Here is a 115,343-nt window from a genome sequence, read left to right as displayed (position 1 = left end):
AAATAATTTTTAAAGCAATATAATTAATACTTGATTTTTTAGCAACTTGCGCAATTGCCCCTGCTTCAGTATCAATTACATCAATAGTATGCCCATATTTATCAACCATTTCCTTAAATTGTTTTGAGTTATAAATCAACATATCTGCTGTTCCAGTAACTCCCTCTGTTAACCCCAATTTAAAGTCTTTAACAACTTTAGCGAATTCACCATCGAATTGGAATGATTCAGGTTCATTAACAATTTGTCCATATTTAATATCTTTAAAAACTGTTAAGTCAGCATCACGATAAATAAATTTTGTTGAGATTGTTGTATCTCCTGTATCATGCTTATCGTTTGTTGACAATGCTAAGTCTACATTTAAAATTGTTTGTAAACCAGGATATTTTTCTAATAAGTAAGTAATAGCCATTGCAGCATTTGCTTTACCATATCCTACTGTTGCTATAATAAAAGTTTTTCCATGGTATTTAACATGTTGAATTACACAGTTCTTTCACCAATATTTTTTTACTGTTTTAATACTGTTCTTATCTTTCATCGTAAAATATGCTGTTGAAATTACGCCGATCATTTATTTTCCACCTCTATTTTCATATTTAATTTCCAAAAATTGTTTATTTTTAGTGCATCTTACTATAATTAATATTTGATTATATGCAAAATACAACTATGATTATTGTATCGTATTTTGTCTTAATTATCAATGACAAATATTAAAATGTTTAAAATTGTTAAAATTATAAAAATTATTTTGTTTTTAATTTCTAAAATAAATAAAAATTATTTTCTGTAATTAAATTTAAAATAAAAATTATTTTTATTAGGATTAAATATTATACATATAAAATTTCATTATTGTGTACTATTTCTATTGTATCATCATTGTTATTTAATTCTTGAAATAACCTATTTTCTCCTCTTGTTCCTTGAGCAATCTGATAACTATCTAAACTAATTTTAATAATATCAAAAAAAGTAATTAAAATTAACGATCCAACTATTCAAGCACCACCACCAATTAAATTTTTTTGTTGTTCTAATGATAATAATTTCATTTGTAATTAAACAAATAATATTTGTTCATAATTAGCATTATTTAAATTATTATGTTTATCTGATCATGTTAAATGATGGCCACTTCCTGCTTTATAACTACCTTCTGTTCGATTTTTTTGCTGAGTCGCAAACGCAATTGAAAAACCAGTCGTAATTAAACTAGTTAGTGAGTTACTACATGCATTAATTATTGCAGCAATCCCCGATAATAAAGCACCAGACATTTTGCCCCCACTGATTTGTTTCATTTGTTTTATTGTTAATTCTGTCATTTTTACCTCCTCTTTAATAACTTAACAAATTTACCTTGATTATTCCTTTTTTTATTTATTAAATATAATAAAAAGCGCTTTTATAGCACTTCTTTTATCGTACAACTACTTTGTTGTAACTTTTTTCAATTTATTGTTTTAATTTTTTTTATTTTTTGATAATAATCATTAGGTTTTAAATCCTCTATATTTTTATATTCTATTTTTATTCCAAATTGCTTATTTGCTTCCTTTTGTTTTTCATTTGATGAAATAACCATTATATTTTTATCTTGATTTTGATGTAAAGTATTTGCAACTGCATTTGGAATACTAAATCCAATAACACTAATCATTGCAAATAATGATAATACCTTTTTCATTTCTTTTTTTTCCTTTCATTTTTGAATAAAAAAGTTGCAAAACAATGTTGCAACTTCTAATTTAATTATCCTTGCGCTTTTTCTGTTAACTCATTAACTTTTTCTTGTAACTCTTTATTGCTTGCTTCTAAAGTAGTTTTCTCTTCTTCAAGACTAGCTACTTTATCTTGCAATTCTTTAACTAAATTAGCATTTTCTGAATTACTTGTCAATTCATCAATTTTACTTTGTAACTCTTTATTGCTTGCTTCTAAAGTCGCTTTATCTTGCTCACTAGTTTCTAGGTTAGCTTTCAACTCAGCAACTTCTGCTTCCAACGCAGTAACTTTTTCTTGCAATTCTTTAACTAAATTAGCATTTTCTGAATTACTTGTCAATTCATCAATTTTACTTTGTAACTCTTTATTACTTGCTTCTAAAGTCGCTTTATCTTGCTCACTAGTTTCTAGGTTAGCTTTCAACTCAGCAACTTCTGCTTCCAACGCAGTAACTTTTTCTTGTGATTCTTTTAGATTAGCTTCTAAAGTAGTTTTTTCCTCAGTAACTTTTTCTAAATTAGCTTCAACCTCTTTCTTAGCTTCTTCTAAAGAAAGTTTATCTTGCTCACTAGCTGCTAATTTAGTATTCAAATTAGCAACCTGTGAATTTAAATTATTAATTTCATCATTTGCTTGCTCTAATTTTAAATTTAAATCATTAATTTCTTTTGACTTATCTTTTAAATTAGTTTCTAAAACAAGTTTTTCTTCAGTAATTGTATTTAATTTAGCTTCAACTTCTTTCATTTTTTGTTCTAAAGAAAGTTTATTTTGTTCACTAGCTACTAACTTAGCTTTTAAATCAGCAACTTCTGCTTCCAACGCAGTAACTTTTTCTTGTGATTCTTTTGTTACCTTACTAATTTCTGCTGTTTTTAGTTCTAATTCTGCTTTTAGACTAATATTTTGACTTGTTGCCTCAAGAATTTGTTTGTCTAATCCTTCTTTAACTTGCTGCATCGTTAGTAATTGTGATTCAAGAACTTTCTTACTTTGTTCTAAACCAAGTTTTTCTTGTTTAGTAACCATTAACTGTTTTTCTAGACTAGTAACTATTGAAGTTAAATTACTATTCAATGATTTTTTTAGTTCTAATTCTGCTTTTAGACTAATATTTTGACTTGTTGCCTCAAGAATTTGTTTGTCTAATCCTTCTTTAACTTGCTGCATCGTTAGTAATTGTGATTCAAGAACTTTCTTACTTTGTTCTAAAGTAGTTTTTTCCTGCTCACTCTCTCTAATTTTTGTTCAAAGAACATTAATTTCTAAACTTAATTTTTCAATTTTTGCTTCAGTATCATAAATTACTGGAATAAAATCTTTTAATTTTGGTTTCCCAACATTAATAGTTAAATAATTATTCTTTCAATCAAAAGATTTTTCACCATAACTTCATTCTCCTGAGAATTTATTATTATTTTCAAAATTGTAAGGATTCATCGCATATCCTGCTGGAATAGCAGTTGATCCAATTGTTAGTGCACTTAATAAACTTAAAAGTTTTTTCATTTTTATACTCCTTCCTTTCTTAGATTACACTAAGATAACTCTATGATATACTCAAAACCAAGAAAATAATTTTCCGTTTTTAAATTTTTAATAATATTTTTTTGTTTTAGCAAAAAAAAAAAAAAAACAATTTTAAATAACAATTGTTTTTTTATTATTTATTCTACAGTTAAAATTTTAACTTTATAAGGTTCTTGAATTCCCTTAATTTCAATTAAATCGCCAGCTTTTTTCCCAATAATAGCTTTTGCAATTGGTGATTCATTTGAAATTGTATTTTCAAAAGGATTAGCCTCAACAGCACCAACAATTTTAAGTTCATATTTTTTATTAATTAATAAATTAGTAAACGTTACTGTACTTCCTAACTTAATAATTCCTGTTTTTGATTTAACTTCCTTAATTTCTTTTGCTTTTGTTAATAATGATTCAATTTCTTTAATTCGTCCTTCAACTTCCGCTTGACGGTTTCGTGCTGCATCATAATCAGCATTTTCTGATAAGTCTCCCTGTGCACGAGCTTCTTTTAACTCTTCAATCACTTCGGGACGAATAACATTAATTAAATTATCTAATTCTTCTTGTAAGTCTTTAATTCCCTCTTTAGTTAACAAAATTTCTTCATTCATGGTGTTCTCTCCGTTCCTCTCTGTTTTTAATTCCAACAATGATTATTATACCTTAAAAAAGACAATAATAATGGGGTTTTTTATTTTTTATCAAGTAATAAAGCCTTAATTTTTGTTGCAATCATATCAATTGCGATTTCATTTCCTTCATAATATGGCACAATAATATCGGCATATTTAATACTTGGCTCAACAAAATATTCATGCATTGGTTTTACTGTTGTTAAATACTGATTAATAATACTTTCAACTGTTCGCCCTCGTTCTGATAAATCACGTGTTAAACGTCGAATAAAACGAATATCATCTTCTGTTTTAATAAAGATTTTAATATCCGATAATTTGCGAATTTCTTCTAATGCTAAACCTAAAATACCATCAAGGATAATCACATCACCGCTTTTTATTTCCGTTGTTTGTATTGAGCGATTAGAAATTGTAAAATCATAATTTGGCATTTGAATGTTCTGATGATTTTTTAAGAGTTGTAAATGATTAACTAATAATTCTAAATCAAGGGCATTTGGATGATCAAAATTAATTTTTTTTCGTTCTGCTAATGTCAAATCATCTAATTTTTTATAATAATGATCCATCTTTAAATAAACTATCTTTTTTCCTTGCAAAATTTCAGCAATTTTATTAGCAACTGTTGTTTTGCCACTTGCAGTTCCACCAGTAATAGTAACTAATTGCACTTTATTTTTTGGTTTTGGTTGCATTTAATTCCTCCTCTTATTCTTCTTATTTTAGTATATCATAAAGCAAAACAACTTAACTTTCGTTAAATTGTTTGACTATTCTTCATTCGCTGGTTCATCTTTTTCCTCATCAAGACTATTACTTTTTTCAACAATAAGATTTAGTTCCGTGAGCAAATGTTCTGCATCTTGATAATTAATATTAGTTGTTGCTTGATATAATGCTTGATTCCGTTTTAAATAATTTTTAATTTCGTGACGAATTTCTAATGAAACATATTTTCAATCATCTCTAACTTCAAATTCAGCATCTAATTTAGCTTGCAATTCAGGTTGTTCTTTCATTCGACGAAGATATTTTGCACGATAATAAGTAAAATATCAAATTGTTGCAAAACTAACAGAAAAGGCAACAAATGCTAACTCAATTGCTGCTCCAATAATTGCACTATCTCGTTTTGTTCCATCTGAAATAACAATATTATTGATTAAACTATAATAATGTCATCCAAAAACAAAAGTTAAAATAACAAAGACAATTGGAAAGGCAAGATATTCTCATACTCGCATCTTAATTTTTCGTTGATAAGCTAATTTTAGTGTCACAGCAATTACCATACCATAAATAAAAATTGTAATAGCTGATGATGCTTCAGTTAATGATGAAACATCAAATGGTTGCTGATAAGTCATTGTTTCTGCTGGGGTTGCCATAAAACCAAATTGTTTTGTTAAACTAACCCCTTTAATAATATCGGGGATTGCTAACCAAATAAAAATCATTAAACTTGTAATAACTAAGTTTAAAATTGAAGCACGAATTGGTATTCCATCTTTATTTAACTTACGCAAATGATCTGGTAAATACCCTTCGGCCGATAATGGTTGTAATGAAGTTCCCCCGTATAAAGCATTTTGCATTGCAACATTTATTTTCAATGCTAAAGCACTAATAATCATAATAATTGGGCCACCATATAAAATAATCTTATTTTTAAAACCTAAACTTCATGTTCCCATTTGCATATTTTGAACAAATTTAGTAAAAGCAGCAAAGAAAATAATTGAAATAACAATATAAAAAATTGTACTAATTAACATAATTAGTGTAATTCCACGGCCAATATTTTTCTCTGGATTACTAATATTTTTCCCAGCAGTTGAAAAGACTTCAAACCCAGCAAAGAAGAAAAAGCATGAATTAAAAGCTTTAATAAATCCTGGCAACGAGAAATTCGTATGATGTCCTCAATAACTTAAATTTTCACCACCATGTTGAACTGCCAATACTAAACCAGCTAAAATTAAAAATCCAGCTGTAACTCATTTAATAATACCAGTTCCATTCGCTAATTTTTTATATAATTTCATCCCCCCAAAAATAATTCCTGCTGCTGACATATAAATAGCAATTCCAATAAAATCTAATCATAAGTCACCAAATGACCCTCAGTTTGCAGCATACCAAGGGACAGTAATACTTTTATCTGGATTTATTTTTGAAACTCAATCTGCTCCAAATGAACCACGAATCAACATCATTACTTGAATTGTAATTAAAAATGGTAAGGAAACATATTGCATAAAAGCAACAAAAATTCCCCAAAATTTACCAAAACTTGTTCGAACATAAATGTATGAAGCTCCATTATTATTAGAATGATGAACTCTAGCCATTTTAGCAAATGCTCACGCACATATTCCTGCGATCAAACCTTCAACTGCAAATAATCAAATAACATGAATTCCAATTGAGTCAGGTTGTGAGATATTTGATAAAATAGCAAAATTACCTATAAAACCAATTCCAACAGTATAATTAAAGCCTAATCAAACAAAATCTGCTAAACTAAATTTCTTATTTTGTTCTTTTTTAAGCATAAAATAGTTTTTTCCTTTCTTCTAAAAAACTTGGTTAATATTTAATTGATGATATATTCACATAAAAATTAAATTATAACACTCAAATTATTTAAATTTTTTATAAATAATTTATCTCTAATTATAACAAATAGGAAAAAAATTACAAGTAGAATTAAAATAACATATCATAAATAAAAGTTTGCTAAGAACTTTGTAAGTTCTTAGCAAACACATAACATTTTTTCTTTTTCTATAGTTAATTGGTTTTTAAATTATTAATGATGATAAGCAATACTAATATTTTTTGGTTTAATTTGTAACGAATAACTTAATTCTTTCATAATTGCTTCATTAATTTCAACTGTTAAATCATTTAAGTTTTCTTTTGCAATTACTTTTCCACTAATATAAATGTGCAATAATGAATTATCAATCATTCGACATTCAACTTTATCCACAAAATATTGATGGGTCAAATCACGGATTGCATATAAAATAATTTTTTTAATTGTTAATAAACTAACAGCAATTGTTCCACGATGGTTACTTTCAATTATTAATTCATTAAAATTATTATTCATCTTCAATCTCTCCTTTTATGAATTATTAAAATTAAGCACGTCCGGAATATTTTCCATCACTAGTTGAAACAGTAATAACTTCTCCTTCTTTAATAAACAAAGGAACCTGTAATTCTAATCCAGTTTCTAGCACTGCTTTTTTCATTGCTCCAGAACTAGTATCACCTTTTACTGCTGCTTCTGCCTCAGTTATTGTTAAATCCACCTTATCTGGTAAAATAATTCCCAATACTTCACCATCATATTTTGTGACAGAAGCCATTACTCCCTCTTTTAAAAAGTTTTTTTCTCAAACTAAATTAGTTGATGGAATTTCTAATTGCTCATAAGTTTGCGTATCCATAAAGATGACATTGGTACCATCATCATATAAATATTGCATTTCAACCTTGTCAATCATTGCTTTTTCAACTTTATCACCACCAGTGAAAGTAATATTTGTTGTTGCATTACTTCGCAAATTTTTAACTTTTGTTTTAACATGTGCTTGCCCACGACCTGATTTTGAATGTTGTGCTTCAATTACGATGTAAATATTACCTTCATATTGAAACGTTAATCCTGGGCGGAAATCGTTTACACTAATCATCTTTTTCTTCCTTTTCTATTTATCGTAGTTTAATTATATCTTAATTTTAAACAGAAAGTTATTAAAATTAATAAAAAGGAGAAAATTTCTTTTAAGCAAATTTTCCCCAAATAATTTTAATTTTATAAAATTGTAATATAACCTAAAAATTAATAATATTTTCACCACGATAGCGGTTTGAAGTTGACACTGCCTTAATAATAACACGGTCAGTTGTTTTACTAATTAAAAAATGACGTGCTGAGAAATAAAATGTTGGATTTAGGACTGCAAAGTAAGTCATCATATCTTCAACTGGTAAGGTTTTTAACACTTTTTTTTCATAATTAAAGGTAATGGTATCTAATGCAAGTGGTTCTGTTTGATATAATGTTACCGAAATAATATCAGTTTTATCAGCAAAATGAATACTATTCTTATTAGCAATAATTTGCACTCATAACAATGCTGTCTTTGCTCCGCCACTTGCTAGTGGTTGTCATGGTAAATCAGTTCAAGATTTTGAAATTAAATCCTTATCATAATAAATAAATTTTAAGTCCTCACTTGCAATTTCACCACGATATTCGTTTGTTTCTAGTGCATCATAAATTGCATTTTGAAACATCGTTTCAGTTACTTTTGCGGTTGGCTGTTGTTTTTCAAAAACAGGAATTAAAGTTAATTCACTTTTAAATAAAGATAACGAAATTTTACTACGATCACGAGTTTCAATTTTTGCACAACTAACAACAGTAGCAGGAACACTAACGACCATAAAAGCCATAAAAGATGTTAACAACTTTTTCATATTAATAATCCTCCCTAAAGGCGGCATAATCAGTTTGAATAATTGCTAATTGCTGTTGGTAACGTTTTTCAATAATTTGACGTTCTTGCGTAGTTAGTAAATAAGGATTTAAAACCATTCCTCAATGTTTATATTTTGAACTACCATATCCAATTGTAACTTGTGTTCGTGGTGTTACATATGAAATTCGAATTTGATATGAACCATTTGGAACATAAACTGGAATAAACATAAAATTAGTATAAATGGCATTAAATTCAACTTCAGCAAAACTTCGATAACGATCAGCTAAACGAGCTGGATCAGTAATTTCATCACTTGCTGCTACTTGGTTAGTATAATTTTTAAAAACATTATAAAAATCTTCAATTGCTGTTGTATTTTTTAAAAGATTTCAATATGGATTATTCAATTGATCCTTAATTGTTGCATAATCTGGAGCACGATTATTTGTTAATTTTAGGTCACTAAAAATCCGTGAAGTTCCAAAATAATATTGTAAATCACCACCTAAGGAAAAGGTATGTAAATAAGTATACGGGTCTGCATAATCAGGGGACCATCCTCCTGCTTGCATATCTCAATCTGCTTTTTTACGACGTGTTTCATATTCTGTGGCATCAACAGTAATATCTGGAATAATTTTAATCACATCATTCTCAGCGTTAAATGAGTCAATCATATTTAATAAAAACTTATTAGTTGTTAATGTTAATGCACCATTCATTAAAAAACGAAATTCAACTCGTGAAGAACCAATATTTGTTTGTAATCAATTCCGAATATCATCTAAAATATTATCATCATTTTCTAATAAATCTTTGTTACGATATAAAGCATCACTACCATCTTTTAACAATTGACTAGCAGCCATCACATTACCATTTAAAAAATGATTTGCATATGCTTCTTCAACATATGACGCATAATCAACATTCCCATTATAAACAAAATAACGTGCTGTATAAACATTTCGTAAAAACTTGGAAGTTGGTGAATCATCTAGAGCTTCAGAATAATATTTAACAAATTTACTACGGTCTAATTGGGTTGATAAATATTTTCGAATTTTATCATATTGTAATGCCTTACTTGCATTTAATGCTTGTTTAGCACGAGCTGGATTTGAATTTAAAACATCACTATTCGCATAATTATTAATAATCGTATATGTTGTTGGATCAGGATTAATAATACTTGATGCACCACTGAAAATTGGATTAGCAGGATTAGAACCAACATATTTCTTTCAACCGTTACTATCTGTTGGTTCAACTAGAAAATCATTGACGTCACCTGATTCAAACAAAACACGTTCACGCGAAACATCGTTATTTGCTAAATAAGTATAATTTAATTTATCAATGTATGTTAATTTTGCATGTCGATAAGCAGGGTTTTTTCGTAATAAAATTTGTGAAGTTGAACTATATTTTTCAACTAAATATGCCCCTGAATACCAAATATTTTTATAATTAGTCCCATAATTATAACCTTGTCGTAATGCCTTTTCTGGTAATGGCGCAAAAGCTAAATAAGTCATTAAAGTATCAAAATATTCTGCTGACTTTGTTAATTTAATGGTAATTTCATCATCACTATCATTAATTGTCATTCCTAATTTTTTTCAAATTGGATCATTATAATAATCTGGTTCATAATTACCTGCTTGAAAATACTCTCAAATTTCTTGTGCACCACTAATAAAAGTTCGCCATAATCCTGATGTTGCCGATAAGTTTTTTGGAAATAAAACAAATTTAGCAGTATTAATCATATCACTAGCTTTAACTTGTCGCTGAAAATTCCCTTGATAATCAAATCATTTTGCTTGAGGTGAAATTTTATATTTTCATTCACTTTGATCAGCATTAGGAATTCCAACATATTTTGATGTTTTATCCTTTTGTTCAGCAAGATCACCAAAACTACGATTATATTTATCAGTTGCTACTAATGTTCCAAGAACATCAGCTAAAATTTTATTATCTTCAACTAGCATTGTTGATGCACTTGACCAAGATGTTAAGGGAAATTTAAAAATAGAGCGAAAAACATTATCGGTAATTAAACGATTTGCTAATCGGTCTAAACTAATTCCACACGAAACCACTAATGGTGTTACTGTGGTTATTACGGTAAAACTAGCAAAAAACGCCAATTTCTTTTTGAACATCGTTACCCCTCCTTTCTGTCAATTGCCATAGCAAGTTTAGTTTTTGCTGCAGCAATTTCACGTGAATTCCCAAATAAATAGTGTCCCGTTTTAATTTCCGTAAACTCTGGTAAATCAAATAAATAATCTCAATGTTCCTTTTCTGGTTCATAGATGAAATGAACCTTTTCTTTTTCATAATTTGGATTAGGCAGTGGGATTGCTGATAATAACGCACGAGTATATGGATGTAATGGATTAATAAACAACTCCTCAGCACTTGCTAATTCAACAAGTTGACCATGATAAATAACAGCAATTCGGTCAGCAATAAAACGCACGACCGATAAATCATGAGCAACAAAAATATAAGTTAAATTATATTGTTGCTGAAATTTTTTTAATAAGTTTAAAACTTGGGCTCTAATTGAAACATCTAATGCGGAAATTGGTTCATCAGCAATAATAAATTGTGGTTTCATAATTAATGCTCGAGCAATACCAATGCGTTGTCGTTGTCCTCCTGAAAATTCGTGTGAGTAACGTGATAAATGTTCTGGTAATAATCCAACTTCTTTTAAAATGCTTAAAATTAAGAAATGTTTGACATCACGATCTTTAATTTGTTCTAACTTTAATGGTTTTTCATTTTTTCCTAAATTATTGTTATAATAAGTTAAATACAACTGGCGAGCAGTAGCATTTTGATATAATTCAGGAAAATTTGTTAACCCTTCCCCAATAATTTCTTCAACCGAAATTCGATCGTTTAATGATGAAGATGGATCTTGAAAAATCATTTGAATTTTTTTCTTTTGTAAACGATTTTCTCTCCTTGTTGGTAATTTAAACAATTCAGCATTTTTAACAATTTCATCAATTAATGGTAAATTTAACAAATCTAACAAACGATTAGAAGCAACAATGTCAGATGTTGAATATTTATATTTTTTACCTACTCATTGATAATATAATTTAATTGTTGTTTGATCACGGAAAACCCCATGGCGTGCTAAATATGATAAATCAGCAAGGATCGCTTGTTGCTGTTCTACTGTTGCATTTTTATTAACTAAAGTCATTAATGTTTCTTTTCATTCATTATTTGGTAATGCTGCCAAACTTGTTTTCAAATTAGTAGTGGTTGCTAATTCATTTAATGTTTTAGCATTATCTGCTGTTGCAATATTTATCATTAAAGCACTCGTTTGATATGCTTGTTGCAATGCAACAATTGCTTGTGCATTTGCTTGCGGTTCTAATTCTAATTTTTGTAATTCCTTTAAATATGCCTTTTCAAAATCACTTTTGAAAACATTAAAACGTTTATTATAACCTAAAATATACTTTTTTCGTTTTCCCTTAGGAACAAAAAGAATAAAAGCCGCCCGTTGATTTTTATGCAAAAAATGAACCTCATCTAATAATTTAGTATGAATTGACAATAATTTTGCTAATTGTTCAAAAGAAGCATTGTAATATTTTTGTGCTTGTTCTAATACAAGATTTTCTTTTAAAGCATTACGATTTTCTTCTAATTTTAAAAGTGCTTTATAAATTTGATGCCATAATAAAATACTTCCTTCAATAATTTCAATATTTCCACGGACACGTCCTTTGATTTCTTCTTCTAAGGCAAGAGATAATGATGGAATTCATTCATGTAAATTATCCATAAAACGAAAAATTCGTTGATAAGCTTTTAACATATCTTTTAATAAAATTAAATTATGTTCATACATTTCTTTTACTAAGGTAAAATGATTATTACTATGATTAAAATTTAGTAAATCAACTTTCTTTAATTCAAGGTCAGTTGTTACTAAATATTGTTTATTTCCATAAGGTATTAATTCCTTTGTATTAACAACATATTTTTTATTTTCAAAATAACGATAATAACTAATTTTTAAATTATTAATATAATTACTTAAATGTTTATTTAATAACATATTATTATTCCGCAATAATCGTAGTTTTTCATTAATATCTAAATTAATTTTATATAATTGTGGTGGTTTTCCCCGAATCAAATGTCGGTCCATATAAATCGTTCCGTCTTTAATTGGCTGTACACCAGCAATGGCACGACCAATTGTCGTTTTACCACTCCCTGATTCACCAACAATACTAAAAATTTCCCCGCGGTAAATATCAAAATTTGCTCGTTTAACTGCATTTACTTTTTTATTTTTTTGGCGAAATTGAATTAACAAATCGCGAACCATAATAAACTGTTCTTGTTCGTTTTTGTTCATCTTAATCACCTACCTTTGTATCATTTTTAATTTGTTCTAATTGTTGCAATTGTTTTGGTTTTGTTACTTTCGCAGCCCGTGGATCTAATAGTCAAGTTTTTGCATAATGCGTTTCACTTACTTTAAACATTGGTGGTTCTAATAAATAATCAATTTTCATCGCATGCTGATTACGAGGAGCAAATGGATCCCCATATACTTTTGCAAATAATGATGGTGGTGAGCCAGGAATTGAATAAAGATCTTCACCTTTTTGACCAAATTGTGGTAAAGAAGATAATAGCGCTCAAGTATAAGGATGTTTCGGATCAAAAAAGATGTCATTTACTGTTCCATATTCAATAATTTGACCAGCATACATTACAGCAACCCGATCAGCAATATTTGCGACAACACCTAAATCATGGGTAATAAAAATAACAGTAAATTTATATTCTTTTTGTAACGATTTAATTAAATCAAGAATTTGCGCTTGGATTGTAACATCTAAGGCTGTTGTTGGTTCATCACAAATCAAAACTTTTGGTTGACAAGCTAAAGCAATTGCAATAACTACCCGTTGGCGCATTCCGCCCGAATACATTCCCGGAATATCATGATAACTCTTTTTAGCCTTTGGAATTCCAACTTTTTCTAATAATTCAAGCGCTGTTTTTTTGGCCATTGCTCGTGATAATTTACGATGTTTTCGTAATACTTCTGAAATTTGAAAACCAACTGATAATAATGGATTTAAAGATGTCATTGGATCTTGGAAAATTGTTGCTATTGTTGGACCACGTAATTTACTAATTTGTTTTGCCGCTTTTAATTTATTAATAAATTCAAAATTTTTAATTAAATTTCATTCTTCATAAACATTAGTAAAATTATTAGCATTTAATGGTTCACCAATAACCATTAACTGATTTAATTTGTTAATACGATAACGAATTCCATCGGTATAAGTTTTTTTACTAAAATAAGTTTGAATTTTACTAAATTCTGTTGGTGCAGGAATAATTCCTTGTTCAAAATATTTTTTTAAAAACTGGATATTTTTCCCTAATAACCGTTTTTCTCTTCAAGTTAATTTTTTAATTTTATCAATTTCATTATTATAATCAACAATTCGACTTTGTAAAAATTCAATCTTTTTTTGTTTTAATTCAGGGTTTAACAACATCTCTTGTTGATTTTTATATTCTTTTAATTGTGCATTAAGTTTTCCTATTTTATTATTAATTCGATTGGAATGACTAAAACCAATTTGTTTTTTTAATACTTCAATTTTATTTCGTAAAGCAACAATTTCTGCTTGTAAATTAGTTAATTCTAAACTATTAATCATTTTTATTTTTTGGGTTGTTCTAATAATTCGTTTTTTATTATACTTTATAATATTTTTTTGTAGGCTGTTATCTAATAAAATTTTATGAAAATCAACTAAATGAACTGGTTTTCGAAAATATGCGAAATCATCCGCTAAAATATTTTTCGAAGGCGAATAAACTATTGAACCATTACTAATTCATCCGTTACTTTCTAACATATTAGTAAATGTTTTGGTCATAACTGACTTGCCACTTCCCGACTCACCAACAATTGCTAATGTTTCACCATCATAAATATCAAAAGAAATATTTCGAATAGCAGTTAAAACATTAGCACGAGTTTTAAATTTTATTATTAATTTTTTAATTGAAATAACAATTTCTTTTTCCATAAAGCAATTTCTCCTTTAATATGTCATTTTTATTTATAATGGTTTTTGGGGTCTAATGAATCAGCAAATACTTTTCCAAATAAGAAGAATAAAACCGATGTTCCAGCAATAAAACAAATAGGAATAATTAATAAATGTGGATAATCTTGTCACTTACTAGATGCTAATACTTCATTTAAAATAAATCCTAATGTCGTATTTTCACGTCCTTGTACAAAACCAAAGTTAAAGTAATTTAATGTTGAATCAATTGCAATAGCCATTGGAACAGCAAAAGATGCTGTTTGAATAATTAATGGTAAAATTCGTGGCATAATATTTTTTGTCACAATTTTTGGTCCCGATGTTCCTAACATTTTTGAAGCAAGATTATATTCTGTATTTCGGACTAAAATAATTTGTACCCGAATAACCTCTGCCAAAGTAATTCAACTAGTAAGTGATACGGCAAAAATGATGACTGGCATTGTTTTACCTAAAGCAAAAATAATAATTAATCATAAAATTAATGTTGGTACTAAATTTAGAAATCGTGTAATTTCAATAAATAAAATATCAAATTTTTTATAAAACCCTCAAATTGAACCAACAATAACCCCAATTAAAATTTGAATTAAGGCAATTATTAATGTAAATAACAAGGTAGTTCGCATTCCAATTCAAATTTTATCTCAATAATTCTCACCATTCATTCCCAGTCCAAATAAATAAGTTGCATTTGGAGCTAAAGGTTGTTGATAATTAGGAATTGGTAAATCAGCAGGTAACGGATTCGCGATTTTACCAATTGGAACAATTGCTGTTAATAAGACAATTGCAAGTAATAATAATAAACAAACAATAAATGTTTTTTTAGCAATTAAAATTTGACCAACTACTTTTCAATAACGATATGATTTCGTTGAAATTCGTTCATTCTCTTCTAGTTGTGGCCCAACAATTTCAAATAAACTTGGATCTAAATTATTGATATCATAACTTTGAAAATCAAGTAACTCTTCATCTGTGACTCTTCGCATCATCTTGCTCCTCTCTTTATTTTGTTAATTTTACTCGTGGGTCTAATATCGCCATCATAATATCCGCTATTAAACTAGTAACAATTCCAGCCGTTGCTGTTAATAAAATATATCCCATAACAACAAAAGAATCCTTGTTTCCAACTCCCGACACAATAAATTTACTCATCCCTGGAATTGCTCAATTTTGTTCAGCAAAAATACTTGCTCCAAAAATTGTTGTTACAAAAGCTGCTGGTAATAACCGAAAAATTCGAATCCCCGCATTACGAAAAATATGAATATAGAAAATATAACGATTAGTCATTCCTTTTGATAGTGCAAACTTAGTATAATCGGCTGTCATTTCATCAATAACATATCGTCTTGTATTAATGACAATTGGTGGTGTTATCATTAAGAAAATTGCAAAAACTGGTCAAAACTTAGTATCAAAAGTTCCCGAGCTAAATAAACCATGAGCATAAAAAACATTAATTGAAATTAAATAAATCCCTACAACTAAAACAACTGGTGGAATTGCTAAAAAGATAATTGAACCAGCATTAATGGTATTATCAACACCACGTTCTTTATTTTTTGCAGCAATGATTCCTAACGGCACACCAATTAAATAAGCTAACAAAACAGCGACTGACCCAAAACCAAATGAATATGGAATTGCTCGTGCAAAGATATCTGATACTAATTCTCCTGGCTGTGCTACTGCTGTTGAAAAAACAACTCCTAAATAAAATCATGTTGTAACTTTTTCACCAACTAACTCACCAGTTATTGGATCAAAAGCGCTATTAACAATTATTGTTTTTTTAATAAAAGGCATAATATTTCGCAAATATGTTCCTAATTGACTTCAAATTGAACCATATACCCCAAAAATTTTCATTCTTTGTTCAAGCAAAGCATTATATTCTGGTGTACCTGGTAAAATATTTAATTTATCAATATCAATATCTTTAATATAAATATCATCGGGAGTTACTAACCGTAATAAAATAAAAATTACACAAATTGCTAACAACAAAGTAATAATTGCAAAAAAGATTCTTTTTAATGAATAACCTATTAATGGAAAACGATCAAAAAATTCCCGACGATGATGATTAATAATTGCCATTTTATATTTCATTTCAGTAAAAAGTGATGTTCGTTTATTTGTTTGCTGATAATTTAAATCAACATTAATAAACTTGTTATCATATTCTTTGCTAATATCAAAATTGGTTTTAGAAATATCTTTCTCTTTTTTAATATTTTTCATATATTTTTTCCCTCCCTAGTTTTAAGGAAAAATAAAGTGTCCCTTTTATCAACTTTTAATTAAATAATGTGCTTAAAATAACTTATTCAAAAATAATGTACTTGATACAAAATATAATTTTATATTATGTAATTATATTTTACTTTTTGAAAAAATACAATATAATTTAATAATAAATTTAAAAAATATTAATGTGAGGGCAATGATGGCAAAAAAGAAAAATATTTTTAAAGAATTACATCAATTAAAACAAGAAGAAAAAGAAATTCATGAAAAAGAAGTTAAAGAAATTGTTGAGGAAACATACCATAATCAAACAATAAAATTAGAAAATTATCAAAAACTAAAAAAAATTACTTGATATCATTATTTAATTGCTATTTTAACTAGTGCAATTTTACTTGGAATTAGTTTTTTATTAGGAATTTTTGCCTTTAAAGATATTAAAAAAACAGAATGAATTGTTGTTAGCTTCTTCGTTTTAATTTTATTAATCTGATTAATTTTAGGATGATATAAAAATAAGCAAGCCGCAGCTTACTTTAATGATCATCGTCGTCGTTACCAATCTACTTTAACTGATGAAGAAGCAATAATTAAAAAAACTCGAAAAATATTATTAATTATTGCTGGAATATTATTAATTTCTTCCCTAATTATCTTTTTTACTATTTAATTAGTTTTTATAACTATTTACTATTGTCTTACAACTAAATATTGTTTTAAATGTTATGTGAAACAACAAAATTATTAGTAATAACTATAACCTGCTCTTCAACTTACAACTCACTTACAAACCTCGTACAATTTATAATTTAACTAACCAACTCTAAATTCAAATTTACGCAAAAATGCAAACGAATCATTGACAATATGAATATTTATATTAAAACTATAAGCAAAGAAATTATAAAAAAAAATTTACAATAGTTTCATCCTGACATTTAACTTTTGAGCAAAATAATTCTACAACAAAAGATTGTTGCTTTTTAATGAAATTAACTTTATATTTATATCTATTAGCATTCATAAATGTGGAAAACTTACTTTTTAAATTTAGTGTATTCTTAAAAAAATTAAAAATAAGTTTAAAGATTAGCAACAAGGTTATTATTTCTCCTTTTTGTTCTAAAACACTAGCACTCTTAACTAATTCATCAAAATTTGTTTGATTCATATTAAAAACAAGATTACCATTACTATATGTTTCTAATTGATAATAATGTCAAAAATCCATTGTTACTTTCGCAAATTCTTCCAATTGTTGGTCAACTTTATCTTTTGGTACTAGGACATTAACAGGTGTTTTTAATTTCTGGCCTCTATACCCTCCTCCTTCCTCAGTCAATGGCATATTCTCAATGAACATATCCTCCAAATTAATATATGTTGCGACTCCTCTTACATAATAATCACCTATTTCTTTAAAAGAATATTTTTGTTTATAAAATTTTAAAAAATTTTCCTTGGTTAATTTGTTAGGATTATATCCTTCCTTTGCTCATTTTAATACTGAATCGTCTTTATAGAAGTATTTATTCTCTTTGAAAATATCATGCATTATGCCACTAATATTATTAAATCTATTAACTCAATAAAACATAATTTTTTTCTCTTTTACTTTTTGTTCAATCAATGAACGAAATACAGAAACCAAGGGCAAATCTACATAATTACTAAATTCTGTGATAATAATGTTATAATCTAGTTTTTTCAAAATATTATCAATAAAAATAGAAAAATATTCTGCAAGTTGTTTTATAATATTATGTAAAATATCAATATTATTACCGATAACTACGTTTTTATTAATGTTATCCTGCACTGGTGATAATTCTTTAAAGCGCACTTCATAAGCAATATTAACCTGGACTCTAATTCCTAATACTGCTTGGGGAGTATCTTCTAATAGTTTTGCTATGTTCTCAAAATTAATATTATACAAAGTAAATGAAATATCATTTTCTCCTAAGAATAATGGCATTGTATCAACATAATAATTTGAATATCGATCTTGTAAATCTTGATTCAAATTATTAAACTCTGCTTTAAAACCAACAAGCAACTGATGTAAAAAACGATATTTACTAATTGCTGTGCTCGTTAAAGTTAATAAACCATCATTTTTTGTTTTTAACTCTGTGACTAGTTCTTCAAATGATGATATTTGCTCTGGATATTCCTTAATAATATCAATCATTGTTTTTGTTTGTCATCATGTTGATAAAGTTTGCTTTGCTTCCTTTTTTATTTGATTTAAAATTTCAAGATCTTGATGACCTTCCATTTCATCCTCTTCAGGCTCATGTTTTGCTCGCACTGTACAACTAACAACACCTAAACTACTACCGAAACCTAAAACAAAAACACTAAAAATTGTTAATAACCGTTTCATCTAATTGTCACCTTCCTTTTGTAAGACACTTTTAATTATACTTATTAAAAAAAAAAAAAAAAAAAGCACCTTAGTGTTTTTAACAACCAAGTTGCTTAATATAAATATTTTTAAAAATAATTTGTCTTAACTATTTTCTTTAAAAGCAATGACTTCTATTTCTATTAAAGCTGCTTTTGGTAAAGCTTTAACAGCAAAAGTACTACGTGCCGGTTTATGCTCTTTAAAAAAGGATTCATAAATTTCATTAACAACAACAAAATCATTAATATCACTTAATAAAATTGTTGTTTTAATAACATTATCCTTAGTATACTTTGCAGCGGTTAAAATAGCATTAATATTTGCTAATACTTGTCTTGTTTGATCACTAATATTATCAACTAAAAGCATTGTTGTAGGATTTAATCCTAATTGTCCAGAAATATACAAAAACCCATTTGCAAGTTTAATCGCTTGGGAATATGGACCTACGGCTTGTGGTGCTTGAACAGTATGAATTAATTCCATTATGGTGTAATTGAATTAATAAATTCTTGTTCCATTACCGTATATCCTGCTTTTTCCAAATCAACAACAATCTTTGTTAATTCAATCCTCATATTAATATCAATTACTAAGCGAATAATTTCACGATTAATTTCAAGACTATTTTCTAATTGTGAATCAGAAATTTGATAAATTTGAACACCATGCGAATCAACAATATTAGTAATTTTACTAATATGTCCTTTCCCTAATGGGGCATCAATTTTTAAAATAATTCGACGACGTTGGTTAATTAAAGCACGGTTAGTAATATTTAAAAATGTTGTTACATCAATATTACCCCCTGATAAAACACAGGCAATTTTCTTATTTTTAACATTTAATTTATTAAATAATACTGCAGCGGTTGTTACCGCACCAGCACCTTCAGCAACAATTTTACAATTTTCAAATAAAAATAAAATTGTTTCTGCAATTTCTGCTTCTGAAACCAAAATAACATCATCAACATATTTATTTAAAATTTTAAAAGTAATATCCCCACATTGTTTAACAGCAATTCCATCAGCAATTGATAATTTACCTTGAACAGAAAATGGTTTATTCATTTTTCGTGCTTCATAATAACTTGGAACATTCTGTGTTTGTACTCCAATTAATTTGCACTTTGGATTAACTGCTTTAATATACGTGGCAATTCCGGATAAAATCCCCCCCCGCCGCCAATTGGAACAAGAACATAATCAAGATCTTGTAATTCTTCAAAAATTTCAATGCCAATTGTACCTTGGCCACTAATAACATCAATGTCATTAAATGCATGAACAAAAACTTTATCTTCTGCTTTAGCAATTTCTAAGGCTTTTTTATTGGCATCATCAAAGAAATCACCATGCAAAATTACTTCAACACCATAATTTCTTGTTGCATTAATTTTACTAATTTGTGCTGTTTGAGGCATCACAATTGTTGCTGGTACTTTTAATAAATTAGCTGCAAAAATAACCCCCTGTGAATGATTCCCAGCACTCGCTGCTACTACTCCTTTTGCAATTATTTCTGGTTTAAGTTCCATCATTTTTGCTAACGCCCCACGTAGTTTAAATGAACCAGCCCGTTGTAAATTTTCTAATTTTACATATACTTCATTGCCAGTAATTTGACTTAATTTTGTTGCAAAGATCAATGGTGTTTTAATAATATGATTTTTAATTTTTTTATATGTACTTTCAATTTTTTCTTTTGAAATATCAAATTCCATACAATTTGCTCCTTTTTAAAATAATTTGGACCTAGTTTAATTATAATAAAAAAAAATACTTTAATGCCCATTAAAATATTTTTAAAACCTATCTTCTTTAATTTTGTTGCATAATCCTACTTAAAACTTATTCTAATTGATTAACCTTGTTGCTGTTTCTTCAACTGTTTCTTTCGTAATTTACGATTAGTGGTCATATTGGGAGGTAACGTAATATTTAATTTTTGTAATAAAAAATCAAATGAAAATTCAACTTCACTAATTTTAGCAATCTTAATCCGTTTTTTTAATGCATATTGAGTGACATAATATAAATGTAATGGTGAATTTAAAACAAAATTTAACGAATTATTTGCTCGATCATATCAATTTGGTATTCGGTTTGAATTAAAATAACGAATCATTGCTTGGGGATTATTAGTCACCAAATAATAACTATTTTTAATATTAAAAGCAGCTAATTGTCCCGTATAAATTTGTGTTCCATTCATTACCATTGTAAATTCATCAATATAATCCTTAATTTCATCTAGTAAATGGGATGAAAAAAAGACAGTTTTACCACGTAGTGTTAATTGTTTTAAGTAAAAAATAATTTTTTTTCGATTATTAATATCTAATCCTGCTTCTGGTTCATCTAAAATTAAGATTTCAGGGTCATGAATAATACCCTGAATAATCATTACTCTTTTTTTCATTCCTGATGAAAACGAATTAACATCTTTATCACGGTGTTCTCAAATTTCTAATGATTTCATTAAGTATTCAATTCGGTCACGAAGATATCTCCCCCGCAAACCATTCGTTTTTCCTAAATACTTTAAAAAATTATAAGAACTAATGTTTTCAGGAAAAGTAACAAACTCAGGAACATAACCAATCATTTTTTTCATACTAATTTTTGTTGCTTTTTTCCCAAAAATTGTAATATCACCCTTAAAACCTTTTAAACCACCAATTAAAGATTTAATAAAAACTGTTTTTCCGCTTCCAGAAGCACCTAAAATGGCGTGTAATTTTCCACGACTAACATTAAAATTAAACGGACCAACAATACTATTTTTAAACTTTTTACTAAAATTACGCGAAGCAATCGCAACATCGCTAAGTACTAATGCATTATTATTCATGCTTTAACATCTCCTTCTTCCTGCCTTAAGTAATATTTTTGCGACGTAAAATTAAATAAGCATTAACTAAAAACAAACCAGATATTCCTAAATAAATATATAACAATAAATTAATATTTAAGAATGGAGGCACATCAAGGTCAACCTTTTTATCTTGTTTTAATGATATTGGGAAATCCTGATAACTCATTAAATAATTATTTTGAACATTAAAATTAATGTTGCTTCGTTGAAGTGGTTCAAATCAAAATGGAACATATGATAAAGAACTTGTTCAAATTTGATTTCAATGTTCAATAATATTAATTTTAGAAATTAATTCATACGTTTGCATTAAATCATCATATTTTTGTCATTCTGTATTTATTTTAAGTGGCACAGCTTCAAGTAATTTATAATCCATTATTTTTTTTAAAATATTAATTTCAATTTCTCTTAAAACATAAAGTGTTTTAATTTCAAAACCATCCTCAATTCTATCTTCAGCTCCAAAATAATTAAGAATTCAATCTTGAAAGTCAGGACCATTATCATATTCGGAATCAGCTGGTGAAATTCCAGTCCGAGCAAATTCGGCACGAAAAACATTTACTGGATTAAATCCATTTGGTTCTGACAATTTTCGGTTTTCGGTTCCTACCTTCCCATCAGATGATATTAAACTATAATAGGATTTATCTAAATCAAAGTAAAATAACGAATTTCCATTTAAATCATTTGTTCTAAGATACAACTCTCATGATTTTGCACTTTTTTCAATAAAGTTAATACAGTCAAGTAATTCTTGATGAATTTCATTATTTGGATCTAATTCTCCTGGTGATTTAAAAAAGAAATTTGTTGCAAAATTCAATTTCATTTTAAGATTACTTCCGCCAACTTTATTAATAATCTCAAAAATAGTTTCATCCTTATTATCATATTTATATTTTGTTATTTTATCTCACTTATTAAGTTGTTCAATTGTATAACTTTCTTCTTTCGGTTTTGTTAAACCTAATGATTGATAAAATTCTAATCGTTTAATTCGTAAACTAGGATCACTTGTAATATTTTCATAGTCGCGCGTTTTAAAAACTTTATCTAAATCATCGTAATCTCACGAATTATAAAAATCTCAAATTTTACTAGTCAAATTATTATATTTAATTAATTTTTTTTCTAAATTTCTTTTAAAATTAATTGTACTTTTAATAATAGGAACGGGATAATTTTGTTTAGTCATACTAGTTTCTATAAATGACAAATCAATTGTATTCGCTAAACTCATAATTAACGAATATGGCATCCCCCCAACTAAAAATAAACTACAGAAAATAACAACAATTAACAAAACTACTTGCGAATTTAAAAAAGTTACAGCAAATAAAATACCACTTGATGCAAAAAAAGACAATGCTAAAGAATACAAAAGTAATTTTAATAATAAATTTTGATAAACTTCTAAATATTCTGAATTATTATTAATTAAATAGCCAATATAACCAATTCCTAACGCAAACAAAATAATTGTTCCTAAGAAAAAGATAATCAAAATTCAAAGTGAAATTAATTTTAAGAAAAATAAAGTAAAACGAGAATATGGTTTGGAAATTAAGAGCAAATATGTACCATCTTCAAATTCTCGACCAAAAATTTTAATGATGACTAACAAAACAAACAATAATAATAAAATATTATTAAAAATAAAAACTCCATATTGAAAATTTTTTAAAAAATCGTAAATATTTGTTGAAGATAAAAAAAGAGTAATTGCAATTGCCCCAAATAAAACAAGTGACAACAACACTAAAACTCAAACTGCCATTGAACGGCGGATTTTAAAAATTGAAAATGATATTATTGAATATCATGAATTTGATTTACCTTTTCTAAGCATTCTATTCTCCATCTATTTTTTAAATTACTCAATTTATGCTTGTCAATTTTATAGCAGGATATTTGTACAATATATATTTTATCATTTTTTAATTTATTTTACTAGTATAGGTGATTTTTAAATTATATTTGATGGTAAAAAATAATTGGAACTTTTAACGATAAATTTTATTTGAGATAACAACAATTATCCCCTTTTTAATTAAAGATATAAATTTAAAACATACTTTCTATTAAAAATACGATAAAATTAAAATAGGAGGCTCTAAATAGAAAGAGGTCTTTCAGTATGAAGCGCTTACTAGCTGTTTTATTAACAGCGACTTTAACAATTGCTTCAACACAAATTGTTAATTTAAAAACTAATAATATAAATCAGACATTAGTTCCTCAAATTAAAAATGGAAATTAAAGATAATACTAAAATTCAATATTTATGACAAAAATCATCGATAAATGGAGAATATAGAAAAATTACTGAAAAACATAAAGTTGAAATTAATTTTAATACCAATAATAACGGTTTTTCTTATGTAGTAAATAATCAAACATTTATTAAAAATATAGAACAGTTTAATTCATATCTTGTTGGAAAAATAACATATGAAATTACAGAAAATTTCTTTAACAAGATTATGAATGCGAAAAGATGAAATAATATTGAAAATATTAATATAGCACATCGTATAATTAGTAACATAAACAAAACACTATATGATAATACAAATCCAAAAGATTTTGACTACTGGTCAAATGACATGGAAAAAAAATTAATTAATACTTCTGGTAGTTGCCCCGAACAAAGACCACTATATCCTACAAAAATAACAATTACAAAAACTTGAGAATATGCAATAACTATTACGAGTTTAGAACTAAAAACTTGAGAAGGATATTTAACATTTAAGACTATTGTAAAAACTAAAGATTTTATAATTTGTTATTAGAAAGGAAATAAAAATAATGAAAAAGATATTAAGTTTAGTAAGTATTTTAACAATAATTTGTGGTAGTACTACAAATACTGTTAGTTGTAATAATTTATCAGAAATAAAAGATATTTCTAATATTAATGAAATTAGTCCCTTAATTATTAATACTAATGATAAAAACCTTAATGATGTTTTTGCTGTTACAAAAGTAAATAGAAAGGAAATACAAATATTATTGGATCAACCTGATAAAGCAGTCATTGATAAAGCAGTCAAAAAAGTTCAACCATATGCTACACCAACTAATGATTATACATATAACATTTTTAAAACTAAAGATATCAAAGACACATTTATAGATATTAACTTAGAAAAAGAGCACTTAATTTATATTATCATAACAGCAAAAGAAAAAAGTCAATTACTTAAAGGCGAAACTGATTTTATCAAATTGCAATTAATAAAAAAATAGGTTTATCACCTATTTTTTTAAACTAAATTAATATTACTACAAAAGCGATTGTTTTATTGTTTGCTCAATTATAATAATTTCCCACTGCATCAAGAGCATCTTTTAACATAATGCTACTAACATCTGTCGTATTTTTCTGGGATAAATTAGTAAGTTGTTTTAAGGTTTGAACTAACTTTTAAAAGATGAATAATATTTTGTTCGAAGATCACTTAACAAAGTGTTATATTTATTAATTGATTCATCTGATGCTTTAGTATATGAATCATTCATCATCATTGCTAGCTAGTCATTCCATAAATACTAATATTCATAATTGATGCCATTAATGCTGTCTCAAAAACATCCGCATTCTGCATTGTAGCATTATCTGTATTACCTGCAATTCTGGTTTAATTAAAGCAATATCTAATGCTTGTACTTCAATTAAATTAAGCGGATTCTTAGTAAAATCATAGCTATATTGTGAAATATTAATTATTTCTTTATCAATAATTTTTTCATCAAGATTATTTTCTTCTAAAAGACATCTTTATTCTCATTTTCTTTATGATTATACCCTTCATTCTCAATAACATCTTTATTCTCATCTTTAACTTCATCAACCAGATTATCATTACTTATAAAACTTTTAGAATTAACTAAATTAGAATGCGATGATTGTCGATGCATTTCATAACCAATAACACCAATACCACTTGTTAATAATAACAGAGAAATAACTACTAAAATTCAAAGTCAATGTTTGCTTTTTCGTTTAACATTAGTAACTTGAATAACTTCTGCATTAGAAACCGGAATTGGTAGAAATGAACCTGACATATTATCATCAAATAATTCTGAATTATCGTTAACTAAAACATTTGAACTTTTTTTATCATTTAAACGTAATATAACATCATCAATAATTTGTTCATTTAAGGTTAAACCTTGTGGAAGATATTCTGGCGCAACATTATCATGCTTAATCTCTGACTTTAGCAAATCTTCTTTTCAAAATAATGTATAAAAATTATTATTACATTTAATAATTGCAATAACCTTTGAAGCAAGTGTATTAATTTGATCTTTTAAATAATATTTGAAAAACATTAAATTATTAATTTCTTGCGGATTATTATTCTTAACTTCTTTTATTGCTTGTGCTAATTGATTTCAACATTTATTACACATTTCTTCTTCGGCAATATAAAAAATATCTTTCAACATAAAAACTCCTTACATAATTAATTTAAAATCATTTAATACATTTTATAATTATTACATCCTAGAATTTTCTTATGGAACCATTTTTTTCTACTATAATTATACCATATTTATGATAAAAAAGGTATTTAATTATACCACATTTTTAATTTAAAAATAAATATTTTAATCAAATTATTAAAAATAAATAATAAATTGCTAAATAATAAAATTAATGCAAATAATTTTTATTAACTACTAGAATAAAATTGCAAATAAAAACCGCTAATCAAGCGGTTTCTATTAATATGTATAATTAACTAAAAGTTACGTTAATACTACCAGTATAATATTCTGATTTCTCATAGGCAGTAATTGTTCCACTTTTTTTATCCGGATTAATATCTAAATATAAATCATTTAATAAAGCACTTAGTCGATTTAACTGACTAACAAAATTAACACTAATAAACATCATCATTACTTGTAAAATGGTTACCTTTGGTAATTTGCCTAAATTTGTTGTTAAGTTCATTTGTCCCAAATCTTCTTTTACTGTTGGTGGTTTTGGTGCCACAACAGTAAAATGTACTTTAACTGAACCATAATAATCTGTTGCTGGGTTATTATGTTCCGATCAGTGGTCATTTCCTGAAATTAAAGTTGCGCCAGTTTGATCAGGTTCAACTTCAATTTTATCAACTTTGTCAATTTGTTTGTTTCATATAGCTGATGTTTGTTCACCAATAAAAAATTCACCAAACTTATCTAATTCTGAAATAAGTTGCATATTGTTAAAAATAATGGCAATTAAAATTGTTTTTGGTCGTGCATCAGTAATTTGACCTAAATCAATACTTTTTACTTTATCAGCTAAATGATTTGAAGTTGTTACTGTTTTATTAATTTTTATTGTATTTAAAGTTGTTCCATCACTAAAATTTAATTCATACTGACCATTGCGATACAAATCAATTTTATTAACTGGTTTTGATTGATTATTAAATTTATAATTTTTTATTAACTGTTCAAAGTTTCATTTTGTTCCTTTAAACAATTGTGCCAATTGTTGTAATAATTCAGGAATAGTCTGTTTATTATTTTGGGGATTAATTGTTTTAAAATCAATTCCAGCAAAACCAGTTACTTCAACTGGTAAAACTGGTGGAGCAATTGGAATATTATTTCAATTATCATTTTTAGTACAACTAACTACAGACATTACTGGTCCTGAAGTTAAAATACCAATCGCAATAGTTGCCAGTAATTTTTTCATTTTAATTCCTCCTTAATCCGCATTCATAATTGCAATCAATGGATTAATCCGATTCATATTAAATCAACTAATTAAATATGCAATAAAGTATAATAATAAACCACTGCCAATTGCAATAAATGGAATCATAATATTCATAAACAGTGGTAAAACTATTCCAATTCGAATTAATATCATGTTAGAAATAATTAAAAATAATCATCCAAAACCAAAGCCGGCAATTGTCATTATTACAATAATAGGAATATACATTCCAATAACTAATTTTGTAATATAACGATTTCGATATCCTAATACTTTCATTGTTGCAATAATTGTTTGATTTTCCGCAATAACAATATTGCTTGTTAAAATAATAATCATAAAACTTAATACAAAAGAAATACCAATAATAAAGAAAATAATACCATTAACGGCTTTTGAAATATTTCCTAAAATTGCTTGAGCTTCAGCAATTGGCATTAAACTACTAAAAGTACTATTTGCATATGGTGGATAGGAAATTTCACTTCTAATACCACCATTTAAACCATAAAAACTATAGTCACCAAATAACTGACTTGTTCCTAATCCGGTTTCAATATCATCAATTTTGGAACTATTAGAAATTTTATAATTAAAAATTGGATATTCATTTTCAAATACAGCAATTCAATTAACTGCACTTTGATGTGCTTTTCAATATTTAACAAACTCATTCCATAACTTATCAACAGGTGTACTTGAATGCTCTTTAATAAATTTTTCTAATAATTCTAAACTTTTTCGTTTAGATGGTGCTAATTTATCATTGTTTTTAATAAATGAATTTGTTCATTCGTTTAAAAATAATTGTAATAAATAATTTCGGGTTTTATCATATCCTAGTAATTGTTGTGCCCTATTTTCATTAATTCAAGCTCGTGGTGAACCATATTGATTAGTAATACCAACAACGGTAAAGGATTCGTTCTCCGTTTCATTACTTACCCGATAACTTCCATTAACAATTTTATCGTTTAAAATTGATGGTTTTGTAAAATTAGGGTCAAGTGCATCAATTTTACTTTCTAAAACATATTCATTATTTCCATCTTTTAAAACCTTATTTTTATATTTATTATCCCCATTAAACATTAATTTACCAACTCGTCCTTGTGCTTGAGTATTATTACCTGTTACATCGCTTGCATCTCAAGCTTGTAAAATTTGATCCGAAGTAGCATCTTGTTCACTAGCAACTAACGCTTTGCGAATCAGTCGCGGACTAATTTGATTTCCAACTGTAACATTTAATCGTTTAGCTAATGTTTCATTTAAAACAATATTATTACTTGCTGTAAATAATTTTTCATTTAAATTCGCATTATTTTTATTAGTTAATGCTTGATTTTTAAATGTGTGATTAATTCCGTAAATTTTAAACTCAATACTATTTAATTCAGCATTAATCATTGTCCCCCGATCATCTGTTAATGGATTAAACGGAATTACTCCAAAGGTTAAATTAAAATTACCATTGTTTTGATTAAATGCTTCTTGCATTTTTAATCGGACAGTTTGTGGAGAACGTGAATATACTCCTTGAATAAAACATTGATTAACATTTTCCACAAAGTAAGCATAAATTCAATTATATAAATCATACATTGGTTTTTTTAAACGTGTATTAAATTCATTTCCTGTTGCTGAATCTAAAACATCATAAAAAGATACAGACAATGGTTGTTCTAATGCTGGACGAAAATGATTATTTGCTAATGTAATCGTTGGATTTCCTTCTCCAAAATCTCGTTTATAATCACTCTGGGTAAAAATATTTTTCCCTAACTTATCATTTAAATTTAAATTCCCTCGTGAATCAAAATAATCTGCACGTTTAATGTTTAATCCAACAGTTTCCCGATATTTTCAATAAAATAATCGAGATTTTTCTAACATATCAATATGTTCCTGTGCTGTTTCTGTTGTTCGTAAATATTTCTCAATGGTTGATTTTGTTAAAAGATTTAAACCAAAATCATTGTAGTCACCTCATGTTGTGCTACAAATTGCTTTTGATAAATCCGGATTACTTGAAGTTAATTTATTACTTTGTAAAAATTCTTTGGAAATATTACGATATAATAACGATCGCATATCATCTGCTTGATATGTTGGAGCAAAATTTTCGGAATTAATTTGCCCTGTTTCAAAGTCATTAAGATATTGATTAACATCTGTTGTCATATTTGTATTAATCAAAAGACTTTTTTTACTATCTCATGGCTTTTTACTTGGATCATATGTTCGTAAAAAACTTGTTGGTAAATTATAAATCGGACTATTATATTCAACTAAAGTTTTATAATTATCTCCTTCATATGAATAACGAATATTATTTTGTAAGATAATTGGAATTGTTGTTGACATCGTAATCATAATGGTACTAATAATCATCGTTAAAGATACCCCAACCATTTTTCCAATTGAATTAGATAATTGTACTGCTTGAAATCGTGCATCAAATGTTTTACGAATTGCAAACATTTTATAAACAATTTTTTTAAAACGACCATATGAAACTGTTTTTTCTTTACGAATTAATTGTAATGGTGTTCTTGAAACCATCATAATTGTTCCACTAATCATTGTGACACAAGTTAACAAAGCGAAAATAAATAAAACACAAGTTACTAATGCTAATGGTGCAAATACAAAATTTCCATATGGTAAATTAAAATATGAACCAAATAAATATTTAACAGTAAATTGACCACTAATCCCCGTTCCATAACCAACTATCCCACCAATTAATGCAATCATTAATGGATAGGAAATATAACTAAAGGTTAACACACGGCGTCGATATCCCAATGCTCGTAATAATCCATTTTGTGGTCCAGTTGCATCAATTTGCCGGCGAACAACTAGAATTAACACAAAGAACGAAATAATTAATAAAATCGTAATTAAAATATAAGAACCACTAATAAAAGCATTTAATGTTGATGTAAAATATGTAATTCTTTTCGCAAATTCATAACGATTATCTGTCCGAAAAGTAGCAATTGGTAAACCAGTTGACAATGTTTTGACGTAATATCCATGTAAACCAATATGTTTCCCCTGATTAGTATTTAAATAATTATTGATTGTTTGACTATAATTATTTCGCATTTGATCAACTTTTGTCTGTTGAAATTTTCCAACATAATAAACTTCTCGCTCTAATTGACTTTCTGGAATTAAAATTTGTTTTGTTAAATCTAATTTTGTTACTGGATATTTATGACCAGCTGTATCTTCAACTGTATCTTCAACTAATCCAAACAATCGTGGATCTAAATATGCAATTCCTTCATTTTTCATATTCGGAAATGGATGTACTGCATCAATAATTGGCGTAACATAATCCGCTGATTGTCCAAATCCAACTACTCGGAACCAATTTTCATTTGCATATGGTGATTTCGGCAATCATTTATTAATATCTTCTTTTTCATATGGAGTTAAATCAACATCTTTTAATTCACTATCAGCAACTTTAATTGTTGTTCCATACCTATCGGGTTGTAATCGAATAATATCATTAATTTTAATATTATTTTTGCGAGCAAACTCAGGGGTTAAATAAATCCAATGCATTGTTTCTTGGTTAATTGATAATAAATATTTCGTATAAACACTTAATGGCATTCCATTAGCGACAATAAATTTATCAATTTCTTGATGAGGATTTAATGTTACTGCTTTAATAACTTTATTATTCCCCAATGTAAATGTTCGTGCTTCAACACGGTTATAAATAAAATGTTCATCTCTATTCTTTAATTGTTCTTTAACAAATTCTAAAATTGCGTTTTGACGAATCCCACTATCTGTAATTTTTTCAAACTGATCCGGTTCCCTATTTGAATTTTTAACATAAGTGGAATTAGCAAAACTAACAACAAAATCATGTTGATTACTTAATTGTTCAGAAATAAAACTATTATAATTATTTTCTACTCGTTGTTTAGAAACTGCAATAATTGTAAAAATAAAACTAGTTAAAAATACCAAAACAACTAAACCAATAAATTGAATTTTATTTTTAACTGTGTTTTTAAAATTGTTTTTAAATAATAACTTAAAACCTGTCATTTTTCCACATTCTTTCTTCTTTTTTTGTTAATATTTGAATTTAGTTAAAGTAAAGATTAGGTGGTGTTGTTTGTTTTTTAAACTGTGTTAATAATTCTGTTTTACGAAGATTATCAACAATAGTAGCTTTTTTAAATCATTGATTAAAATCATAATTTGGATAAATTATTAATAAAATTGACATTGTTAATTGGTTATGTTGAGTGACAACAATACTAGTCAAAGTACATTTACAAAATGTATAATAACTAGAAGCAATCACATCATTAATCTTTTTTAAATAACCAATATATAATCGAAACAATATTAGCATTATAATAAAACTAATGGTAAAAATTGCATAAAAAACATAGCATAAAATAACTAAAAAAGAATATATTGTTTCATATGCAATTATATTTTGCAATTGAAAAATTATTGAAGTATAACCAAAAAATAATATATATGAAATTAAAACAATATTGCAAAGTCATAAAATAATAATTTGTCAATTAGAAAATAAAATTAATTTCCACGCTGAAATTGTTGTCTTTTTCAATTGTTTAAAATTAATTAAAATTTGCATTAAAATTCCCATAAAAAAGAGAAAAATAAAACTAGATCAAACAAGATAAATTAAATTTAATGTAATATTTAAAAAATTATAATTACCAGCAATATCAATAATTGAAAATGATGATGAAAATAAAATATACACAAGAAAAATAATAAAGAAAATATTAATAAATTTTTGATATTTTTTTAAAACATATATTTTCATTACCATCACCTTTATAACTTTCATTATATTTTGCTCATATTATTATAACATTATTCCCAAATGAATGTAAAATTAAGTTTAATAAACTGTGAAATAAAAGCGATGTTATTTATGAAATAACACCGCTTTGTTTCTTACAATTAAAATTTTAAAAATTAACCAACCTTAAATTCTATTGTTTGTAAAAATGAATAGTCATCATTCTCAAGATTTCTTTCTTTTTCATCCGGAGTAAAAAAGAAACTATATCCAAAATCATTATAAGATAAATTTATATAATAAATTGGATAATTTCCATCAGAATAATGATTTCTAAATAATTTAATTGTAATATTTTTATCATCTTTTATTGTTTCCATTTTAAATTTTGAAATAACTTTTTCTTTTTCTGCTACATTAGGTTTATAAATTTTTGATTTAATTTTTTCTGTGGCAGCACAAGTATTATTAAAAAGATTAAAAATAGTTTCAAAAAGTAATGTCATTCTTGCATCTACTGAACTTTCTGGCTTAAATAAACTAACTTTTTTAAATAAAGTATCAAAATCTGCTTGGTTCATCTTAAAAACAAGTTTATTATTATAAGTTTCTAATTTATAATAATGTCAAAATGCCATTATTTTTTCTGCAAATTGCTGTAATTGTTCATCAACTTTATCTTTTGGTACTAAGACTTTAATTGGTGTCTTTAAATTTCTTCACTGCGGAGTTTTATCTTTAAACGGTAAATTTTCAATTGTTAAATTACCTGGCAAAAAATATTTTATATCTGCTTTTACATAATAATTATTTTCACTAATAATATTCTTATGTTGTTTATAAAATTCTAAAAAGTTTTTTGCTGTTAATTTGTCTGGTTGATATCCTTCTCCTGCCAAGGTTAAGATTGAATTTTTTCTATAAAAAGAACTTCATAAATTTAAAGTATTAAAAAAATCAGCAAAATAAGGTTGAGAATTAGTTATTATATTTTTTTTATCTAATTCTTGTTTAATAATTGGTCAAATTGTATTATTTCCATTGATATCATTAAAATGTTGATTTGATCTATCAATAATTTTATTTTCTTGCTTAATAAGTAAATCATTAATAAAGTTTATAAATCATAATTCAATGTTTTCTTGAACATTAGTTAAGACTTCCAGATTATTACTAGCAATAACTAACCCTTTACTTTCATAAACTTGGTCAAATTCTTTAAATTTAACTGAATAATTAATATCAAAGCTAATTGTAATTGCATTTAAATTTTCTTTATTCTCAGCAATTAATTTTGATAGTTTATCAAAATTAATTTTATTTACTTTTAATTTGATATTATCATCTGACAATAATATTGGAAATTCTTTTTCTGTGTCACGATAAAAATTATTATAAGTAATGGCAAGTTCACTATTAATATTATTAACTTCTTTTTTAAAATCATTAATTAACTGTTCTAAAAAAGGTCATTTGCTAATTGCCGCGCCAATAAAGGGTTGTGATTCATCTGATTTTAAAGTTGTAATAAATTCATTAAGTTTAGTAACATCATTAAAATACTTATTAATATCAATCAATGCTTTAGCATCTCATCAATCTTTAATTTTCTTTTTAATTAATGTTATTATTTTATAAAAAGTTTCAATATCTTGATTCGCTTCTGCTGTATATTCATTAGTTTTTGCTAAATTGTTACCTCTTATTGCACAACCATGCATCCCAAAACTACCTGTTGTGCCTGATAAAAGAATACTTAAAATACCTAAAAGTTTTTTCATTATTTATACCTCATTCTATTTAAACGATATATTTTATATTATCTTACAAAAAGAAAAATAAAAAGTAATTAAACTTACTTTTCAAATTATTTGCAATAGATAAAAATAATTAACAATTTATTTGCTTAAATTACAAAAAAAGTTATTATTTAAATAATAACTTTTTTCTACTAATTAAATTGTTAATTAAATTTTAACTAATTAGTAACTAATCCTTGTGGTTTTTCATTTTCATATTTACCAATTAAAATTAAAATACCACTAACCAAACCTGAAAAAAGCAAAGCAATAATACCAGCTGCAAGATTTGATTCTACTTTCCCTTTTAAAACATTATTACACATAATAATTGGTACTATTTCTACCCCAGCAATTATTAAATAAATAATAGCAGCTGCATAAACACCATAACCCAATAACATTAAGCCACCAATAGAAAGTCCTATTAATGCTAATGATGATAAAACAATTGCTATAATACATCCTGCTCGACATAAATTATCTGGTTTTTTATTTTGAATAACATTGGTTTGAACATTCTCTTGTTCATTTTGTACATAATTTGTATCCATTTAAATTTGATACCTCCTTTTAAAATAAATATTTTATTAATATAAATTAGTTTTTCCATTATAAAATTTGTAATCAAATATTAAAGTTCTAAAATTTGACACGGTTAAATTATATAAAAAAAAAAATGCAAGTAATTAACTAATAAAATAATTACTTGTTTGGCCAGTAACAATACTTATTCTGGCAAATAAAACAGTTAATATATTCGTAAAATAAATCTTAATAAATTTATTACTAAAATTAATCAAAAATTTCTTGAAGGTTTTTAAAACTATTATTTTGTAACAAATTAAAAGGATTGAGTTCTATTAAATATAGAATGACTCAATCCTAAAATTTTATTTTTTATGTACACTTTTCGTTATATATTCACTTTTTAAGTTAATTTATTAATTATTTTAAATAAAACAATCAAAGCCATGATATAAAGCATCTTCTCTTTCTTTGAAAATATCTTTAATATCATATTTTTTTCGATAATCTTCAATGTTGCCCCTTTCAATAGCTCAAATTGCTTCACACGCTAATTTATGCGAATTACATAATGTCATTTGAGGAAAATCACCACTATTTAGTGGTTCATAATATAATGCCCCTGTAATCATTTCATTTAAACCAAAACCAGGATATTCTCCTTTTAAAATTCCTTGGTGTAAACGAAAGTCAGAAATAATTGGTAATAAATATTTATTTTTATTATGAATTGCTTGTTCAACTACTAAACCAAATTCCATATGAGTTCCTGAATCTCATCCATCTAATTCAAAAATAACATAATCTGCCTCCGTTAAACCAGCATAATCTAATTCAAAAATTGCTTTATTTGTAGGGCGCTTTTTTTGATTTGTTTCAAAATCAACTGGGTTTCCAATAATAAAGTCTGGAAACATTTTACGCAACATATCTCCTTCACGTTTTCTTGTATTTCACTGGGCCTCAGTAAACATACTACCCGCATTATAAATTACTTTTTTATTATCTCTCATATTATTTTTTCTCCTTTATTGATTAATTATTGTTTCAAATGTTTTAAATTTTTCCATATCAAGACCTGTGCTATTAATATCACCCGTGATAAAAGCACCAACGGCAATTAAATCATATCCTAAGTTTTTTGCTTCTTCATAATTAGTTAAATTAATTCCTCCCGAAGCCATATAAATTTTTGTTGGAAAAAATGTTTTAATTGTTTGAATAAAATTTAATTTAAATGCTGTTGCTGGAAAAATTTTAATAATTTCTCATTTAGCATTAACAATATCGTTAACTTCTTGTAGTGTCATTGCCCCTGGAATATATAGTAAATTATTTTGATGACAATATTCACTAACTGCTTGGTTAAAAACTGGACCCACTAAAAATTGAGCTCCGGCTTTTGCCGCTTGCATTGCTTGTTCTAATGTTAAAACTGTTCCTGCTCCAACTAAAATTGTTGGGTATTTGTTACGAAAAAAACTAATTAATTCTGCAACATTAGGAATCGTGAATGTTAATTCTAAACATTTGACTTGTAAATTAATTAACTGTTCACAAATTTGTTGAGCAACAGCATAATTATGATTTCGAATTACATAAAAAGTTTTATAGTCTAATAGTTTTTCTAATGTAATCATTATTCTTCTAAATATGCTGTAATTCTATTAATAATAGAACTTTGATCTAATTGCTTATACTTAATAACAGCATCAGCACTTCCCGATAAACCATAATCATCAACGCCCAGAACTAAACCAGTTTTACCAACAAATTTATATCAAACATAATCATTTGAAAATTCAATTGCAATTACTTTTGTTATATTTTTTGGAACAATTTTTTCTTGATAAGCCCTTGGTTGTTGTTCAAATAATTCAACACAAGGCATTGATACAACACGAATGTTTTTCTTAATTGTCTTAGCTGCAACAATTGCTGGTGCTACTTCAGTTCCTGTTGCAATAATAATTGCCTCCAATGGTTTTGTCTCATCTTCAGCAACAACAATATATCCCCCTTTTAGCGTTTGTTCTCAGCATGTTTCTGCTAATTGATATGGAGTATCTTGTCGCGATAAGATCAAAGCTGATGGAGTACTTTTTGCTTCCACGCTTGCTTTCAAACATCCAATTGCTTCTTTAATATCCGCTGGCCGAAAAACATTTAAATTCGGACAATTTCGTAACATTGCTAATTGCTCAACTGGCTGATGTGATTTTCCATCAAAACCAACACCAATTGAATCATGGGAAAAAGCAAAAATAACTGGTAAGTTTTGAATACATGCCATTCGAACACATGGTTTCATATAATCAGCAAAAATTAAAAATGTTGAATTAAATCCTTTCAAGCCTTGGTGTAATTCAACACCAATGCTAATTGTTCCGGCCGCAAATTCTCGCACTCCAAAATGGACATTATTATTTTGTGGGGTTGATGTTGTTCATGATCCATTATAACCAATGATTTTGGTTGCAGTTCCTAAATCAGCACTACCTCCAAACATATTATTTAAACATTTTTGTTGATAATATTTAAATACATCTCCCATAATAATTCGTGTTCCTGCTTTTTTATCTTTATCTGTTGTTAATAATTCTGCAAAAGCTTTTAAATCAACCGATGGAGTAGCAAATAATTCTTCATATTCCTTTGGAAACGCTGCTTTGTAAGCAGTTATTTTTTTCTTTCATTCTTCATATTTTATTGCTCCTCGTTTAGCAAAAGTATCTTGTCAATGTTTTTTAACATCATTGTCAACATAAAATTGAGGATGATTAAAATCATAAAATGCTTTTACTTGGTCCATCTCCTCAGGAGTAAATGGTGAAGAATGCATTGGTGAACCTTGTTTTGGATGCCCATAACCAATAATTGTTTTACATTCAATTAATGTTGGTTTATCAGATTTTTGAGCTTGTTCAATTGCTTTTTGAATTGCTGGCAAGTCCTCATCTGCGTTTTCAATTCGAATATAATTTCAATTTTGTGCTTCAAAAAAACGTTGATAATCAATCTTTAAAACAGCATCACATTTTGTATCTAATTGACAATCATTTGAATCATATAACATAATTAATTTATTTAATTTTCACACCCCAGCTAATTGAATTGCCTCAATTGCTCCTCCTTCTTGTAAATCACCGTCACTACATAAAACATAAGTATAATGGTCAATGATTTTATAATCTGGTTTATTAAATTTAGCCGCTAGATGTTGTTCAGCTAATGCCATCCCAACCCCATAGCCAACTCCTTGCCCTAGGGGGCCAGAAGAATTATCGACTCCAGGAGTAACGCCATATTCTGGATGAGCTGGAGTTTTTGAATTAATATGACGATAATTTTTTAAATCATCAATTGTCAAATTATAACCAGCTAAATGTAAAATCGCATATTGTAAAGTTGAAGCATGTCCTGGGGATAATACAAAACGATCACGATTGATTCAATCGGGTACTGCCGGATTAGCAATTAAATTATCTAAATAAATTGCTTGCATTAGTGGTGCTGCACTTAATACAATCCCTGGGTGACCAGTTTTATTATAAATAATAGGATCTAACCCTAAAATTCTTAAATTACTTAAACTTTTTGTTTCAATATTATTATTTGTGCTTTTCATTTTAATTTCCTCCTTATTAAATTAAAATATTAATAATAATTATTTTTAAATTAAACAAGGAACCTTATTATCAAGAGGTAATAAATGTTGCATAATAATGCTTATTTTTTCTGAAAAATCATCATTGTCAGCATCAATAACAATAAATTTATAATCATTTTTTAATTCATGATATAAAATTTCATATTGTTCATTCAATTTTTCCCAGTAATAATATGGGTTTTCTAATTCTAATTGACGCCCACGCTGTTTAATTCGTTCAACAGCCTTTTCAGTTGAAACTTTTAAATAAATAATGACATCAAATCCTAATTTTTGTTTCAAAATTGGAACAATAACATTTTGAAAAAAACGATTGTAGACTTTAAAATCAATTTCATTCATAATTTTTAATAAATGAGAAACTCGCACAAAAACAGGGTCTTCTAAAATTGTGCGGTCAAAAACAGTATCATCTAAATTATCAATGTTAAAAAATTGCTCAATTCTTGTTGTTAACATATAAATTTGCATTTTAAAAGCAAATCCTTCCATGTCCTGATAAAAATCCTTAAAATATGGATTTTCTTCTAATGGTTCTTTAAATAAATTATAGTTTAATTGTTTGCATAATTCTTCACTAACTTTTGTTTTCCCTGCCCCAACGGTTCCAAAGACTGCAATTTTCATTTTATTGCTCCTTTCGTTTTTAACCCATTAATTGAACAGCAGTGTCTAATGCTAATTCAACCATTGTCATAAAATTATTTTGCCGTTCTAAAGCTGTAGTAACTTCTTTCGTCACAAGATGGTCAGAAACTGTTAATAATGTCGCTGCATGTTTTTGCGTAACAATTGCATTAGTAAACAAAGCATATGATTCCATTTCAACAACATCTAAGTTATGCGTATGAATAAAGTCTAATGAATCATCATAACGGTAAAAAACATCTGCTGCATGCGCAATTCCCGTGTGTGTTTTAATTCCTTTTGCTTGTGCTACAGCTTCAATTTCATTAAATAATTTTTCACTTGCAGCAATTAAATTACTATCAATATTAGCTGCAATTTTTGCATAATTACTTTCACCAAATGCTTCACGAACATTAAAGATATCATAAACTTTAATATTCGGATTATAACTTCCAGCTGAACCAATTCGAATAATGTAATCAACATCGTAAAACTTAAATAATTCGTATGAATAAATTCCAATGCTTGGACAACCCATTCCGCTTCCAGCAATTGTTACCTCAATGTTTTTATACTTGCCAGTATACATTAACATATTTCGAACTTCATTTACTAATTTTAAATTTGTTAAATATTTTTCCGCAACGGTTTTTGCTCGTAATGGGTCTCCCGGCATTAAAACGACTTTTGCAATTTCTTCTTTTTTGGCATTAATATGTGGTGTCATTTTTTGTTCCTCTCTTTTCCGCTTAATTTAATTACCAATAAATACCTATCAATCCTATTTTTATTTAAAAAGTAAGGATATTTAAACAACACGAAAAAGAATATTGTTGCATATCCACATAAATGATGTTTAATTTCTACGATTATTTTAATTAATAGTTTAAGACAACAACAAAAATAAAACCATTTTAAATCAAATGCTATTAAACTTAATTATTAATTAATTTTTATTATTTATTATCTTTTAAATAATACCTTTTGATAGGTTTACTGCTTTAAATTAACAACTAAAAAACGCTTTTTGACGTCTTTCAAATTATTATTTAATAGTTTTCACTAATAAATAATTAATCATCCAACCCCAGAGATAATAACTATAAGTTCAGCATTGATATCTTACCAATGTTTTTTAGATCGGTCTACTGGCTTAGTTTCACTTTACTCGCTATTCCTTCTCAAGAAATATTTTCTCAATGGAATTATGTTAGCTTTCATCCACTTTACAGTTGCTGGGACAGCCTAGGATTCACACCTAATTCCCGTAACATCCAAAATTGCTTTTTAAAGTTGTTAAAATAATAATATAAAGTTTACTTTTAAAATGCAAGTTAAAATTAACAAATTATTTACCAACTAAAAAGAAATTAGGAAAAAAGTTGATATTTTTACAATTAAAAATAAAACTATTGTCAGAAAAATCTAGGAGCATATAATGAAAATTGTAAATAATATTTATGGACCTTACTTATTAAGTATTTTTACTCCTTTCAATCTCAATTAGAATCAAAAAATAGTCGACAATCTAGCCCACCATAAAAATAATCGATAATATAATAAAACAAATAATAAGCAATTGATAATAAATAGTTTTTTAGTTAATAGCAGTTATTCATTTGCAATGTTATTAAATAAATTAGGTTTAGTTTTAAATTTTGTTATATTCCTTGCTAGTAGTAATCAGAAATATAGTCACAATGGTAAATGATTTAATGAATAATGTATTAATTATAATATAATTAGCAAACTCCCATATTATTCTCATACTAATCCTAATTATCATTAAAATGAACGGACCAGATTTATTATTTACATATTCGCTAGCGTTAATGCTAGCAATTTTTATCGTTAATTTAAAAAAGCAAGATTTTCTTGCTTTTTTAAATCAAACTTATTTTTTAGTAAATTCTAAAGTAAATAATGTTGATGTTCACCCAGTATAATAAACCGCATTATTTGTTCCAAATAATAAATCAAAGTTTCAAACTGCCCGACGACGGAGTGAAAAAGTATCTTTAGTTTTATTTAAACTCACTTCATGAACACGTTTTTCTCAATTACCAGTGGTAAAAATGTCAAGTCCTGGTAAATTCTTTCCTTTATATGCTTCTTTAAAATCATCAATTAAAATTTTTAAAACATCTTTATATTTGCGGTTTTTTAAATTTAAAATTTCAGTAAAAGCTTCTTCGCTAAGATGGAATACGCCGGAATGTTCATTTGATTCTAATTTAAAATGATTATAAAAAGCGACTACTAATCGTCCAAACTCCATTAACTTATTTGTTAAACCTTCTTCTGTAATTTCAACTTGAACTTTTAAGGCTTGACCATCATTCATTACTGCTCCAGATAGTGGGAAACCAGCTACTTGAATTTTAGCTAAATTGACATGAAAATCAGCTAATCGTAAGTTTTGCCCTCCAGTATTAAAAACATTAACTAATGCACGATAAAACTTAACAAAATTTTCTGGAGTAATTTTATCAGGTTGATATCCTTTTCCAGTTCAAACATATGAGGCTGTATTTTCTCGAACAACATCAACACCATTAGTAGTATTATTAATTGCACTTGTTAGTAAACTCAACAAGGTTATTGAAGAATTATATTTAATATTCTTTACAAATTTTTGTAATTCGCTATCACTTTCAATTTTACGCTGTAACTTTTCTAAAATAATTTTATCTAAATTAGCAAAACCAGCCGTATAGTTTACATCAAAATTTTGATAAATTTTAGCAAATTCTGGCGCTTTATCAATTTGAAAAACTCCTTCTGTATTGAAAAAATTAACAATTACTCTGGAAATTTTTTGAACCATTCCATTTAAAACAACTTTCATTTCTTCTGGATTATCAGTAATAACATATTGAATCACATAATCTGAAGTTGTTGATAAAAGTTTAAAATTAGCTTTAAATTGAAAATGGAAATCTAATCTAACTGCTTTCACTTTTTCTAATCCTGGTCGATCTAAAATTGTTTTTAATTGTGCCATATCAATAAAAGTTAATTCATAATTTAAACTATCACTTAGTAATTCAATTGGTTTACTATCAGGATAATAATTTGAATAGTCATTATAAATCTCATTACAAATATTATTAAAAACAGCAATAAAACCATTTTTTAGTGTTGCTAAAGCATCCTTCACATCTTCATCCATTTGGTTTAATTTTTTACTTTCCGTTTCTTTATTGACCATTGTATATAACTTGTCAAATTTATTTTGATATTCAGTACTATTAATTGTATTTTTAGTTCGTGCATAAACTGAAAAATTGTTTATAGCACGTTGCGAAATTTTATTTAAAATTTCAATATCTTTTTCAACGCCTTCGTTATTATCATCTTTAAGAGGCGTCTTACAACTCATAATTGGACTGAATCCTGCCGTTGCAAAAAAAGCCATTCCTAATAAACTCATTAGTTTTTTCATAATTTAAAATCCCTTCGTAATATTTATATTCATACTTTCTAATTATAACTTAAAAAAATAATTTAAAACTTAAATATCATAATTACGGCTTCTTATCGCTAGCCGATGTTAAAAATTCTTTTTATTATATTTTATTAAATTAATGTCATTTATTTTAAAAATATTAGTAATATTTTAAAAATCATTTACATTTTTCACTTTATCATAATTATTTTATATTAACAATTATTTTTAAATTAATTTCCTTTCTATATCTTTATTTTAAAAAAAAAAAAAAAAGCAATAAAAATTGGCTTTTTTTAATGTATTTTCAATAAAAGCAAAATGTGTAACTAAAAAGGAGATTTTAATTACACATTTCAAATATAAACTAATGAAAACTATAAAATATATGTTTCTCTGTTTGCTTAAAATTAAGTTATTTATTAATATTAATTTTAAGCACCCCCATTATAACAAAAAAAAAAAAAAAAACTGGTTTGATAAAAAAAGTAAATTATTTCACTGCTAAATCAATAAGTTTTAAAATATATTAACTTTTTTCTTTATTTACAATTTACAAAATAATTCATAATTTTGTTTGCATATATATTATAATACAAGATAGGCCCTAAATAAAAAGTTTCAATATTGAGAAAAGGAGAAATACAAGTAATGAAAAAAATACTAAATTTGTTAACTGTATTAGTAATTAGTGGAACTGCTGTAACAACATCAGTTGCTGTTAGCCCTTATCAAAAAGAAGAAACTATTAAAAATACTAATATTAATGAGCAACAAACAGATAATATGAAAGAATTAAATAAAAACGAAAAAGAAGAAAATAATATTAACATGTTTGGTTTTTTTGAAAAACATGTAAAAAGTTATTTTAATAATTTTGTTGAATTAAGTAAAAAAAATATAAAATCATTAATCAATAACTTTTTAAACTTTGCAGTAGAAAAAATATTTAATTTAGAATATTTAAGTTCAGACAAAAATGATTTTTATGCTAAGGAACAAATTGAATTTTTTAATAACAATTTTTTTCATAAATTCAATATGGATTTTAATGATGGTAAAATAACAGGAACAATGTCAAGTGATAGTAAACGAGTATCAAGTGAACGTACCATTACAGAAGATTGAACAAAATATGCAAAAAATTGAGAAGAATTTGAAACAAAATTTCCTCAAATTGAATTTATTGGTTTATGAGCACAACTTGGCGGTCGAGGAGATGATGAAACTGTTAAAGAATTTAAAATGCCAACTAAATTAAATTCAACTGTAAGATTGATGAACTATAACTATCCAAAGATTAGTACCTGAGCTTTTTGCGTTCAGAATTCTTATATTGATATAGAATTATTTCTTGATGGAAAACAATTAAAAATTAGACATAATTATTATTTTTCATCATCAAATTGTGTTTATCGTACTTGAAGCAAATTAAAATACGATGCAATTCGTCTTGTTGGTAAAGTTGATGTAAATCCTCTATTTTTATTAACAGCGGAAAAAGCAAAACAATTTGATAATTGAGCTAATAGTAAAGAAGAGGAATTGCAAACAAAAAGAAACGATAAAAATTATAATAAAGATATTTTAATGAAAGAAGAAATGGCATTTAAAGAAGAATTTAAACTATGATTAATAGAAATGTTACATGGTTATATTCAAGATTTAATAATTTTAGATCAAAACAATCAAATAATAAATCTTAGAGCAGAAATAGATGAAATAAAATCAAGATTAGATAAGCTAGAAGAAAAAAAACATGCTTAGACAATATTTTTGAGTCATTTAAAAATAAAACTCTTGCTGATGCGCCTGGTGATGCTTGAGAAAAAATTAAAGAAAATAGTGACTCTGCTTTAAAAGTCATTATTAAAGAATCAGGAAAAGCATTCGCTACCGGAGTACTTAAAGGTATCGCGAAAGGTTCTGCGCTTAGTATAATTGGCTGTGTTGCTAGTTCTCTTTTCTAAAATGCATAGGAATCAATATTTATTTTAAATAGCAAAATAAAAAACATTAATCTTTATAAAAAAGTTTTTAATTTTTAATTGAAAACTTTTTTTATTAAAGATGTTTTTTAACTTATTTTTATGTTATTACTTAATTAACAGTTTTGCTACACTTATATTTACAATTTACAATATTAAAACATAATTTATTGATTTTTTAAATTATGATAGAACTATCTTAAAAATATTTTTAAAAAAATAAATTAAAAGGTAAAAAATAGTAAATATTTTAAATATTGTATCATTTGTAATCACTACTTTATTCATTACTATTATAGCAACAAAAACCAGGACATAATTTGATAAAGATGTTTGCAATAAAACCTACTGATCTTGCTACCATTGCAATACATTTATAATTAATAAGTTTTATGTTAAATTTTTTACGGATAGTATTAAAACTAGGTAAAATATTATAACTATTGCTCTTTTAAAAATGTTTTAATTTTTTCTTGTAAAGTTGTTCGACGCTTTTGTGGTAAATTATTAACTCCATATAAAAATGCTGATGGTTCACCAATTAAATACAACTTAGTTTTAGCACGGGTAATTGCTGTATAAATTAGATTTCGTTTTAACATCATTCAAAAACTTTTTGTTATTACAAAAATAATATTATCATATTCACTGCCCTGTAACTTATGAACACTACAAGCATAAGCTAAAGTAATATCATAATAAAGTTCTTTAGTATATGTAATAACATTATCATATTTTACTAAAATAACATCATTTAAATTTTTATCTTTTTTAATATCAATAATAATGCCAACATCACCATTATAAATTTCTAATTCAGGTCGATTTTTAAGTTGCATAACTTTATCATTAACTCGAAAAAAACGATGTCCAATCTTAATTTCTTTTTGGCCAACTGCATGATTCATTCGATTTTGTAAATAAGTATTTAATGCATTAATTCCAACTGGACCATTATACATTGGAGCAATTACTTGGATAGCATTATAATCTGCTTCATATTGATTGCTAATGTTTTGATATAAATCACCAACAGCTGTTAATAATGCTTGCGAATCAGTTTCATTAATAAAAGTAAAATCTTTTTTATCAAATAAATTATTATCTTCAAAATGTTCTTGTTCAATTGCATAAGATAGTTCTAAAATGTCATTTCCAGCTTCTTGCCGATAAACTTCTTCTAATTTAATAACATTAAAAACATCACTTTGAATAATATCTCGTAACAAATCACCACAAGCAACTGATGGCAATTGATTTGGATCACCAATTAAAATTAATTTACGCAAATTAACACTAGCTTTGGCAATTTGTGCTAATAACAAACTATCAACCATACTAACTTCATCTAAAATTAAAATATCATTTTCTAAAGGATTATTTTCGTTATAAAAAAACTGATTAGTTAAAGCATCATATTTTAATAATTTATGAATTGTTAAAGCTTTCTGACCAGTTTTTTCTCGTAATCGTTTTGCTGCTTTTCCTGTTGGTGCTGCTAACACAATTTTTGATTGTTGGTAAACTTTTTTTAAAAGACTAACAATGCCATCAACAACTGTTGTTTTTCCCGTTCCAGGTCCCCCAATAATAACTAAAAAATTAGAATGCACGGCAGCCTTAATTGCTTTTGTTTGATTCATATTATAAATAATTTGTTTTTTATTTGTTAACTTCTCTAATTCTTCTGTTAATTTTTGATCATCATATTGGTCAGTTGTGTTCAAGCCAACTAACATTGCAGCAATATTTATTTCACTATGATATACTTCTGCAACATAAATTTTATCATTCTTAAAAATTAGTAATTTAATTTCTTTACTATATTTTAATCCTGCTAATAATTGTTCTTTTGTTAAAGAAGAAAAATGCTTTTGTAAAATTTTTGTTAATTCATTTAATGTTAAATAAGTATCACCATTATTATTACAAAATTCCTTTGCTAAATATCAGGCATAATAACCAATTCGAATATTACTAAAAGGTTCTTGCTCAAATGCTAAATAAATCTTATCAATTGTTTTAAAAGCAATATTATCTTTTAATAACAATGAATAAGGATCTTTTTTTAATAAAGCATAAATCTGGTCAACATTATATTTTGTTTTTAATAAAGATAAAACTTGTAGCGATAATCCTTTTTGATTAAATTGATGATTTAATTCATCATCACGACTCATTGACTGAAATACTTTTGCAATAATATTAGCTTGTTTAACACTAATCCCTGGGATTTGATGTAAGGTTGATAAATTTTCTTTAATTTTAGTAATCACATCTGTTTGATAATAATCAATAATTATTTGTGCTGCTTTTTCACCAATTGTTGGAAATAAACTACTAGTTAAATATTTTAAGACCTCATCATTACTACGCGGAGCAAGTTTATGAATTTCTTTAACTTCAAAATTTTCACCATAACGTTCATTATATACAAATTCCCCACATAATTCATATAATTGTTCTGGTTGTAAAGCTGATAAAAATCCTTTAATAAAAATAAAATGTGTTTTATCATTTTCTAATTGAAATTTACAAATCCGATAACCATTATTAGATTCAAAAACAATTAATTTTAAATAACCCCGTATTTTTTCAGCCATTTTAATAATCCTTTCCTATAAATATCATAATTTTTGATTATCTAAATAAACATCATTAATAACTCCACCGCCAAGACAAACTTCATCAACATAAAAAACAGCAGCTTGTCCTGGTGTAATTGCTTTTACTGTTGTTGCAAATTCCACAAGACATTTGTTATCATTTAAAACGGTTATTTTAACAGGAATATCTTTTTGACGATAACGAAACTTAGCTGTACAATTAAATTCTTTTTCACGGAAAGTATTAATTCAATTAACATCAGTAACAAGACAACTAGTTGAATATAGTCATTTTTCTTCGCTACTTTTTGCAACATATAAAATATTTTTTTCAACATTTTTACCAGCAACAAAATATGGTTCACTCATCCCACCTAAATTTAAACCACGCCGTTGACCAATTGTATAATACATCACCCCATTATGATGACCAACAACTTCTTTTGTTTCAATATCAACAATATTACCATCTTGATTTGGAATATAATTTTGTAAAAAATTTTTAAAATCACGTTCGCCAATAAAACAAATCCCTGTTGAATCTTTTTTATTAGCCGTGCTTAAATTTTGCGTCATTGCAATTTCTCTAACTTCTTTTTTTGTTAAATTTCCTAACGGAAAAAATGTTTTTGATAATTGTCCTTGGTTCAACTGACTTAAGAAATAAGTTTGATCTTTATCTCGGTCAATTCCCCGTAATAATTGATATTCTTGTAATTCTTCATTGAAACGTACCCGCGCATAATGTCCCATTGCAATAAAATCAGCATGATAATTATTAATTGCATAGTTTAAAAAATAATCAAATTTAATATATTTATTACATAAAATATCTGGATTAGGAGTTCGCCCCTTTTGATATTCACTAATAAAATGTTTAAAAACATATTCTCAATATTCTTTAATAAAATCAACACGGTGCAATGGCACTTGTAATGTTTTACTAACATTAACAGCATCATTATAATCAAGTTCTTGTGGGCAAATCATATTATTAATTGCTTTATTCCCTAAAATATCATTATTTAATTGACTGTCCCAATTACGCATAAAAAGACCTTCAACATCATAACCTGCTTGTTGTAATAAATATAAACTAACTGAAGAATCAACTCCCCCAGATAATCCAACAACAACTTTTTTCATTGCACATCACTTCCTTTTTTAATAATAATTTAGTACTATTATTTTAACATTGAAAATTAAAAAACCCAAGATAAGAAATTGGTTTCCTATTGCTTAAAATAATTTCCTATATAATTTAAGATCTTTCTTTTTTGCCTTTTAAAACTGCTGCTAACATCAAAATATTTGCTATCAATAAAAAACTATAACTAATAATTTGCATAATACTACTTGATCAATTAAAAATATTGTTCATAAAAAAATAACTATATAATGCAAGCCCAATCATAGTACATAAGAAAATTAAACTTAGTGGTAAAAAACAATAAAGTTGCATTTTAAAATTTGATACCAAACAAAACGGTAAAACAACAATAATTGCATAAATGCCAATTAAAACTAACATAAATATTCGATTCACAAAAAAATAATGATGATTAACAGGAATAAAATTAAATTTACCAAAATTAACTTCAAAAAAATTATATAAATCTAAAGCTGAATTATTAATTCAATTATTAAACAATAAAAATGCACTACATAGGACTATTAATCCAATAATTGCCATAAGTCGCGCAATTAAAACAATTGGATTACGTCATTTAATAATGTTATTTTTCTTAATTTTAGTAATTCGTTGACGTCCATTTGGTAATTGCTGAATTTGATAATTATTATTAAACATTGTTGTTGCTTGAACAGTAGACTTTGAATGCTTATTTGTTAAGGACAAAACATTAGGATTAAGATCTTTTGCTCTTTTTCCATAAATTCGTTTTACTTTAAGTTTGCCACCTTGTTTTGATGAATCTTCTTTTATATTAGAATTAAATAACTTAGCATAAAAATTATCTATTTGATAAGTTCCCTCTGCTTCTTCAAGTTCAATTGCTCGAGGAGTTTCATTTTGAAGTTTTACTTTTTCTGATAAAACTTGTAAAGTTTCTTTTGATTCCAAATTCTTTTCTTCTTGATGATAATATTTATTGGTTGTTTGCTCCACACCTAAATTTGGTCGTTTTGTTATATCCCACTCCATTGTATCAATTTCATCATAAAATTGACTTGCTTTGTCCGGGCGAACGATTAAATTTACTCCCTCCACTATTTTTTTATTTTCATTTTGCTTAATATCAAACTTTTTATCATAAGTTTCTTCCTTATCACTTTTCGTTTGGATAGGAGTAACATTACCTGTTATTTTTTGCGAAATATTTGTTTTTTGACCTGGCATTTTATTATAACTTTGAGTAAAAAAAACATCTTTTTTTGGTGATGAGTTCGGTAAAGTAAGTTTAGGAAAATGATTTGTTAAACCTAACTTTGATTTTATATTTTGTTTATTATCACTATTAGTTAATGATTGCTTTAATTTTTCTTGATCTTTTTGAATTATTTTTTGAGCAACAGCACGAGCTTGTGCTTTGACTGTTGCATGGTCAACTTTAACTTCAGCAGGTTTATTATTAAACTGAACATCATTATTTTTCTTATGAAAGTTTAATAAGTCAATTTTTTTTGTAATGGTTGGTGGTTCATATAAATGTTCCTCATTATCCAATTGGATTTTTTCATCAAAAGTTGATTTAATTTTATTTAATCGGTGATGAAAACTTGTTTTCTCCTCTTGTAATTTTTCAGTTTGATGATGTAAAATTTTTAATGCATTTGGATTATCTAAATTTAAAATTATTTTCCGTGACTGTGCGAATGAATTTAAATCATTATTTTGATTCACATTTTGGTTCTTAGTGAAAAAATAATTATTTTTAAAAAAATGGCTATTTTCTTGTAGCAAAAAAGTTGCATCATTGTTTGAAATAAACTCTTGGGACTCAATGTTCTGGTTATTATGAACACTTTGCTTAATTGGTTTTATTTTTAAAATTTTAATATCATTACTTTTCATTATCAACACCCATTTCAAAACAAATTCAGAACTAATACATATTAATTATATCCTAAAACAACTAAAAAACAAAGGAAATATTGAGCCTTTTTTGTAATGCCAAGTAAATATAAAAAGCAATTAAAATTTTAATTGCTTTTTATATTTATAAAATTATTTATTACAATTTCCTTACAAACTGCGTTCATTATCTGTTTTAACAGGCTCTAATTCTTCTAATGCATCAAAAAATTCATCATTATCATCAGATGATATATCATTATCAATCATTTGCTCACTATTTGAACGTGATGAGGAAACTGTACTAAATTCATTAAGAATGTCTTTAAATTTATTAGCAAGATCTTGATTTGAAGTTGAAAGACGTGACATCATTTTTACTATGTCAAAGTTATCTAAAATATTTTCAATTTGGCTAAAGTCAGGTTCTAAATACTGATATATATTATCTCTTTTGGCAATGTTCTTTATTTCTTCAAGCTTACGCTTTGCTTCTCTTTCAACTTGTTTATAATATATTTGAGCATTAATAACAATATCTTGTTGAAAATTAATTTTTTTTCTTTCTTCTTTTGTTCTTATGTCAAGTCATTTATTATAGTTAGTTCAATAATAATGTTTTTTTAATAACCAATTTTTTGCACTATTTCATTTTTCGCTAATTTTATCAGCAGTAAAATTTCATGCTGCTTTAGTTTTTTTACGCATTTTCTTACTCCATATTATCATTTTATATGCTAAATATATTCTTCCTATATTCTCAATCATTTTTCCTAAGCAGCCCATAATATTAATATGCCCCTTTCATAATTGAAAATCATAAAATTAATATTTTATGCTTTTCATTTTATTTTAAAACATTAACTATTTTAAAATAGAATTTTATATTTTTAATTTATGTTTTATTTACTCTTTTTATACTATTATTATTTAATTTAATTATTTTTTAAATGAAATAATTTATAATGCTTTGTTAATAAAAACAATTAATTAAAGTCATTTATTTTAAAAAATATTAACCATTTTTTAAAATCATTTACAATATTAACTTTATCACATTAGTTTTAAATTAACAAACCTTTAATTTAAAAATCTTATTATTAATTAATATTGGCCGTACATTTTGATAAATAAAAAAGACTAATGTTGCGTTTTAGTCTTATTATTTGTCATAAATTTTAATTTTAAATTTCTTTCGATAATCGTAAATCAAAATTAAACTTCTTATTTATTTTATAAAAAATGTTTGGTTCATCTTTTACTATTACTTTAAATTCCACATCTTTAAAACTAAATTTAAAATCAACGGCAACTAAAATTTGGCTAAGATAAAAAACATCATTTTGAATAGTTGGCTTTAATTTTTCTCACCTACCACTTTGATTTTTAAACATTAATTGAACAGTCCCGCTTATCATCTCAACTTCACTATTTTTAATTATATGTTCATTGATTTTTAGATGATATAAAATATCCATCTCCATAACATGCATAATTATTGAACCAAAGAAAACAGAAAAGGTGGAAATGCTACTAACTACATTGGGATTAATCCCTTTTCAAGTTTTTGGTGACAAAAGATTATTAGTAATAACATCAAATGCTTTTTCATTACCTTGTGAAAAAATATCTAACATACTTGCTAATAATAATGTTGGTTCTAATTTAAGACTAACATAACTTTTCAAATTTCACATACTTAGTTCAGCTTGCTCACCAATTAAATTTTGGTCCACAACTTCATCAAGTTGGAGATAAAATAAAAAAGAAATTTTTAAATTACCAATAAGTTTTAAAACATATTTATTATTATTATTATTATTATTATTATTATTTGAATTAAGTTTATTTTGATAACCACTTAATAAATGAAATACTAAACTATCAAAATTAGTTTTTGTATGATGATAAAATCAACAATCTGTCTCAGTTCCATATTCCTTCCCAATTATTTCTTTCAAATCATAATTAACTGGTGATAATAAATATTGCAAAAATAGTAAAACCATATTATGATTACCCATAACTTGTTCATAATTATTAAGAACATAAGATTCTAAATCACTTCATAGATGAGAAGGAATCAAATTTAAATTTAAATTAAATGGTTTTAAAACACTATTATAAAATGATAAAAATATACTATGTTTTGCTAAAACTTGTTCATAAGCATTATTAGTATATCATTGCAAAAAGGCAATTAAATCAGGAGCAATATTATGAAAAATATCACGAATTGTCCCTTTTCCTATAATGCTAAGGCTTTCTGTTAATTCGTATTTAAAATCAGCATTAATATCTAAAAAATGTTTTTTTAGTAACGGATAAAAAGCATCATCAAAAGTATTTATTATTTTATTATATTTATTAGTAAATTCTAATGTTCCAACTGTTTTTAAATTAATATTGTTAATAATATTTTTATCTAATAAAAGATTTTTTGATACCATATTAAATAAATTGGCAAATATAAATGGTGAAGCAAAAATTTTAAATGGTAATGACAATGGAATTTTCGGTGGTTCAATGGTTTTTCTCCCGTTAATTAATTCAGTAGAAAGTGTTTGCTTTTGTACACTATTTCTTTCATTTTTTATATTATGATCATATATAATAATTAAATTAGAATTTGATATAAATAATGACAATAATATTCCTAAAAAAAGTAATATCCGCTGCATTTTTTCTCCTCTCTTAATAAAAACAATAAAAAAATAGATATTTAATATTAACTTTTAAAACCATCGTTAATAAAAACTTTGGTTTACTTAACATCCCTGCCACCCAGCCTTAATAGTTAATAATAATTGAAATTCTATATTTAATTTTGTATTGTTAAATTTTAAATAATTTTTTAAGAATTGTTTACGAAATGATTTAATCTTGACATTTAAATTATAACTGAAAAAATAAAAAGAGCTAAGTCTTTTTTTTATTAGCTCTTAATATATAATTATTAATTAATATAATAATTATTAAACTTGTTGTAACTCTTTTTTGTTAAGATCATCAACTACTAAAGTAATTAGTAACACTTTTTGCAACTGATTTACCAAAATCACTTATTTTATTTGCAAAATGTTTAACATCATCTCAATGCGTGTAAGTATAATATCCGCCATAAATAACAGCACCAATTAATAACGATATTCCCAGTGTTTCAACCGCTGTTCCTAATGAACCAGCAAGAATACCACCTTCAACGGCGGCTTCTGTTGCTCCGCCTGCTATTCATTCAAGTTCTGCCAATGCCGAACCTGTAAGATTTTCTAATGGTAAAAAAGCATCTGGAATTAATTGGTTAATTCGTTGCGCAATATTTTTTGCTAATACCAATAAATTTTTCGTTGTCATTCCTAAGGAAGATATTTCATTAAATAAATTACTTCATTCAAATGTTCTTAACAATTTAAATAAAGTCCCTAATTCCCCCAATGCGACATTATATAATGCATAAGCTTCGTTTAATAAATTAGGACTCGTTAAAATATTTTTTATTCCTACCAAGTAGTCTCAAAATCCAATTGTTGCAGTGGAAGTACTAGTTGCTGCTGTTGTACTAACCAATGGTGCACTAGCATTACTACTGACAATTCCTAATGATCCTAAAATACTTAATAATGTTCCCATAGTTTTTCCTTCTTTCGTACATTAAATAATACTATCAATGTATAGTTTAATTCATGCATACATAGTACTAAAAACACCAATTCCAGCAAAAGCCGCAGGGACTGCCCATGATGTTGCAGTAACGGCTGCTTCAGCAATTGATACTGCTGTATTATAAATTAAACTATATGATACACTACTTGCAAAAAAAGTAATATCTTTAGCTCAGGTGATTATACCTCATCAATTTGTTGATTCTAATGTTTTATTATTTACTAAAAATACATGAACAGCATTTTGAATTACATGTAGCGCTGCTGCTAACGAAGTTGCTGCAACTGCTCATGGGACGCTAATTCCAAAAAATCACGATGCGGCTCAAAATCCGGCTGCCGCGATATCAGATATTACAGCAATAGTTAAAAGCGTTGTATCTAAAATTTTTAACTTCTTGATTGTTTCTTCTGTATTATTAATTGCTTGTTCTTTATCTAAAGTTTTATTAGGTGTTGCTTGAACCGAATCATTAGGAGTCATTGCATAAGCAGTTTTACTTAAAAGACCAACATTATTTAAATTACCTAATTTATTTTCAACTTTAAAATTATCTTTAAACTCTTGAATGTTATTTTTTAAATAATTAGTAACATCTTCTAATGTATTTATTTTCTGTTTTTCAAAGTGATTAATATATTCCAATGATTTTTCACGTGCTTTTTTCAACATTGCTGGATTATCTAATGCTTCTTGTACTTTATCATTATTTAATCCTTGTGTAAGTACGATGTCTTTGATACTATTTTCTGTTAAGTTAGTTTTAATTTCATATCAATTAATTTTTTTATTTTCTACTACACTTGCTTGTTGTTCACTAAGTATTAACGAAGTAATGCCAGTTAATGCTAATATTGGTGTCGTTAATGCTATTAATAATTTTTTCATAGTTTTTACTCTCTTCCTAACTTTTTAAATTAACTTTTAAAAATATTGATGTTAATTAATAGAGTTAAAGATACTAGTTTTAATATTGTCTCAATGTGTATAAGTATAATAACCGCCATAAATAGCTGCGCCAATTAATAATGATATTCCCAATGTTTCAACAGCAGTTCCAAATGTTCCAGCAAGAATACCGCCTTCAACAGTTGCTTCTGTTGTGGAAGATAAAGCAGCAGTTCCAAAATATTCAATTATTTCACTAGAACTTAAATTTTCTGGTAGAGCAACTTTTAAATAACGTGCTAAACTCTGCATTATTTCTTCAGCTCCTGATAAATTACGATTAAAACAATCTTGTAATCTATCTAATAATATTTTTACAATTATATTAGGACTCGGACTTGGTAATGTTTCAATAACTGCTGGTGCAGTAGCCGTGGCTGTTGTATTACTAATGATTCCAATTGTTCCTAACAGTCCTCAAAAAAATCCCATTATTTTTTCCTTTCTTAAAATATAAAACTAAGTTTATTTTAATAATGTGGATTTAAATTTTATTTCTTTCTCTTTATTCAGGTTATAAGTATAAAAAGGAATTGAATATTAGTATGATAATTTTTTGATATATCTTTTAGTAAATTTATATTATGTTTTAAAGGAAGGGTTTAAATTTACTATAAATGATTTAATTTTTAAAGTCCAGAAATAATATTTAAATCCAATAAATAAAAAGTTGATAAATTTAATACTTGGCCTTACTTCCTTATTTATTACCAATACTTAAGGAAGTAATATCTTATTATTAAGTTTGTACTTTTATTTTGAAAAAAACTTAATAATAAACTAAGATGGTTTTAATACGGCAATTGCTAAAAATTTATTTATCGAATAAACTAGTGTTTAAAACAATATATTTTTTATATAAAAAATATTTAAATAAAATAAAAATATTGTTGCAATAGCACCACTATTAATTTTTAATATTTTATAAATTCATTTTTTATATCGTAAAGATTACGACTATACTGTTTTATTTTAAGTTTTTTATAATTATTAATTAAAAAATTTATTTTACTACATTATTTTGTTTATTCTTCTTTTGCTTTTTTAAAGTGCTTTGGAAATAATTAATTTTAAAAATATTACTTTTTTTAATTGCTAATATATTTAATAAATAACTTTCTCATAATTTTGTCTTTTTTAAATATACTAAAAACAATATTTTTTAAGTAATAAATAAAGAATATTTCTATCTAACAATAAGAAGATTTAAAAAACTAAAAAATAAAATTTTAATATTATTTAACTTTTATATAAACAAAATCTGTAATACTATTATTGAAATTTATTGAAATTAATATACCCATCTTTTTAATAAATTCTTTGATAAATAAATTTTTCTACAATGCAACTGCTTATTTTATTTATAACTCTTTTTAACGAAAAAAACAATAACATTTTAAAAAAATATTGTCAATATTTTAAGCCTTCTAGAATAATTAATAAATTAACTAAAAAACAATCAAATTATTTGTTAAATATTTTAATTTATGGAAATAATTTTATTATATTAAAATATAAAAAATTATGATAAATTTTATTGTGTATATGATTTTATTAAAAAATAAATTACATTAGTATTAAAGGAAATATAATATGTTAACATTTATTATAGACATATGTAAAATATATCAAGATTGTAAATGAGTCATTAATAAAGGTAAAAAAGGATGAGATTTTACTGCAAATATAATAAGTAAAAATTTTAATAAAGCTAAACATTGAATTTATATGAATTATAAATACTATTTTGATTATCAAAAATACTGTGAACTTAAAAAGAAAGAAAATTTAAGAAATTTAAATAATATTTTATCAAAAGAACAAATTAATCGTGAAAAATATCAAAATAAGCGTAATAAATATCTTAAAAAAATAGATGATATTTATAATTCGGCTGCAAAAGATCATACATTACCCGATATTTTAAATGAAATTCAAAATGCGAGAAATTTTACTAATACAACAATTATTGAAAAAAATAAATTATTAGATTTGCTTAATAATTTACATAATGAAGAAGAGAAAGAAGAAACATATTATGATCTTTTAGAGTATCAAATTGATTAAAATAACCAATTGAGGTTATTTTTTTAAATTATAACTTTCACCTATTAAAAGAAAAATATTCTTGTTTTTTTATTTAAAAAAAGTTATAAATAAAGTAGACAGTTGTATTGTACAAAAATTTATCAAAAAATATAATTTAAGAAAGAAGGAAAAACTATGGGAACATTATTAGGTATTTTAGGTTCATTAGGCTTTATAAGCAGCGGAGCAACTAGTGCCGCGGCAACAGTCATTCCAGCAGGAACATATATTATTCAAGCTAATGCATCATCAATGATTGATCTTGTTACGAGAGAAGTATCAGGAATTCTTAATGCTAATTCAACATGAATTGTAACAATTGAGAAAGCTATTTATGCTGGTGAAAAATTAACTAGTGACGTGATTGCTGATGCGATGATTGTTTTAGAGGAAGCAGCAAGTTCAACAACTGAAGTTTTATTAAGTAATGAAGCTATGGCAGTGGCTGCTGAAACATTATCAATCCCAACCGCGGTGGAGGGTGGCATTTTTGCTGGTTCATTAGGAACTGCTGTTGAAACATTGGGAATATCATTAGCAATTGCAGCAGCTATTTATGGTGGTTATTATGCTTATACACATTGGGATGATATTAAACAATTTACTAGTGATTCATTAAAAAAAGCAGAAAGTTATCTAGTATCAGCGAATGATTATTTTAAAAAAATATGACATTTTGTAAATAAAATGTCATAAAAATAAGGGTTTTTAAAATATTTGAATAAAATACTCCATAAAATTATTGGGGTATTTTTTCTTGTCTAAATTAAACTGACTTCAATTGTTATTTAAAACTAAATTAAGTAACTTATTAAATTTTATTTTAGATTAAAAAACACTGATAAACATCAGTGTAAGTTATTTAATTAACGTGAAACTTGATCTAATAATTTTTGTCATTTTTGTGATTCTTTTTCTCATGATTCTTTTGACAAAATCATTTTTCGTTCACGCATTGCTCTTTTAACACGTAAAATATTTGTCAAACGAGCCTGTTTTTTAGCACGTTCTTCATATAAAGCATTATTTTTAGCAATTTCTTCTTTCCGTTTTTGTTCTAATAAAGCAATTCTTTCTTGTTCAATTTTATCAACATCTTTAAGTTTTGATACTGCTTTAAGTTCCTTTTCTTTTGCTAATTTAATTTTTTCTTCTCATTTTTTTGCCGCAATAGCACATGCTTCATTATTTTTTTTAATTCATTCTTCATGCATTATTTTTTCTTTTGCTGCTTTTACATCAGTTTTAGTACTTAAATCTTTACCTTCCTCAATAATTTGATTTATTAAATCAACTACTGGTAATTCTTCTTGGATAACAACTTTCTTTTTTATTGCCATAAATAAACTCCTCATCTTTTTATGTTTCATTTCCTATATAAGAATATTTATTGATATTTCTACATAGACTATAGTCATTATATCAAAAAAATAAAAAATTTGAAATATTCCCTTTGTCTAGATTGCATTTTAATTTTGGGAGAAAATAAAAAAATAAGGGTTTCCTTATATATAATTATTTTATTGCAAAAATTAATTAGAAAGACCCTTATGAATTATTATATTATAACGCAAATATTAAATTTATTATCAAAATTTAAAATACAATTATTGGATTTATTTAATATGCAAAATTTAAAATTACCCCAAAAATATTATTAAATTGACTTTTTAAAAAAGAAATTAATCAACTGGAAAAATTAATAATGACAGCAATTAAATTAATTGATTTTAAATTGTTAAAACAGAATACGTTCAAGAACGTTTTATTCCCAAAGGATTGTCCTCAACTAACATTATATAAATTAGTTTGTGTTTTAATTGCTATTTTGTTTTCTAAATATAATTTGACAATCTTTTCTTTTTTAATTATTAATCATTATATAATCTGATTCCATGACCAAAGCCCATTCAAAGTCCCCCTCCGCCTTTGTACAAACCTTGCGTTAAAATATTATATGCAATTGAAAATTGTAAATAATAATTTCCATTCTTAAAATAATAACTTAAAATAATATATTGTTTTCCTCAAATTTTATTTCCTCATAGTCTATAATTAAGATTAAAATTTTGAATTTCAAAACATTTTGTTAAATTGTTATTGTCTAAAACAATAAAATCACTAGAAGATAATTTTTTATTTAAAATTTTCTCTTTTAATAAAGAACCATTAAATTCATTAGGATTTTTCCCATTAAAGGAATCATTACCTCAACTTATTTTTGAATAAAATTCAGAACTATTTCCTACAAATTCAATTTTTTTATAATCTAATGGATTAATTGTTCGAAGATTAAAAGTATCTAATACTTTTAATGTTAATCTTTTCTCTTTATAATCCTTATATACTGAATTATTATAGTTTGCTAATGTTGAATATTCTAAAGTTCAATCTTTATTAAAACCTTTACCATCCTTGGACAAATCTAATAATAATTCATTTTCATGATAACCAGGAGTTGACAATTCGAGCACATTATCTGTCCCAGCAACTAATTTATAAACACCATTCTTAGCAGCAATATATAAATCATCATTTTCACCAACTGATATCGTATTAACTCAGCCTTGGAAAAGATTTGTTATTGTGTTTGTTGTTTTATTTAAACGATAAACACTTTGTTCTGTTCCACAATAAAGATTATTATTTTTATCCACTGCAAGAGAATTAACTGCTCCATTTATTCTTTTAATTTTAGTTATTATTTTTAAATCGGCACTTAGTTTATATATTCCATTTGTTGTTCCAAAATAAATATTGTCATCATTATCTGCTATTATTACTTGAACTTTTGCTGTAATTTGATCAAGTTGTTGTGGCCAAGATAATCAATCTCGTTTTAATATATAAATCCTATTTTCTTGTTCATAAAAAATATTTCCAATTCGATCCTTAAAATATACCATATTTTCATGCGTAATATCCAGTTTTATTTTTAACTTTCCTAAAGCACTAATTTTATTCATCACACCCGGAATTTTTGATGTCGGTCTTTTATTTATTTCTAATTTTTTTTGATTTAAAATGGAATTAGTCGTAATGCTAGGTAAAATTGTAAAACCTGACATTGCAAAGATTCCTAATACTGCACATATTTTACGCATTCATTTTTCTCCTTTTCTTTTGCTAATTAAATTGCAAAACAAATATTATTAATTTTAAAATAATAAATCCTTTTATTTCTATAAGCAAATAAGTTAATAATTTAATACCGGTTGTCTTTTAATATAAAAATTTATGAAAATATTATTATTTTGTAACTATCCAATATTTCCTTTTCAAATTTAATCATCAGCAACCTAAATAATTATTTATTTAGTGAAGTTAATAGTATCATAAATAAACCTAAATAATATTTTTAATTATTATTTCTTAAATATTCAATTGCGTTGGAAAAGTTGGGAAAAATAAAAAGGAAGTTTTCAATATAATTAAGTTTGAAAGAACAAAAATTATAAAAGAAAACTATCCGATGATTATTTATGAATATTATAACTAGAATCGTAAAATTTTTAAACCTAAATGCCATTTTTTACTTATCTAACTAATAGAATATCTCCTAAAAGTTCTATTAGTTATCAAAAAAAACAAAACATTGAATTATTTTGAGTATATCCTTTCTGTTAAAAAATATATTAATATTGATTTTATTGTTGATTGTTTGCATATTAGTAAAAAATTAAAGACTGTTTACTAAAACTACGAAAATATAAACGATATTTAGCAAGAAAAATTTGCAAAGTTATTTTAAAATCAAATTGAAATACAGTTATTTAGTATCTTGATTAAGCTTATAACATTGCAAAATCGGAAAAAGAAAAATTACGAGAATTAATTGATTATTTAATAAAATATTATGATTTTGTGCAATTAGTTGTTAATGGTGTTAATTCTTTGCAAGAATTAAAGGAAATTAAAAAACTTGTAGTAAAAAACAAATGAATAAGTTGAAGATTAGTCTTTAAAAAAGTAAATACTTCGGAATTTGTAAAATATAATTCACCAATACTCACTTTATTTAGACAATTAAATACCAAAATGCTATTACAAAAATTAATTTATAATTATTGTTAGAATTTAATTCCGAGAACTTTTTCCTAACATTTGACACGCTATAGTATATATTTTGATTCAAAGTAAAAAAATGATAAAATTAAGATGTGGTAAAAAAGGAGTAATATATCATGCTAACATTTAACAATAAACAATTAGATCAATTAGTTGCAAACTTTATTCATTATATGGTTGATCCTAAACATGACAATGGCAACCAACTAATTGAAAGCGATTATAAGAATTTCTTTCATCATATTGATTCACGTAATTCAAAAAGTAATTTAAATGTTGTTATTAGTTCACATTTAATAACAGCTGAACAATTTGCAAAAGCAAGCGAAATTATTGAACAATATCATCAAACCAAAACGCCTTTTACGTGATGTACTATTACTATTGATAATAATCAATTTGAAAAATCATTTTTTGAAAAAACTGGTCTTCAACATTTTGAAACTGCCATCGGAATGTTAATTGACTTAACAACATTTAATATTACTAATCGTACAAGTGATAATGAGCAATTTCAAGAAGTAACAACAGAAACAAATGTTCATAACGTTGTTGAAATCATTAAAAAGGCTTTTGATTTATCATTAATTGATTTAGCAAAATATCAATCAATTTGAGAATTAAACCAAGAACAAAAAATTAGTTATTTTACAACATTAATGAAAAATCAAGTCCCTGTTTCAACAGGAAACTTATATTTTGAATCAGAATTAGCAATTATTGATGACATTGCAACTCATCCTGAACATCAAAAACGAGGTTATGCTAAGGAAATGTTAATTCATTTATTAAACCAAGCAAAAAAAGCAAATTACCACTATGCTGGTTTAGTTGCAACTCCAGATGGCTTACCTTTATATAAAAAACTAGGTTTTGAACCACAACAACTATATTTTAACGTTTATACAATGCATTATTCAAAGTAATAGTGCATTTTTTGTTATTTTATTATGATTTATGATCTGAATATATTGAACAAAGGGTAAATTTAATATTGCTATATCGCTCAATTTTTGTCGGCTCATATTTTACTGTAAAATTCATAACCATACGGTAGTTTTCTTGAAGACATTCAATTCAAAAATCATTAATTACATCTCAATCACTTCAAATTTGGTTAAATAACATAGAAAGAAATGGAACTGTTGCAATTGATGAATCTATCATCACTGAATGTAATAGTTTAGCTACCACAGCATGGGTAAATTTAATTTTTTTATTGTTTTTGTTATTAAAATTATTATTAAAAATTTCTCATAAATTTTTAATTTCTTTTCATAATTCAGACTTAATTTTAAAAATAATGTCATATTTTTGTTCATTTGGTAGTACATCAGTTGTAATCTTATAAACTTTTATTTCATTGTTAAATTCAATACCTGGTTGCTTTATTTGTAATAGCATTGCTGAATGGCCCACTAAAGGACTATTTTGTTTTAAGTTGTTATATTCGGTAATTCCAGTGATACCAAATACGATATTAGGGGCAATCATACTTACCCCTAAAAAAGCTAAAAATTTCTTCATTTTTAAGAATTCCTTTCTGTTTGTTAATTATTATATCTTTTATTAAAAGAAAATTATTTTTTAATAAACTGTAAATTGTAACTTATCCTAAAAAATATTAAAAAAAAAAGGTCGAAACCTTTTTTAACCTGGCACTGCCCTATTTTCACCTTGCGGCTATCGTCGGCGTAATAGTGCTTAACTTCCGTGTTCGGGATGGGAACGGGTGTGTCCACTATGCCATAAGCACCAGATTATATCTGAGGGAAATTATCCGCTCAAAACTAGATAATAAACTGTCTAAAATTTGTAAATAAGCTCTCGCTTTTTTGAAGTCCTCGACCTATTAGTATTGGTTAGCTGAACACGTCGCCGTGCTTACACACCCAACCTATCAACCTTGTCGTCTTCAAGGGGTCTTACTCCATAAAGGATGGGAAATCTCATCTTAAAGTATGCTTCTCGCTTAGATGCCTTCAGCGATTATCATTTCCACACATAGCTACCCAGCTGTGCCACTGGCGTGACAACTGGAGCACCAGAGGTGTGTCCATCCCGGTCCTCTCGTACTAGGGACAGATCTCTTCAAATTTCCTACGCCCACAACAGATAGGGACCAAACTGTCTCACGACGTTCTGAACCCAGCTCGCGTACCGCTTTAATGGGCGAACAGCCCAACCCTTGGAACCAACTTCAGCTCCAGGATGCGATGAGCCGACATCGAGGTGCCAAACCTCCCCGTCGATGTGAACTCTTGGGGGAGATCAGCCTGTTATCCCCAGGGTAACTTTTATCCGTTGAGCGACGGCCCTTCCACACGGGACCGCCGGATCACTAAGCCCAGCTTTCGCTCCTGTTCGACTTGTAAGTCTCACAGTCAAGCACCCTTCTACCTTTGCGCTCTATGTATGATTTCCGACCATACTGAGGGTACCTTTGGGCGCCTCCGTTACATTTTAGGAGGCGACCGCCCCAGTCAAACTACCCACCTGACACTGTCTCTGATCTGGCTTACAGATCTAGGTTAGGATTCCGACATAACAAGGGTGGTATTCCAAGGATGACTCCACAACAACTAGCGTTACTGCTTCAAAGTCTCCCACCTATCCTATACATGCTATATCAAAACCCAATATCAAGCTATAGTAAAGCTCCATGGGGTCTTTCCGTCTAGTTGCGGGTAACCTGCATCTTCACAGGTACTAAAATTTCACCGAGTCTGCAGCCGAGACAGCGAAGGGATCATTACGCCTTTCGTGCGGGTCAGAACTTACCTGACAAGGAATTTCGCTACCTTAGGACCGTTATAGTTACGGCCGCCGTTCACTGGGGCTTCGGTTCAAAGCTTCGCTAATGCTAACTAATCCCCTTAACCTTCCAGCACTGGGCAGGCGTCACCCCCTATACGTCGTCTTACGACTTTGCAGAGAGCTGTGTTTTTGCTAAACAGTTGCCCCTTCCTCTTCACTGCGGCTCATATTGCTATGAGCACCCCTTCTCGCTAACTTACGGGGTTATTTTGCAGAGTTCCTTAGCTACAGTTATCTCGCTTGCCTTAGGATTCTCTCCTTGACCACGTGTGTTCGTTCTAGGTACAGGCACCATATAAATAGTGCTAGAAGCTTTTCTTGGAAGCATGGAGTCATATACTTCGCTACTAGGCGAACCGTTCGCTCCCCATCACACTTCAAGGTTATGCAAGGCGGATTTGCCAACCTTACCCTCTTTGTGCTTAGCCCGGAATCCAATAACCGGGATATACTATCCTTCTCCGTCACTCCATCGCTCTATATGGTGGTACAGGAATATCAACCTGTTGTCCATCGACTACGCCTTTCGGCCTCGCCTTAGGTCCTGACTAACCCTGGGTGGACGAACCTTGCCCAGGAAACCTTGGTCAAACGGCATGAGGGATTCTCACCCTCAAACGTTACTCATGCCGGCATTCTCACTTCTAACCAGTCCAGCAGTCCTCACGGTCTACCTTCATCCCTGTTAGAACGCTCCCCTACCGCCCTGTATATAAATATACAAAACCCATAGCTTCGGTATTATGCTTAGCCCCGGTACATTTTCGGCGCAAAGTTACTCGACTAGTGAGCTGTTACGCACTCTTTAAAGGGTGGCTGCTTCTAAGCCAACCTCCTAGCTGTCTAAGCGACTTCACATCCTTACACACTTAGCATAAATTTTGGGACCTTAGCTGATGATCTGGGCTGTTTCCCTTACGTGCATGGACCTTATCACCCATGTACTGACTGCCGAGTATACAAAATTGGCATTCGGAGTTTAATTGCATTCAGTACCCCTAGGTGGGGCCATCATACATTTAGTGCTCTACCTCCAACTTGCTAACCTCGACGCTAGCCCTAAAGCTATATCGGGGAGAACCAGCTATCTCCAGGTTCGATTGGAATTTCACCCCTAGCCACAAGTCATCCGCGGTCTTTTCAACGAACGTCGGTTCGGTCCTCCATTAAGTTTTACCTCAACTTCAACCTGCTCATGGCTAGATCACCTGGTTTCGGGTCTATGACAACATACTAAACGCCCTATTAAGGCTCGCTTTCACTACGGCTCCGTATTTTCTACTTAACCTTGCATGCTATCATAACTCGCCGGCTCATTCTACAAAAGGCACGCCGTCACCCATTAACGGGCTCCGACTTCTTGTAGGCATATGGTTTCAGGTACTATTTCACTCCCCTCCCGGGGTGCTTTTCACCTTTCCCTCACGGTACTGGTTCACTATCGGTGAATAGGTAGTATTTAGCCTTACGCGGTGGTCCGCGTTGATTCCGACAAGATTTCACGTGTCTCGCCGTACTCAGGATTCCATTTCGAGTCTTGTCTATTTCGTATACGGGGCTATCACCCTCTACGGCATGGTTTCCCAACCATTTCTACTATAAACAAGTTTTGTAACTCTACTATTATGGTCCTACAACCCCAGATAAATCTGGTTTGGGCTGTTCCCCGTTCGCTCGCCGCTACTAAGAGAATCGCATTCGCTTTCTTTTCCTCTAGGTACTAAGATGTTTCAATTCCCTAGGTATACCTTCACTATAACTATTTATTCATTATAGGATGATGAGAGATTAATCTCACCGGGTTTCCCCATTCGGACATGTCCGGATCAAAGCTTACTTCCAGCTCCCCGAACCTTATCGCAGGTAGTCACGTCCTTCATCGTCTCCTATTCCCAAGGCATTCACCATACGCCCTTTGTAACTTCAAAGTTTTATAAATTATTTGACCTGATTTTAAATCAGTTTTTTGAGAATCATTTACAAATATAACTGTGAAATTTTAGTTATTTTTTAAAAATAACAGAAATTTTGAATTATTGTTATTTTAATCATGTGATTAAAATAACTAGATGTCTATTATCCAGTTTTCAAAGAACAATTCCAATAACATTTACTTGTTATTGTCAGAGAAACTAATCTCTGAAAACTAAACATAACGGTCATTAAAACTAGTTAATTACTATAAAGTATTAACTCCATAGAAAGGAGGTGATCCATCCGCACGTTCTCGTACGGATACCTTGTTACGACTTCACCCTAATCATCAATCCTACCTTGGGCGGCTTCCTCCTTGCGGTTAGAATACCGACTTCTGGTATTATCAACTCTCATGGTGTGACGGGCGGTGTGTACAAGACCCGAGAACGTATTCACCGCGACATTGCTGATTCGCGATTACTAGCGATTCCGGCTTCATGAGGGCGAGTTGCAGCCCTCAATCCGAACTGAGATCGGCTTTTTCAGATTAGCTCCCTCTTACGAGATCGCAACTTTTTGTACCGACCATTGTAGCACGTGTGTAGCCCAAGACATAAGGGGCATGCTGATTTGACGTCATCCCCACCTTCCTCTAGCTTACACTAGCAGTCCCGTTAGAGTATCTCAACTTAATGGAGTAACTAACGGCAAGGGTTGCGCTCGTTACTGGACTTAACCAAACACCTCACGGCACGAGCTGACGACAACCATGCACCACCTGTCTCAATGTTAACCTCCACTGTATTTCTACAGCTTTGCACTGGATGTCAAGCCTTGGTAAGGTTCTTCGCGTTGCTTCGAATTAAACCACATGCTCCACCGCTTGTGCGGGTCCCCGTCAATTCCTTTGAGTTTCACTCTTGCGAGCATACTACTCAGGCGGAGTACTTAATGCGTTAACTGCAGCACCGAACTTAGTCCGACACTTAGTACTCATCGTTTACGGCGTAGACTACTAGGGTATCTAATCCTATTTGCTCCCTACGCTTTCGTGCCTAAACGTCAGTGATAGGCCAGTCGACCGCCTTCGCCACTGGTGTTCCTCCATATATCTACGCATTTCACCGCTACACATGGAATTCCATCGACCTCTCCTACACTCTAGCTTAACAGTTTTCAAGGCGAACTGGAGTTGAGCTCCAGGATTTGACCCCAAACTTGTTAAACCGTCTGCGCACGCTTTACGCCCAATAAATCCGGATAACGCTTGCCACCTATGTATTACCGCGGCTGCTGGCACATAGTTAGCCGTGGCTTTCTGGTAAGGTACCGTCAAATAAGTATCATTTCCTATACTTACTGTTCTTCCCTTACAACAGACCTTTACAATCCGAAGACCGTCTTCAGTCACGCGGCATTGCTCCATCAGGCTTTCGCCCATTGTGAAAAATTCCCTACTGCTGCCTCCCGTAGGAGTTCGGGCCGTGTCTCAGTCCCGATGTGGCCGATCAACCTCTCAGTTCGGCTACGTATCATTGTCTTGGTAGGCCATTACCCCACCAACTAACTAATACGCCGCATCCTCATCCATTAGTGATCCAAACGGACCTTTTAACATTCTCTGATGCCAGAAAATGTCGTATGCGGTATTAGCAGTCGTTTCCAACTGTTATCCCCCGCTAATGGGTAGATTAGATACGTGTTACTCACCCGTTCGCCACTGGGTGCAAGCACCCCGTTCGACTTGCATGTATTAGGCATGCCGCCAGCGTTCATCCTGAGCCAGGATCAAACTCTCATTAAAAAATATCGTTTTTGTTCCTAGCTTTAATGACGGATATTCATTGATTAAATGATTATCTTTTGTTGTTATGTTTAGTTTTCAAAGATCGTTATTGTGTCAGCAAAACACCTTTCAAATCATACAAAATTATGCGTTTATTGTCAATAACTTTTGACTCTTTTTTTCATATTTTTAGTATTTTTTTTGATAATGCAAGTAAGTATTTATTATGATTAAGTAATAAATTACTCCCAACTGACACCTTTATAAGTATATAAAATCCTCATTTTTTTGCAAGCGTTTTTAGTAAAAATATTAATTTTTTTTACAAAAAAATAATTACTTAAAAAGAGTTTATTTTAGCCTTTTTTCATTGAAACTATTGTTTATTTACTACTAAATTTTAACTTTTTTATATAAAAAGCCATTTCAAAGGAAATGGCTAATTGGTATTAAGTTAATAATATTAATAATGTTAGTTAAAACTGCTTAAATACGTAACACGGTCAGCAATTATATCGTTATAATAATTTTCTTAATCAAAATTATTGGAACGAAATGATTGAATTCGCCCTTTGACGGCAATAATTGCTTTATCACGTAAACTAATATCTAAATCATCGATATTATTTGTTCATACTTTAACATTAACTAAATCACTGTCATAGTTACCATCTTTATTTTTAAAAGGTCGCTGAATCTTTAGTAAAAATTTCATTAGTTTTCGTTCTGCTTCTTTTTTATCATAAATAATTTCATAAGTTCCTTCTACTTGCCCAACCAATATTACTTGATTCATTCTTTATCATCCTTTCTAAAAACAACCAATATAACTCAATACTTAAAAGAATTATAAAAAACTTTTTTCAAAAGTAAGAAAAAAATTCACAAAAAGCATTGTTATTTTTGTTTTAAAAAATCAGGCCCTTTTTGAATTTCAACTTTAGATAACCCGGGATAATCTAATTGACGCATAATTTCATAACCAACAATTCCAACTGTATTAGCAACATTTAAACTACGAACTTTTTCTGACATTGGAATGCGAAAAGTTCGTGCTAAATGTTCTTTCAAAATTGCTGTTGGAATACCAGTTGATTCACGTCCAAATAAAATAAAAATTTTTTCATCCTTGGTAAAATCAATTGCACTATGTGGCTGTTGAGCATAACGAGTTGCACAATATAATTTAAGATTTGGATTTAATTGCAAAAAATGATTTCAATCATTATATGTTTCATAATCAGCAAACTCAACATAATTTGCACTACTACGAGTAATAAATCGTTCATCAAAAATAAATCCAAATGGTTCAATTAAATGTAATTTAGCATTAATTGCAACACAAGTTCGCATAATGGCTCCAACATTTTGTGCAATTTCTGGTTCAAATAAAATAATGTTAATTTTTTTTGTTGTTTTCATCTTTTCCTCCTAATCATCATTTTTTAAACATCTGAAAAGCCTTTGAACGATGTGAATACTTATTTTTTTCTATTATAGTTAATTCAGCATAAGTTTGGCCAATTTCAGGTAAGAAAAAAATGGCATCATAACCAAAAACATTAGTACCACTTGGTTCTTCAGTAATAAGGCCTTTTGTTACTCCACGGAAATATCTTGTTTCGTTTGTAATTGGATTAATATAACATAAAACACAAACTGCTTGTGCATCACGTTGTTCTAGTGACCGACATTTTTCAATTAATAAATTATTAATAATATTATTATCAGTAATTGGTTCTGCTCAACGGCGAGTATTAACACCAGGAAAATTTCCTAAACCAATAATTTCTAACCCAGAATCATCCGCTAATACTGGCTTATTTAACATTTTACTTAAATAATCAGCTTTTAAAAATGCATTTTCTTCAAAGGTTGTTCCTGTTTCAGGAATTTCAGGCACAGGTGTTGTTAAATCTAATAATGATTTAACAATTATATTAATACCTTCAAACATTTCTTTAAATTCTCGTACTTTGTTCTTATTACTAGTAGCAATCCAAATTTCTTCCATTTTTTATTTCCCCGCTTTTCTTTACTATATATATTGTATAATAAAATTAATAATATATATCATACAGAATGGAAGTCAGAAATATGATGAAATACCAAATTAAAGCAAAATTAAATTTAGGTATTACGAACCAAAATTATCAAAGTATTGATAATCTTTTTATCCGTTATAGTAGTCCTTTCACTAATTTATTCATTGATCATCAAAATGAAATTTTTGTTTTAGAACAAATTAAAAATAGTGATTTAACATTACCAATTGTTGATTATGGTTATGATGGTGAGCATTTCTTTTTGGTTACACCATATTATCCAACTTTGCAATCCCTTAGTATGGTTAAGCTTACAAACCAAGTCCTAACCCAAGTTGCTACAATAATTAAACAATTATGAGAAACTAAAATTAATACAAATAATCAAATTAAAACATTTAATCCCAAACAATTTTTAATAACATTAAAATCGGCAATTTGTAAGCAATTGGTCAATTTAACAACATATGAAAAAAATCTTGATTATTCAAAATTGCAACCAACAGAACTTGTTTTATGCCATAATGACTTAAATAGTGGCAATTTAGTTTTTTTAAATCAAAAACTCTACTTAATTGATTTTGAATATGCAATGTTAAATGATAAATTTTTTGATATTGCTTCATTTGCTTCTGAAACATTAACAACAAAAGCTGAACAAACTTATTGATTTAATCTTTTTAATTTAACACCACAGCAACAAGAAAAAGTAGCAGCATGAATGTATTACCAAAACATTCTATGAATTTATTGAGCGAATTATATGTATGAACAAACAAAAGAAAAAATTTTCTTAACAATTATTGATTTAAAATTAACTAATTTACAAAAAAATAATTAGGGTTCTTTTTTTGTTACTGCTGAATCAACCGGTGAATTATTGCTTTCTTTTTCATTGCTAACTGGTAATCCAGATTGTTTCCGATTTTTTTTCATTTGAAAATATCCACGAAGATTACGCATTCATACGGTTATAAATGTCCCAACAAAAATAGCACCTAAGAGAAAAAGAAATGATACTAAACAACGATATAAAATCTTATCTCATCCTCATCAATATCCAGTTAAGTAAATGCCATATAGCATTCAAGATAATGCAATTGTATAAGTAAACTGGTCAGCTTGATGAAAATGAAAATAAAATCCCAGACAAGTTAATAAAAAAACACTAAAAACCATTGTTAAACCAAAACCAATTCCAATTCCAACATCATAATGGTAGGTAAAACTTAAGTCCGGAGAAGTTAAAAAAAACAATAATAAAAATGGCCCTACTGCTTCAATAATTAAAAATAAAAAACTTTTTCAAAACACTGTTCGTGAAGCATGAAATTCTAAATCATGTTGCATTTCTGGTGGTAAATGTTCTCAATTACTAGTAGACTCTTTTTTATTATTGTTTTTAATGACTTTCATAAGAATTACTAACTCCTCTTTTGCACCTTACCCTTTTATTTTAACATAAAAAAAAATGTTAAACTAACAATTAATATCATGGAGCAGGTGAAGGGAATCGAACCCTCACAGTCAGCTTGGAAGGCTGAAGTTCTACCATTAAACTACACCTGCATTTTAATTTTAAATTTTATCCTAAACTACAGTAATATATATACCACTGTCTTGACATAATGTCAATTTTTTTTAAATAAAATAAATGGTACCCGAGACCGGACTTGAACCGGTACAGTTGTAAAACCGACGGATTTTAAGTCCGTTGCGTCTACCTATTCCGCCACTCGGGCATATATTTTTATAAATGGTCTCCTGTAAAGGACTTGAACCTTTGACCCACTGGTTAAAAGCCAGTTGCTCTACCGACTGAGCTAACAGGAGACAATGGCTGGGCTAGCTGGATTTGAACCAGCGCATGAAGGAGTCAAAGTCCTTTGCCTTACCGCTTGGCTATAGCCCAAAATATATATAAAGATGGTGGAGGGGGAGGGATTCGAACCCCCGAACCCGAAGGAGCTGAGTTACAGTCAGATGTGTTTGGCCACTTCACTACCCCTCCAAAGAATGGTGCTGGCTAGAAGAATCGAACTCCCAACCTACTGATTACAAGTCAGTTGCTCTACCTATTGAGCTAAGCCAGCAGAAATCATTAATGGTCGGGTGTAACGGACTTGAACCGCTGACCACCTGCTTGTAAGGCAGGCGCTCTCCCAACTGAGCTAACACCCGATGACACAATTTAAGTATTGTGTTGAAACCTTTTTAATTTTATATAAAACAATAATTTTTGTCAATTAAAATATTATTAATTTTATTTTTTTTAAAAAGATTATATTCTTTAAAGTAACTAATAAAAAATGGATTTTAGTGTTATAAAATCCATTTTAAAACTTTTATTAATACTGACGCTGCGTATGATCAGATGCTTTATATTGTGGAATGTTAATCATGTAACCATCTTCACGACGTCATAATCCTTTAATTACTTTTGTAATTAGATAAATCATAAAGATTGTTCCAATTAAAGTTGCTGTAAAGTTTAAAATATTAGCAAAAATTGATAATCCATTCTGTCCTTTTTGAAATATACGGCTAAATGCTTCAATTAGTTTTAGTAATGCCGTAATAATTTGAATCACTAACATTATTGTAACTAAAATAGTATAAATAGTTGAAACGAAACGTAATCATTTTCCATAAGAAGTTTCAGCCATCATATTAGCGACAACTTTATTACTATAAAAGCCAGGGACAAAAATTAAACTTAAAACACTAACAGCAGCTAAAACTCCCATCATAATGGCAAAATTTTGTTTTGAGTTTCCAACTCAAGTTTTATCTGTTGCTTTGTTGTAAAAAATCATAATTGCAACAATACTAGCAATAGCTGATACTAATCAAGCAGTTCCTAAATAACGTACAATCACAACACGGGCATTTTTTGTAGCTTTAACATCAGTATCTGGTAATCATGTTAATGCAAATGGTGCAAAAAAGCCACCAAGTGATAATGATAATACCGCTAAACTTCATTTGTTTGCACATAATTCGGCATCAGTACTGCTAATTGCATAGCGGATTAAACCAATATTACAAATTATTGTTGTAAAAAATGAAAAAATCACTATTAGTAAAAGTATAACTTTAGGACTTGTTAAATATGCATATGAATCCATTAATCAAGTATTTGCAGCATTGATATCACCGGGAAAAGTCCCATTGTTATATCGGCCTAAATAATAAAAGTAAGCCCCTCCTGCTATTGCCATTCCAGCAATACCTACAATACTTGATAACACAATTCAAAATCTAGTAAAACCAAAATTTCTTGTCATCATTTGTATAATCACTATTCCTTTCTACAATTACATAATTAATTATATGCCGGTTTTAAGATGATTACAAGATATTTTTTTATTCTTTTTTAAAAAGAAAACTCGGGTTTTTCGCCTTATTTTATGGTACATTTAATAAGTGAGGTGAAATTAAAATAATGAAAGCATTTGATTATGAAGACATTCAATTAATTCCAGAATTATGTGTTGTCAATTCTCGAAAAGAATGTGATACAACTGTTAAATTAGGAAAACATACTTTTAATTTACCTGTCGTCCCTTCAAATATGGCAACGGTAGTTAATGAAGAATTATGTGAAAAATTAGCAGAAAAAAATTATTTTTACATTATGCATCGTTTTAACGTAGATCAAGTTAAGTTTATTAAACATATGAAAAGTAAAAACTTAGTTACATCAATTTCAGTTGGGGTTAAATCAGATGATGTTGCATTAATCGAAACATTAAAAAAAGAGCAATTAGTACCTGACTATATTACAATTGATATTGCTCACGGTCATGCTTTTAGTGTAAAAAAAATGATTGAACATATCCGTAAACATTTAGGTCATGAAACATTTATTATTGCAGGTAATGTTGGAACGCCAAAAGCTGTTCGTGATTTAGAACAATGAGGCGCTGACGCAACAAAAGTTGGAATTGGACCGGGCAAAGTATGTATTACTAAATTAAAAACTGGTTTTGGTAATGGTGGATGACAATTATCTGCTGTTAAATGATGCAGTAAAGGTAGCTCAAAACCAATTATTGCTGATGGTGGATTACGGGTTAATGGTGATATTGCAAAATCAATCCGAATGGGCGCAACAATGTGCATGATTGGGAGTTTATTTGCTGCACACCAAGAATCACCTGGTAAACAAGTTGATAATAATGGTATTAAATATAAAGAATATTTTGGCTCAGCAAGTGAATATAATAAAGGTGAAAAACGTTATGTTGAAGGTAAAAAAGAATTAATTGAAATTCGTGGCAGCATTTTTGAAACATTACGTGAAATGACAGAAGATTTGCAATCATCAATTTCATATGCTGGGGGTAAAGATCTTTCGGCCATTAAAAAAGTTGATTATGTAATTTTAAAAGATAGTAATTTTTAAAAAAAATCCCATTTAAAATGGGATTTTTTTAACGAAAACTACGTGATTGTTCTTGTTTATAACGTCTTTTTTCTTTTTTGCTCATTCAGTGTTCACGTTTTCGGGCTTCTTTTCTTTTAACTGAAGAAACCTTGTTAAATCGTTTTAACGCTTTGTCTAGCGGTTCTCCTGCTTTGACAACAACAGTAGCCATAATATTTCAACTCCTAAAACTATATAAATTAACAATATCATCTTATCACACTTTTTTTAACAAAACAAACTTTTCTGATTTTATGTATGCATAAAATTAAAATATTTATTGGGATGTAAATATTTAAATTAATCTCCTAATATTCATATCATAAATTACCTTAATAACATATTTTTATTCTTTTTTAACCTTTGTTAAAATTTCATAATTATTATTACCAATTGCTAATTTTTCTTGAACAACTGTTTTAATTTTTTGCGATAAAAAAAGAAACCCTGCCATTGCCTGTTCATAATCTGTTATAACAATTTCTTGAAAAAGACCTTTTTCAAGACAAAGTCCTTTTATTTTATATGATTGTCATATCCTTTGACATAAATTTGGTATTAATGTTATTAAATCTGAAATAGGTAACACTACATTAAAATTACGATTAAGATACTGTTGGAAGACACTTTGACAATTTATCCAGCCATAATTTAATTTAAAAAGATCTTTTGTACTACGTTGATAAATTATTGTTGTTCTTGTTTTAACATCAACATAAAAATCATTTCTTTGAACTAATAAACCATAATGTTGCTTAATCGTTATCCATTTTAATTTAGGAAAATCAGTCATAATTGTTATTCGCTCAGGTCCACTACAAACAAAATTTTGAATAAGCGAAATCTGGTTTTTACTAAAATCTAATTCTAAATTATTTAAATAAATTAATAAACTTTTTAAATTAATTAATTTATTGTGTTCAATTAATCGCGTTTTAACAATATTTAAATTTCCTTCCATTTGTTCTTGTGCAAAATTTCCCATTCATAAATAATATAATGTATCTAAATCATATACAATTAAATTAGGATTATTAAAAAGGCATTTACTACGATAATACATCTTAACGGTATAATTGCCTAATTCAAGTCGAAGATTAGCCATGTAAATGTTCCCACTTTTGTTGTGCTAATGTATTAAGTTTCGTATAAGGATAGTGTAACTTTAAAAAATCATAAATTCCTTGGTTTATTTTCATTAAAGCATAATGATTAGTTAAAAAATGCGTTATTGCTTTTTCAAATGATAATGGTGGAATAATGTTATTTGCAACTAAATAAATAAATGCCAAAGCACTAGTTTGACTAATCCCATCGTAACAAGCTAAAAATGTTGTTTCAAGTTTTGCTTTTGCATTTAAAAACTTTAAACCAGCAATAATTGCTCCTTTTGAAATATTATTAACATCATAATGATTATATTCTTTTAAAACTAGTTGATGTTCTCATAATAAATAACTTTTTTTCTTTGAAATAGCAGTTGAATCATCGCGTAATAAATCATAATAAATATCACTAATAATAACTTTATTCTCAATATCAGTCGGAATTAAAAAATAATTGCCAATTACTAAATTAGCAATTAGGTGTTTTCGTGGCATCAAATCCCTTCCTTTCTTCAAAATAGTTAATAAATTTAAAAACTAATTATATTCTATTCAGTTCTTTTCATAATTTTTATATTGTAATCGTAACAAAAACTAAAAACTTTTTCTTTATTATTTTTTCTTATTCTGTTTTCATTTTTTTCTAATTCGTGAACCTTTTATGCATTTAGTAAGTGAACATTGTTTTAGTTTAATGCGATATGTTAGGCCTTCTCATCAGTTATGAAAAAAATAATCTTGACCCCCTGGAAAAATAATAAAAAAAGTTAATAATGCAAGTAAAAAATAATAAACTCAAGCACTTTTTAAAAACAATAAATAACTTCTTAACATTACTATATTAAAATTATTACTTGTTCAAAATAATGTTCATAATAAATGAATTGAAAATGGTAAAAACATTTGCATAATTTGATAATGTAATTGATAAAGAATAATCGTTTGAACCAAACGATGATTAACAACAATATCGTTTGATGTTAATCAAACGGTTATTGTATTCTGCTGATAACGATAAGTTAATAAATCAATTCAACTTTTATAATAAAAAAGATATTTATATTCATAATTAAACACCATACCAATTGTCATAAATTTTTTGTCAAGTTGATAAAACAATATTACATTACTCATAAACTGACCATACATTGCTTTAAAACTAGCTAATACTAATAAAATTCCAAATCACACTGTTGCACAACAATAACTATATAAATATAAACTAACGTTAATTAATGTTTCATGGTGAGAAAACAATAAAAACGAAATTACATTATATTGACTTTCAATAGCAAATAACTGCAAAATAAACCCTGTAATTGTTTGAACAATGACACAAATAGTAAAAATAAAGACTGGTTTAATTTGGAATAACAAGAACAAAAATAACAGAAAAAAACCAAGTAAGTTAATTAGTAATGTTGTTTTATTGAAATGAATATTTGAACTAAATAAAACATAATGATCTTTTCCTAACAGAAAAAATAAAATTAAACTAACTAAAAATGTTAACAAAAAAATTTTAAAATTACCAATAAAAATTTTTTTAATAAAACTTCGTTTAATATTTAGTTTTGAAAAATCATATTGAAAATAAGTTACTATAATATTACCTAAAATAATTCCTCCTAGAATTGCTCCTAATGCTAGTTCTGTCTTTGCATGATTAAGGAAAATAAATGGATATAACAAAACCGGAACACAAAAACTAATCGTATAGCCAAGGTCTTTTAAGAAAAAAGTCATTATTAAAGCAAAAATAAATACTAGTCCAATTAAATAAACCGGTGATAAAAATTTAAACAAGAAAAATCATAAACTGTATAATCCATAGGAACTAATAAATAACGCTAAAAAAAGCAGTAACAAAAACAATGTTAAAAAATAAAAGATTGTTGTTTGCTGAATTTGCTGTTTTGGTTGTTTTTGTAATAAACATAAAAACAATAAAAATAATGCTGTTATTCCTAAAATAGCAAACGTAATAATCCCACTTAAGTTATAAATTAAATTTCTTTCTTGAAATAATAAGAAAGCACTAATAATTCCTCCAACAATTAATAAGAAAAGAAACATTCTACTAATTATAAGTAGAATTTTCTTTACTTTAGATCCAATAATTACCATTAAACTAACCGCATAATTTCTGCAACAATGGCATTAATTTCTGCATTATTCGTATATGTAAATGAATGTTTATTACCTCTATTATCGATATACACATATAAATAAACATTAACTGTTGTAGTTGTAATTTTAATTGCATGATTAATACCCGCTTTAATAGATGTTAAAGCAGACTGATAACTATCAAAATAAATGTAAGGAATAAGACCTTGGTCAGCACGAATTTGACTATAAATTCGATAGATATGATAAATACCATTTTGGATAATATTATCATAACCCATCACTCCATTATCTCAAGCATTAATTTCTTTTTTATTAATATATTTTCCCGTTAAAGTAACTGTTTTATGTAACTTTGCAATTGCATCTGCTTCACTTTCCGCAGAAACAACTTTGTTCCCCAAAACATCATAGGCAAAGTATTTTTTTAGTAAAATCCCTTGGTTATATTGAAACTGTTTCTCACGAGCATCAGCTTCTGTTGTTGCTAATGCCAATCCATCTTGGGATGATAAATCTTGAACATCAAGATAAGTATACATTAACCGTGTATCAACAATTCCTGTTAAGAAAAGATAATTATCTAACTGAGTCTTAGTAGCATAAAAATCATCACGTAATCAATATGTTGTTTCACCTTTTTCATTTGGGGTGGTTGGTCCTGCTAAAATTTGTGGTTTAAGTTTGGTATGATAATATTTTATACTTTCAGTTAATGAATATTTATTTCCTTGTTGGCCGTTAATATCATATAAAATATCAGCTTTAACTCCATATTCATTATAAAAACTGCCATTTTCATCTATTTGATCTAATTTTAAAAATTTTTCTTCATAAAAATTATTAAACCATAAATCATAAGCTTGTCGGACATATTGCGTTGGAATTTCATTTTTTGTTTTAATTCCTAATGGTAATTTTTCTCAACGATATAATTCATTTTTTGTTTTGCTTTCTTTATCATTATCGTATAACATAATTACTGATTCATACTTATTGCTTGTTGCTAACCGATCTCAATAAAAATCACTATAACTTCAACCACTCCCTGATTTAACTGGTAAATAAGTTATTTCATAAGTTCTACTACCACTTGTAAAAGTTTTTGTGTAATAGTATTTTCCAACCGACTTAATCCAATCATCATCTTGTTGGTGCTGTTCTCATTTACTTACATCAGAAAAATCTTTTTCATTAAGCACTCATTCTGATTCAATAATTGCAATTGTTTCACCCGCTTTAAATATTCTCTGTGAGCCATTTTCACTTACTTTAATTAAATTATCATTTCCGGGTGATAAAAAAATTGTTTGTTCTGTTTTAGTTGTTAAGAAATTGGCATAATTTAACCGTTGATTCATATTACTTGCATTTGTTCAAATTGGACGAAAATTATTAGCAACAACATTCCGTAAACTATCCCTTGTTCCATAAATTGGCACATATCCTGTAAATTCACTTGGGGCTAAATTATATCCCTCTGTTAAAATATTTTTTAAAGCACTTTGATCACGAAGATTAAAAGCATTATAATAACGGCCATTAATATAATAATATAGTGATTTACGTAATCCGCCTTGATAAATTAACCCTATTTTTGCTTCTTCTGGTGAATCATATCAATTAATAGCATCATAACTATATTTATTTTTAATATTTTTTGTATAAGTTTCTAATGCCGCTGTTCTTGTTAAACTAACATTTCCATATGCATCACGATAAATTAATTGATAATTATCAAAATTAATATCATAAATTTTATCCGGACTTAATGTTCGATATTGATAATCATTAATAATTTTCCCTGGATCAGATGACGTTTGAATTGTTTCAATTTGGTTATTTTTGATAATATAATTATCTAATTCTTGTTGGGAATAAAATTCTTGACCATCATAATTTCATGCTGTTTTTGTTTCAACTGCTGTTGATGAATTTTTAATCATTCGAAATAAGCCTGCCTCTGGTGATGATATTACTTCATTAAATGCTGTTGTGCTCATTATTGTACCAACTGGTCCTGTTGATAATGTTACACTTGCTAATATTCCTTTAAAGAAATTAATTGCCATTTTGAATTACCTCCCCTTTGCCATTCACAATTAGCGTATTATCTTTTACTCATTTATAAAAGTCACTCTCGCTATTAAATTGTAAAGTTCCAAAAAAGACATAATAATTAATTACTTTATTTGTTTTTAGCACAATATCTGAATTAGAATAAACATAATTCTTAGCATCTCCAACAGTTAAGAAATAACGTTCTTGTCCATTAAAAAGTACGCTATAAACCTTGCTTTGAGCACCAATTTGATGTTTTAACTTATCAAAACGAATTGTTTTAATTAAATCACTTTGTAAAATTGTTTTTCTTATTAAAACATTATTTTCAAGATAATGGTTTTGTTCTTTAAGTAAAGTTGCTTCATTATCATAATATTTAGTAATCCCTTCTAAATCTGTAAACTTATATTTAATAATAAATTGATTATTTGTAATCTTTGTTTTTAAACTATCCCGAGCATCAATCGGATTACTAAAAAAACTATTAATTCCATCAAAATACATTTTATTAATATTGTTTGCAAAATATTTCGTAAAAATATCATTCACAAATAACCTTAATTTTTTCAAAGCATCAGTCGGATTATTTTTATCTGCAACAATTTCTCGTATTTCTTGATTACTCATAACTGTAATATAATATGACCGTGTTGCTACAAACTTTGTTGGATTAGTTAAAATATATTCTTTTAAATATTGTCGTGCTTTATCCTTCCCAACAATAAGACTTCCTAACATCGTAAATAATTGTTTGCTCTCATCTTCAACATCACCGCTAATAATACTTCCATTTGAAAATAATTTTATTGGTGTTAAATTAACAACTTGACTTGGGTCTGTCCTTGCTAGTTGAATATTTAAAATTGGAATTTCAAATTCAGTTGTTTGATAATATAATTTTTGACCATTTCCCAAATCATTTTCATAAGTATTAAATTTAAATGGTGAAACAGCATTTCCAATATCTCACATTGCTTTTGCAATTTGTAAGCCAGCAGCAATTTTTCCTGCAAATTTAGCTATTTTTGAAACAGGTTGAAAACTAGTTTTCATATCTATTTTTGACCCATCATTATTAATTGCTAAATTTCCCCGTAATACCTCAGCAACTTTTTGAAAAGCTTCATGTGCTGATAATTTTTTCCCATCAATTTCATAATATTTTTGACCATGTTGGAAAAAAGTTTCATACGATGATAAAACTAATTTAATTTCACCCTCTGTTATTGCCTGTCCTAACCGATGAATTTTTTTAATTTTCCCATAAGCATCAAAAATTGTATCACCAATGGTTTGAATTTTATTAATGACATTTGTTAATTTATTTACTTTTGATGGTGATTGATAAATAAATTTCGATGGATTAATAAACATATGAATAATATCAGTGAATGTTAATTCTTGATTTGACACCGTATTATTCTGATTTTGAAAAATATCATCCAAACAATCTTCAAACATCATTGTATTAGCTTTAATAACATTTTTTAACATTGTTCGTAATAAATTAGTAAAAGCTAAGGTGTTTTCTTCATTTCCCGAATGATTAACTCTTAAGGTATAATTATGAACATTTTGTAAAAAAGCTAATGTTTTTTCTCAACGACTCATACCAGAAACTTTAATTAAATTTTCTTCTATTTCATCAAAGTAAAAACTATTTGTTTCTTCATTATATTTATCATTATTTGCAAGAATAAATCCCTTTTTAAACTTCTCTTCCCCATTTTCTGTCGCGGCAAAGAAATCTCTCTTAATATTTCAACTATTATCATCATTTGGTTTTTGTGAATTTAATTGAACATTAATAAAAGTTGAAAAAAGAACCAATGGTGTCATTAAAGCATTAATTGTATTTGAACTAATTTTTTGTCAATTATTTTTTAATCTATCAATTAATGTATTAAAACTAACATTAGTTTCAATATACAAGGGACCAGAAAAATTGCCACTTAAACCACGTGCATCAAGATTTAATCAATAAGTATCTTTCGGTGGACTATACCTTTTAATATAGTTTTTTTCATCATGCTGTGTTAATTGCATTTCTTGCAAATTAGGATGACTAAGTTTTGATCAACGATAACTATTATAATTATATTGAATATCGGTTGTTGATTCTAACCATGATAAAATTTGATCTTTGGTAAAAAAAGAACCTGCCATTTCATAACGATCTGTCTGAAACTTTTTTTCTAAATTTTTAAGAACAATATTTTCCAAGTATTGAACTGCTTCATATTTATTTTGAAATTCAATATTAGTCTCATTGTTACTAATATTTCCCAATTGATAAACTTTTTGATAATCATGATAAGTATTAATTGCATCTTGTTTGGATAAATAAGCATTACCATCTTTTCCTTGAAAAGAAGAAACCAATTGATCCAAACATTAAAGTTGGTCTTGGTAAAAATATGAATATTGGGTTACGATAAGTATCATACTCCTTAATTGGTGTTTTATTCATCATATCCATTTCTAACTGATTAAAATTATTCATCCCATAACTTTTATTATTATATAAGTAATAATTATTTTGTGTTGCATAAGATTGAACTTGCATATTGTAATTTACATATTCCATTAATTGTGTATTTGAGCGAAAGATATTACCATCAAATTTATAATAAACATTATTATTTGTTTTATCCCCAGCAACAATTGTAGAAACAGTAGCAATAACTGTTCCTACAGTTAAAATTGACATTGAACTAAAAATAGAAATTATTTTTTTAGATTTAAAAAAATTACTTACCATGGTTGTGGCTGTACATGAAAATATTTCATCCATAGTTCAGCGTCTCTTGTTACTGTTATTTGTGGATTATTCAAATAAGCAAATGTTAACTTTACTTTTGCACGAAATGCTTCATGAGAATAAGATTCCGGAGCTATTCCCAAATATTCATAACTATTTGCAGTAATTGTCAATTTCTTTTCAGGATAAAATCATTTTGTTGGAGTGTCATCTCTAGAAAGGCGTCTTGTATAATATTCTGAAATATCTGCTAAAATCTTCGGATTACTTTTTTCCAAATACTTTGTTTTTGGAAAATCGTCATTTCATGTAGCTAAAGGATTAATTAGTAATCGATTATTAAATTTCTCATATTTGTCTACTCAAATTTGATTGCTCTGATTAATGTAATAATCAACATATTTCTCAAGTCATTCTTGTTCTCCATACTGCTTAGTTTCTGTAAACTTTAATACTAAATTATTCTGTTGAAAATCAATCTTATTTTTATTGCTTTTGATTGAAACATTAAAAGTTATATCATAGGTTTGTCCTAAACGATAACCAGGATAAGTCTGAAGATTTAATGCTCTAAACTTATATTCAAATGAAACATAAGAAAAATAATTTCTAAACTTTTCCCCAAAAATTTGATCAAGTAAAAACTTATGAATGCTTGATACTGTTCCACCTGTCATTTTCTCCATTTCTTCTTCTGTTTGTTCTAATTCATCTTTGAAAAAGAATTCACCTTGATATTCAAACATTTTATTTTCTGCAAAAAATGCTCTTAAATTCTCATTTGTAATTGGTACTTTTTGATTATTTTCCCATTATTCACCGTTTCACAACTAACAACTGACCCCACGCCACTTGTTATTGACGTTAATAAAGACAAAAATCCTAAAATTTTCCTCATAAAAACTAATTCCTCCATATTTTAATATTTTGTTATCGTTTTTTCGTTTTTTCTTACGCAAAAAAAATGCTAAGTTTACATTAGTAATTAATAATTTAGTACTTAATTTTTTATTATTACTTGTTCAACATTTAACCCCACGTTATTTGCTGAATTGTAAAGAACTCTAACAATACTAAAAATCCTTATAAAAACTAGTTGTTTTGTAAAAATACATGTTTTTATTATTAATAAATTTTAAATATTATTAAAATAAATTTAATATAATTTAGTATAATTTGATATTTTATACCAAATGATATAATTTATTATATCTAACTTGAGCATAACATAACTTAATGTCAAAAAGCAACTTTTAATTTTACTTTTTTCATTGTCCCTTCAATTGAATACATTTTTATTCATAGTTCAAATGATATAACTTAATATATCCTAATATTTACCTTATCAAGAAAACTTAATAAATTTTTTGACAAAAAAAAAAAAAAAAAATTATGCTTGTATAATTTTTATTACAACAGAATCTTTAATCAACTTTTTTATATTCCATCCATATTTCATAACTAGCAGTAGCATTAATACGATTATCACTTTTACTAGTAAAAGTTAATGTTATTTTTGCACGAGCACCATTATTTTTATATAATCTGGCTGGTGTTTTCCCTAAATATTCATATTTTATGACATTAACATGAAATTGTTTATCTTTATAAAATCATAACCCGCCTGTTATATTTACATCATTTCATAAATTTGCATAATAATCTGAAAGTAGATTTAATACATATGTATCATTATTTTTCGTAAAAGCTACCTTTGAATTTTTGCTAGTTCATTGCGCATCAGGATGATATGGCAATGACCCATTTTTTTCATAACCCAAATATTTTCTTTGTCATAGATAAGTACTGCAATTTCTTAAATAATCTAAATAAACTTTTAATCACTTTTCATTATTATATTGTTTAGTTTCTTTAAATCTTAATACTAAGTTATCTTGTTGAAAATAAAATTGATTTTGAAAATCAATAATTAATTGAAAATGAAAATCATAAAATTGATTTAACTTATAACTAGGAAAATGAGTTAATTTTGCAATTTTAAAATAATATTCACTTGGTTTATAACTAAAATGTTTACGAATTTTTTGGCCTAAAGTTTGATCTAACAAACTTTTAAACATACGTTCAATGCGCCCTTTTGTCATACGGAAAGTTTCATTCTCTGTTTGAGTATCAGCATCTTTAAAAAAATATTCGCCCGTATATTCTAAGACATTGTTTTTTTCAAAAAAAGTTGTTAAGTTTGCAGTGGTAAGAGGCACTTTACGAACTATTATATCATTAATATTTTTACAAGCACAAACTGCTAAAAATGAAATAACCGGAAATAATATGGCATTCAACAACATTAAAAATTTTTTCATAATAATGTTTTTTCCCTTTCTAAATATGTTGCCTTGTTTTCATTATTTTATAATTTTTTACGCTCCAGTAAGTCTTTGTCAGTTTATGAAATTTATCTTTAATATCATTTCATTTTGTTATATTCTTAATTATTATATATACTATACTATATTAAGATATATCTTAAAAATATATCTATTTTAAAGATAACATAAAAACATTAAAAAAAGATAATTTTTAATAAAAAAAGTTTTTCACTTTTTCTAATTAAAGTAAAACTTATTATTTAAACATAATTTTACTTAAATTTTACTTTTATATTATTAAAAACTAATGAATTTAATAAAACTAGTAATTGACTAGCACCCATTACAATTGCGCCAATTAAAGGTGGAATAATGCCAAGAATTGCTAATGGAATTGAAATTAAATTATAACTAAAAGCTCAAAAAAAGTTTCATCAAATTAAACTTCGTGTTAATTTTGTTAACACAAATACCTTATAAATATTAAAAATACTTGGTTTAATAATTGTAATATCACTATTTTGAATGGCAACTTCACTACCTTGTCCCATTGCAATTGCAAAATCAGCTTGTTTTAAAGCAACTAAATCATTAATTCCATCGCCAACATAAGCAATAACATTTCCTGCTGCTTGAATTTCTGCAACAATTGTTGCTTTTGTTAATGGTGAAACATTAGCATAATAACTTGTAATCCCAACTTCATTAGCAATTGCCTTTGTTGTTTGTTCATTATCCCCACTAATCATATGCGTTACAATATGTTTTTTAGTAAACTTTGCAATTGCCAATTCTGCATCAAACCGAATTGTATCAGTTAAGATAATCACATTAGTAATTGTTTTATTAATTACAAGGGCAATTAAAATTGGATTAACAACAGTTATTTTTTGAACTGCTAATTCCATTTCATTTTGAAAACCTTTGGCTACTGCTGTTTGATAAGATAATAATTGATACATTTGATGCTGGTATATCCCACTCACACCAAGTCCAGGTTGTTCTTGAAATTTTTCAAAGATAATTTCATCTTGACAATTAGCAAAATAATGATGAATACTTCTTGCAATTGGATGTGCTGATAATTTTTCTAAATTATAAATGTATTTGATATTTTCTTCATCTCCTAATAAATCATGAACAGTTAATTGACCATTAGTAATTGTTCCTGTTTTATCAAAAGCAATAGCATCAATTTTAGTAATCTTTTCAAATGCATCTGTAGTATTAAAAATAACCCCTTCTTTTAAAGCTTTTCCAAACCCAACTGCAACTGCTAAGGGAGTTGCTAAACCTAATGCACAAGGACAACTAATAACAATGACAGTAATGGCAATATCAATTGCTTTTGCGATATCATAAGGATGAAAAACAAAATATTGACATAAAAAGGTAATAATTGCAATAATTAAAATAAATGGTGTAAATCATTTTGCAATTTGATCAGCAATTCGTTGAATTCGCGGTTTTTGACTTTGAATTTCATCAACTTTTTGTAAAATATTTGCTAAAAAAGTATCAGCACCAACTTTTTTTGCTTGACAATAAAATGGTTCTCCCATATTGACGGTTCCACCAATCACTTCATCACCAATTTGCTTTTCAATAATATTACTTTCACCAGTTAACATTGCTTCGTTTAAATATGCGATTCCTTTTGTAACAATTCCGTCAACTGGAATTTTTTCACCTTTTTTTATTAATAAAAGATCATTAACTTGGACATCTTTAGTATTAATAACATCAATGATTTGATCCTTCCCTATGCGGTTCGCGTGTTCAACTTGTAACGAAATAACGCTTTCAATTCCCATTGTTACTTTTCGTTGTACTCTTGTATTAATTAAATTACCTAATAACATAATCGTAATAATTGTTCCAGCAGTTTCAAATAATAACATATAATGACTACGTTCTGCAATCAAATAAATACTATAGCCATATGAAATTAATGTTCCCAAACCAATTAATGTATTCATTCCTAATAAATGCCAGCGAAATATTTCATTAAACATATTAATATAATAACGACGCCCACAATAAAATAAGATAATGCTAGCAAGGGTTAATTGTAATCATTCATTATGGAGCAATCCTAACCCTGGTATCATTCCCAATAATAAAGGAATGTCTAAAATTATCGCAATAATTAATTCATACAGATCTCGAATTTGCCGTTTTGTTAACTTTGCTTTTTGCTGCTTTTTCATTAAATAATAACAATCTTATAACTGTTTTGTTTCAACTTCATCAAAATCATAGCCGGCTTTTTTAATCTGTTGAAAGATTGTTTCTTTATTTAGAACTGTTTCATCATAAGTAATTTTAACAGTTCGTGTTACAATTCCAATTTGAAATTTAATTTCCGGAATTTTTGTTAACTTTTTTTCAATTGCCATCGCACAACTACTACATGTTAATTCTGGCACATGAATTTTTACTACTGTCATTTTTATCATCTCCATTTCATATAGTTTCATTCTAGCACTAACGAAAAATAAACCAAGTAGTTCTTTTAAAAGAACTACTTGGTTTTTTTTGTAAACCGTCCATATAATTCATTAATTCGTTTTTCATATACACTATGTAATTTCGGTTGATAATAAACCATGCCCTGCATTTCCTTCGGAAGGTATTGTTGCGCGACATAATCATTTGGAAAATCATGTGGATATTGATAACCACGACCATTTCCTAATTTTTTTGCGGAAGCATAACTCGTATCACGTAAATGATGAGGAATTGGATAAAGGTTACCTTTTAAAACATCTTCATAAGCTTGATCTGTTGCTAAATAAGCACTATTTGACTTTTCACTTAAACACATTTCAACAATTGCTAATCCTAATGGAATTCGCCCCTCTGGTAATCCAATTTGACGAAAACTATCAATCGCTGTTTTAACATGAACCGCAATTGCTGGATTAGCTAACCCAATATCTTCATAAGCGATAATCAACATTCGACGTAATAATGCTTCGTGATCACCACTTGCTAATAAGCGTGCAAAATAATATAAAGCAGCATTAACATCACTACCCCGAATTGACTTTTGCAAGGCTGATTTTAAATCATGATGTTCATCACCCTCTGCAAAATTAATTAAATTAGCCGATGGAGCAAGATTATTAATAATTGTCACAGTAATTTCTTCTGTGGGATATAAATTTAAACATAATTCTAATATATTAATTGCAATTCGTAAATCACCACTTGCTAATTGACAAATTAATAGTAAAGCATCATTAGTAATTGTTAGTGGCAATTTTTTCTTTGTAATTATTTTCTGTAAACCAGTTAGCATTTCATCAACAGTAATTCGTTCTAATTTAATAATATTAGCTCGTGACCGTAAGGCTGGATTAATCACAAAATATGGATTTTCTGTTGTGCAAGCAAACATAATTAGGTGTCCATTTTCTAAATACTGTAATAAAATATCTTGCCGATCTTTATTCATCCGGTGTACTTCTTCTACAATAATAATAAATCGTTCAAAATTTGCTGCTTGCTTAATAATCTTCTCTAAATCTTGTTTTTTATCAATTTCAGCATTAAAAATTGCATACTCAAGTTGTAAATCATTGGCTAATGCTCGAGCAATACTACTTTTCCCAACGCCCGGATCACCATAAAAAATTAATGAACTTGCATAATTATATTTCAACATTCGTGAAATAACACCATTTTGATCATTAATAAGGTGGCTTTGCCCAATGATATCAGTTATTGTAGTTGGTCGTAAGACAAATGCTAATGGTTCAAACATTTTTTCGCTCCTAAATATTTTTTTACATCATAACATAAAAAAACTGATAATTATCAGTTTTATAATAAACCAATGCTAAACTTGGCAATATTGGTTTTGATTTTAATTCATAGTTGCTCTATGCTGACCATATTTGCTATTTTGGTATGCTCGTTAATTCTTATAGCAACTTGTAACATTTTTAATAATCTAATTCTTTTGTTTTATGATGTTCTTGGCGAATAATATCATAAATATCTGATTCAAATTTTTTTGTTCCGTTAATAACTGCTAATAATGGTTGTTCTCCAATTTTGGCTGGTAATTGTAATGTTTCTTCAAAGTAGTGATCAATTCCTTTAATTAAACCACCACCACCACAAATGGTAATTCCATTTCGGAAAATGTCTCCTGCTAATTCTGGTGGTGTTTCTTCTAACACTTGAACTGCTAAATCAATAATTCGTGATACTGGAACTTTTAAAACCTCACGGACTTCTTCTGGAGTTAATTCAATTTCTCGTGGTAATCCTGAAACAACATCGCGGCCATAAACTTTCATTTTTCGTTCATCACCATATTTTGCTAATGAACCAATTTCAATCTTAATCATTTCGGCTGTTTTAATTCCAATCTCTAGCCCATATTGAGAACGAACATATTTTAGAATTTCATCATTTAAATAATTTCCAGCAACTTTAACTGATTTTGATAAGACAATATCCCCTGAAGCAAGAACCGCAATGTCTGTCGTTCCTCCTCCCATATCAATCACTAAATTACCAAACGGTTTATAAATATCAACCCCGCCACCTAAAGCAGCCATTTTAACTTCTTCTTCAACAAAAACTTTTGTTGCGCCTAGATTCATCGCAATTTTTTTTAAAGCATTTTTTTCTAGTTCGGTAATAACTGATGGACAAGCTAATAACATAATTGAATTAGCTAATTGCTTCGTAACTCTTAACCGACTAAAAATATATTTTAATTGTGCTTCTGTTGCACGAATGTCTGTAATAACTCCATCAACCATTGGCCGAACAATTCTAATTGTTTTATTTCCTTTCCCAATCATCTTATATGCTTCATTTCCGACAGCAATAATCCGATTCTCTTTAATTTTATATGCCACAATGGATGGTTCATTATAAACAATTCCACTCCCTGAAATATAAACCAGAGTGTAAGCTGTTCCTAAATCCATTGATACAAAAGTTGGCTTCTTATTATTAAATATGGCCATATCAAATCCTCCTTAGTTAACATTATAATCTTTTTTCTTAATAAAAACAATAAGTTCATTCCTAAACTAGTACTAACGAATTCGTTTTCTTTTCCGAATAATAATTATGGCAATCGTAATTCCACCACCCATCAATGGAATAATTACTGCTGGTAATATTCATGCTAAATATTTTTTAGTATTAGAATTAATTTCTTCTTCTCCTGGTTGAATTGGAACTATTGGATGGGAAGGATTATCTGGATCTGTTGGATCTGTTGGATCAATTGGGTCAGTTGGATCAACTGGTGGTTTTGAACTATCAATATTATTTAGTAATTTAAATTCAGTATAACCTTTTGTTAAATCACTAGCATTGTTTGAATATACAATTAATTCTAATTCTTTATTATGTTCAGTATTATCAATAAACTCTGTTAAAATTGCATCATTTAAATCACCTGGTGTATTGTTATGACTAATTGGATCTTCATCTGGAATACCATTTGCTGAAATTCCATAATCAGCATTCAAAGTAATCGGATATTGATAAACTGCAATACCTTTTGCTACTCATTCTTCAATTCATATTCGTAATTGACTAGGTGAGAAATCTGCAAAATTATAAGATTGATTACGAAAACGTACTTTTGAAAGATTATAAACATTATTTGGATCATAATTTTTTGAATTTTTAACTTCAACTTTTGCTGTTCCAATTAGTAATGTTGAGGTTGGAGATGCTTCAACAAATAAATTCATATACTGTGGTTGCTCAGCATTATTTAACAAATCTGCTAAAACACTGTTATTCTCTGTAATATCAATATGATCTTTATTATAAATTTTATAATCAATTGTATACACTGCTTTTGGTACTTTTGAAGTAATAAATTCTGCTACTTCTGCTTTAATTATCCGAACAATTTCACCAAGTTCATGTTCATTCATCTTTACAATTGGTAAGTTTTTTTCTAATTTATAATAATTATCTGGTTCTGGAATAGCAGGGATTTTTTGTGCCATAATATCACTAGTATACTCTTTTCAATATGAAACCACTTGCTCATATGTTAAAGCAAAGATTTCTTTTGAATTTAAATTTTTATAAGTAATTAAAAAATTCTTTAGATGTTTCCCATGAATAGTTGTTCAGAAATTTACAACTAAATCTGGATTATTCATAATGTCTAAGAAACGAGGATAATTATCAAAACCATTTTTCCCAATTATTGCATATTTTTCATATGTTAATTGATCATTTGTTTTTGTAATATAATGTCATTTCCCAGTTTCAGATAAATAGTGTCCTTCTTGATCACTTGGAATTTGTTGCATTTTACCAGTAATACTGTTTGGATTATTTCCTTTTAAATCATCGCCAACTTGTTCTCTTGCTACATTAGCAATCTCTGGTGCATCAAAGATTTGTCGAATTCCCATACTCACTGCCGTTCCTTCAACAATATATCCCAAATCATATTCTGCTTTATTTTTAATTACTTCACCTTTTTCATTTAAAGGGTCAAATGGGAAATTATGGTCAGTTTTTCTTTTAACTCATACGATTTGGGATTTTGTTCCTGTTTCTGGATTAATTTCTGGATCATATTTTGGATTTGGTTTCCCATCAATTGTTGGGGTAATTAATTCCTTTTGATCCTTATTTTCTTTTGGATTTCAAGCATACCATTGAATTGATAATTCTGGGACTAGGTTATTAATCTCATAATCAATTTTATAACTCACATTCTGATTACCACTTTCATGAATAATTTCCACTTGATAAAGATTATTCTCTTTTGAATCCTTATCATTATTTCTTAAATCTTCCATTTTATAATTAAACTTATAGTCTAAAACAGGAACTTTAATGCCATTAACTTTTAAATACTCATTTCCATAATTTGGGGTCCCTGGTACTAGGGCATCAAATTGAACAGAAGCTGTAGTATGATATTGTCATTTTCCACCATATGTATCAGTAATTGGCGGTGAATCAGGTGCTAAAATTGGTTTATCTTCAACCATTCCATTTAAGGGATCAAATTGATCAACAACTTTACCTGGAATAATATTTAACCGTTCCTTCAACTGTTTTCCACAATAATTTCCCGAAAGTGATATTGCAACGGGTGTTTTAAATGTCCAAGTTACTGCTTCACCAGTTGATAATCGATTAAAAGCAATAACTGTTGTTATTTCATGTTTGGCATCACTAAAACTAAATGGTCGAATAAATTTTTCTCAATAAGAATATTCTTTTCCAAATCCTTGTTTTAAAACTTTATTCATTGCCGTTGTCAAATCATTCCCCTGACCTTTTGGGTCATAAATATTGCTCTCATCTTCAAGACTGCCAGAATAATCACTTGCAAACGAAAGTTTTTTTTCTAAAGCATTTTTAACACGACTATAAGTTGTACTTTCACTTTCAGCATTAGAAACAACATCCATTTGATTAACAATAAAAGTTGAACGCGAATCAGCATCATATCCTCCGAATTAATGATGTCAAGCATATGCTGTTGCCCAAAATTTTATTTTGAGGGTATTTCCATTTCATTCTCATTTAACTCTTCCTTTAGCAGAAGCAAACATTGAACCCCCTGTTCCTGATCATTCATAAAACATATATTCACCTGCTTTAGTAATATCAAATGTAAAATCATTTCGATATTATTTATGATGGCTATCTCAATCAGAATGTGTTCGTCCATAAGGATTTTTGACAATAATTTTTTTATAATAATTTAAAAATGTGCTTTGTGTCAAACCATATTTTGTGGTATCTAGCTCATAAATATGTTCTTTTTCAACTAATTTTTCTTCGCCATCACGCACAGCACCACCACCGCTAACCCATGCATAAGCTTCAACACTTACACCCGGATCAATTGTTATGGTTGGATGAGTTGGATCCATTGACATTGTTGTTTTATCCTGAATAAATGGAAATTGACTAAACTTTGCCATTAATGGATATGTTCACAAACTTATTCCAGTTAACAAAACTAAAAATACTTTCACTTTATTTCTCCATAAACCAAAAATAAAATCATATAATTATTAAATTTAATTATTTTATTTTTAACCTAGTCATTTGCCAAAATAAGATGGCCATCTACATACACGTAATTGTATCATATTCTTATCATAAAAAAAATAATTAATATTATTAATATTAATTATTTAAAATTTACTGTTTAAAAAACCTATTTTATTATTTTACTTATTTAATTAAATTTTATTTTCATTTTCTTTATTTAATTTTTCTAAAATTTCTTCACAGGTTTTAATTAAATTTTTAACTTTATTAATTTCATCTTCTCGATATGGGTCAGATGAAGTTGTCATTAATTTTAATTGTTTTTTTAAAATATCATTTTCATTTTTAATAATAGCAATTGCATTTTCTCTAATTTTCTTATCACTAAAATCACCATCATTTTCTAAAAATAAAATTTGATAATCACAATCATAGACAATTGCTTGATATTCATACATTTCAACCATATTTGCATCTATTATTTCTTGTAATTCAGAACACATTCTTGAACTACCACATATTTCCTGAATTGATTCTGATGAATTTAGTTCATCAATTTCTTTTTTTGCTTTTTCAAATAATTTTTGATTTTTTTCTTTTAGTTGCAAATAATAATTGATATCTTTTACTTCTTCTGGTGGTTCAATTGGTTTTAAATGAGGTGGATTTGAACCATAATTAAAACCTTTACATCCAAAAGTATAAATTGTTAATTGCATTGGTATACTGCATAATAAAATTCATAATATTTTTTTCATAATTTTTATCCTCTTGCTAAGTTTTAATTAACGTTCTTTTCTTTTGCCAGCTTTGTATTCTCGTTGGACATGATCATAAGAATGTCTTTTAACTTGTTTTATTCCTTTTGCAGCTATCTTCATAGATTTTCTACCAAGATAATTTGCTCCAATGCGTGCTTCTGTTTTCATAAAGTTTTTAGTTTGATTAAGATTTTTCTTAACTTTCCCTAACCTTCCTGTTGATGTTGGATTAACATCATATGAGTCTCCTCATGCAGATTTTGTTGATTCTCATCCATTTTTAACTGCCCATATTGAACGTCCAAGCGCATTACCCCCAACCCGTAATCCTTTTCCAATCATTCCTAAGGCTCCTGTTCTTGTTTCTAAAAAGCTTAGTGGTGATATTCCTTGACTTTGGTTTTGGTTCCCGCCACCACTAAAAGTATCTATTCCTGGAATGCCAGGAATACCTGATGAACCTTTTTTATTTTTCTTTTTCGCAAAACCAAGTGCTTTTTTAGCTACCTTCCCTGCTCCCATTGCGAACATTCCTGCTGCCATTGTACTTCGAATTGAATTAAGCCCATCTGACATTCCAATTGCTTCACCAATAAAAGCTGAAAGTAAATTTGTAATGCCTCAGACACCTAATGCTCCTCCTAAAATACAAATAATTTGTAAAAGCATTTTGGCATAGCCAGGAAAATCAGAGGGACCAAAATTAGGACCTGAAATAACATTAATATATATCATAAAAATATAATAAGCCACTAAGGCTGTTGAGGCTGCTAACATCTTTGATAACACCATATCTTTTCATGTTAATGCTCTTTTTCCTTCATCTTGCACCATCGTTGCCATTACAACTGGAGCAACTATAAAAAGAAATAATAATTCAAAAATCTTTTGTGTTAATGACATCCCCAACATTGCAATGGCAAAAAGAACAAACCAAACGGAAAAAATTTCAATAATTAAACTTCAATCCATAATATTACTTGGTGGCCCATAATCGCCTGGTTTACCAGTAACACCATTGCTATTTCCAATTCAATATAATACATCAGCTAAATTTTGGTCACTAGTTCCAAAAATCGTACTTAACATTCCCATAAACCAAGTAATAATTCCATTTAAAAAGAAAAAACCAATTGGAATGAAAAGAACAAAAATTCCAGCTAAACCAGTATATTTAAAGCATGCCATTAGTCTTGGTTGCATTTCTTTTGCATCTTTAAATTGTAATGTTAAATATTGGGTAATAAAAATTATTACTAAGAAAGCTACTGAAACAATGGCAAATTGCCAAAATGCAGTTGGAATATTTGACCAAGAAAAGCCTTCTTGTGAGTTAAATAATAAACTAAAAATTATTCCTGATGATAAAAATTCAAGAACTTTTGTAAAAACTGAAACCAACCCTAACGGGCCAGTAATAAAGATTCCTCATACTGCTTTATATATCCCAGTTAAAATTCAGTCAATGATACCTAAAAAAGGTAAATTAAATATTAATTCCATAAATCCCTACTTAGTAGGAGGTTCATAGCTTCCTGAACTATTAATTAATTCTGGTAGAATTGTGTTAATAAATATTGGTGCAAAAATACATAATGCTAACCCAAAAACACATCAGCAAACAGCATAAATTTGAATATTTCGTTGTTCAGGATCATCAGCAAATTTTTTAATTTTTAAACCATGTTTAATAATATATAAAATACAAATTGCCCCAGCAATAATTGAAACTGGTGATAATATCGCATTTAATAATACAACTACTAAATCGGCAGTTTTTGAAAAATCAGGTGCATCAGCTAGTAAACTTAATAGACTCATGATAATCCTCCTTTTGTAGCAATTTGTATTTTTAAAATTAATTTTAATATTTTACTTTTTAATTTAATAAAAAATTGTTTTGTCCCTTTTTTATTAAATTTGCAAGATGACTTATCAATATTAACATTATGATAAACCATCTTTTCTTCTTTTTTTAATTGTCAACTAAATGGTTGTGCCTTGTTAATCAAAAATATCCCCTGCATATTTTTTTCCTTTCCTTTTGTAATATTTTAATAAGAATTATTAAAATATAGCTTGTCATTTACCAAATACCTTTTCTCTTATAAAAAAATGGTCATTTACAAAAATAAACTTATTACTTTTAACAAATAAATTAAAAGATTATTATTCGTCATCACCAAAGTAATTTTGAATTCCTTTTTTGATAAGATGCTTAATTACATAAGCTAATGAATGTTCATCATCAATAAATTTTTGTAATTCCTCATATAATTCAATCGGAACTTTTAATTGTACTTTATAAGATTTACGTTTTAGTCTTTCCATTTTTCTTCCCTCATCTTAGTTTTCTAATAATTTAATCCCAAAGGCCTGTTGTTCAAAATCAGATAATTCAACATGTAAACAATGGCGATTATAATCTGTCACCATAAATAACATATCTCCTCGTTGTGCACCAGCACAAAAATTAATTTCTGATTCAGATAAACCTCCACTTGCACTATACAATTCACTTACATCATGTAAGTCTTTTTGTTTTAATTTTAAAATTCCAACATATTGCGCATTGTTCAGAATGGCAGATGCTTCTCGTTCTAATTCGGCAGTCATTCTAAAATCGGTTAAATTTTGTGTTACTAAAATTACCCCGCCATTAAAACCACGAATCATTTTTACTGTTTCAAATAGAAACTTTAGCGCTTGTGGATTGTCTTTGTCAATAACAATATGTGCTTCATCGACTGCTAAAATTATTTCATTGTCTGTATTAAATCGATTATTATTAATTTCTGTTCGAATATAATTAAGCATTAAAAACATTTGTGCTTTTAAAACTTTTTGTTTTGAATATAGTGTTTGAATATCTAAAACATTTAATAAATTATCATCTAAGGTAATAGTTGAATGTTTGTTCCATAAGGCAGCATATTTTCCATAACCAGTAAAATCATATTGAATAATTTTTGTAATTTTGTGGAGCATTTCTGCTTCACCAAGATCTGGTTCTAGCTTTGTTAAAAAATTGAGTAAATCATCAAAAATTGGTCAGTCATTATTTTCCATTTTATTAAATTTTTCTTCATTATTAATACCTAGTTTTAAATATAAATCTAAAATTCGTTGTGTTAAAAAACCAACTTCATCCATTTTTAAACTTGGATGGGTAAAATGAAAAAATGTTTCTAAAATTTGTAAATGGTCACCAATGATTGTATTAATATTTTGATATTGATCAATTTTTGCATTAATTTGTAGCGGATTAAAATTTCCTTTATGTCCAGAACCAACATCAATTCAGTTTCCATCATGATAATCACAAAGTTTCCCAAACTCTCGTTTTGGATCAATAATAATTACTTTTCTACCATTAATGATATGATAATTCAAAAATTTGCTAACAGTTGTTGTTTTACCACCTCCTGTTGTGCCAATAAATAGTGCATTTGAATTTTGAAAATCACCACCACGTTTAAATTGGTCCGTAAAAATTACATCACCCGTAGTGTTATAACCAACAAATAATCCTTTTTCATCTTCTAAAGCATTATTTAAAAATGGAAATGAATTTCCTAATGTTGCACATGGCATTTCATAAGAATTATGATATGCAGTTGGATCAGTTGGTTTTGGTAATAAGGCACTATACCCACTTATTTGTCGAAAAAATAAATAATCCATTTTCATATTAAGACTTTTTAATAAGATATGTAGTCTTTCTTCTGATTGTTTTAACATATGTCGATTAAAACCATAATTTAAGAAAATAACATTTACCCGTTTAATTTGTTCTTCTCCTGATGCAATTAATTGCACTAAGTTTTCAAACGATTCATATTCACGTTCTTTTTCTGAACGATTAACCGTTTTTTTAACAGAAAAATAATTAGTTCGGGCATTAATCATTGCTCGATGTAATTGTTCTTTAACCGCATCGATATTTGTATTAGAGATGTTAAAAATAACTGTACTATCTGTTGTACATAATTTTGCAGCTCAGCCATCTTGTGGATAGATTGGATAATTTTGAATTCCTTTAATAGAAAATTGGGCATCATTTATGCGGAAGCCACTTTTAGTAAAGGTAATATTATCTAATGCTAATAACTCATTAACATTATCTTGATACTCATCAATTTTTTCATTTGAAAACTTTTCATCAAATGGATTAAAAATCAGTTTAATTGTATTAACTAACTCATATTTATCCAAATCAATAGTTCGCAAATTAGTTTCAGTTAACTTCATTTTAATAATATGAATGTCTCGTTCTAATTTACTTAATGAAGTATCATATACAAATAAAACAAATACTTTACTAGTAAAAGAATAACCTAAAATACCAGCTTGATCTTCATAAAGCTTGCGATAACCTTCTAATTGTTCAAAACGGCTTTTATATCCTTTTGCGGTTAAAATTTCGTCTCTACGAAGATTAATTAATTTATCAACTGTTTTATCTAAATTAATAATATTTTTTTCTAAATCATAAGGTTTTTCAATTTTTACTAAACTTAATTGACAATCTGTTAAACGAAACATATTTGCCAATTGATTAAATTTTAATAATTGTTCATTTGTATCTAATGTTGTAATATTAAGTCCTTTAATTTCAATTGCACCAACATATCATTTTTTACCACCTTCTAAAACAGTAGTTTCAATACACATATCATGCAATTTCTTATATGGCATTAATAAGGATGTGTTATTATTTTTACTATAAATATCAAACTTTCTTTTTTTAGCTAAAAAAACAAATGCTCGAAAAATTATAATATAAATTTTTCCACTATATTTATCAGAATGAATTAATGTCATCATTAAAAATAAGAAAAAAGTAATACCAATAATTACTCTTAACATTATTGATAATGTGATTAAATTGTAACCTAACATAAATGCAAACATTGCATATGTTAAAGTTAAACCTAAATCAACTAACGAAAAATTATCCTTTAAGCGTAGCTTTTGTTTTTTCAACTGCGGTGGAATAATACTGTTATTCATTTAAGTTTTCCTTTCTCGCGAAAAGGGTCTAAAATTATAAACATTTTAACTATTAAAAATTAATATGAAGTTCTACTTTAAAATTATTTATTTCAAAAAATATACATTTTCATCTTATCACATTTATTTAAAAAAATTTATTAAAATTAAAAAATTTTTACTTTAATTTTTGTTTTCATATTTCTTCAGTATTATTAAGCAGAAAACAACTAACAATAGCCTATGTTATCTACTAGTTTATTTATTTTATAAATATTTATTTTAGAATTTAAGTAAAAAAAACAAAAAGAACATCTTTTAAATCAATATTTAACATAATTTTTATGTTTATTTTAGATGTTCAATAACTATTATTATCTTTCTTACTAAATATTAAAAAGATAGTAACTACGATAATAATTTATTAACTTTCATTAACATTAATTCCAATATTTTTACATTTTTCTAACAATTTAATTTGTTCAGGTGTTCGTTCTGCAAGAGGAATTTTTAAAATAGTTGCAATTTTTTCTTCAATTTCATTTTTCATCATTTCAACTTGACCTGATGTGACATATGAAAATAAATCAAAATAATGATTATTAAGAAAATTAAACGGTTTAATTATTTTTGTATTTTTAAGTTTACCTAAGCCAAATACTTTACTATATTTTCATGCTGAGTCCATATAAACTAGACCCGGATTTTCTTTCGAACTAAATATAATTCCATAAGGATTTTTTAATTTCATTAAATCACTAGGTTTAATTAATTCCATTCCTTCTTTTCTTATTTGAACAGGATCAATCATAATTCGTTTTGTTTGCAAGCTACGTGAACGTGAATGAGATAAAATTTCAACTGTTTCAGTTCCTAACATATCTGAATATGTTTTTGCAGTATCAAAATTATTAGTTTGAATATAAATATTTAAATTACAGTTTGAAATAATAACTGTTCCATTTTCTTTCCCATATTTTTCATAAACTTGATCTAAATCTTGAACAATTATTAGGAAAAACATTCCCCTGCTCCGAGCAACCGTAACAAAGGATTGGAAATTAGGAATTGTTGGCATATTTCCAAACTCATCTAAATAAAATTGAATATCTCGTGGTAAACGTTTACTTTTTCGTTCTGTTGCAATTGCTACATTTGCTTTATATAACTGAGAAATAATTAACGAAGCAAAAATATGACGATTAGTTTTTTCATCCGGAATAATTAAAAATAAAGCTTTTGGTTTTTCAGTAAACTTAAATAAATCAATTTCATTATTACATACAATAGATTGAATACCAAGATCTTGATATATTTGTAATCCACGGTCTAAAGTTGAAAATATTGAACCTAATTCTTTTTCTCCGGTTGCTAATGCATTAGCCCCGATAATTTTTGCTAATGATGTTGATGGTAAACTAGCAAATCAGGCTTTCATTTTTTTACGGTCACTACAAAGCATATTAATTAATGGAAAATTAAATTTTTCTAATGGCAATGTCGCTGGATTATCATCTAATATTTCTAATAATCCTAAAATAATTGTTTTTGCAATACTAGCAGCCATACTTGCAAAATGGTCATTTTCCCCACCAGTTAAAGGTCAAATTGTTAAAACTAAATCGTTAATTTCTTCAATTGCTAATGATTTTAATTCATTTCTAGTTGCTTCAACAAATTCTTGTGCTTCTTTTAAATCAAAAAATCATTGATTGCGAAAAATTGCAATTTTTTTGTTAACAATGTTTCTAAAACATTCTGCACAATTAAATTCATCATGATAATAACAAACATATTTTTCCAAATGTTTTTGATTTTTAACTATAAAATATTTTAACTCTTTTGCAATAGTAACTGAATCATAATAATACTTGTAAGAAATTGCCAACGGGTTTCAAGAAGACGAATTTTTAGGGTCACGTAAATTTAAAACTAGTACTTCATAACCATTTTTTTGTAATAGTTTTGATAAAACATCATATAATTCTCCTTTAGGATCAGTAAAAATTAGACATGGTTTATATCTTTCTGGTAAACAACTATTATAAATAGCAGAAGGCATTACAATTTTTTGTGATTTCCCACTATTAGTTGCTCCTAAACATATTGCATGTGTATTACCACGAACATTAAAATTAATTTTACTGTTTTTTCTCAAAAATCTTACTACTCATCCTGCTTTATTTTTAACATCATGTAAATTATGAACAGGATATAATTTATTAAATTCCTTAATACTTCCTTTCTTGTCTAGTTCATTTACAATTCATTTTGCTCCTCCATATTCTGATGTTTCTGTTTTTTTAACATATGTTTTTTCAAAATGTTTTGCAGCAACAAATATTATAAAACAAGCAATTAATCAAAAAAGGAGTGAAATAACTAAAATGCAAATCAAGACAAAAGTGATATTTTCAGACATAAATTTTCATAAATAAGGAAAAAATTTACTAAAAGTAAAACCTGGCATTTTTCATACTTTGAAAAATGAAATAATAATGGTACCAAAGATATTAGCAATCGGGAAAAAAACACACGCAGCGATTAAACTATCTTTTTGGTGTTTTGAAAATCTTTTACTTTTATGCATATAAAAAACTTAGTGTAGAAAAAAGGAACATTCCTACGATTCCAATAATTAATACTATAATATTAATTTTTTCTTTATAACTAAGAATGCTAACTACTTTAGTTTTAATATTTTCAATATCTTTTTCTTTATTTATTAAATTTTTATTTGAATTTTTTATTGTTTCATTTAGCATATTACTAAAATTTTTTTTCCGAGCTCTTTTATATTTTATTAATAAAATTATTTCATAAATAACTAGAACTAAACATAAAATTGCTACTGAAGATAGTCAAGTTCTTACACTCATATTTTCTCCAAAAAATAAATTAATGTAATTTACCAGTAACCTTGGCCATATACAAAAAAATTATAGCATAAATATCATATATCACCTTATTATTTTAAAAAAATAAAAAAGCAATTAAAATATTAATTGCCTGTAAAAACTAATATGTATATGTATATTTTTGAATAAATTTAAAGTAGTAAATTTGATTTTTAATAACCTAACCCCTTCTTAATATTGTCTTTATTTATAATAAAATTTTAAATAAAAATATTTAGAAAAATTTCTATTTTATAAACTATATATTTCATTTTCTTCAACATCCACTATCCCATTTTGTCCAATTTTTAATTGTGATAATGGTTTCGCTTGCTTTACCTTTGATGGTCAATTTTTGCCTGTTACTTTAAAGGCTTCTTTTGCAAAAAAGATATTCATTTCGTGTAAAAGTTCTTTATATCTTCTAGCACGTTCTTCATCAAATGGTTTAATATTTGCGACTGCTTCCTCATATGTCGGTAATTGTGGTTTTATTTCACTATATGATGGCAAACCACTCACTTGATTGTCTGACTGAGAATTTATGATTGCTTCACTATATGATGGCAAACCACTTGTTTGATTAAATAATTCCAAATTGTTTTTAATTGTTCCTTGTCCGAAACTTTTTGGTTCAATTTGATCATCGATATTTTTTTGAACATATCTACCTATTGTTCCATACATTTCAGTAACAACTTGGTTTGATACTTCATAGGTTTTCTTTTTACTAAAACCAAGTTTTTTTAAAAATATATTAATTCTTTTTTTAATTGATTTGTAAGATTTTTTTAAAGTTGTTTTAAATCCTGAAGTAATTTCCATAAATTCTTCTTTCTTTTAAATATTTAATTAATTACTTTAATGAAATAATTAATTAAAGTCATTTATTTTAAAAATATCAATATTTATATTTTTAAATCATATACATTTTCACTCTATCATATTTATATTAATTTAGCAACAATTTTAAAATTAAACCTCCTTTGGCAATTCTAAATCATTTTATCGTTAAATATATGTTGTGAATTGTTAAAAATACCCTTCTAATAGTTATATCAGAAATTTTTTATTTTTAAAATAAATAAAAATAAAAATCTTTTAAATAAAATTATTTTAAACATTTAATACGAATATTTAAAAGAAAAATAATATTATTTAAAGATTTTAACTTAGTTTATCATTTTATCTTTCAACAGTGTTTTCTTCTACTATACTATTTTCATTTTCTGTTATTTTTTTATACACATTGCTAACTTTTGCTGAATCTAACTGTGAAACTGGAACAATTGTTTCTTTTTTTAATTCTGAAACTGGTTTAGCTGGTGGTAAATAATCATAGATTGGCTCATTTTTAGAAGATGGAATATTTTCATAAATTGGCTCAGCAACTGATTCATAAATTGGCTCAGCAACTGATTCATAAATTGGTGTATTATTTAATTTAATTGGGATTTCATATCCATATTCATCTTTAGTACTATCATTATTCAAAAAAGATCAAGATATATTGCTTAAAAAACCTGGTTCAAAATTTAGATTTTGGTCTGAATTAGAAATTTTTCGATAATTTTCCATTGTTTCTATTAAATTATGTGTATTTTTTGTTGCAATTTGCACTGATTGCTTTTTACTAAAGCCTAATGCTCTTGCAAGTTTTTTAATTTGTTTTCTGGTATTTTTTAGAATTTTTTTTACTAATTTTTCAATTTTTACCATAGCACGCATAGTTCTTACCCTTTATCATTATTATATTTATTAAGGATTAATAAATATAAGTCATGTACTTTAAAAAACCATTTTTAAATCATATACAACAAGATACTACTATACTTAATTTATTTTGTCAATTTAGAGTTAAAACAAAAGAAAATAAAAATGTATCAAATTTGATACATTTTAAAATCTAGTTTGTGCCAAAAACATTTTTGAAAACTTCATCATATGTTCCAACTGGAATAATATTCAATGTTTCTTGCACTTCTTTTGGAATATCTTCAATATCTTTAATATTTTTATGTGGAATTAAAATTGTTTTTAAACCACTACGGTTGGCTGAAATTGATTTTTCTCGTAACCCACCAATTGGTAAAACTTGTCCTCGCAAAGTAATTTCACCAGTCATTCCAATATCTTTTGATACCGGACGATTACTTAAAGCACTAATAATTGCTGTTGTTAAGGTAATTCCAGCTGATGGACCGTCTTTTGGAACTGCTCCTTCTGGAACATGAATATGAATATCATGTGTTTCAAAGAATTTTGGATCAATGTTAAATTTACCAGAATTTGCTTTTACATAGTCTAATGCAATTGATGCTGATTCTTTCATTATGTCACCTAATTTTCCAGTTAACACTAATGAACCTTTTCCTAAGAAACTATTAACTTCAATTGGTAAAATATCACCACCAAATTGAGTATATGCTAACCCTGTTACAACTCCAACTTGTGATTCTTTTTCTTTTTCAGTATGTTCAAAACGACGTTTGCCTAATAGTTCATTAACAGTGTTTGGTTTAACTGTTAAATTAACCATTTCTTTATTTAAGAACTTAAAAATAAATTTCCGTGCAACGGCATTTAAATCTCGTTCTAACTGACGAACTCCTGCTTCACGCGTATAATATTTAATTATTTCATTAATTGCATCATCAGTAATTGTTAATTGTCCATCTGCTAAACCATTATTACTTAATACTTTTGGCACTAAATAATCTTTTGCAATATGGAATTTCTCCAACTCAGTATATGATGATAATTGAATAATTTCCATTCGATCAATTAAAGCTTCTGGAATATTATCATAGTAGTTGGCTGTTGCAATAAACATAACATCACTTAAATCATATGTTTCTTCTAAGTAGTGGTCAGAAAATGTTGAATTTTGTTCTGGATCTAATACTTCTAACATCGCACTAGCAGGATCACCACGATAATCTGAGGCCATTTTGTCAATTTCATCTAATAAGAATAATGGATTTATTGAACCAGCACGTTTCATTGACTGAATAATACGCCCCGGCATTGCTCCAATATATGTTTTACGATGTCCACGAATTTCTGACTCATCTTTTACGCCTCCCAAGGCCATTTTAACAAATTTTCGCCCTGTTGCTTCAGCGATTGATTTTGCTAAACTTGTTTTCCCAACCCCTGGTGGCCCTACTAAACAAATAATTTGTCCTTTTAAAGATTTAGTCATTGTTTTAACAGCTAAGTATTCAATAATTCTTTCTTTAACTTTATCTAAACCAAAATGATATTTATCTAACACTTCTTTTGCAAATTTTAAATCATTTTTTTCTTCTGTTTTTTCATGTCATGGAATTTGCATCATTCAATCAATATAAGTTCGAATAATATTTGATTCACTTGATGCTTGTGGCAATGCTTCATAACGAGTGATTTCTTGTTCAATTCGTTCTTTAATATTTTTTGGAAATGGTTCATTTGCTAATCGTTCTTTATATAATTTCATTTCATCAGCTGCACCATCAAATTCATCTAATTCATCTTTAATTGCTTTTAATTTTTCCCGTAAGTAATATTCACGTTGTTGTTCATCAACTCGTTCTTTAATTTTTTTGCTAATTTTATTATCAATATCATTTGCTTGTTGTTTATTAACTAAATGATCAAAAATAATTTGAAGCCTTTTTTCAACATCTAATTCCTCAATAATTTCTTGTTTTTTCGCCACTGGAATAAATGGTAAAAATTGGGCAATTGTATCAACAACTTCATTCCCATCAACTGAATCACCAATTTGATCTAATAAATCTTCTGGCAAAATATCCTGTAATTCCATTAATTCTTTAATATTAGCTGTTAATTTTTCAACAATTTTATCTTCTGATTTAACAAATGACTTCAAAATATCAATATCAGCAGCATAAAATTCTCCTTCGCGTAAATCTAAAATTTTTACCCGATCAACTGCTTTAAAATTAACTGTTAAACTACCATCTTCCCACACTTTACGAATTTTTAACTCTGCTAAAATCCCAATTCGATAAATTTCAGATAACTTTGGATTATCTTCTAACGGTTTTTTTTGACTAACTAAAACAATATGATTATCAAAATCCTTGCTAGCTGTATTTACCGCTAAAATTGATTTATCTCGTCCTACCTCTAATACTTGTTCAAAGCCTGGAAAAATATAACTACCCCGTGTTACAAGAACTGGTACATTTTTTAATTGTGTTATTTTTGAATCCATCTTCAAAACACCTCCTGTTTCTTTTCTTCATTTATATTGACAATATCTTATCTTATTTTAAAAAATATCGCAATATAAATTTAAGTTACACAAAAATTATAACAAAAAAATTAGCACTTGCAATAGATAAGTGCTAATTTTTAAAAAATCATCACCCCTATTGTTTATTATATCTTTATCCCAAAATGAAGGAATACCAGTTTTTAATTAATAATACTCTTATTATACCACAAAAAGAAAGAAAATTCAGCACTTTTCATACTACTTCAAATTGTCCTACTATATAAAAAACTAACAATAATGTTAGTTTTTATTCTATTCACCATTATTTTGATATAAAAAGGCAAATACCTTATCATGAATAACTTGTTCTTTTACTTGTTGATCAGATACTAATTTTGTTTCTTTTAATGTTTTACCATCAATTCCAAATTGTTTTCCTAACTTTTCATATTGTTCATCAATTTCTGCTTCAGTTGCCGTAATATTTTCATTTTGAACAACTGCATCAACAATAACACCATTTTCTAAACGATTTTTAGCGTCTTTAAATAACTCATTAAAAATATCTTCTTCTGACATTCCTGTTCGTTTTTTATAAGTTTTCATATCCAGCTGTTGACCTTGCAACTTTTGTTCAAATTCATGTTTTAATTGATTTGCTTCTTTACGAATAATTGATTCTGGTAAAGCAATCTTTGAATCTTCTGCAATTAAGCGGAATAAATGACCAATAAAATGATCATATTCTTGTTTTAATAATTGCTCATAAATATTATTTTTAACATGCACTTCCAATTTAGCTAATGTATCGATGCCTTTTAAATTAACATCTTTTGCTAATTCATCATTTAATTCTGGTAATTCTTTTGTTTTAACTTCCTTAATATTTAACTTAAAAATAGCAGGAGTTGCTTTTAATTCTTCAACATGATAATCAGCTGGGAAAGTAACATTAATTTCTTTCTTATCACCTGTTTTTAAACCAATCATGGCATCTTCAAAGCCTGGAATAAATTGACCACTACCAATCTCTAACGTAAAATCTGTTGCTTTACCACCTTTAAATGGTTTTCCATCAACAAAACCTTCAAAATCAAAAATTACTGTGTCTCCAGTTGTAATTTCTGTTGTCTTTGGTTTAAAAATTGCAAAACGATTACGTAATTGATTAATATTATCTTCAATCTCTGCTTTTTTAACTTCAATTTTTGTCTTCTTTAACTGTTTATCAGTAAAGCCAGTATACTTACTAATTTTAACTTCTGGTTTTAAATCAAATTCTAATTGTAAGATATATTCTGTTTTACTAATTTTTTGTACACTTGGAACTGGTGATGAAAATGGTTCAATATCTGATTTTTGATCAAATGCAAACTTATAAGCTTTATTAACAACTAAATGATGCGCTGCATCTAAAATTTTTGCTTCAGTTAAATGTTTTTTAACTAAATCGGTAGGTACTTTCCCTTTTCGAAAACCAGGGACCTCTAATTGCTCTGCTGCTTTTTTTTCAGCTTTTTGAATATAATCTGTTCATTCTGTACCATCAATGATTACATATCATTTTCCAATTCCTTTATCTTGTATTTTTTCCGCTTTAAATTTCATATTTTACTCCTTAACTAATTATTGCACATAATTTATTATAACAAAAAGAATGACTTTAAATAACTTTTTTCCCCAATTTATTTTGCTTTTATGACTTATTTCTAAATAATAATTTATTTTATAATCCTTCTTGATCTAAGTAAGGAAGATATTTTTTTACTATTTCAACTTGGACTTTAAATTGTTCTGCCAAATCTTGGACTACTATTTGCTCACCATACATCCGATGACCTTGATATATAATGGCAACCGTTAATGCTTTTTCTTCATTATTTTCTAAAAAATAAGGATATAAGTTATAATAGTATGTTTCTAGCAAATATAAGCAAGTATGATATAAACTAGGATTATCATTATAAACTCATTGGTCTAATAATTTCATTATGGTCTTAACTTGTTCATTTTCTTTATATGGTATTATTTGGCTTGGATTCAAGTGAAAAGTGCCATTTGTTTTTTTCACTTCAAAGATTTCTGTAATTTCTTGTTTTTTTAATAAGTATAATAAATAAATCTTTGCAAAATCAGTTACTTTTTTATTCAAAAAATATTTACGAATTACTGGTAAAATTTGTCGTAAATTTTGGTCTTTTAAATATTGAAAAGCTAATAATTGTGTTTCTTCATCAGCTGGATTTGCTAAAATATCACTAATTTTTGCTAATGTTCAAACTGTTGTTTCTCTTGGTTTTTGCTCTTGCATTTTTTCATTAACTTCTTGTAATAATCTTCTCAATACTGTTTCAACTTGTTGAGGAATATAAGGCATCATTAATTCATCATTAATTTTAACAAAAGCACCATTATAATCATAATTGCTAATTAATTTTTTAATCTCATCAATTAATTCATCATAATAATTCAATGGTGTTTGCATTTAATAAATCCTCCTTTAGATAAAATAATCATTTATATTATTATAACAATTTTAAAAAAATAAAACCTTATTTAAATGATTAAATAAGGTTTTTAATTTAATTACAATTTAAAAAATGGCGCCCACGGAGAGATTCGAACTCCCGACCCTACGCTTAGAAGGCGCATGCTCTCTCCTACTGAGCTACGTGGGCATACCATAGAAATAATAACATAAATTAAAGAATATTTTCAAGAAAATAAGTTTGCTTTTTTAAAAATAAATTTCATCAATAATATTATAATCATGTAATGCTTCTGTTACTTCTTTTCTTGGTTTTATTATTATAAATTGCTTTTGCAGGTGAATTACTGCGCGATAAATTAAGATAAAAACAATACTATTAATTGTAAATTTCAATAAATTAAAAGGAATAATTATTGGTACTAAAATACTTTTAAATCCTTGTACTATTTCGCGGGAAAGATTTAAAAAATGAGCATACATATCATAAATAAATAATCAATTAAATAATGCCATTACAAATGAAACAGTAATTGTTGCTAATCCAACATTTATTGTTGTAATTAAATAATCAGTTTTTTTTGAAAAATTATTTTTAAACAAGCGATTAATTCCTTTTCGGAAAAAGTTATCACCTAATCAAAAAACTAATAAAAAGATTAAATCAGCTAACATTAAAGCAAATATATCAATTGGAGTATCAGCTAAGTAAACCATTCTTAACCAACTAACACTAATAGTTAAAAAAGTAGCATAAATAATACCAAACAAACGAACAGCTAATAACATTAAAAAATCAGTTAATTCAATTTTCAAAAACGGAGCAACTGGAAAAACTGTCAAATTCATTATTTTACTTAATCATGACAATAAAACATATAAAGCAATCACAATTGCCATTGCAACAATTCTTTTTGTATCTAAGTAAAATAAATCTTTTATTTTTGTCTGCATATTATCACCTTATTTAATTATAAATTATTTTTAAAATATAGCAAAGTAAAAACTAACTATAAAAATTATTAAGTTGGATATAAAATGCTTTGTATAAATTATATACAAAGCATTTTATATCCAACAATTTATTCTGTTTCAGGTTTAACATTTCCTAGTTTGTTTATAGTAACTATAATGCTATTAAATCCTTCAATTAAAATTGTAGTTTTATTAGTTTTTGCAATTGTTAAGTTTTCACTAGATAACTCTTTTACTAAATTAACAAGTTTTTCTTTAATTTTAATATTTTTAATATCTTCTCTGTTTGTTATTGCCTCTATTGCATCTTTTTTATTGCTATCAATAAAGCTTCATAAGTAAGGTAATGCGGCTTCTAATTTTTGTTTTGCTCTCAATTCTGAACCATCAGCCATTCCTTTATTAAGAACTTGAACCAAAATTGCATATGCAGTATATTCTAATGTATCAGGGTCTTGTGACAATTGAACACTATCTAATATAATATGTACTGTATCTTTTGCAGAACCAAGGTATAAATCCATTAAGATTTCATTATTTCCTGTTCTTAAAACAGCAGTTTTTTCAATGATTTTTGCATCACTATCTTTTAAGCTGTTTATTAATGTAATAATTTCTTCTCTAACTTTTTTATCACCAATATTGTTTGCTTTTTCTATTGCTTTAATTTTTGATTGTTCAATTGCAACTCATAATAATTGAAAAGCAGTATCGTAACTTTGTCCGGCATGTAAACTTGATCCATCAACTGATTCAATTTCACTAACTGCTTCTTTAATATAAGTTAAAGCAATTGCTTCTAATCCACAATCATAATTGAAATCTTTGAAAACTTCTTGATTTGAATTGAAACTTGGTAATGAAGTCGTTGTAACAATAGGTCCAGTTAAAAATCCTGCTAATGTAAGGCATTTAATTAATTTACACATAATAATTGATCTCCTTTTTCTTTTTTAATAATTAAATAAATTGCTTCATACAATTTATATGAAGCAATTTTAGTATTAATTTTATTCTAATTATTTTTACTGTTTATTAAACTTCAAGTGCTTTAACATTAACTAAGATTATAGACATAATATTATTTGTTTCTTTAATTTTTAGATTAATTGTTATTTTTTGATATCCAGCTTTTAAAAGTTTAGTATCTCCATTTGGAATTATTAAATCTTCTGCTTTAATATCATTAATTACGGCTGTAATTTCTCTAGCATCCATATCATCAATTATTGAAGCGATTGCATCAATTTTTACTTCATCAATTTTACTATATATTAAATCTTTTGCGCTATTAATTACTTCACGTTCTGTTAATGATGCTCCATCTACTGGATTTTCACGAATTTGGTCAAAGATAGCTTTTGCAGCTTTCTCTTCAATAGAAGCTCTTTCTTGCAATAAATTATATCCTTTTCCAATGTCACCACCGATTGGTTTAACATTAATTAACATAATAGACATAATGTTATTTGTTTCATTCATTTTTATATTAATTGTGACTGTTTGATAACCAATTTTTAAAGATTTAGTATCTCCATTTGGAATTTCTATATTATCAACAGTGATGTTCATAATAGCATTAGTAATTTCTCTAGCATCCATGTCATTTTCAATTGAAGCGATGGCATCAAATTTAACTCCATCAATGTGTTTGAAAATTACTTCTTTTGCTTCATTTAATTTTTGTCCTTCTTTTAATGATGATCCATCTGCTGGTTCTAAACGAAGTTGATTAGCAATAGCTTTCGCAGCTTTTTGTTCAATAGTAGCGGCATCTTGTAACAAACTATTTGATGAAATAGCAATATTGCTATTGGTTTCTAAGATTGGTAATGAAGTTGCAGTCACAGCAGGTGTTGCTGCAAGTCCTGCTAATGTAATGTATTTTAATAATGTATTCATAGTAATTGGCCTCCTAATTTATCAATTTTTTATTTTTTATAAGTTTGATAAGTTGGTAATTTAATACAATTTGATACATTTTTTAATACAATTTTATTTGTTTCTTCATAGCCTCCTTTCTTACTTTCATTGTATACCTAAATTGAGCAAATTACCAAAATTTTTCATTTTTTTTAAAATAAATAAAAATAAAAATAATTTACTAGTTTTATTAAAAATGTGTTAATATATAATATAAGTTTCATTTTATTTAAATTTATAATTGGCATAAAAATAATAATTATCTTTTATTTTCCTGAATATAACACAATAATTCTGTTTAATATTACTACAAAAAAATGAAAAGGATTAAAAAGGCATAACATTATTTGCCTTTCTATGCTATATTAATAATTAGGAAATTAATGAAAGGAAGAAAAATAATGAGTAAAAATAATGTTTTACCAATTATCGTTGAAATCCCTAAGGGGTCTGGTCATAAATATGAATACGATCTTAAAACAGGACGAATCGTTTTAGATCGTGTTTTATATGGTGCTAATTTTTATCCAGGAGAATATGGTTTTATTGAAAATACATTAGATTGAGATGGCGACCCCCTTGATGTAATCTCATTAAGCACTTATCCAACAATTCCTGGCTGTCAAATTAATGTTCGTATTTTAGGAACAATTAATATGATTGATAACGGTGAAATTGACACAAAATTAATGGCTGTTATGGCGGATGATCCTCGTTTTAATCATATTCAAACTTTAGAAGATGTTCCATTAGCAATACGAAATGAAATTGAAACTTTCTTTTTACAATATAAAACATTACAAAAAAAAGAAGTTAAAATTAATGGTTGAAGTGGATTAGACCAAGCTTTAAAAGAAATTAAAGAATGCCAAGAACGTTATTTAGAATACAAAGATATTTTAGAAACAAAAGGAAAAGATGCTGTGATGAAAATTTGAAAAGAAAAAGGATTAGGGCAAATTTAAACATATAAAAAAACTAGTGTTAATGACAATGTCAATTCAAATTGACAGAAAAAAGAGACATTTTTATTTTGAAACTCCATTCGTTGTTCGAATGGAGTTTTTCTTTGTTTAACTCTAGGTCTGACAAAATTATAGAAATCAACATAATTTGAAACAATGTTCATAATATTACTAAAATTAAGACTGTTTCGTTTATATAAGAAAAAACATTCATTTTTAAATGAACTGAATCAAGTTTCACAAGCACCATTATTTGGTGAATTACCACGGCGAGACATCGAAATAATAATTCCCATTTTTTCACACAATTCTTTTCATTGCGGGGATGTATATGCATAGCCTTGATCTGAATGAATAATTAATTTTTTGGGACGTCCTGCATAATTTCAAACTGATACTAAATTCTTAAAACTCAAATTAGCATCAGCATGATTTGATAATTTTCAATCTATTATTTCACCATTGAATAAGTCACGGACAATTGATAAATATACCATTCCATTCTTAATAGGTAAATATGTGATATCTGTCACTCATTTTTTGTTTGGTTCAGATGTAACAAAATCTCGTTTTAAGATATTTGGGAATCTGAGAGGACCTGATTTAAAATAATTCGGTTTTATTTTCTTCCGAATAGACTTAATTTTTAATATTTTCATATAGCGATAGACTACTCATTTGTTAACTTTGATATTTTTATATTTTTCTAACAAAATCGTAATCATTGGGTATCCATAAACACCTTTAAATTTATTAAATATTTCAAGTATTATTTCTGCTAAAACAAAATTATAGTTTTTATACATAGGTTTTCCTTGTTTAATCCATAAGTAATAACCTTATCTAGTAATACCTAATTTTCTACATAAAAAATCAACAGAATAATCTGTTGATAATTTATTTACTGCGAAGAACTTTTCTTTAATAGTCTTCGCCTCATACTTTTTTAATGCAAAATGTAATTTAGCAATCTCTTCTAATTCAGAACGTGACATTTTTTTGACATCATTTGAGTCAATTGTTGAAATACTAATTCTTCTTTTTGTCTTTTGTTTACTTTGAGATCCACGACCTCATTCTAGGTTATCAAAATTGTTTTGTACATCTACACGTCATCTATGGATAGTAGATTTGGCTATGTTATATTTTTGAACTGTTAGTTTAATGCCATTTAACTCAGCAAATGTTAAAATTTCTAGTTTTTCATTTTTGTTTCATTGTTTTGCCATAAGAAAAGAACATCCTTTCAATAAAATTATATAACAGAAAATGTTTGTCTCTTTTTTCTGTCAATTTTATTTTAGATGTTCATTAACACTAGTTTTTTTATATTATTTCTTTTCAATTAATTTTTCTGAAATTATGGCAACAATTTCTTCTGGTGTTTTATGATTGGCATCAATAACTAAAAAATTAAACTTATCTTTTGAGCGTTCATATCATTCCTCATATTTTCGGTTTAATAATGTTCAATAAGCGCTGCCAATATTTTGTTCACTAGCGCGGCCTCTTTTGGTAATTCGTTCCATTGCTATCTCTGGATCAACTCGTAAATAAACAACTAATTCTGGTTTAATGTTTTCATCTAAATATAAACTTTGTAAAACAACAACATCATAAAATTCTTTATAAACTTTATAATCTGTTGTATTCATATATCCTAACTCATATAAAACATCAACAAAAATTGGGTCTTCTAAAATACTACGGTCAAAAATAATATTAGATGTTATTTTTGCTTGTTTTAATTGTTTACTACGCGCCATTACCATATATACTTGCATTTTAAAAGCCATATCTTTTGGATCAGCATAATACTGATCTAAATATGGATTCTCCTCAACTGGCTCATCCATTACCATATAATGATGCTTTTTTCCCAATAGCTTACTAACAGTTGATTTTCCAACTCCAACAACTCCTGCTAATGTAATCCGCATTGTTTTTTCTCTCCTTTATTTTGTTTTTAAGTGTGATGCTATTCCAAAAAAAAGTTTAATTTCTTTGGGCTTTAAATAACGTCATTCACCAGGCTTTAATGTTTCATCTAATTGTAAAAAACCAATTGCAATTCGTTTTAATTTAATAACTTCATGCCCTAATGCTTGTATCATTTTTTTAACTTGATGTTTTCTGCCTTCATGAATAGTTAATAAAAGAATCGAAACATTTTTTGCTTCTTCATATTTTACTAATTTTGCTTGTGCTTGGCTTGTTATAATTCCTGGCTCAATTTCAATTCCTGTTGCTAATTGTTGTAATTGTTGTTTTGAAAGATAACCAGAAACTAAAACATGATATGTCTTATTAATAATATGACTTGGGTGTGTAATAATATTAGTAAATTCTCCATCATTAGTCAATAGTAAAAGACCACTAGTATCATAGTCTAAGCGACCTACCGGATAAATTCGTTCTGAAATACCTTTAACATAAGTTAAAACTGTTTTGCGATGTTGCGGATCATACATCGTTGAAACACAATTTCGTGGTTTGTTCAGCATTAAATAAACCTTATTTGAATTTTCATTCATAAGAATTTGATTATTTACTTGTATTTGATCATTTTTGCCAACTTTAGTACCCAATGTTGTTACCACAACATTATTAACTTTAACTCGTCCTTGAATAATTAGTTCTTCTGCTTTTCGTCGTGAGCAATAACCTTTTGCTGCAATAACTTTTTGTAAGCGTTCCATTACTTAAATAAATCCTGCTCTTTTTCTACAACAGTTTCTTTAATTTGTGGTAAATCTGCTAATGAAGTTAAATTAAAAACTTTTAAAAATTCCTCAGTAATATGATATGTCATTGGCTTTCCTGGCAAGTCACTTTTACCTGCTTCATCAATCAAATCACGTGCTCGTAATTTGTTAATAACACTGTCAGAATTAACTCCTCGTAACTCTTCAATTTCTGGCTTACTAATTGGTCCACGGTATGCAATAATTGCTAATGTTTCTAATGCTGCTTGTGATAACCGTGCTTCTATTTTATTATTAGCTAATTTTAAATAAAATTGATAATATTCTTGCTTTGTTGCTAAACGATATTTATCAGCAAAAGATGTTATTGTTAATCCACGATTATTACTAGTTTGATATTCTGCTTTTAATTTTGTTAAAACCTCTTCACACTCAGGAACAGAAATTTCAAGAATATGAGCAATTTCTTTTAAATTAATTCCTTCATCGCCACTAATAAATAATAGCCCTTCTAAAACAGCCATTTTTTCATTTAAATTCATCAAATTTAATTCCCCTCTTTCTGTAAATATGGTCTAATGTAAATTGCTTCTAAATGCTGGTATTGCTCAATTTCAATTTTTTGGTGGCGAGCTAAATCTAACAAAGCAATAAAACATGCAACAAAAACTTGTAATGATAAAGTAAAATTACCTAGTAATTCTTCTAATGTTCATTCTTTATCATCTTGTGCTAATAACATCATGATTCGTTCAGCCATTTCTTCTGGAGAAACTTCAGTAATAACAACATTTGATTCTAATGGTTTTGCCGCATTAATTCGTTCTAACATTTTCAAAAAACTATTCGTTAATTTATCAATATTAATTTTTGGTGATAA

At 27.3% G+C, this 115,343-nt stretch carries 96 protein-coding genes, 8 tRNA genes, 3 rRNA genes, 1 pseudogene and 1 riboswitch (2 of these 109 running past the window's edge); of the genes and pseudogenes, 11 read left to right on the top strand and 97 right to left on the bottom strand.

Annotation, left to right across the window (positions count from 1 at the left end; genetic code table 4):
- The 16 genes from fib to oppB all read right to left on the bottom strand — a co-directional run.
- Positions 1-577, bottom strand: the beginning of a protein-coding gene (gene fib, locus SPM_RS05955; RefSeq protein WP_004028719.1) for a cytoskeletal motor fibril protein Fib. 962 nt of this gene lie to the left of the window's left edge; 577 of the gene's 1,539 nt are visible here — the first part of the coding sequence; it begins with the start codon at positions 575-577; the stop codon falls past the left edge of the window.
- A gap of 262 nt (positions 578-839) precedes the next feature.
- A complete protein-coding gene (locus SPM_RS05950) occupies positions 840-1,061 on the bottom strand; it encodes a hypothetical protein (RefSeq protein ID WP_004028718.1) in 222 nt (73 codons plus the stop codon).
- 6 nt (positions 1,062-1,067) lie between these two features.
- Positions 1,068-1,334 carry a bacteriocin gene (locus SPM_RS05945; protein WP_004028717.1) on the bottom strand — a complete coding sequence of 89 codons (267 nt, stop codon included), beginning with the start codon at positions 1,332-1,334 and terminating at the stop codon, positions 1,068-1,070.
- Positions 1,335-1,414: 80 nt separating this feature from the next.
- On the bottom strand, positions 1,415-1,696 hold the full coding sequence (locus tag SPM_RS05940) for a hypothetical protein (protein ID WP_004028716.1): 282 nt from the start codon (positions 1,694-1,696) through the stop codon (positions 1,415-1,417).
- 65 nt (positions 1,697-1,761) lie between these two features.
- Positions 1,762-3,243 carry a coiled-coil domain-containing protein gene (locus SPM_RS05935; RefSeq protein WP_004028715.1) on the bottom strand — a complete coding sequence of 494 codons (1,482 nt, stop codon included), beginning with the start codon at positions 3,241-3,243 and terminating at the stop codon, positions 1,762-1,764.
- Between the two features lie 158 nt (positions 3,244-3,401).
- Positions 3,402-3,872, bottom strand: coding sequence for a transcription elongation factor GreA (gene greA, locus SPM_RS05930; protein WP_004028714.1), 471 nt, complete (start codon positions 3,870-3,872; stop codon positions 3,402-3,404).
- A gap of 80 nt (positions 3,873-3,952) precedes the next feature.
- Positions 3,953-4,594 (bottom strand): uridine kinase, encoded by a 642-nt coding sequence (gene udk, locus SPM_RS05925; protein ID WP_004028713.1) that lies wholly within the window; start codon positions 4,592-4,594, stop codon positions 3,953-3,955.
- A 75-nt stretch (positions 4,595-4,669) separates the two neighbouring features.
- Positions 4,670-6,454 carry an APC family permease gene (locus SPM_RS05920; protein WP_004028712.1) on the bottom strand — a complete coding sequence of 595 codons (1,785 nt, stop codon included), beginning with the start codon at positions 6,452-6,454 and terminating at the stop codon, positions 4,670-4,672.
- 257 nt (positions 6,455-6,711) lie between these two features.
- Complete coding sequence (locus SPM_RS05915; RefSeq protein ID WP_004028711.1) at positions 6,712-7,017, bottom strand: MMB_0454 family protein; 306 nt, start codon at positions 7,015-7,017, stop codon at positions 6,712-6,714.
- A gap of 31 nt (positions 7,018-7,048) precedes the next feature.
- Positions 7,049-7,606 (bottom strand): elongation factor P, encoded by a 558-nt coding sequence (gene efp, locus SPM_RS05910; RefSeq protein ID WP_004028710.1) that lies wholly within the window; start codon positions 7,604-7,606, stop codon positions 7,049-7,051.
- 142 nt (positions 7,607-7,748) lie between these two features.
- On the bottom strand, positions 7,749-8,396 hold the full coding sequence (locus tag SPM_RS05905; RefSeq protein ID WP_004028709.1) for a hypothetical protein: 648 nt from the start codon (positions 8,394-8,396) through the stop codon (positions 7,749-7,751).
- A gap of 1 nt (position 8,397) precedes the next feature.
- Positions 8,398-10,572: an ABC transporter substrate-binding protein gene (locus tag SPM_RS05900; RefSeq protein WP_004028708.1), complete on the bottom strand. Its 2,175-nt coding sequence runs from the start codon at positions 10,570-10,572 to the stop codon at positions 8,398-8,400.
- A gap of 2 nt (positions 10,573-10,574) precedes the next feature.
- On the bottom strand, positions 10,575-12,809 hold the full coding sequence (gene oppF, locus SPM_RS06955; RefSeq protein ID WP_004028707.1) for an oligopeptide ABC transporter ATP-binding protein OppF: 2,235 nt from the start codon (positions 12,807-12,809) through the stop codon (positions 10,575-10,577).
- A 1-nt stretch (position 12,810) separates the two neighbouring features.
- Positions 12,811-14,514 (bottom strand): oligopeptide ABC transporter ATP-binding protein OppD, encoded by a 1,704-nt coding sequence (gene oppD / locus SPM_RS06950; protein ID WP_004028706.1) that lies wholly within the window; start codon positions 14,512-14,514, stop codon positions 12,811-12,813.
- A gap of 29 nt (positions 14,515-14,543) precedes the next feature.
- The gene (gene oppC, locus SPM_RS05885; protein WP_239643304.1) at positions 14,544-15,536 is read right to left on the bottom strand and encodes an oligopeptide ABC transporter permease OppC; all 993 of its coding nucleotides are present in this window, start codon (positions 15,534-15,536) and stop codon (positions 14,544-14,546) included.
- Between the two features lie 13 nt (positions 15,537-15,549).
- Entirely contained in the window at positions 15,550-16,794 is a 1,245-nt protein-coding gene (gene oppB / locus SPM_RS05880; protein ID WP_004028704.1) for an oligopeptide ABC transporter permease OppB, read from the bottom strand.
- A gap of 205 nt (positions 16,795-16,999) precedes the next feature.
- Between oppB and SPM_RS05875 the strand changes: the two genes are divergently transcribed.
- Positions 17,000-17,470: a hypothetical protein gene (locus tag SPM_RS05875; RefSeq protein ID WP_004028703.1), complete on the top strand. Its 471-nt coding sequence runs from the start codon at positions 17,000-17,002 to the stop codon at positions 17,468-17,470.
- A gap of 231 nt (positions 17,471-17,701) precedes the next feature.
- Here SPM_RS05875 and SPM_RS06880 read toward each other — a convergent pair whose 3' ends face one another.
- The 6 genes from SPM_RS06880 to SPM_RS05850 form a co-directional block, all read right to left on the bottom strand.
- Positions 17,702-19,189 (bottom strand): hypothetical protein, encoded by a 1,488-nt coding sequence (locus tag SPM_RS06880; RefSeq protein WP_004028702.1) that lies wholly within the window; start codon positions 19,187-19,189, stop codon positions 17,702-17,704.
- Positions 19,190-19,315: 126 nt separating this feature from the next.
- Positions 19,316-19,699 (bottom strand): Rid family detoxifying hydrolase, encoded by a 384-nt coding sequence (locus SPM_RS05865; RefSeq protein ID WP_004028701.1) that lies wholly within the window; start codon positions 19,697-19,699, stop codon positions 19,316-19,318.
- Positions 19,699-20,337, bottom strand: a complete 639-nt coding sequence (locus tag SPM_RS06945; RefSeq protein ID WP_277422116.1) for a pyridoxal-phosphate dependent enzyme — start codon at positions 20,335-20,337, stop codon at positions 19,699-19,701. The genes SPM_RS05865 and SPM_RS06945 overlap by 1 nt, the downstream gene beginning before the upstream one ends.
- Positions 20,334-20,939, bottom strand: a complete 606-nt coding sequence (locus tag SPM_RS06940) for a pyridoxal-phosphate dependent enzyme (RefSeq protein WP_004028699.1) — start codon at positions 20,937-20,939, stop codon at positions 20,334-20,336. The genes SPM_RS06945 and SPM_RS06940 overlap by 4 nt, the downstream gene beginning before the upstream one ends.
- Positions 20,940-21,079: 140 nt before the next feature.
- The gene (locus SPM_RS05855) at positions 21,080-22,069 is read right to left on the bottom strand and encodes an ABC transporter ATP-binding protein (RefSeq protein WP_004028698.1); all 990 of its coding nucleotides are present in this window, start codon (positions 22,067-22,069) and stop codon (positions 21,080-21,082) included.
- A gap of 25 nt (positions 22,070-22,094) precedes the next feature.
- A complete protein-coding gene (locus SPM_RS05850; protein WP_004028697.1) occupies positions 22,095-23,948 on the bottom strand; it encodes an ABC transporter permease in 1,854 nt (617 codons plus the stop codon).
- Positions 23,949-24,236: 288 nt separating this feature from the next.
- Here SPM_RS05850 and SPM_RS06935 point away from each other — a divergent pair, with 288 nt between their 5' ends.
- The 3 genes from SPM_RS06935 to SPM_RS05840 are packed head-to-tail and all read left to right on the top strand — an operon-like array spanning position 24,237 to position 25,351.
- Positions 24,237-24,359, top strand: a complete 123-nt coding sequence (locus SPM_RS06935; RefSeq protein WP_004028696.1) for a hypothetical protein — start codon at positions 24,237-24,239, stop codon at positions 24,357-24,359.
- Positions 24,349-24,894: a hypothetical protein gene (locus tag SPM_RS05845; protein ID WP_004028695.1), complete on the top strand. Its 546-nt coding sequence runs from the start codon at positions 24,349-24,351 to the stop codon at positions 24,892-24,894. Before SPM_RS06935 ends, SPM_RS05845 begins: the two co-directional genes overlap by 11 nt.
- 16 nt (positions 24,895-24,910) lie before the next feature.
- Positions 24,911-25,351 carry a spiralin gene (locus tag SPM_RS05840; RefSeq protein WP_004028694.1) on the top strand — a complete coding sequence of 147 codons (441 nt, stop codon included), beginning with the start codon at positions 24,911-24,913 and terminating at the stop codon, positions 25,349-25,351.
- Positions 25,352-25,870: 519 nt separating this feature from the next.
- Here SPM_RS05840 and SPM_RS05835 read toward each other — a convergent pair.
- The 12 genes from SPM_RS05835 to SPM_RS05780 form a co-directional block, all read right to left on the bottom strand.
- On the bottom strand, positions 25,871-26,560 hold the full coding sequence (locus SPM_RS05835) for a hypothetical protein (RefSeq protein WP_004028691.1): 690 nt from the start codon (positions 26,558-26,560) through the stop codon (positions 25,871-25,873).
- 292 nt (positions 26,561-26,852) lie between these two features.
- Positions 26,853-27,812 (bottom strand): hypothetical protein, encoded by a 960-nt coding sequence (locus SPM_RS05830; protein ID WP_004028690.1) that lies wholly within the window; start codon positions 27,810-27,812, stop codon positions 26,853-26,855.
- A 12-nt stretch (positions 27,813-27,824) separates the two neighbouring features.
- Complete coding sequence (locus tag SPM_RS05825; RefSeq protein WP_004028689.1) at positions 27,825-31,916, bottom strand: ABC transporter permease; 4,092 nt, start codon at positions 31,914-31,916, stop codon at positions 27,825-27,827.
- A 40-nt stretch (positions 31,917-31,956) separates the two neighbouring features.
- A complete protein-coding gene (locus tag SPM_RS05820) occupies positions 31,957-32,700 on the bottom strand; it encodes a hypothetical protein (RefSeq protein ID WP_239643303.1) in 744 nt (247 codons plus the stop codon).
- Between the two features lie 131 nt (positions 32,701-32,831).
- Positions 32,832-34,436, bottom strand: coding sequence for a hypothetical protein (locus SPM_RS05815; protein WP_004028687.1), 1,605 nt, complete (start codon positions 34,434-34,436; stop codon positions 32,832-32,834).
- 197 nt (positions 34,437-34,633) lie between these two features.
- Positions 34,634-35,008, bottom strand: a complete 375-nt coding sequence (locus SPM_RS05810; protein WP_004028686.1) for a hypothetical protein — start codon at positions 35,006-35,008, stop codon at positions 34,634-34,636.
- 399 nt (positions 35,009-35,407) lie between these two features.
- Complete coding sequence (locus tag SPM_RS05805) at positions 35,408-35,995, bottom strand: nucleoside 2-deoxyribosyltransferase (protein WP_004028685.1); 588 nt, start codon at positions 35,993-35,995, stop codon at positions 35,408-35,410.
- A gap of 15 nt (positions 35,996-36,010) precedes the next feature.
- Positions 36,011-36,622 (bottom strand): bifunctional 4-hydroxy-2-oxoglutarate aldolase/2-dehydro-3-deoxy-phosphogluconate aldolase, encoded by a 612-nt coding sequence (locus SPM_RS05800; protein WP_004028684.1) that lies wholly within the window; start codon positions 36,620-36,622, stop codon positions 36,011-36,013.
- Positions 36,622-38,610, bottom strand: coding sequence for a transketolase (gene tkt / locus SPM_RS05795; protein ID WP_004028683.1), 1,989 nt, complete (start codon positions 38,608-38,610; stop codon positions 36,622-36,624). The genes SPM_RS05800 and tkt overlap by 1 nt, the downstream gene beginning before the upstream one ends.
- 45 nt (positions 38,611-38,655) lie before the next feature.
- Positions 38,656-39,279, bottom strand: coding sequence for a deoxynucleoside kinase (locus SPM_RS05790; RefSeq protein ID WP_004028682.1), 624 nt, complete (start codon positions 39,277-39,279; stop codon positions 38,656-38,658).
- 19 nt (positions 39,280-39,298) lie between these two features.
- Positions 39,299-40,009: a purine-nucleoside phosphorylase gene (gene deoD, locus SPM_RS05785; RefSeq protein WP_004028681.1), complete on the bottom strand. Its 711-nt coding sequence runs from the start codon at positions 40,007-40,009 to the stop codon at positions 39,299-39,301.
- Between the two features lie 394 nt (positions 40,010-40,403).
- A riboswitch (cobalamin riboswitch) is annotated at positions 40,404-40,575 on the bottom strand.
- A 601-nt stretch (positions 40,576-41,176) separates the two neighbouring features.
- On the bottom strand, positions 41,177-42,727 hold the full coding sequence (locus SPM_RS05780; RefSeq protein WP_004028680.1) for a hypothetical protein: 1,551 nt from the start codon (positions 42,725-42,727) through the stop codon (positions 41,177-41,179).
- 654 nt (positions 42,728-43,381) lie between these two features.
- Here SPM_RS05780 and SPM_RS05775 point away from each other — a divergent pair.
- Positions 43,382-44,497 carry a hypothetical protein gene (locus tag SPM_RS05775; RefSeq protein WP_004028679.1) on the top strand — a complete coding sequence of 372 codons (1,116 nt, stop codon included), beginning with the start codon at positions 43,382-43,384 and terminating at the stop codon, positions 44,495-44,497.
- 661 nt (positions 44,498-45,158) lie between these two features.
- Here SPM_RS05775 and recD2 read toward each other — a convergent pair.
- The 8 genes from recD2 to SPM_RS05735 all read right to left on the bottom strand — a co-directional run bounded on the left by recD2 (position 45,159) and on the right by SPM_RS05735 (position 55,401).
- Complete coding sequence (gene recD2 / locus SPM_RS05770; protein ID WP_004028678.1) at positions 45,159-47,321, bottom strand: SF1B family DNA helicase RecD2; 2,163 nt, start codon at positions 47,319-47,321, stop codon at positions 45,159-45,161.
- A 15-nt stretch (positions 47,322-47,336) separates the two neighbouring features.
- A complete protein-coding gene (gene mnmA / locus SPM_RS05765; RefSeq protein WP_004028677.1) occupies positions 47,337-48,470 on the bottom strand; it encodes a tRNA 2-thiouridine(34) synthase MnmA in 1,134 nt (377 codons plus the stop codon).
- Between the two features lie 115 nt (positions 48,471-48,585).
- Positions 48,586-50,358: an oligosaccharide repeat unit polymerase gene (locus tag SPM_RS05760; RefSeq protein WP_004028676.1), complete on the bottom strand. Its 1,773-nt coding sequence runs from the start codon at positions 50,356-50,358 to the stop codon at positions 48,586-48,588.
- A gap of 171 nt (positions 50,359-50,529) precedes the next feature.
- Positions 50,530-51,066 carry a hypothetical protein gene (locus SPM_RS05755; RefSeq protein ID WP_004028675.1) on the bottom strand — a complete coding sequence of 179 codons (537 nt, stop codon included), beginning with the start codon at positions 51,064-51,066 and terminating at the stop codon, positions 50,530-50,532.
- Between the two features lie 476 nt (positions 51,067-51,542).
- Positions 51,543-53,039, bottom strand: a complete 1,497-nt coding sequence (locus SPM_RS05750; RefSeq protein ID WP_004028674.1) for a hypothetical protein — start codon at positions 53,037-53,039, stop codon at positions 51,543-51,545.
- 319 nt (positions 53,040-53,358) lie between these two features.
- Positions 53,359-53,988 carry a hypothetical protein gene (locus SPM_RS05745; RefSeq protein WP_004028673.1) on the bottom strand — a complete coding sequence of 210 codons (630 nt, stop codon included), beginning with the start codon at positions 53,986-53,988 and terminating at the stop codon, positions 53,359-53,361.
- A 21-nt stretch (positions 53,989-54,009) separates the two neighbouring features.
- On the bottom strand, positions 54,010-54,909 hold the full coding sequence (locus SPM_RS05740; protein WP_004028672.1) for a hypothetical protein: 900 nt from the start codon (positions 54,907-54,909) through the stop codon (positions 54,010-54,012).
- A gap of 51 nt (positions 54,910-54,960) precedes the next feature.
- Complete coding sequence (locus SPM_RS05735) at positions 54,961-55,401, bottom strand: hypothetical protein (RefSeq protein ID WP_004028671.1); 441 nt, start codon at positions 55,399-55,401, stop codon at positions 54,961-54,963.
- 1,161 nt (positions 55,402-56,562) lie between these two features.
- On the opposite strand from SPM_RS05735, the gene SPM_RS05730 reads away from it, so the two are divergent.
- Positions 56,563-57,036, top strand: a complete 474-nt coding sequence (locus SPM_RS05730) for a hypothetical protein (RefSeq protein ID WP_004028670.1) — start codon at positions 56,563-56,565, stop codon at positions 57,034-57,036.
- A gap of 156 nt (positions 57,037-57,192) precedes the next feature.
- The gene (locus SPM_RS05725; RefSeq protein WP_004028669.1) at positions 57,193-57,753 is read left to right on the top strand and encodes a hypothetical protein; all 561 of its coding nucleotides are present in this window, start codon (positions 57,193-57,195) and stop codon (positions 57,751-57,753) included.
- Between the two features lie 170 nt (positions 57,754-57,923).
- Here SPM_RS05725 and SPM_RS05720 read toward each other — a convergent pair whose 3' ends face one another.
- Both SPM_RS05720 and SPM_RS05715 read right to left on the bottom strand, forming a co-directional pair.
- Positions 57,924-58,397: a hypothetical protein gene (locus tag SPM_RS05720; RefSeq protein WP_004028668.1), complete on the bottom strand. Its 474-nt coding sequence runs from the start codon at positions 58,395-58,397 to the stop codon at positions 57,924-57,926.
- Positions 58,398-58,928: 531 nt separating this feature from the next.
- Positions 58,929-60,161, bottom strand: a complete 1,233-nt coding sequence (locus SPM_RS05715; protein WP_004028666.1) for a ligand-binding sensor domain-containing protein — start codon at positions 60,159-60,161, stop codon at positions 58,929-58,931.
- Between the two features lie 1,080 nt (positions 60,162-61,241).
- Between SPM_RS05715 and SPM_RS05710 the strand changes: the two genes are divergently transcribed.
- The gene (locus tag SPM_RS05710) at positions 61,242-62,051 is read left to right on the top strand and encodes a GNAT family N-acetyltransferase (protein ID WP_004028665.1); all 810 of its coding nucleotides are present in this window, start codon (positions 61,242-61,244) and stop codon (positions 62,049-62,051) included.
- Positions 62,052-62,073: 22 nt separating this feature from the next.
- Here SPM_RS05710 and SPM_RS05705 read toward each other — a convergent pair whose 3' ends face one another.
- The 7 genes from SPM_RS05705 to rdgB all read right to left on the bottom strand — a co-directional run bounded on the left by SPM_RS05705 (position 62,074) and on the right by rdgB (position 69,659).
- Positions 62,074-62,652 (bottom strand): hypothetical protein, encoded by a 579-nt coding sequence (locus SPM_RS05705; RefSeq protein WP_004028664.1) that lies wholly within the window; start codon positions 62,650-62,652, stop codon positions 62,074-62,076.
- A gap of 126 nt (positions 62,653-62,778) precedes the next feature.
- Positions 62,779-62,885: ribosomal RNA gene (gene rrf / locus SPM_RS05700) — 5S ribosomal RNA — on the bottom strand.
- A gap of 72 nt (positions 62,886-62,957) precedes the next feature.
- A 23S ribosomal RNA gene (locus tag SPM_RS05695) occupies positions 62,958-65,870 on the bottom strand.
- Between the two features lie 273 nt (positions 65,871-66,143).
- Positions 66,144-67,663, bottom strand: a 16S ribosomal RNA gene (locus SPM_RS05690).
- The 16S, 23S and 5S rRNA genes sit together here, the layout of an rRNA operon.
- Positions 67,664-68,177: 514 nt before the next feature.
- On the bottom strand, positions 68,178-68,441 hold the full coding sequence (locus SPM_RS05685) for a single-stranded DNA-binding protein (protein ID WP_004028663.1): 264 nt from the start codon (positions 68,439-68,441) through the stop codon (positions 68,178-68,180).
- A gap of 101 nt (positions 68,442-68,542) precedes the next feature.
- The gene (locus SPM_RS05680) at positions 68,543-69,067 is read right to left on the bottom strand and encodes a tRNA (cytidine(34)-2'-O)-methyltransferase (protein ID WP_004028662.1); all 525 of its coding nucleotides are present in this window, start codon (positions 69,065-69,067) and stop codon (positions 68,543-68,545) included.
- Positions 69,045-69,659, bottom strand: coding sequence for an RdgB/HAM1 family non-canonical purine NTP pyrophosphatase (gene rdgB / locus SPM_RS05675; RefSeq protein ID WP_004028661.1), 615 nt, complete (start codon positions 69,657-69,659; stop codon positions 69,045-69,047). Before rdgB ends, SPM_RS05680 begins: the two co-directional genes overlap by 23 nt.
- An 83-nt stretch (positions 69,660-69,742) precedes the next feature.
- Between rdgB and SPM_RS05670 the strand changes: the two genes are divergently transcribed.
- Positions 69,743-70,531, top strand: a complete 789-nt coding sequence (locus SPM_RS05670) for a phosphotransferase (RefSeq protein ID WP_004572345.1) — start codon at positions 69,743-69,745, stop codon at positions 70,529-70,531.
- On the opposite strand, the gene SPM_RS05665 is transcribed toward SPM_RS05670, so the two are convergent.
- From SPM_RS05665 to SPM_RS05625, 9 genes are all read right to left on the bottom strand, one after another.
- A complete protein-coding gene (locus tag SPM_RS05665) occupies positions 70,528-71,106 on the bottom strand; it encodes a DxFTY motif-containing membrane protein (RefSeq protein ID WP_004028659.1) in 579 nt (192 codons plus the stop codon). The genes SPM_RS05670 and SPM_RS05665 overlap by 4 nt on opposite strands.
- A 79-nt stretch (positions 71,107-71,185) precedes the next feature.
- Positions 71,186-71,259 (bottom strand) — tRNA-Gly (locus tag SPM_RS05660).
- Between the two features lie 86 nt (positions 71,260-71,345).
- Positions 71,346-71,432: transfer RNA gene (locus SPM_RS05655), tRNA-Leu, on the bottom strand.
- Between the two features lie 15 nt (positions 71,433-71,447).
- Positions 71,448-71,523, bottom strand: a tRNA-Lys gene (locus SPM_RS05650).
- A gap of 4 nt (positions 71,524-71,527) precedes the next feature.
- A tRNA-Gln gene (locus SPM_RS05645) sits at positions 71,528-71,602 on the bottom strand.
- A 15-nt stretch (positions 71,603-71,617) separates the two neighbouring features.
- A tRNA-Tyr gene (locus tag SPM_RS05640) sits at positions 71,618-71,701 on the bottom strand.
- A gap of 6 nt (positions 71,702-71,707) precedes the next feature.
- Positions 71,708-71,783 (bottom strand) — tRNA-Thr (locus SPM_RS05635).
- A 12-nt stretch (positions 71,784-71,795) separates the two neighbouring features.
- Positions 71,796-71,871: transfer RNA gene (locus SPM_RS05630), tRNA-Val, on the bottom strand.
- Positions 71,872-72,038: 167 nt separating this feature from the next.
- The gene (locus tag SPM_RS05625) at positions 72,039-72,992 is read right to left on the bottom strand and encodes a hypothetical protein (RefSeq protein WP_239643302.1); all 954 of its coding nucleotides are present in this window, start codon (positions 72,990-72,992) and stop codon (positions 72,039-72,041) included.
- A gap of 143 nt (positions 72,993-73,135) precedes the next feature.
- Between SPM_RS05625 and SPM_RS05620 the strand changes: the two genes are divergently transcribed.
- The gene (locus SPM_RS05620; protein WP_004028657.1) at positions 73,136-74,098 is read left to right on the top strand and encodes a GMP reductase; all 963 of its coding nucleotides are present in this window, start codon (positions 73,136-73,138) and stop codon (positions 74,096-74,098) included.
- 28 nt (positions 74,099-74,126) lie between these two features.
- On the opposite strand, the gene rpsU is transcribed toward SPM_RS05620, so the two are convergent.
- From rpsU to SPM_RS05465, 31 genes and pseudogenes are all read right to left on the bottom strand, one after another.
- On the bottom strand, positions 74,127-74,291 hold the full coding sequence (gene rpsU, locus SPM_RS05615) for a 30S ribosomal protein S21 (protein ID WP_004028656.1): 165 nt from the start codon (positions 74,289-74,291) through the stop codon (positions 74,127-74,129).
- A 174-nt stretch (positions 74,292-74,465) separates the two neighbouring features.
- Positions 74,466-75,224 (bottom strand): hypothetical protein, encoded by a 759-nt coding sequence (locus SPM_RS05610; RefSeq protein WP_004028655.1) that lies wholly within the window; start codon positions 75,222-75,224, stop codon positions 74,466-74,468.
- Positions 75,217-75,720 carry a hypothetical protein gene (locus SPM_RS05605; RefSeq protein WP_004028654.1) on the bottom strand — a complete coding sequence of 168 codons (504 nt, stop codon included), beginning with the start codon at positions 75,718-75,720 and terminating at the stop codon, positions 75,217-75,219. The genes SPM_RS05610 and SPM_RS05605 overlap by 8 nt, the downstream gene beginning before the upstream one ends.
- A gap of 117 nt (positions 75,721-75,837) precedes the next feature.
- Positions 75,838-77,301 carry a hypothetical protein gene (locus tag SPM_RS05600; protein ID WP_239643301.1) on the bottom strand — a complete coding sequence of 488 codons (1,464 nt, stop codon included), beginning with the start codon at positions 77,299-77,301 and terminating at the stop codon, positions 75,838-75,840.
- Positions 77,302-77,351: 50 nt separating this feature from the next.
- A complete protein-coding gene (locus SPM_RS05595) occupies positions 77,352-79,427 on the bottom strand; it encodes a hypothetical protein (protein ID WP_004028652.1) in 2,076 nt (691 codons plus the stop codon).
- Complete coding sequence (locus SPM_RS05590; RefSeq protein ID WP_239643300.1) at positions 79,417-81,810, bottom strand: hypothetical protein; 2,394 nt, start codon at positions 81,808-81,810, stop codon at positions 79,417-79,419. Before SPM_RS05590 ends, SPM_RS05595 begins: the two co-directional genes overlap by 11 nt.
- A complete protein-coding gene (locus SPM_RS05585; protein WP_004028650.1) occupies positions 81,770-82,213 on the bottom strand; it encodes a hypothetical protein in 444 nt (147 codons plus the stop codon). Before SPM_RS05585 ends, SPM_RS05590 begins: the two co-directional genes overlap by 41 nt.
- Positions 82,174-82,926 (bottom strand): hypothetical protein, encoded by a 753-nt coding sequence (locus SPM_RS05580; protein ID WP_004028649.1) that lies wholly within the window; start codon positions 82,924-82,926, stop codon positions 82,174-82,176. The genes SPM_RS05585 and SPM_RS05580 overlap by 40 nt, the downstream gene beginning before the upstream one ends.
- 678 nt (positions 82,927-83,604) lie before the next feature.
- Positions 83,605-84,504: a hypothetical protein gene (locus tag SPM_RS05575; protein ID WP_004028647.1), complete on the bottom strand. Its 900-nt coding sequence runs from the start codon at positions 84,502-84,504 to the stop codon at positions 83,605-83,607.
- Between the two features lie 278 nt (positions 84,505-84,782).
- Entirely contained in the window at positions 84,783-86,720 is a 1,938-nt protein-coding gene (locus SPM_RS05570) for a heavy metal translocating P-type ATPase (protein WP_004028646.1), read from the bottom strand.
- A gap of 15 nt (positions 86,721-86,735) precedes the next feature.
- The gene (locus SPM_RS05565; RefSeq protein ID WP_004028645.1) at positions 86,736-86,960 is read right to left on the bottom strand and encodes a heavy-metal-associated domain-containing protein; all 225 of its coding nucleotides are present in this window, start codon (positions 86,958-86,960) and stop codon (positions 86,736-86,738) included.
- A 74-nt stretch (positions 86,961-87,034) separates the two neighbouring features.
- Entirely contained in the window at positions 87,035-88,279 is a 1,245-nt protein-coding gene (locus SPM_RS05560; RefSeq protein WP_004028644.1) for a replication-associated recombination protein A, read from the bottom strand.
- A gap of 181 nt (positions 88,280-88,460) precedes the next feature.
- On the bottom strand, positions 88,461-89,501 hold the full coding sequence (mreB, locus tag SPM_RS05555) for a rod shape-determining protein (RefSeq protein ID WP_004028643.1): 1,041 nt from the start codon (positions 89,499-89,501) through the stop codon (positions 88,461-88,463).
- 72 nt (positions 89,502-89,573) lie between these two features.
- Positions 89,574-92,510 (bottom strand): annotated as a pseudogene (locus SPM_RS05550) (Mbov_0399 family ICE element protein).
- A 210-nt stretch (positions 92,511-92,720) separates the two neighbouring features.
- Positions 92,721-93,287, bottom strand: a complete 567-nt coding sequence (locus SPM_RS05540; RefSeq protein ID WP_004028639.1) for a hypothetical protein — start codon at positions 93,285-93,287, stop codon at positions 92,721-92,723.
- Positions 93,288-93,314: 27 nt separating this feature from the next.
- Positions 93,315-94,793, bottom strand: a complete 1,479-nt coding sequence (locus tag SPM_RS05535; RefSeq protein WP_004028638.1) for an Mbov_0396 family ICE element transmembrane protein — start codon at positions 94,791-94,793, stop codon at positions 93,315-93,317.
- 6 nt (positions 94,794-94,799) lie between these two features.
- Complete coding sequence (locus tag SPM_RS05530) at positions 94,800-95,111, bottom strand: Mbov_0395 family pilin-like conjugal transfer protein (RefSeq protein ID WP_004028637.1); 312 nt, start codon at positions 95,109-95,111, stop codon at positions 94,800-94,802.
- Entirely contained in the window at positions 95,099-95,317 is a 219-nt protein-coding gene (locus SPM_RS05525) for a hypothetical protein (protein WP_004028636.1), read from the bottom strand. The genes SPM_RS05530 and SPM_RS05525 overlap by 13 nt, the downstream gene beginning before the upstream one ends.
- 142 nt (positions 95,318-95,459) lie before the next feature.
- Positions 95,460-95,621 (bottom strand): hypothetical protein, encoded by a 162-nt coding sequence (locus tag SPM_RS06695; RefSeq protein ID WP_004028635.1) that lies wholly within the window; start codon positions 95,619-95,621, stop codon positions 95,460-95,462.
- Positions 95,622-95,636: 15 nt separating this feature from the next.
- A complete protein-coding gene (locus SPM_RS05520) occupies positions 95,637-98,303 on the bottom strand; it encodes an Mbov_0397 family ICE element conjugal transfer ATPase (protein WP_004028634.1) in 2,667 nt (888 codons plus the stop codon).
- 403 nt (positions 98,304-98,706) lie between these two features.
- A complete protein-coding gene (locus SPM_RS05515) occupies positions 98,707-100,872 on the bottom strand; it encodes a type IV secretory system conjugative DNA transfer family protein (RefSeq protein WP_004028633.1) in 2,166 nt (721 codons plus the stop codon).
- Entirely contained in the window at positions 100,865-101,161 is a 297-nt protein-coding gene (locus SPM_RS05510) for a hypothetical protein (protein WP_004028632.1), read from the bottom strand. The genes SPM_RS05515 and SPM_RS05510 overlap by 8 nt, the downstream gene beginning before the upstream one ends.
- A 270-nt stretch (positions 101,162-101,431) precedes the next feature.
- On the bottom strand, positions 101,432-102,004 hold the full coding sequence (locus SPM_RS05505; protein WP_004028631.1) for a hypothetical protein: 573 nt from the start codon (positions 102,002-102,004) through the stop codon (positions 101,432-101,434).
- A gap of 360 nt (positions 102,005-102,364) precedes the next feature.
- Positions 102,365-102,907, bottom strand: coding sequence for a hypothetical protein (locus SPM_RS05500; RefSeq protein WP_004028630.1), 543 nt, complete (start codon positions 102,905-102,907; stop codon positions 102,365-102,367).
- A 178-nt stretch (positions 102,908-103,085) separates the two neighbouring features.
- A complete protein-coding gene (lon, locus tag SPM_RS05495; protein ID WP_004028629.1) occupies positions 103,086-105,404 on the bottom strand; it encodes an endopeptidase La in 2,319 nt (772 codons plus the stop codon).
- A 315-nt stretch (positions 105,405-105,719) separates the two neighbouring features.
- The gene (gene tig / locus SPM_RS05490; protein ID WP_004028628.1) at positions 105,720-107,015 is read right to left on the bottom strand and encodes a trigger factor; all 1,296 of its coding nucleotides are present in this window, start codon (positions 107,013-107,015) and stop codon (positions 105,720-105,722) included.
- 118 nt (positions 107,016-107,133) lie between these two features.
- Positions 107,134-107,892, bottom strand: a complete 759-nt coding sequence (locus tag SPM_RS05485; protein WP_004028627.1) for a DUF3196 family protein — start codon at positions 107,890-107,892, stop codon at positions 107,134-107,136.
- A 116-nt stretch (positions 107,893-108,008) separates the two neighbouring features.
- Positions 108,009-108,085: transfer RNA gene (locus SPM_RS05480), tRNA-Arg, on the bottom strand.
- Between the two features lie 59 nt (positions 108,086-108,144).
- The gene (locus SPM_RS05475) at positions 108,145-108,849 is read right to left on the bottom strand and encodes an ECF transporter S component (protein WP_004028626.1); all 705 of its coding nucleotides are present in this window, start codon (positions 108,847-108,849) and stop codon (positions 108,145-108,147) included.
- Between the two features lie 128 nt (positions 108,850-108,977).
- Entirely contained in the window at positions 108,978-109,799 is an 822-nt protein-coding gene (locus tag SPM_RS05470) for a hypothetical protein (RefSeq protein ID WP_004028625.1), read from the bottom strand.
- Positions 109,800-109,905: 106 nt separating this feature from the next.
- Positions 109,906-110,772, bottom strand: coding sequence for a hypothetical protein (locus tag SPM_RS05465; RefSeq protein ID WP_004028624.1), 867 nt, complete (start codon positions 110,770-110,772; stop codon positions 109,906-109,908).
- A 422-nt stretch (positions 110,773-111,194) separates the two neighbouring features.
- On the opposite strand from SPM_RS05465, the gene SPM_RS05460 reads away from it, so the two are divergent.
- Positions 111,195-111,758, top strand: a complete 564-nt coding sequence (locus SPM_RS05460; RefSeq protein WP_004028623.1) for an inorganic diphosphatase — start codon at positions 111,195-111,197, stop codon at positions 111,756-111,758.
- Here the strand turns inward: SPM_RS05460 and SPM_RS05455 are convergent.
- The 6 genes from SPM_RS05455 to SPM_RS05430 all read right to left on the bottom strand — a co-directional run.
- Positions 111,755-112,564 (bottom strand): IS3 family transposase, encoded by an 810-nt coding sequence (locus tag SPM_RS05455; protein WP_004028622.1) that lies wholly within the window; start codon positions 112,562-112,564, stop codon positions 111,755-111,757. The two genes, SPM_RS05460 and SPM_RS05455, sit on opposite strands and share 4 nt — an antisense overlap.
- A gap of 33 nt (positions 112,565-112,597) precedes the next feature.
- Entirely contained in the window at positions 112,598-112,987 is a 390-nt protein-coding gene (locus SPM_RS05450; protein WP_004028621.1) for a hypothetical protein, read from the bottom strand.
- A gap of 102 nt (positions 112,988-113,089) precedes the next feature.
- Positions 113,090-113,698 (bottom strand): deoxynucleoside kinase, encoded by a 609-nt coding sequence (locus SPM_RS05445; protein WP_004028620.1) that lies wholly within the window; start codon positions 113,696-113,698, stop codon positions 113,090-113,092.
- 15 nt (positions 113,699-113,713) lie between these two features.
- The gene (locus SPM_RS05440; protein WP_004028619.1) at positions 113,714-114,457 is read right to left on the bottom strand and encodes a pseudouridine synthase; all 744 of its coding nucleotides are present in this window, start codon (positions 114,455-114,457) and stop codon (positions 113,714-113,716) included.
- Positions 114,457-115,005 carry an SMC-Scp complex subunit ScpB gene (scpB, locus tag SPM_RS05435; protein WP_004028618.1) on the bottom strand — a complete coding sequence of 183 codons (549 nt, stop codon included), beginning with the start codon at positions 115,003-115,005 and terminating at the stop codon, positions 114,457-114,459. Before scpB ends, SPM_RS05440 begins: the two co-directional genes overlap by 1 nt.
- Positions 115,006-115,010: 5 nt before the next feature.
- Positions 115,011-115,343, bottom strand: the 3' portion of a protein-coding gene (locus SPM_RS05430; RefSeq protein ID WP_004028617.1) for a segregation and condensation protein A. The gene runs 429 nt beyond the window's last position; the window shows 333 of its 762 coding nt (coding positions 430-762); its start codon lies beyond the right edge, outside the window; the stop codon is at positions 115,011-115,013.

Origin of the sequence: Spiroplasma melliferum KC3 (genome assembly GCF_000236085.2) — a bacterium.
Taxonomy (GTDB): Bacteria; Bacillota_I; Bacilli_A; order Mycoplasmatales; family Mycoplasmataceae; genus Spiroplasma; species Spiroplasma melliferum.
The sequence above is the reverse complement of the archived record's forward strand: the minus strand, read 5'-3'. Positions and strand labels throughout refer to the sequence as shown.